The following is a 115343-nucleotide window of genomic DNA, read 5'->3' on the forward strand; positions in this document are numbered from 1 at the left end:
CACCGTTAAAAGGTACCTCACCCTCTACCCGGTTAGTCATTACTTTTTGAGGGATCAACTGGATTACGGCATTTACTTTATTTGAGGTACTATCTCGTCTAAAATAATCGATTTTTACATTCTTAAAAATATTAAGCTCATATAAGCGATCATAAGTGAGGTTCTCATTCCGGATATCATAAAGCTCACCTTGCTTCAAAAAGTCGTACCTCACAATCGGATTCCGCCTGTACCGCTTAGAAAAATCGGTAAACACAATCCCGTTGATCGTATCCTTGCTCAATTTATAGCGCACAGAATCTGGGAAACCATCCGGGTTTGGAGCAATGATCATGTGCGTATAGCCAATATTAAATTGTTTATGCGATCCTTCAGTCGGGTCGGTTACATTTAAGGTTAAATCAATTTTATTGGTTTTAGAGTTTGCTTCCGCTCCGTAAACATCGAAATTTACATAAGGTCTTAAGAAATAGAAATAACCGTTTTCTTTCATGATCCGGTAAATCTGTTCCCGCTCGTAAGTTAGAGAGTCCTCATCATATTGCATGCCTTTGTGCAAATGTGTCACATTGGCCTTATTCGATTCGTAAAGGCTTTTAATACTTGCATTAGGAATCGAATCGCTCAATTTATTAATAAAATAAGCGGGCCCCGGTTTAGCACTAAAAATAACTTCGGCCTTTTTATCTGCAATCTTTATGGCCGAAGTTACTTCAGCCTGGCGATAGCCCTTACTTTTTAAAAATTTTTGTATCTGTGTTCTCGAAATCTCCACCAATGTGCTATCCAGAATGGCTGGTGGCGTACCAAATGGTTTAATGTCGCTGGTTTTATAGCGACCATCTTTTGTATTGAACAAATTGTACAAAGGTACATTGATGCTCAACTTCGATGCTGGTCTGATATCTTTCTGAACATAATTGTAAGCCTGTTCTTCAAATTTAGCATCAACGCTATCGATCGTTACCTTTTTCACTATCGATTGATAGTCGGCAATGTACTTAGTTGATGAGCAGGCCTGAATTAAAACAATAATAAATAGTAATATTGCAGTGCTTTTCAGTTTAATATTTATTGAGTTTTGGTATGCTTTCAAAATCACAGATTAGTTTTATAAAGTCGTTACATCAAAAAAAATACCGTAAAGAACATGGTTTATTTATTGTTGAAGGTATAAAATCCATAAAAGAATTTTTCCAATCAAACTACCAGATCCATACTATATTTTACAACAGCGAACAATACAATTTGTTACCCAAATTGCCTGCAAATATAAACTTATTTGAAGTAAAGAACGCTGAATTAGACAAGATTAGTACGCTGCAAACGCCACAAGGCTTTTTAGCACTCGTCTACATCCCTAAAAACAAAGAATTAGATCTAAAAGCGCTGAAAAATCAGTTCACTTTGGTTTTAGATGGTGTTCAGGATCCGGGCAATATGGGTACCATCATCAGAACGGCCGATTGGTTTGGCTTTAAAAATATCATCTGCTCTGCAGACTGTGTAGAAGTATTCAATCCAAAAACGGTACAGGCCACAATGGGCTCTTTGGCAAGGGTAAATATTTATGAAGCAGATTTACCAGCACTACTGGAGAAAAATACCATCCCTGTATTTGGGGCATTGTTAGATGGCGAATCGATTTACAAAACGCAATGGGGAACTGAAGGACTGGTGATTTTAGGCAATGAAGGAAAGGGAATATCGGCAGAAGTGATCAAAAAAATAAATAAACCGGTAACCATTCCGAGAATTGGAGAAGCCGAATCGTTAAACGTGGCCGTAAGTGCAGCAATCTTTTGTGCTGAGTTAGTGCGAGTTCGAAATTAAATTGAGATATTATTTGCGGGCTAACTAATAATTGCTATTTTTGCAGCCTTGAATTTAAGGGTCGAGTGGCCGAGTGGCTAGGCAGAGGTCTGCAAAACCTTCTACAGCGGTTCGAATCCGCTCTCGACCTCCATTTGTACAAATAAAATAATTAAAAGGTTATTACCATGGCAGTTACCAGATTAAAAAGAAAAGACAGAAGAAATAAAAATACAGCTCACCAAGAGGTAGCATTTTTAAAGAGAGCAACTAACATCGAGTTAGGAAGCCGCTCTGCACAACCTAAAAACGATCAATTAGCTAAAAACAATGCTGTTTTAGCTACTTTGGCAAAATAGTTTTTAGAAATTCTTCTTAAAGATTTAAAGCATCCTTCTGATCAAAGGATGCTTTTTTTATGCACGGATATTTTTAATGCACCAGGGGATAAAAGAATAAATCAAACAGATTCCAATAACCTGCCAATCATCATTCATCCACATTCATCTGGAAGGGCGGAAATATTGTCCAGGTTATACCAAAACTTAATGTCCTACCCGAATCAACAAAACGATAATTGTAATTATCGTGTCCAAAAGTATAATTGACAAAAAAACCAAACGCTTTCGTTTTTGGAAATGGATAAACGGTAAGTATGGTTTCACTTCTAAAAGGATCTACAAAAGGATGCGCACCTTGAATAAGCTCCATCCGCTCTGCAACAGAAGCACGAACATTTTTCAATTGCTTAATAAATTCATATCGAAGCTGCCAACGGTATCGCCCGTAGATCCGAATATCGTTTTCGGTAAAACCACCGAAATTACCTACTCCCAAAAACCGGTTATGGTACAACAAAAGCCCGCCTGTAACAGAATGCGTTCTTGAAGGTAAATTTTCAGAACTATTTTTATTATTCCGGTAATTAATCAGCAGTTCGGTTAGATTAGTGGAAAAATTCGCACTTCTACGGTTCAGGATTGCCGAAAGATTGGTTTCAGGTGTAATTTTATTATAAAGCGCCTCACTTTCCGGTGATCCATCAACTAGGGTCTCAGAAAAGGCACTTCCAGACTGCCCATTCGAATAATGACCACTTTCTAAGGAAATGGCAATAAAATTATTATCATTCAACCTGCGCATCATTTGGCCACCAAGCTGTACCCTATACGAGGGCATAATCACAGGCAAAGACTCACTGTCGTACATTCTAAGCTGCGATCTAAAAGCAACATATGCAGCAAATACATTCTTTTTCAAGGGTTTTTCCATTAAACCTTTCTCCATATTATTAAAAAAGCTGTAACGTACATTTGGGTTTGCTTCGAAAACAAGTTTTTCGGAAGAAAGCACACTGGTTTTATAACCTAGATTTGCATCTTCACCAATCGGATAATACTCGTGGAAATCATTAAAGCTCTTCTGAGCTTTTACTGAAAATACAACACAAGCGAACAACAGCGTTAAAATATTTTTTTTCATATTTTGGGTATTAAAGCATAATATTTTCAATTTTATCAAACAGCGCCGGGTCTATTTTTCCTGTATAGATACGGGAGCCTGATGCTATTTTATTAAAATACCATAAATAGGTAAACCCTTGTTGATTCAACTCAGCAATCAATGATTTCCTGAGATCAATGGATGTTATTTCCAGAAAAAAAGTTGCATCAATCCGTTCTACTATCGCACCAGACTGAGCGATAAACGTCTTGATGTTATTGAGCTGGGCTTCAGAAGCTCCCGTTACCACAAGAACATTGGCATACAACATAACTGGCTTATTTTAAGAGATTTAATTAATAACTGTATTAAATCTATGCTTAAAGCAGGGCCTGCACAATACCTAGTATTAAGTATTTTTGGAAGATATTTAATGGAGGCGTGATTTTAGTTATCGTTAATTACGGGAACCAGATGAACGGAATAATGCTCCTACAAGAATTCATCTGGATATTTTCAAGTACAGACATCTTTTTTAAGATCAAAAACTTAATTTTATATTATTGTTCATTTATTTTGAAAGTATATGAATCTTAAAAATGTATTAGATCAGCTTAAATCACTGGCAGATGAGAAAGTCCGTGCCATGCACATTAAAAACGGCGCCAGAGAAAACATTTTTGGTGTTAAAATGGGCGACATCAGGGCAGTAGCAAAAAAGATCAAAACCGATCATGAGCTTGCACTTCAACTTTGGGAAACCGAAAATATTGATGCCAGGTTGCTTGCCATCTTAATCCTGAAACCAAAAGCACTATCGGCAGCACAAATTGAGCAGATGGTCGCTTCAGAAAATTTTACCTGGGCTGCAGATTGGTTTTACAACTACATTGTTAAAGAATACCCGGATAAGGAGCAGTTTCGTGAAAAGTGGATGAACTCGGGTAATATTATGCTGGCCCGGGCAGGCTGGAGCCTAACCAGCGGACGTATAAGCCGGGCACCTGAGGGATTAGACATTCCTGCCATTCTCGATCGGATTGAAAAAGAAATGCCTAAAGTAGCCCCAGAAATCCAATGGACAATGAACACCGCATTGGCGCAGATTGGCATTAACCATCCTGATTATCGAGAAAGCGCTTTAGCCATCGGCGAAAAACTTGGCATATATCGCGATTATCCTGTTTCTAAAGGATGTACCTCCCCCTTTGCGCCCATCTGGATTAATGAGATGGTAAGCCGGCAGAAGTAGTCTTTTACCTATTATCAGCATATTTCATGTATGATATCCCTCTGTTTAAAGCAAGCCCGACAAATCGTATTTAATCATAAAATTCAGGCCTTGTTAAATAAACAATCATAAGCATCCCGATTATTTTCAATCGGGATAAGGCGAATGGCGGAAAACAAGTACCTATGAACTGCTATCCTTCATTTCCTAAACATAAAAGACTTTTATAATCACTAGGAAATGGGGGTCTCGTTCTTTTGGCAATTTCAGTCCCGCTTTTGGTGCGAGTTCCGATGCTAATTTAGTGCCGATTTATCGGTAAAGGATCGGAAGCTCTCCCCGACAATCGGGTTTATTTAACTTGGGTCGGCGCACTGAAAGCAAGCCGTTGTTTATAAACCCGACAGAAGCGAACACGAACCCGGTTTTTTCCATCGGGTGAAGTAAAGCGGATGGCGGGGCTACTGTACCCATGAAACGTTGAACTTTCATTTCCTAAAAAAGAAAAAATTAATAATGATTAAGAAACGGCTGGTTCTGCTTATTTGGCAATTTCAGCCCCGATTTTATAGCCAAACCTTACTAACTAAACCTGATAATAGCGTAAAACCCGCAGGAAAGAAACGAGTGATGGCTCGGTGAAGGTGACGACTATATTTAAACCAGTTCTTTACAGATGCTTTTGATCAAGCCTGGTCCTTCATATATAAAACCCGTATACAATTGAACTAAAGATGCACCAGCATCTAATTTCTCTTTGGCATCTTTTGCGGAGTGTATTCCGCCTACACCAATAATTGGAAATGCTTTGTTTGATTTCGATGAAAGATAACGAATGACTTCTGTAGAGCGTTCTTTAACAGGTTTACCACTCAAACCACCGGTTTCACCAGTTAAATCTTTCTCAGTAGCCAGATTTTCCCGGCTAATGGTTGTATTGGTGGCGATAATGCCTGCAATTTTGGTTTCCGCAACAATTTCGATAATATCGTCTAATTGCGCATCAGTTAAATCAGGCGCAATTTTTAATAAAATCGGACGTGAAATATCGTTTTTACGATTACGTTGCTGTAAAGTATTGAGGATTTTCTTCAGGGGTTCTTTTTCCTGAAGTTCGCGTAAGCCTGGTGTATTGGGCGAACTTACATTGACCACAAAATAATCGACCACATCAAAAAGGCGATCGAAACATTTAATATAGTCGCTTACGGCATCTTCATTTGGGGTAGCTTTGTTTTTACCAATGTTTCCACCTACAACAATATCAGGATGTTTATCTTTTAGCAAGCGCAAACGCTCGGCCATTACATCTACCCCCTTATTGTTAAAACCCATCCGGTTAATTAAGGCTTCATCATTAGGTAAGCGGAACATCCGGGGTTTATCGTTTCCGGGCTGAGGCATTGGTGTGACGGTACCCACTTCAATAAATCCAAAACCTAAATTGCTAAGCGGCTCTACATATTCACCGTTTTTGTCAAATCCGGCAGCCAAACCCACAGGATTTCTGAATTTAATGCCAAAAACCTCGCGCTCTAAACCTTTAATATGCACATCAAAGCTGCTACGAATAATGGTTTTACCAAGCGGAAATTTATCATTAAACCATTTTAACCGCTTAACTACAAAATAATGTACGTTTTCAGGGTCAAATTTGAAGAATATTGGTTTAATAAGGCGATACATGGCACGAAGATAAGAACTTAATGCTAATTATGGAAGATGGAAAATGTAAAAGGAAAGATGGAAACCTTTATGACGTACAAAATTTTGGTTGATGGCTCATCGTCAATAGTAAAATTGCCACGAGCAGATAGTACACTAGCCTATCAACCATTTACCAAAAGTAGTCAACTACAAACTAGCTCACAACTTCCATTCTACATCTTCCATCCTACATTTTCCCTCTCACATCTTCCATCCTACATCCCTAATATGCTGCCGTAAACTGCTCCTGGTGGTGTGCATTATTTTCCAGCTCATCGGCAATAACGATCGCTAAATCTTCCACTGATAAAATAGAACGGCCTTCTTCATTAAAAACCGGACTTGTTTTACCCAAACGGTATTTTCCGGTACGACCAGTAGTGATGCCCTGATGCATCTCAATAGCTGGGCTAAAAAACAACCAATCCAATTCTTTCTCTTGCTTTAAGGTATTAAAATAATCCCTTACTGCTGTTGCACCTGGTTTGTATTCGGCAGGAAAGTGAGGGCCATCTACAATTTGGTGACCATCGATCTGCAAAGTACCCGCTCCACCGATAAAAATATAACGTTTAACACCCGATGCTTTTACAGCAGCCTGAATGGCCTCTGCGCCCTGTACCGTATCGTTGTATAAATTTGGATTGGTCCAACCTGCGTTAAAAGCACTTACTACTGCATCGGCACCTGTTAAAGCTGCTGCTAGTTTTTCAGTATCTAAAACATCAACCGCGATCTTACGCACATGATCATCGTTATGCTCAATTTTAGCAGTATCGCGCGCAATGGCGATCACTTCATTCCCACGACTTACTAATTCGTTCAAAATGGCTTTGCCTACAAATCCGGAGGCTCCTATTAATGCTACTTTCATATTATTTAATTTTTAAAATTGATTAACCTGTTATAAATTGTAATATTTTTTGTTACAGTTATGTTTAAAATTTTTTATTTAAAACCCGCACTAAAATCTTTTAAAGTTTTAGCCGAAAGATTCTTTACTAAAGCAGTTTCTGCTTCATCATATAAATCGGTTAAATGTTTAGTGATCTGTCTACCTACCGGACAATCGGGATTAGGTTCATTTTTGCTTTCGCCTAACAGGCTTTTTTGTTTAACGGCCCGGTAAACATCCCCAAGGTTAATATCAGCAGGGTTTTTAGCTAGGGTTGAGCCACCACCCTTTCCTTCTTTACTTTGAACAAAACCGTATTTATGCAAATTGGCCAGTTCCTTTCTCACCAGAACAGGATTACAGTTGATACTACCCGCAATGTATTCAGAATTCAATAGCTGCCCCTTCACCTGATCAAGGAGCGTAAGAATGTGAAGCGATATAGAAAAATGACTGCTATTCATACTGTAACTATTTTTATTACAGAACAAAGGTATGATAATTTTTATACATCATAAAAATTTAACATCATTAACCCTGCACTGACAATTGTAATGCCTTACCGTTTTATTGATCAATTAAAATTTGAGGATATTGAGCAGATAGGCGTTATATCGAGTATCAATTTAAAACAGTAATAATGATTAAACAGGCACTTAAAAGCTTTTGTTTTTACAAAAATTGTTTTCTAATGTTGATGCCACACGAATTAGCCGGTATTACTTCAATATAAACATTAATGTTGCTGGCTTATCCTATTTGACTTTGCAGCTGAAAAAAGCCTTTAAATTTCGTACTTTTGCAGCCGAAATGATTTCAATAAATAATTTAACCTTCCTGATTGGCTCAAGGGCCTTGTACGATGACGCGAACTGGCACATTAAACCTGGCGACAGAGCTGGTTTAATCGGCGCCAATGGAACAGGAAAATCAACACTTTTAAAAATAATTGTAGGCGAATACGCACCAAGTTCGGGTACCGTTTCCATGTCGAAAGACTTGAAAATTGGTTACTTAAACCAGGATTTACTCTCTTACGATTCGCACCATAGCATTTTGCATGTGGCCATGGAGGCTTTTGAGCGCCAAAACCAATTGCATGATGAGATTGAAGAACTGCTTAAGAAAATCGAAACCGATTATAGCGAAGAGGTTTTATTTAAATTAAGCGATAAACAGCAAGAGTTTGAAGCTTTAGATGGCTATAACATCGAATATAGGGCCAACGAAATTTTAGCCGGTTTGGGTTTCAGTACGGCAGATCAGTTACGCCCTTTAAATACCTTCTCAGGAGGTTGGCGTATGCGTGTAATGCTGGCGAAAATCTTATTGCAAACACCTGATATTTTATTACTGGATGAGCCTACCAACCACATGGATTTACCTTCCATTAAATGGTTGGAGAACTATTTAATGGGTTTTGAAGGTGCCATTGTAATTGTATCTCACGATAGGTATTTCTTAGATAAAATTGTAAACCGTACGGTAGAATCGCGTAAGGGGAAATTAACCGTTTATGCGGGTAATTATAGCTTCTATGTTGAAGAAAAAGCCTTGCGTGGCGAAATCCAGAAAGGCGAGTTTAAAAATCAACAGGCCAAAATCAAGCAGGAAGAACGTTTAATTGAGCGTTTTAAAGCGAAAGCGAGTAAGGCTAAAATGGCACAATCGCGCATGAAGGCTTTAGATAAGATGGAGCGTATTGATGATGTGGATGATGATAACCCAACCGTAAACTTCGCGTTTAAATTCTCTAAACCTTCAGGCAGACACGTGGTGCGTATAGAACATGCCAATAAGAGTTATCCAAATGTGCATATTTTAGATGATGCTGAGGGCGTGATTGAAAAAGGTGATAAAATTGCCTTGATCGGTGCAAACGGTAAGGGTAAATCTACTTTATTGAGAATGATTGCCGGAGCCGAAAAATTTGAAGGTTTCTGCGAAACTGGTCATAACGTAACCACCACTTTCTTTGCGCAGCACCAATTAGAATCGCTGCATTTAGAAAATTCGATTTTAGAAGAATTACAAGCCTTTGCCCCAAAACATAGCGATACGGAATTACGTAGTATTTTAGGTTGTTTCCTTTTTACCGGTGATGATGTTTTCAAAAAAATCAAAGTGCTTTCTGGAGGAGAAAAATCGCGTGTGGCCCTGGCTAAATCGTTAACCACAGATTCTAATTTCCTGATTCTGGATGAGCCGACCAACCACCTGGATATCCAGTCGGTTAATATCTTGATTCAGGCATTGCAACAGTTTGAAGGTACTTTTATTGCCGTATCTCATGATAGGTATTTCTTAGATAATGTAGCCAACAAAATCTGGTTTATCGAAAGCGGAAAAATTAAACAATACCCTGGTACTTATGCCGAATATGAAGAATGGAATAGCAAAAGGATAATTCCGGCGGCTAAACCTATTCCGGTTAAAATGCCAGAAAAGCAAAAGGAACAGCCAAAACCTGTTACGCCAAATGCAGCCAATCAATTAAAAAAACTGAACGACGAGCTGCAAAAAACAGAAAAGTTAATTACCGAACTGGAGCAGCAGGTTAAAAATATTGAAGCAGAATTGGCAGATGAGCATGTTTATGCCAACGCCGATAAATTAGCAGAAGCCAACAAACGTTATTTGGCCACTAAACAGGAGTTAGATCTTAGCCAAAATAAATGGGAAAGTTTAGCTGCTGAAATTATGGAGCTGGAGGCTTAGTTTAAGTTATTATAGATATACAGCCGTCTCGATTTATATCGGAACGGCTTTTTTGTTTTGTAATGATTCTTTTTGCCACGGAAATACGGATTAGCACGGAAGGAGTTAAATTCTTCGTCCCGTCATCTCGACTGGAACGCAGTGGAATGGAGAGATCTATCTCGAGTTAGATTTCTCGACTTCGTTGCACTCCGCTCGAAATGACGGCACTGGAATCTTCCTTGCCAATCCCTGCCTCGGTGGCTAAACTTAAAGATGGGTTTTGCCACTTCCCAATAAAACTTTACTTTTAACCATGCAGAAAATATTAATTCCGGTTTTATTTTTCATCTCCAGCCTGGCCTTTGCGCAAAACGACAAAACGTTTACCAACGAGAATAAAATTTATCTTCCAAATATTAAAACTGTACTTTGTTATAACAGCAATAAAGAGCAGAGTTTACCTGTAATTATGCTCAATTCGTCGGAAACGATAACTTTTTCGTTCGATGATTTACTGGCGGGTACCCAAAACTACTGGTATACCATTGAACATTGCACCGCAGAATGGGAAACATCGAAAATTTCGAGCATCGATTATTTAGGAAGTTTTAATGATGACCGCATCATCAATTATCGCTACTCTTCTAATACCGCACGAAAATATACACATTACGAAATCAGCTTACCCAATACCCAAATCCAGCCAAAAATTGGGGGAAATTATGTGTTAAAAGTGTATTTAGATGGCGACAAAAACAAACCTGTTATTTCGCAACGCTTTTACATGCTCGACAATCAGGTTGCTGTGGCCGCTGATGTAAATAACTCCATGCAGGTGGAAAATAGGAATTATAAACAAAAAATCAATTTTACCATTAATCACCCCTTCCCTATCCCGAACCCCTATCAGGATGTAAAAGCTGTGGTGATGCAAAACTTTAATGCCAATACCATCCAGGTTAATACCAAACCATCTTTTGTAAGGCCAAACCAATTGGTTTATAACGACCTCAATACCAACGATTTTTGGGGAGATAACGAATTCAGGAAGTTTGATACCAGGAGTTTAAGGTACAAGGCCGATAATGTGAAGGATATTTATCGCGATAATCAATCCGTAAACGTAATGCTTTTTCAGGATGCACCCAGAACAGTCGGTGCTTTTGCCAACCAGTACGATGAAAATGGAAACTTTTTTATCCGCAATACCGACGGACGGGACGATAAAACAGAAGCAGAGTACATGAGTGTTTTATTTACCTTAAATGCCCCGGCACCCAGCCCGAATGGCGATGCTTATGTTGTTGGCCGGTTTAACAATTACACCATGAGTAATGAAAACAAACTACTCTACGATGCCGGCAGGAAACAGTTTTATGGCAACGTGATACTTAAACAAGGCCTCTATGATTATGAATTTGCCTGGTACAATAAAGACACCAGGATAATGGAAACTAAACCTTTTGAGGGCGCATTTTTCCAGACTGAAAACAGCTATCAGATTTTTGTTTATTATCGTCGCCCGGGCGCACGCTGGGATACCCTCGTTGGTTATACCAATTTAAGCAATAAGGTTACCGATAGAAGGTAAGTCAGCTTGCAATGATAATGCATCAAAAATGCAAAACAAACGATGTAAGGTATATAAGCTTAAATGCCCTTGTATTCTTAAGTGGTAAATGACCTTTTACCTATAATACTCTTAGACAATTAATTATAACTAAGATCGATTTAAAAGATCTTCGCCGATCAGATCCTGAAACAAGTTCAGGATGAGGATAGCTTTAATTGTCAACTTGACTTTTAATGTGACAATACTTACCTTTATTGTTACATAAATTTTCTTTGTTTTAAATGTGGTTATTTACTTTAGCATTTCAGAAAGTAACCAGATAAACACTTAGAAAATAAGTGTATCTAACCAAAAATTATGTTTAAAAAGTTAATTGCCGCAGCATTAATAGCCTATCCTTGTGCACACATTTCAGCACAAACTTCCAGTGATTCGTACACACAATCCATTAACGGAACAAAACTAAAATTCGACATGCAGGCTATACCAGCAGGCAAATTTAAGATGGGAAGTAAAACAGGGAAAGCAGATGAGCAACCTGTTCATGAGGTTAAACTCGATGCCTTCTGGATAGGGAAACATGAAGTAACCTGGGATATTTTTGAGCCTTTCCTGTATCGTGATTACGAAAAACAAGCCAGCATAAGTGCTATTCCGGCTGAAGTAGATGCCGTTACCAGACCTACAAAACCTTATCTCGACATGACTTTTGGTATGGGCAAAGAACACCAGCCAGCCGTAGCCATGACCCAATATAACGCCATCCAATTTTGCAAATGGCTATATGTACGTACAGGTATTTTTTACCGTTTGCCAACCGAAGCAGAATGGGAATATGCCTGTAAAGCCGGTACTGAAACCAATTATTCTTTTGGAAATGATGCATCAAAACTAGGTGATTATGCCTGGTACAAGGATAATAGCGATAACAAAACACATCAGGTAGGACAAAAAAAACCGAATGCATGGGGATTATTTGATATGTATGGCAATGTGAGCGAATGGACCTATGATCAATATATCGCTGATTTTTACAGCCAAAGCAAAGATAAAACTGCAGAAAACCCTGTAGCCGTACCTGAAAAACTCTACCCAAATGCAGTTCGTGGCGGCTCCTATGATGAAACGCCCAACAACTTAACTTCAACAGCCAGATTAGCGTCTGATCCATCCTGGAAACAATTAGATCCACAGATTCCTAAAAGCAATTGGTGGTTCCCCGAAGCTCCGTTTGTAGGTATGCGCCTGGTACGTCCGGTAAAAACACCATCGAAAGCAGAAATAGATGCTTATTACAATAAACAACCTATAAAAGACTTTTAAAAAACACAAGCAACCACAATAAAAAAACTAAACACATGAAAAAACCAATTAACCAACAAGATCGTCGCGATTTTTTAAAGGCAACCGCCATGCTGGCAGGTGGAGCCATGATAAGCAGTATTCCATTGGCCGGGGCTTATGCTTCGGGCTCTGACACCATAAAAATTGCCTTGATTGGCTGTGGCGACCGCGGAACAGGCGCTGCTTTCCAGGCATTAAGTACCAAATTCAATATTAAGCTGGTGGCTATGGCCGATGCCTTTCAGGATCGCTTAGACAGCAGTTATCAATCATTAAACGGAAAATTCGCAGCGAAGATGGATGTTCCTAAAGAACGCCAGTTTGTGGGTTTCGATGCTTATTTAAAAGCTATTCCATTAGCTGATGTAGTGTTGTTAACCACTCCTCCGGGCTTCCGTCCTATCCATTTCGAAGAGGCGGTTAAACAGAACAAACAAGTTTTCATGGAAAAACCGGTTGCTGTAGATGCTCCAGGTATTAGAAAGGTTTTGGCCGCAGCGGAAGAAGCTAAAAAGAAAAAATTAAATGTGGTGGTAGGCTTGCAACGCCGTTACCAGACCAACTATCGCGAATCGATGAAACGCATTAACGATGGTGCTATTGGCGATATCATGTCGGGCCAGGTTTACTGGAACAGTGGTGGCGTTTGGGTACGTCCGCGTAAAGCGAACCAAACCGAAATGGAATACCAAATGAGAAACTGGTATTATTTCAACTGGTTATGCGGCGATCATATCGTTGAGCAACATGTACACAATATCGATATTGCCAACTGGATAAAAAACGGACATCCCACCTCCGTACAGGGAACAGGTAGCCGCGCCTGGAGAACAGGGAAAGACTATGGCGAGATTTACGACAATCACTCTATCGAATTAACTTATGCAGATGGCGCGGTAATCCATAGCCAGTGCCGACATTTCGAAGGCATCAGTAACCGGGTGGATGAATCTTTCCAGGGTACCAAAGGTAAGATTTACCTTTCCGGCAGCAACCAGGCCATCATGAAAGATTACAGCGGTAAAGAACTCTATAACCACAATACCAAAGGAAACGCAAATCCTTACCAAACAGAACACGACGAACTGTTCGATGCGGTTTCTAAGGGAGAATACAGATTTAGTAATGTAGATTATGCTGCAACCAGTACGTTCTCTGCAATTATCGGTCGTTATGCCACTTATTCTGGTCAAACCATTAAATGGGATGAGGCTTTAGCGTCGAACATCAGTTTAATGCCTGAGCGTTTTGCATGGGATGCGAACCCAAGATTAATGCCTGATGAAAAAGGACTATACCCTATTGCCATGCCTGGACAAGCAAAGGTGATCTAACACGAAATTGATGCGTTATAGATTTTTGCTTTTCCTGTTACCACTGATTTTTGCTTTCTCTTTGAAAAAGGAGTTAAGGCAATACAAAATCAATGGTCTTGCACAGGGAACTGATTATGCTATAATGTACTATGCTACTGATAGTTTAGCCACTCAGGCAGGCATAGATAGTTTATTAAACCAAATTGATTTATCGATGTCGCTTTACAAAAAGGGATCATTGATAAATCAGTTTAATTCGGCAGAAAAAGAAATCAAAACCGATCGTTTAATAAATGATGTGTTGAAAAGGAGTTTCGAGATCAATCAGGATACAAAAGGAGTTTTCGATATTACTGTTGCCCCACTGGTTCAGGTCTGGGGCTTTGGTCCGAAAGAGTCTAAAACCGAACCAGATCCCTCCGCCATTAAATCGATACTGGCCTGCGTAGGCATGAAAAACCTGAAGCTAAAGAATGGCTTATTAACCAAACTGAAACCCTGCGTGCAAATTGATTTAAACGGAATTGCCCAGGGATACAGCGTCGATTTAATTGCTGCTTATCTCGAAAAAAAAGGCATTAAACAGTATGTGGCCGAATTAGGGGGCGAAATTCGGATTTCAGGACCTAAACCCAATGGCGAAACGATGAAAATCGGTATTGAAGGCCCTGATAAAGATGGCACTCCCGTAATCAGGCACATTGCCGCCATCAATTCTGGCGCCATTACCACCTCTGGCAATTACCGGAAATTCCACCAGAGCGGGAAGAAAAAGATTTCTCACCTGATCGATCCTAAAACCGGTTATCCTTTAGATAATGAGATGATCAGCGTAACCGTATACGCCAATGATGCCATTACAGCCGATGGCTATGACAATGCCTTAATGGCCATGCACCTTAAAGATGCCATTGCCTTTGTAGAGAGCAGAAAAAATCTCGAAGCTTACTTTGTGTACCACCAAAAAGATGGCAAAGTAGCCGACACCTTAACCAAAGGATTTAAAAAATTAATTACACACTAGTATCTATCCGTTTAATAACAAACCGATGAAAAGAAGTGAATTTATAAGAAACAGCTTATTCACTGCTGGTGCAATTGCTACCGGGGCAGGAATTAACAATACTTTTGCGGCCGAAAAACCAGGTGCAGCATTAAGCGATAAGGTTTTTAACATGGATTATGCCCCACATCAGGGCATGTTCGAAAACCATGCAGGCAAGAATTTTTTAGATCAGATCCAGTTTATGTACGACAAAGGTTTCCGTGCTATCGAAGATAACGGATACCTCAACCGCTCTGTAGATGAACAGGAAAAAATTGGAAACCTATTAGCCAAATTGGGCATGCGCATGGGTGTTTTCGTTGTAGATGGCGGCGATAACTGGAAAACCTCTTTAACCACCGGAAAAAAGGAGTTTAAAGATAAATTTGTCGAAACCTGTAAAAAATCAGTAGAAGCAGCTAAACGCTGTAATGCTAAATGGCTTACCGTAGTACCTGGTTTTTACGAACGTAATTTACCTTATGGCAATCAATTTGCCAATGTAATTGATGCCATGCGTGCCGGAGCAGAGATTTTTGAACCCCACGGTTTGATCATGGTTTTGGAAACCTTGAGCGATACCCCGGAGCTTTTCCTTCAAAAAACAAATGAAACCTATGCAGTTTGTAAAGCGGTAAAAAGCCCTTCTTGCAAAATCCTTTATGATATTTACCACATGCAACGTACAGAAGGTGATTTAATTAAAACCATCGATCGCTGCTGGGACGAAATTGCATACATTCAGATTGGTGATAATCCAGGTCGGAAAGAGCCTACCACCGGAGAGATCAATTATAAAAACCTCTTTAAACACCTGCACAAAAAAGGTTATAAGGGTGTGATGGGCATGGAGCATGGCAACTCCAAAGGTGGAAAAGAAGGCGAACTAGCTGTTATTTCGGCTTACCGGGCTGAGGATAACTTTTTGTAAATAAAAAAATTCGTTGTTGCGAGAAGGAACGACAGCCTGCCCCAAATTTCGGGAAAGCAATCTTAAAACAATCACCACTAGCGGGCGCATTAAGATTCCCGTCTGCACGGGAATGACGCGTGGAGGGTTAGATGTCAGCGTCATTCCCAACTTGATTGGGAATCATAATGCGTCGAAAAGGCATTAAGCCAACGCCGTGGTCTGTGTCCCCACAGACCACAATATCACCCTCTTCTCCTACCCCACCTTCAACACCCAAACCGATACACTTCCCGCGTTGCAGTGAAACTCGGCCCAGCCATTTTCATCAATGATTACCTCCTGCTCCCTATAACCTAAGGCATCAACAAAGGTTTTTCCGGCAAAGTGTTTACCGATTTCCATTTCTTTAAAGCCTTCTTCTCCTGTGCTCATCAATACCGCCAGGCCGCTATTTTCATGTTCCTCATCACCTGTACGGGTCCAGCCGACACAAATATTATGGTCAAAATAATCGCGCTGCTCGCCATAGGCTAAAGCTGTACGGATTTTACTCATGGTTTCTACCACCGGAATTGGAACCAACTCCACGTGTACCTCATCCCCTTCTTTGTCTTTATCATCATAAATTCCTCCGTACAGATCGGGAAAGAACAAACATGGAATACCCTGTACACGCAACAGGATGATAGCATAAGCCAAAGGCCTGAACCAAAAATCGACATAAGATTCGAGTGCCTGCAAAGGTTGCGAATCATGGTTATCAACGAATGTTACGGCCAAATCCGGCTTCACCTGAACCAGGGTTCCATCAAAAATCGTTTGCATATCAAATGCCTCATCCTTACTCGCCAGGAAAAAATTATGGTGCAAAAGCGAATCGAATATTTGCGTTCTGCCACCGGTAATTTCGATATAGTTTAATTGCCCCTCTCTATCCACCACATTCCAATCTTCGGCCACAATAAAAAACTCCCGGTTAAATTTTTGATTCAGGTGATCGATCCACTCTACAATAAAATCCGGATTGATGTGTTTAACCGCATCCAATCGAAAACCATCTACTTTGGTGGTTTCGACAACCCATTCACCCCAGTATTTTAACTCTTCCACAACCGCCCTGTTGCGGTAATCGATATCATTGAACATCAGGTAATCGTAATTGCCAAATTCAGTAGAAGGAACTTCTTCAAAACCTTCACCTAAATAATTCTGGATCGAATAAATGGCTGTTTCTTGGAGGTCTTCTGCCCAGTCTACCCCACTAAAGCACTCATGATTCCAAATGAATTCAGAATATTTCCCCTGCCGCGCAGGAAAAGTAAACTTCGTCCAGGCTTCTATTTCGAAAACATCACTGGTAAATTCGTTTCTATTTTCCGGGTTTACCGTTCTAACGGCTACTTTTTCAAGTTCATCACCCCCAGCTTTGTGGTTAAAAACCACATCGGCTAAAACACCAATCCCGTTATCGTGAAGTGCTTCAATCGCTTTGATATATTCGTCTTTCGAGCCATGTTTGGTATTTACACTTCCTTTCTGGTCGAACTCGCCTAAATCGAATAAATCATAAACGGCATAACCAACATCATAGGCCGCATTGTTCGATTTATAAGCCGGAGGCAGCCAAACAGATGTTATACCAATTTCTTTTAAATGACTGGCTTCGGCAGCTACTTTAGTCCACAAATTTTGTTCTTCATTATAATACCAATGGAAAAATTGGATCAGGGTCTGGTTTTGCATTAATTCGATTTTTTTAAGGATAACATGATTGCTGATGAATTGTTTTCGGATTTAAATCGGGAACCCTCCAAATTCTTTTCCCGCTGATGGCGCAGATCACCGCAGAAAAAACAAACAGATCTGCGAAAATCTATTGAATCTCCGGGAACATAACTTACACATCTTCTCCCGCTGATGGCGCAGATCACCGCAGAAAAACAAACAGATCTGCGAAAATCTATTGAATCTGCGGGAACATAACTTACACATCTTCTCCCGCTGATGGCGCAGATCACCGCAGAAAAACAAACAGATCTGCGAAAATCTATTGAATCTGCGGGAACATAACTTACACATCTTCTCCCGCTGATTGCGCAGATCACCGCAGAAAAACAAACAGATCTGCGAAAATCTATTAAATCTGCGGGAATATACTTACATATCTTGTCCCGCTGATGGCGCAGATCACCGCAGAAAAACAAACAGATCTGCGAAAATCTATTAAATCTGCGGGAACATAACTTACACATCTTGTCCAGCTGATTCCGCAGATCACCGCAGAAAAACAAACAGATCTGCGAAAATCTATTAAATCTGCGGGAACATAACTTACGCATCTTGTCCCGCTGATTGCGCAGATCACCGCAGAAAACGGATGGCACATTGCGACCCCATAACATTATGCTGATCATGAAAAAGATCCTAAAATAAATTCAGGATGAAGACCGCCTATCTTATTTTAACCACATTTTACTTACTTTTGCGCTTAAATGAGTTTAAAAAAGAAATTTGCCAGAGAAAGTTTTACCATCATGAATGAATTGGTATTACCAAACGATACCAATACCTTAAATAACCTGATGGGTGGGCGTTTGCTTCACTGGATGGATATTGCAGCGGCAATTTCGGCTCAAAAACACTGTAACCGCATTGTAGTAACCGCTTCGGTTGATAACGTTTCTTTTAAACATCCCATTAAATTAGGCGATGTAATTACCATTGAGGCCAAAGTAACCAGGGCATTTAATACTTCGGTAGAGGTTCGTTTAGATGTTTGGGCAGAGAATATCCCAAGTGGTGCACGCCAGAAAAGTAACGAGGCTTATTATACCTTTGTTGCAGTTGACCAGAGTGCCCGTACCATACCTGTACCAGAACTTATCCCGGAAACGCCCGAAGAAAAGGATTTGTTTGATGGCGCTTTACGTCGCAGGCAATTACGTTTGGTTTTAGGTGGAAAAATGAATCCTGATGATGCCAGCGAACTAAAAGCACTTTTCTTTAAAGCATAATTTTTACATTAAATTCCTTTCTGCTTAGCATGATTGTTTTATTTTAGCGGTTTACCCTACGCTGAAAAATATGACAACTTATACCATTCTTATTATTTTAAGCGGATTAGTTATTTTCTCTTATCTGTTTGATTTAGTGGCAAGTAAGACCAAAATACCATCGGTTTTATTACTACTGCTTTTGGGTATTGGTTTACGTTTACTGGTCGATAACCTGAAGATACAAACCTTCAATTTTCTCTCTATCTTACCCACATTGGGTACTGTAGGGTTGATTTTGATTGTTTTTGAGGGCTCACTTGAACTTAAATACGACCGACATAAAAACAAGATTATCCGCAGTGCTTTTTTCTCTGCTTTAAGTATTTTATTGGGCACTATCGCTGTAATTACCACCATTATTTACCAGATCAGCCACCACGATTTATATACCTGTATTGCAAATGCTATTCCCTTCAGCGTAATCAGTTCGGCTATTGCCATTCCTTCGGCAGCGGCATTAAACAACCACGACAAAGAATTTGTAATTTATGAATCTTCTTTCTCCGATATTTTAGGGATTATCATCTTCAATTTTGCCATTACCAATCATTCGATCACTACATCGGCTTTTATTGGCTTAGGTTTAAGTACCTTCCTGATCCTTTTACTATCGGCCATTGCCTGTGTGGTGTTGCTGTATGTGATGGGACGATTGGTGCATCACATCAAATTCTTTTTAATTATAGCCATCCTGATACTGGTTTATGCCATTGGCCAATCCTACCACCTCTCCTCCCTGGTGTTAATTTTAAGCACGGGCCTGTTCCTGAACAATGCTGATGCCATTGAGAATGCCTGGTTCAGAAGTGTCTTTTTATACAAAAATTTAACGGCCGATTTATCCCAGCTTTATCAGTTATCAGCAGAAAGCGCCTTTATCCTCCGTACTTTTTTCTTCGTGATTTTTGGTTTTACCATGAATATAAGTAGCCTGAACGATAAAATTGTACTGGCCAATGGTTTCTTCATGCTTATATCGATTTACATCATCAGAGTGGTGTTTCTCAAAATATTCAAAAAAGAAAACCTGAGTCCGATTTTATACATTGCACCACGCGGACTCATTAGCATTTTGCTTTATTTTAACCTGCCAGATTCTTTAAAAATACCGGAGGTTGGTACACCATTTTTATTCCTGGTGGTATTGGGATCGAGTATTGTCATGACGCTGGGGATAACCTTGAGTAAAAGAAATAGTGTGGTTCATTAGTTTATTGGTTCCATAGAGCGGAAAAATAATACTTGTTGCCACAGGATAAGACTTTTTGGGAAATTAATCAATCGGTTAATCTACCCCAAACGCAATACGCCCATCGCAATACGCCCTAAGCTCTACTCCAAACGCCAAACGCCCAGCGCAATACGCCCTACTCCAACCGCCTAAGGCTTAAACTTAGCCGAAATGGTTTTTAGCTGGTGCAACTCGGCCAGTACATTTGGATTGGCCTGATAATAAATAGAATAATAACTGAGTTCGTTTAACTTATTTCCATCTGGTTTACGAAAGTTAAAACGTGCAAGATTCGGATTAATGGCATGAATAGGTAGTGCAACAGCATTTGCAAGTACCGTAAAAATGACAGAAAAAAAAGTAGCTGATACATCTTCCTTAAAGGTCGGCTCTTCCTTACCCCATTGATCAACCATTCTACCACTAGCGTCCATTTTATATTCTTCAGACCGGGTTTCACCAATTTTAATAAAACTCATCCCTTCATAGCCTTTTTTAATCGTTCTGATCTGTACGGTTTTAATTTCGCTTACCGGAACCTTGATAAATTCGCCATCATGATTCAGAATGGCATTCACTGAATCAACTTTATATAAAATGCCTTTGTATTTTCCATTTTGTGTTTTAAGAACGGCGATATAGGGTTTTATACTTTGCGCCTGTGCAATGGTAAGGGAGAGGAAAAAGAGAAGTGTAAAATAGATGGTTTTCATATGAGGTATTAAGAACTTATTTAAGTTAATACATTTTTTACTTAATTTAAAGATTTCTGTAACGGTGAGGATTAATTTATTGTATAAAATTCAATATTAATGATGTATACATTTATTTTTTTGGCTCCGGGCAAAGCCTTGCCTCGGCTCGCCGCCGCCGAAGGGCTTTTTCTTTTTGATGTCAAAAAGACCAGCGGAGCTAGCTAGAACGCAGTTAAAAAAATGAAAACAGGTGAAAAAACAAAAAACACCGGCTGAAAATTTTTCTTTCGAAGCTAGTGAGGCGGCTTTTTCAGTGGAGCCCGAAAAATTTGTTAGGCCGGATTTAAGTAGAACGGAGACATAATGCTACGGCCTAGCTATGCGGAAATGCCTAGGTACTACAAGTTACTCATCAACAGACAACTGCAAGATAACATCATTGATAGCGGAGTCGAAATGTTACAAAAAACAGCTCATTAAGGTTTATCAGTATAATAAGCTTTTGAATACTTTTCAAGTTTCTGATACTCGTTTGCAAAAAGACTCGTGTCTTTATTAATTCTGAGCATCATTTTATTGGCTAAAATCTCACAGGCCAATCCATAACCTACACCAGCTACAACCCCGGCAGATGTTATAGTCGCTAAAATAGTCAACTGCGAATCATCAGGAAGGTCGCTCAAAAATGCTGTAGAACCAATAGCGGCCCCGCAAATGGTACCGTACAACAAGCCCTGTGCAGTTGTAAAGCTATTTTTCTTCAAACGAATACTCATGATGTTTTGAGCCTTGATCACCACAGATTTTCCATGATCCATAACCGTAAGTCCTTCACTATTTATTTTCTCCAAAATTCCTTTATGGGTGCCTAAAGAATCCGTTCTTACCTTAACCTGGTAATTGATATATTCCTGCGACCTGCTTTCGCTTACAAACAGGCAGGTAACCAGAATAATGATCGTAGCGATTATTTTAAACTTCATGTTGAGTGCGTTAATATTAAATTGTTAATTGAAAACTGTTAATTGTTAATTGAAAACTGTTAATTGCTAACTGAAAACTGCAAACTGATCAGCTTCCCATTTCCAGAATCTTATCAAATTCTGCTGCTTTTAAGGGCATAACTGATAACCGTCCTTGTCTAACCAACGAAATATCGGTTAAACTAGGTTCAGCCTTAATTTGTTCGAGTGAAACCGGGTTTTTCAGCGTTTCTACAGGAGATAAATCAACCACTACCCAGTTGGCATCATCAGTGGTAGGATCCTGATAAAACTCTTTCACCACTTTTGCAATACCCACCACATTTTTGCCTTCGTTACTGTGGTAAAAAAGCACCAAATCACCCTCTTTCATCGCTTTTAGGTTATTCCGTGCCTGATAATTACGAACGCCATCCCAAAAGGTACGACCATCTTTGTTAAACTTTTCCCAACTGTATTTAAAAGGCTCTGATTTTACTAACCAATATTGCATATTTATATTTATTTAAAGTACTTCAAAGGCGGTTTTTCATTCAATCGTTGACAAAACCGTTGACAAAATATCCGCCTATTTCGTTATATTTGAATAACCAAATATTAAATCTATGAAAACCAAAACTGCTAACAGGTCAGAGAATATTTTCATAAAGGAATGGAACGGTACGGATTTTAATCTTTCTATTCCCACAAAAATAACAAACTCAAACAAACCTTTCATATATTTTTACTGGCCTAACAAATTAAAAGGGGGAAATCTCGACCGAGCACGAAAAGGTGGTGTAGGCGGAATAAATGATACTCGTTTAAAGATAAAGAAAAACGCCCAATTTGCCGTTGACGCCATTACACAATTATTGAGTAAAGGTTGGGACCCGTTTACAAACGAATTTGTTCAGGCAGGTATCAGCATAGATTTAAATGCTTTATCTCCTATCGTAAAATGCTGTAATCACTGGATCAAACATAGAGAAGAACGCTTTGAAGATAAAATGATAGGGAAAACAGCGATCAAAAACAATAAAATAGTTATTGAGCACCTCAAGGATTGGCTTACAAAACATAATTATTTATCCCGGAAAATCGGCAGCTTCACTTCAATAGATATCGACAATTTTTTTGGCTTTAAAACCAAACAGCGTAAGTGGGGGAAAGTAACCTACAATACCTATCGATCAGATTTGAGCACGTTTTTCTCCTACCTGAAGAAATATAAGGTGATTTCTGAAAACCCCGTGGATGACGCGATAAAAAAGTCCACGCACAAAGATAGTTCAAGGTTTATAATTTACGAAGAAGAAGAATTACAAAACATGGAACTCTTGCTCAGGGATGACCCTGCTTATTTCGGGCTTTACGTGGCCTCAAAAATGCTATATTCATACAATATTCGTCCCATTGAAATGACCAGGCTTCAGATCCATGACATAAATTGGAAAAGAAGAATTATCACTCTACCTGCCAACAAAACAAAAAATGATCAGGAAGCAATTTTTGAGTTGAATGAGGAAATGTCCGAACTCTTAAATAAGCTGATACTAAATAAGCCAGAGGCCTACTTTGTTTTTGGCCACAGGTGCAAACCAAGTTCAGAACCGGTAAATGAGCAATACTTTGGGCAAAAATTCAGGGCTTTCAGAACCAAATACAAACTTAGCAAGCATCTGAAATTTTATGCTTTGAAACACAGTTCGAACTTCTATGATCTAGAAGATGGAGCTTCTTTCTATTCTATTATGGAGAAAAACCGACACGCCTCTTTACAGATTACTACTGCATACATAAAACAACGATTACAAAAACGGATTATCCAGCCCACTAAAAACCGAAGATTTTAAGAGTATTAGCTTTAACAAAAATTGATCGTTATTTGAAATAATTGGATTTAATCTTGAATTCTTTTATTGCTTTCTTGACATAGCAACTGAAAATTTAAACATTTGAGCTACGATAGAGAGAAACAACGTTAAATTGACCAACTTTGGTGCCCCATATTGAAGAATACTATTAAAATCTATTTCTTTGGCAGGGCAGTAACTCCAGAAATATTCAATAACGGCAATCCTTGAATCAGAAGCTGATACTAAGACTATTCTTTTACCAAAATTAGCTTACCGTGATCGCCATTGCACTTATAAATAAAGGGTTTGTTCTTTTCTTTAAGAAGAGTAATTATTTTAGGCCAGATATTCAAGATAATTAAAGAAAGATCAAAAAAATCATAGTATTTATCCTTGGGAAATTTTAGTGCGATCACCCTGAAACCATTTTCAAAAAGAATTTCTGTAACTGGCTCAACCCCTTTTCTATGTTTATCTACCCTAAATAAGATCGGATTAACCAACTCCTGATCATTAACTGCGCTATCGTAAAAGGAAACCTTACATAATGCGGAAGAATCCAGTTGCTGGATGAGTTTTATTGCCTCAACAAGGTTTTTAGGATAATGTCTGTCAAAAAGAATATCCATATTAATTCATGTAAGCTACAGCCGCCATTACCTCTTCTTGAGTCAAATCATATTGCTCTTTTAAAATATCAAGGGACCCAGGATTATGTTTATAACTTGAGGCTACTATATCAACAGGAACTTCCTTATTGACAATAACCGGTTTACCCAATCCAATTTTTGGATCAATAACAACCATATTGTTACCACGGGACGGCATCATTTTTTCAGCAATATCATTATTAAAGATAATGTCTCTAAAAAATAAAGCAATCAAATCGATATTAATTTGGCTTGTCCCATCCAGAGTCACTTTAACACCATCATCAAACTCCCAGACGATATCATTACCTGAAACCTTTAGACTTTTATTGACATTGTTTGTTGCAAAGGGATATATCTTTCCGGTTTTTGTACTCAAATCAGCTCTGGCCTTCAGGATCCTTTTGAGAGAGATGCCATTATCTCGCAAAGTACCAATTACCACCAATTCGATCAGACCATGAAAACTAATTCTGGTTTCACCAGTTGAGGACGTCTTATTGCCCACACCCTCATAATGGGCTTTTTCAAGCTCTTTAAACCATGAGGTCACCTTTTGCGAAGAAAATCTTGTTATCATAGCAGTTTCCCAGATGCTATAAATCCCTTGATGGAGACTCAAATCTATCATTTCTGTTTTAATCTTTAATACTGGTAAAGCAATATTATGAAAATTATCATAAGCTTGCTCAATAAATTTTTTGGTCCGGTATTCACCATAATTTCGATTTTCCCTGTCCTTTAGCACTCTGAAAGTCTCTCCGGGAAAATCAGCTCCATAAACATCCTGAGGATCAACAACATACTTCAACTCTCGCTGCGACAAGCCGTATATTTTGGCATAGATTACATCAATTTCAGCTTTGAGAACAGCTCTTCTCTGCTCATTCCAAATAAAAGGTGGTAAAGGACAACCGTTAATAAGGGATTCATTCTCTTCTGACATTAGCTTCTGATCACCAAACGATCTGTTATCCTCCCATTGCTGTTCAACTTTTTCCTTAAGCTCCTTTCCAGCATCTCGCCAAAAATCATCAGCGAAGCCCTTAATATCCCACGCGGTGTAGATAAGTTCCATACATCTTGGGGCAATATAATAAAGATCTTCAGGGGAATATAAATGTGGTGGGATAACTGGGGTTTGCTTTAATAAGCCCCAATTAAAATGCAAACCACTAACTTTTTGACGAACAAAATAATCATACACTATGGAATTTAAATTAGCGACCAATAAATACCCAGGCAAAGATTTTTCGAAACCGATACCCGGAGAGGATCTCGAGGCCAAGACTTTAGGCACAGCCGAAGCCACTGAAGTCCGTTCGTTTGTTGCATTGGTCACATCTCTCCACAAAACAAAATAATTTGAATCATAGTCCTTGTACTTAGAAAAAAGCAACTCTTTGAGTTCTGCTTTGGCATAATAACGCACAGCGATTTGTGAATCAGGATTCATCTTTTCTTCTACTGACAGTTGTAACGAAGTACCGTTTTCAATTGCCAGATTAGTTTGATCTTTGAAGGTAGAAAAACGATGATCCATTTGCCAAAACAATTTAGCCTCGTAGATTGGCACCTGATAAACATTAGTATCCCGAAGATGAACCATTTCAATTTCATTCTGATGGTCACCTAAATCTACCAACCGAATGTAATAAGCACCCCAGGGATTTTGTTTTTCAACATCATTTATAAACACACCCATCCGGTTGTAAACCGCTTTTGATAATTCAGCATCAACACTGGTTCTAAATACAGGACAAGTTTTGGTATTGGGATTTAGCCTGAAAAAATCAGTTTTATCAAGGTTAAATATTCTGAGTTTATCTTTTAAATGACTTATTTTGGTAAGAAAGAACCCAAAGTTTATTTTCTGTTTACCGATATCTGTTCCAGCAAGGGTCAGCAAACAGAACTTGTACATTCGGTGTACACTCGGAAAAATTGCCTCTTTGTTTTCAAAATCAAATAAGCTCACCAGACAGTTCTGCTCAACCATTTCTGAAAAGAAGGCTTTATTACTGTCATCGGTAGCAATTCCTGTTGGCACTATAATCCCCACTCTTCCACTTTCATGAATTAATGAGCGGGCGAGCTCTGAGAAAACAGAATAGGTGTTGATATCACCTACGGCAGTTAAGTTATAACGACCACTGAAACGTAAAAATTTACCCACGCTCTCAGAATCGTGTACAGCTCCCTCAAAAGCTTTAAAAAGAGTGGGGTTTAATTCCTTCAATTCTTTAATCATTCTTGTTCTCGCTGAACCGTTGGCTGCATTAGCAATTGCACTATCACGTGTAGCAAAATACTCCTCTTTCTGCAATTTAATACGTTCCCAAGGCGGATTTCCGAGTATGACATCAAAACCACCATTTTCGAACACATCCGGAAACTCTAAAGGCCAGTGAAAGAATTTATGCTGGGCAGATAACTCTGTAGCCATTTTTAAGGTAGATTCATCAATGCCTTGGGGATTCCTTAAAAAATCCAGTAAGGACTCGCTCAAAGGAGCAGCAAGCTTGTTTTCCTGTGTGTAGTTAAAAAAGAAAGCAGCCGTCCAGATATCACAGGCAAGGCGATCTTTTTCCCAGGTAGAATTACTACGCAGTGAATAAAATAAGTTTTTCACCAAACGCACTGCCGCCACATCGTCCTGATCAATATCTTCTAGATCATGAAATTCATTACTAAAATTATGATACTCCTCTACAACATTTGCTTTACCAAATAAATCATATTGCTGCATCTTTTTGAAAGATGCATTTGCTTTCTTTAGTTCCCTGCAAACCTCTTTATCATCGCCAGTAACAAAAGCAAAAGCCTCATCTGGAATTCCTTTGGAAAGAACCGAGAAATCTTTTACACCTACCAGGCTGTTACCATTCCGAATCTTATGGTCTAAAAAGCTCAAAGGTTTCCCACAGTTGTGCCCTTCAAGCCAAAGTGCAAGTTTACACAGCTCAACAGCATCAGGATTCATATCGACCCCATATACACAATGCTGTATCGCATCCCTAAGACATTTTTGGTATACCGGTTTTGAGGGATTCTCATCACCACTATGTAGTCTCGCCATATACCAGGCTATAGTTCTGGCTGCAGCTAATAGCATATGACCACTACCAACGGCGCTATCACAGACCTTTAAAGCTAATAATGCTTCAATTTTCGCCTCTTTATTCTGAGCTGTATTTATTTTTTTTTCAATGACAGGAATTAAAGCGGAATTGATGAGCTCATTAACCAGTTCAGGCCTGGTGTAATATGAGCCGGTAGTTTTTCTATCCGTTCCCCCAAGGAATTTAAAAAAAATGTTAGCTGGATTAGCAGCATCCAGATTCTCTACTACAGGATGGAGTTCTAGCAAACCCTCGTAAACTGAACCAAGTTCTTCAACATCTAAAGACCTGTAGTTTATGCTCACTAAAAAATCATTCTCATCTCTAAACTCGTTCAGATTACTTATACATTCTAATAGTAGTTTGTTGTTAATTGAACTGCCCTGTAGCATGGCAATACCTTCACTATTAAAAAGGTCCCCGTCGAGCGGAAGAATACCGAGCGTCATCCCGTTGCCTTCTCCCTCAAAAAGCCTAAAAGTGTTAACAAGTCCTTGCCAAAGATCCTGGTACTGCGTTTCATAAGCATGACGCTTTTCTGAAAATTCCCGAATTCTGGCGATACTATAAAATTGCCAGTAAATATCTTTTAATCTTAGTGTTTTTTCAGATTTATCCTCTGCATCAAATACCAATCCACGCTCTTCGGTGACCATTAAAAATAGCAAGCGATAAATCACCCTTAAGAGCTGGCGATAATAATCTGCCGCAGTAAAACGGTTAAATAACAATGCTTCCCGTAATTGCTCGTTGTCGGGATGCTTTAAAAAGCCATGACCAAGCGCTTCAAGTGATTTTTTTACGGCTTTGCTCAACCCATTTCTAATCCTGTTACCCGTTTCAATACTTTCAAGAAAATATGACTGCAATAAACATTGATCTGCATCCTGTTTATACACTGGAAATCTTGAGGCGTGTATAAGCCTGTAAAGCAACGTAAATTCACTATACTTATCCTCCTCGAGCATGCGCCTAAGATCAAATTCCACATAAGTCAATTTAATCAAATGCCCTGTATCTCGCATTAATCTGACATACAATCCGTTGGCAGCAATACCAAACAGATGTTCCGTAACATTCAAATACTCCTGCATGGTTCCGTGAGGGGAATACCTGGAGGTGCCGCCACTGGTTTTAATATCAAGGGTACTTTTATTGGGGTTTGCAGGCTCTGTAAAACCAACAATATGCACAGGCAGGCCATCTAGGTTTTCGGCTGTATGGCTAATGAAATAATTTTGACCATTGTCTCCAACTAAAGACATTCGCTGATCACGCAATTCAAAGCCTAGTGAATCAAAAAAATTCCTCATCCACTTTCTAGTCAAAGTAGTCCCATAGGGATCACTATCCGGTAATTTTTGCGATTTGGCCTGAAATTGTGCCCAGTCAAGTTTTATCCTACTCCAGGCATATTCAATCTCACTTCTAAGGTTGCTTCCACCGTCAATTTTAAAATCTACCTGAGCCTGACCGTGAATATCTGCAGATTCAATCTTTTTAAGGACATCTTCAGAAAGAAGATTGCCGTGTACGTTAATGCTAGAATAATTCATTCAGTTTCAATCCTCAAATCTACCAATATTGTTATAATATTTATGCTCATTTGCTGATTTCTGGTAAAAGCACATATACCCCAAGAACATCCATAGGAAGAACCGGTTCAACGACTTTATATTTACTCCCACTCACCAGCTTTCTGAATTTAGCATGGCTTTCTACAAGTTTATTTGCGCGCTGAAGTGCAACCCCATCAGTCCTGGCCCTGAAAGCTTCTTCATTACTCATCCAATTCACCTCCTCCTCCAACCAGTAAAGCTGTTCGGCCAAAGCCATATTTTGCGTAGCTTTTGCATTCATCAGTAAAACGAGAGCATCATCTTTATCGAAGTATTTTCCGGCCTCAATGCTTCCTTTATATCCCCAAAGCCACATTTCCTCTGCAACAATCTGTTTGGCTGAAGGCTGTTCCATGATCACATTACGGACCCTAAACTGAAAAAGTACTGTTCGCTCAGCCACTGCGGAGGTTATGATAACCGCTGTTCGAGAAGCGCGATTAGTTTGTGAACCATTTAAAGCATCGTGGATAATCACCTGTGCAATCGCTTCAGTTAAGGGATGATTTCTTCCAATATATAAATAGCCGAAAGGTGTTGGAGAAAGAAAACAAATTTTAATTAAAATTTTGTCGGGGACTAACAACCTGAGGCGAATGGGTAAATTTGTGGTATGCAAATTATAGCCATCGTTAACCACATCCAACTGCACGCCCATAAATCTTAATGCCTCTACAACGAAAGATTCCACAGCTTTAACATCACCAATGGCCTCATCAACATCTTTTAGATCCTGTTCAATTTCAGAAGCAGCAATGCTGTTCTGTGCAAAGATACTTCTGGATAGCATCTCTCTTTTTTCAGCCTCCTCAAAAGCCTTTGCTACTTTATTTTTTTCGGCGGTAATCTCATCAGCCTCAAAAATCGAAAGTTGGTGAGACAATTGCTTAATTTTTACCTGGGGTTTAAGTAAAATGGCATTAGTCACCGCCTCCATCACCGATGCGCTATTTTCTGGGAAGGGAATAGAAATCCCTGTTTCCTTTCTAATTTCTTTTGCCTTTCTCAATAGCACGTCAAGAACCACCCCATCAATAGGATTATTACTCCCATAAAGTAAAATAACCTCAACCATCGAAGCTCTTTGGCCAAAACGGTCGATACGACCTTCTCGCTGCTCCAACCGGTTCGGATTCCATGGAAGATCATAATGTAAAAGACAATTGAAACCATCCTGGAGGTTAATTCCCTCACTTAAACAGTCTGTAGCAATAAGCAAACGATTTGTTGCAACATTCATTTCCGCAATCTTTTCTCTTCTCATTTCATCGTTGAGCTCACTAGTCACTATCTCAATTTGCAATCCCTTATAGTTCTTACCTTTGAAATATTCCTTACAAATTTTACCCAAATAATTAGCAGTTTGAATGTATCGACAAAAAATAATCGGATTCAAGCCATTTTGTAAGAGCTGTTTTACCTGCGCTACAGCTTCCCTAGCCTTGGAATCACCTTCCAAAGTAGATAATTCAAGAAGACGTTTAGCATAACGCATCAATTTTCTAGATTCCGGATCACTCACCTCAAAAACACTATTTAACTGCAATGGCAAATTATCATCTTGACTAAAATCTGTATCTAATACATTTTCACTTCCCTCCGGATAATCAATAAACTCATCAAGCGCTTCGCTTAACTGCCGCTTACGTGCCTTTTTCTCAAGCATGGATATACCTGCAGCCGGACTGCTCATCACACCACGCAAAAGGGAAAGAGCATCCCAGTAACTGTATCGCTGTTTTCTCGAATCGGCGGCATTGGATAAAACAAGCTCCCTAGCGTAAGATAAGATATCATTAAACACCTCGCCATAAGCCTGCCCAATCTGGTAATCCTTATCAACAGATAATCTTTGTGGAAAAACTGTTCTTTCATCCATCCACTGGAGTACATCACTGCGTCTACGCTGAATAAAACAACTAGCCAGTTCCTTTTTCATCGCTGGATCGGAATCAACAATGCTGTGCCTTTCGAACTCCGATTTAAGTAAACCTAGAAGAGACTGAAACTCCACTTGTTTCCCGCTGTGAGGGGTAGCGGTAAGCAGCACCAGATGTTGATCCACTTTGGAGGCAAGATCATGTAATAAATGGTAGCGCAGTTGCTGCGACTGATTAGCGCCGGCAGGCTTTGCACAGGAGTGCGCCTCATCTACTATTATAAATTCTGGGCAATGATCTATAAACACTTGACGCTTATTTCCAGCCTTTATGTAATCGATAGATATAATCTGAAATGGGAAAGCCCGGAAAATATTTTCATGCGCTCTAAGTTGCCTGTCTAATGCACTAACTGTTCCGGAACGGATAATAACAGCTTGAATTCCAAACTTTGATTTCAACTCATCCTGCCACTGATCACATAGATGCGGCAGGCAAAGCACCGCAAAACCTTTGATTTCTTTACGTTCATAAAGTTCTCTTGCAATTAAAAGCGCTTCAATTGTTTTACCAATACCTACATCATCAGCAATTAGCAGCCTAGTGAGCTTCTGTCTCAAGGCCATGATTAATGGCACCATCTGATATGATCTTGGCCTGAAAGACAATTTACCTAAGGATCGAAATGGTCCGGCAGCATTCCTGAAAGAAAGACGGGAAGCATTATAAAGAAGCTTTGCCGAAGAAAAGTCACCTAAATCAGCACCTGATGGTTTAACAAAATTGTAGGACACAGGCACGTCACTTTGGTTAGCCAAAGGCTTATAAATTCCCGTAATTTCATCATCAGTTCCTCCCAAAGGCTTGACCAAAAATACATCACTATCTTCAGATGGCATTACTATCCATGGGCGGTTTCTCAGCCTAACCAGACTTCCCGGTTTAAAATCAAAAATCATCTCTAAATATCGTTTTATTTTGAATGTATCTTGCCAAATCCTCCTTCGTACAATTACCTATAGCAATGCACATCAATTCAGGATAGATCTCATCATCACTCGCGGTTAATTCATAGCCATTAATTCTCAGGAAAGTATAAAGACTTAAAAAGCCTACTCGTTTATTTCCATCGGAAAAAGGTTGATTCTGGGAAATATGAAAAAAATAAGCAGCAGCCATCATAAAAACATTTTCATGTAAATAAATACCGTCAAAAGTTGCTTGAGGTTGTGCGATCGCCGATAAAAATAATGCTTCATTATTTAGTTCCGCTTCTCCTCCTTCATCGCGAATAATATTAGCATGAAGCTGAAGAATTTGTTCAGCGGTCAAGAAGATCGGCTCCCTCATTGTCCCAGCTTTTTCAAAGTCTGTGAATATTTGGATTTTGCCTCCAGATATATTTCATTGAGATCAAGGGCTTTTTGGGGCGATGGTGCATGTACGATTTTGAAAATATCTGGACGTCTTGCAACAAAAGCAGCTAAATCGTCGTCATAGCGCCAAACCAATACCTGATAGCCTGCCTGTTTTAATGTTTCCCTTTTCAGCTTATCGTCATTAACGACAACACTGTTATCATGAGGTGTTCCATCGCAAAAAATAAGTACGTTAGGATGGTACATAAAATCAGGACGGACAAACATATCCTTAACCAAGGGTTGTGCTTGATCGGGTAATTTAAGGCCCTTGTTAAAGAGAAACCTCAAGAAGCGCTGTTCCGTTACACTATTCTCATCAGCACTCTTAGCTAAAAAATTATATTGTTGTTCATAATTGTCAAATAGGTTATTTGAGAGTATTTCCAAATTGGTTTTTTTTAACAGCGATAAACCGTCCCGAATGAGGTTTCTATCGATCTGACTATGATATGACTGGTTAAAATAACTTAAAAGATCATCATAAGTTGCCGGAGTAAGCTCACCTTCCTGTTCTAGGTCATTTTTGAAGAAACACAAACGATAAGCTTCATCAATTAAATTATTGAAAACCCTAGGGTTATCAATAATTTGGGACAGCACACCCAAACTACCTTCAGCTGACTCATAAATTAGAATATTAGGTGCATTGATGTCCCCCATAACCGTAGCCCCGATTTCGTTCGCTTCTACTTGAAAATATCGTTCAATTGCACCCTTTAGTGCATACATAAAAGTGATCACCCCATTGCCCTCACCTTTCAGGCCCAGAGCTAGAACAGGTTGCAAATAAATTGCATTCGCGGTATCTGAGGTAAAAAGCTTGACATTTTTAACTTCATCCAAATGCGCATGTTCCTCCTGTTGCTTTTTATTCTGCCAATAACCATTTTGCAAATTAATTGTAAAACCATTATCTCTAGACGCTCGCCACTTCAAGTTCAATTTAAAGATCCTACAGGCAGGAATATAATGGACATGCAATAAATCCTCTCCACCAATCTTAACGAGTCCTTTTATGGTATTTTCAAAACCACCATCCACTGAAAAATAAGTTTGAATGTCATAACCTTTGCGTGTGCGCTCTTCTTCCTGGCAGGTAATTCGCTGCATTTCGTAGGCACGTGTCTCACCCATTTCAATTAATGTCGTGTGAACATCCTTGTTCGCATCCAGCACAAGAGGCTCATTTACAATAGGATCTACTTCATAACCATATTGATCATTATAAAGAAAATATCCAGATTTCGGTGCGATTTTGGCTTTTTGTAATTTCAGTTCCGATTCAGAAAGTAAAATCCTGTCGATACGATACTTTGCGCCATCATGGTAAATAACATTTCTAGGACCAAATTCACTCAACGCTACAAATTTTGGTCTGGAAATAAATTCACCTCCCTGATCCTCGTTTTCCATGAAAGACCTGATTGGCAAACGTGTAAAATTGTAGCCAGGTAAAAAACCCTCGGCTGCAAGGTATCTGTAAGGATAGAACTCTGATTGATCCGTAATCGAATTACCTGTTTTATTTAATAGTAGATCACGTTGTCTCTCGCCTTGACGCAAACTTCTGTAAGCCTCTTTTTTCTTCTGGTGATCATCAGCATACACCCTATTCTCAATAATATTTGTGGCCTCCTTAATTTGACCTTGAGCAGTACGATAGAGTATTCGCCAGCGGTTAAGAGCAGCATCCAAAGCCAGTTCAAACCCATCTATGTTCTGCAAAATCCATGAATCGGTAAACCATGCGGGTTTTCTTTTTTCAACTTCATGAACAAAATAGCTATCGGCAACTACCTTTTTAAAAGTTGAGAGAATATCCTGTTTCTCTAATGAAGTGAGTTTGATTGATTCAAGGATCTCATCCTTCATTGGTAAAATCTCAACATTTGATGTATCCACAATATCACCAATAGATAATTTTAAATCACTTAATGCATGTCTGGTTAATACTGAGGCGTAGAGATGACTCTTTAGTAAATCCTGGTTTAGCAAATCTATACGCGGGGCCGTAACTTTACCTGCGACCATATCTGCCGCATGCTTGAAATAGTGCCTATCATGTGCACTAAAATTAGAGCAATACACCATCACTAATGCTGCCTGACCGCTCCGTCCGGCCCGTCCGCTGCGCTGTGCATAATTTGCAGGCGATGGAGGCACGTTCCTCATATGAACAATGGAAAGGTCAGCTATATCAATTCCTAGTTCCATCGTAGGTGAACAGAATAACGCTGATATCTCACCAGACCGAAATTCTCTTTCTCGCAATTTTCTTTTTTCATTGGAAATCTGCCCGGTATGTTCTCTGCCCTCAATTGGCTTTAAATTATGGAAATCAGTTCTATAAAAACGCTGAAAATACTGGTTAGGCTTGAGCATTATTGGTTTATAGGAACGTACACGCACTAGATCCTGAGCAAGAGATTTCCCATCCCCGGCTTGCCATAAAATCATATCTGCTTTGAGCTGATAAACATTTACCATGTTTCCATTTTCAGCCTTAAGTTTCTTCGAAGAAAGCCAGCCTCCCTGAATGCTTAAGAAATCAAACAGGTTGTAAACCAATTCATCATAATCTGCTCGTTTGGGTAACTTAATTTCATGTGCATTTGCAGTCCTCTTGATATACCTGGCTAGCAAACTCTGTGCACCCCCACTTTCTGAGGCATGCCCCCTTGATGTGGAGCTGAGTTTCTCCAAACGTATAAAGACTGGAAGGTCCAGCCTTTCATTATCATCCAGAGTCCATGGCGCACGCAATTTTTCCTTTATTCTTTTTGCATTCTGAACTATTACCCCAGCATCCAGCATTGAAAAGCTTAGAGCATACGCTTTTCTAAAAAAGTCAAATAGTTGGGTCAAAAATTCCTCGCGCTCTTCAGCCGACATTGATGCCAAAAGTTTATTACTTTGCCATAAGCTATTATCAGCAGCAGATTCATTGACATACTTGTAGCCAATTTTCAGCAAACCACACTGTTCAAGATTCGGCAACACAACACGCCAGCTCCTTTTGAGATCCTGCAAGACCCGATAGGTTATAAAATCTTTAAAAGCATCCTCATTTTCCTTCTTTGGACCAGGAAAATCGGCCGGATATTTAGCAAACTGATACTGGGATATACTCAAAGCATCAAAAATGCGCTCAGCGATATTCGTATAGTCCAACACATTATACCTATTTAAAGCCTCTGCAATGGCCGAGCGCAGCTGTCCGACCTTAATAAAATCATTAAAATGACCGGCCTGAAGAGAAGCATCCTGGCGATTATCAGTAAAACTCAATAATTTCTGCTGTCTTGCGGGCTCATCAAATGCTTTGAGTTGTAATATCGTTTCAAAAGAAAGTACCGTGGTTGCCGTACTTCGCCCCTCTCCACCCAACTTCATCACCTTCATATATTCTCCAGACTGGGATTCATATATTATTCCTGATGAAGGGTCCAGCATTAAGGGAGCAGGAATAAACCACCCTTCAAAACCAAGATTTTCATTTGAGGAAAAGTTACCCTGTTTATCAAAGAATATTCTCTTAGGCAATCTTTTTTCTCTGTCAGATTTCAATCTAGCTAAACCATCCTTACGGACAGGTTGAAACCATGACTCTGGAAGATCATTACTATCCCGTTCTAAGTCCCAAATCAGTTCATCATCATCCTCATGCTGAATAAACAAATAGCCTTCCTCCGAACTGCCTTCGCTCTCCTCATCAAAGACATCATAAAATTCATTAGGTTGAATCTTTTGCACCGATTTTTCTAGCCTGACACAATAAAACTCATGCCCGGAAGAGCGACTAAAAACCAAAGGAAAAACCTTAACATCTTTATTTTCTGCATATAGTCCAGCATCCATAAAAAATTTCCTTGATTGCTGATCACCCAGTGTGCTGTAAACGGAGCCTGTTTGTGCAATGAACTGGTGAATGCGATAAGGTAAATAGTTTTTTCTTTTTTCAGCACCTTGATTTGAATTCAATAGGTTTGCCCACTCCAAGAGTTCTTCCAAATGCTTTAAAGTTTTACTTGGAGGTAAATCAGTTACTTCGGCTAGTAAGCTACTGATGGCCGCAATCGTTGTAGGTTTCCGGCGCACATACCTTTCTTCTTTCTGTAACAATGCAATATTCTCTTCAATCCAAATTGCTGTCGGATGTACTTCAAAATATTCACCTCCCTTTGCAAAATCAATTTTGGCAATAGCAGCCTCTTTGAGTTCTTTAGAGTTAGGTACTATACCTGAAATACTCCTTATTAAATATTCATTTACAATTTGTTCAACAGAAATAGCTGATCCAAAAATAGTAGTAGCTACATTTGCGACTGCTTGCTTTTGTTCATAAAGCGAAATGGCATCATCAGAAACCATTGTTGCTGATGTGCCGATGCATATTATCCTATCTTGTGTGGCAGCTGATTTAATTCTTCTAATCAGTACCGAAACATCAGAGCCCTGACGTCCTCGGTAGGTGTGAAGTTCATCAAAAACCAAGTATTTCATGTTGGCAAGTATATTTCCCCTGATTTCAGAATCCTTCCCCCCCCTTGTCATCATCAACTCTAACATCATGTAGTTAGTTAACAGAATATGAGGTGGATTTTTCCGTATCTCATCACGTTCTGTCTCGTCCTCTTGACCTGTATACTGTTTGTAACGAATAGGAAAACGAACCGGCGTGAGTTCCTGCAACTCTTTAATAATATCTTCAGGCCGCTTTCCATCCTTATTTATTTTTTCGTACACATTTCCCTCAAGATAACTGATTTCAAACTTTTGAAGTTCCTGAAACTGTGAGTTAATAAGTGCATTCATAGGATAAACAACGATACCCTGGACCCGTCCGTCTACTGTCCTTTCCATGTTTAATACATGATTGAATATCGTCGCGATATACGTTAGAGACTTTCCTGAACCTGTGCCAGAAGTCACTACAAACTCTTTGTCTTCAACGCCTAACAGAATAGCTTCCTGCTGGTGACGATGTAGCCGATAGCCTTTGAAGATGTCTTTCATTTTCTGGTGAATCCGTCCTTGAACAACCAGTTCTTCAAGTTCAACACCAGGCTCAAACGTAGGATTAAATTGAATCAAAGGCTCGGGCCAAAGCTTGCCACTGCTAATTTCCCCCTCAACAAATGTATTAAGATCTTTATCTTTAATGTTTAAAAAACTCTGAATGTAATCTTTATAATTACCTATTAGTTTTTTATGAAAATTTAGAATATCCATGTATGGTACTTGTCCAGCGTGAGCGTTGTCATCTTGTTAAAAAGAAAATACGACCAATACCCAGATAACAACCGGGATTTTTAGCCTAATTTCAAATATATAAATTTAAACATTAAACCGGAGAAGGTTAAAAAGTAATTATACTTTACTATCCGATTTTAACCTCCGAAAATTTTCAGTGGTAAGACTCAAAAAATAGTCAAAACGAATCTTTGCTAGCCTAATTTATTCTTTTCTGGCGAGCAATCTTTTAGCCCAGGAGGAACATTGTTGAGCAATAACAAGCTTGTTGTTGTGTATTTCAGTGAAAGTGACCCCTCTGTTTCGGGCCAAACTGGCCACCAATTTGGTTACCGGATCATGCACATCTAAGTTCCTTTCCCTCTGAACAAATATACATTTCGGATCCAAATCCATTTTCCTCAAGACTTCTCAGTTCAATCTATCCTACTGCCAGATTTATCTTCAATTCAGACCTTCCTTAAGATCAAAATCCGCTCGCTTGCATCGGAACGCTTAAAAAAACGTCATAACCCCTCCAAAATAGCGAAACGACAATAGTCTACTCCGAATTGTAGATATGCTCCCAGGAGCCTTTATTTTACGCAGAAACGAAAAGATTATTCTCAAAAGTAAGTCGTGAAAAAAGTTGATCGAAAGATCAGAGTGGCCAGTTTGCCCCGGAACAGGTGGTCACTTTAAAGCGAAATGGGGTGACAGCTTAAACCCGGAACGGGCGGCCATTTTTGCCGAAATGCCCATACCCAAAAAATGACGCTTTTTCACCCAAAATCGCCTATTCATAAACGTTTTCCTCCATTCTTTTTGGCCTGCTTTTACGCATCGATTCGCCGATTGCTTCTATCCTGTGAGCGTTGTGTACTATTCTATCTAGTATCGCATCAGCTATTGTTTTATCACCGATCATTTCAAACCATGCACTCACCGGTAACTGCGAGGTAATTACTATGGAATTTTTTTCATGTCTGTCCTCTACGATTTCCATCAGCATCGCCCTTGACTGTGCATCCAGTGGATGAAGCCCAAAGTCATCGAGGATCAACATCTCCGAACGCTCAATCTTCATCATCTCTTTTACATAACTGTTGTCTGCTTTGGCCTGTTTTAATCTAGTGAACAATTTGGGAGTGCTCCAGTACAAAACCTTATATTCCAGTGCACAGGCCTGGTAACCCAATGCCGAGGCAAGGTAACTTTTACCAATACCTGTTGGCCCGGTTATAAGAACATTTTCATGTTTATCAACAAAACCACATTCTGCCAACCGCATGATTTGCGTCCGGTCAATACTCCTGTCGCGATGAAAATTAATTTGTTCAACAGATTTTTAGATATTGATTAAAAACAAATATAAGACAAAGATGGAAAATCCTTTAGAGGTGGCTTTTAAACCTTGCAATAGAAACCGATCGTCCGAGCAATATCCTTTTGCCATAGTGACACCCGCTGTGAGGGATACATTGAAATATCAAATTTCAGCCTGAGAACAGAACAGCGGTAGTGCCCATGTCCTGAATCCTCATGATGAAAATGGCCATCAACAAAGTTTTCGTCAGTTCCTGGATAACAGAGGATGGTGTGGTCGGAGCCGAAATATTTTGTGTACGCATACATCTGTTGCAAATCGGTATAGCCAGGTTTATTGCCATTGGGTAGTTTCCATTTCGTATCCAGCACAAATGTCCGTTCAGCATTTTCGATCACTACATCGGGCCTGAGGTTAACCGGTCGTTTCCCAAAAAGCCTCCAGTAAGGTTTATTGGCCTGAGGTTTTATTGTTGCATCAACCAGATATTTTTTAAGGCTGAGATAAACAAACTTTTCCCATAACCAGTTCATATCAAACATCAATGCCATTACTTGGTTCTTTCCAGAGTTTATATCAGGGTGATAATTAAGCAGTAAAAGCCGGGAAATCATGATCGCCTTTCGATAATGCTCATTTTTTCTGGAGTAAACAATCCTCTCAAATGTTTGTTCAGAAACCACGACATCGCTCATCTCGGGAAAATCCAGCAATATAGCATCCACTTTTGCAGTAATATGGTTTGTTAAACTCAATTTCTTAATCAATCTGAGAGCCTTATATATCAACTGATTGAGAAGATGGTGAGGATCGTACACGGTATAGTTTACAAAAAAACGCTCTTGATGTACAATATTCTTTGCAAGATGTTTCTGAAAAAGCAGTTTCCCTTTAAGTGATGTCGTGTTTCCTTCCTCCTTTCTGTATTTTTTTAATAATCCCTGATGGAGGATCAGCTGGACTTTCTTTATAAATTCCCAAATATATAAATCAAGAATACTATTCTTTTTCAGCTTCAGATCTGCCTCATCTGTAGGCATCACCTCTAGTGCCCCAACTTTGCGGAGCATATCAATGAGGATTTTTCTCCACTGTACCTCACTGCCACGGTCAATTTTTGGCAAAACTTCAATATTTAAACCACCCAATGCAATTACCCCCACATATCCGCAGAATTTCACCCCCTTATGAATTAGGGAATAATATGGAACACCATCGTCACCTGCATGAAGCTGTAGACATTCGAGTTCTTTGGCGGACAACCGGCCTTCTTCAGGATGACCAAGCCGGAGACTTTCATGCTCAAAAACGGTAATTGTACGTTTAGTCATGACCAAAAAACTTTTTCCCCAATAAAATATCAAGCGCCAACGGAAAATTCATGGTTTGTGTCTTAACACCCAATTCAACCTCAAATGTTTCCTTAAGTCGGTAATCGAGGATTTCGTATACGGTTTTTCCATTCAGTTCATCCGCATCATAGTCAAATTGTGCAAAAATCTCCCGTCCCCCTTGCTTTTTTTCACGGATAAAACCGGCCCCCAGCACCAGCCCAATCTTCACAAGATCTCCATAAAAGTATTCCTGTAGCAACGGGATTACCTTGTTGTATATAACATGTTGCAAATCTTCAAATGAGAAAATGGACATAAAATAAGAATGGCCTATCACATGATCGCCCGACAGCAATTTTTCCAGCCTCGCATTAATCTTCTCCAAAAAATCTTTTAGGTTAAATCCACTAAAGATTTTTCCAAATATTCCCTCATCAGCCCCAGAGTATTTCATCTTGTTCCATATCTCTTCCTTTTTTTCCTCCTGCATCCCTTCAAGTTCTGTTGCACCCAGGAAACGGTATAGTGAAGTCTCCTTCTCAATAAACTCCGGATGGTTCCAAGGCTTATCCTCATAAGCCCACCACAACTGCCAGATCAGGCGTCCGGAATCCAGAAGTTCCGGATGGGAAGGCATCTCCTCAAAACTGAACCTTCTTCTCAAAGCTGTGTCGAGCGCTTCAACACTCCTGTCTGCCGTGTTCATTGTACCAATGATATAAAGGTTGCGCGGCACACTAAAGGCATGTGCAGAGTATGGGAGAATAATCCTCAATTCCTCTTCAGCATCCCGCCGTTTGGAATCCTCGATCAGCGTGATGAGTTCGCCAAAGATCTGCGAGACATTCCCCCTATTAATTTCATCGATGATCAGTACAAAATTCTTTCTGGTATTATCTTCATCGGTTACATGGAATGGATAATTAGCCTGAATGTATTCGCTTATTGCTATTGTGTAAGATTTCCAATCATCAACAATTGCGCTGATCATGTAGTTCATGACCATACTCCTGGTCACCACCATCTCGGTCGCATTTGCCGTCTGCGGAATAGCGACCACATTATGGTTTGAATTGATCCTGATATTAAAGGGTTTCTTGAGTTTGGGCGTGTGAAGAACAAGTACATTTTCATTTTCTACCACCTCGTTGATAAACCTATCGTAGGATTCATCGAAGCCTGAAACAGATTTTGTTTTCGATGCCTGGAGACAGATTTTTTTGAATAAGCCATCCGTTACTTGGTAGTTTACGACACCTTCTGTACCCTTGGGTGCGATAGGTTTAATTCCTTCTATAAAATCCTCATAGGACATGCTCTGGTGAAATGTGCAGAAAGCAATCTGTCCTTTACCATTGTCGAAATCGCTGATCAATAGATCCCGGAAATGCTGGGTAAGCGCATGCCTATTATTACGGTTGGCCTGGTAAAAAACTGGATCTATGATTTTTAGCGCCCTGTCAATTGTATGGTATGTTTTTCCGGTTCCCGGGGGACCGTAGAGGATGTGGTTCAGTTCCATTTTTTTAGGGTTGTTTTTTTCTGACGTTGTTTTAGGGTCTAAAGGCATAAAATACCTCACCCGGTCTGCAATACTGGTTTCAAGGAAAAGCAATTGCTCCATTATTTTATCCACGACATCTTCATCAAAGGGATTTAATCCCACTTTCGTCCCGATACTGTGCTCCCCCTGCCATGGAATCCATTCCAGTCCTTCAGGTAGCTCACTTCCGATCAGCGTTTTATATTTCTGTTTCTGCTTACCTTCAAAATGGATATCAACGAAAAAACACTTCTTAAAAATGCCACGGCTTCTAATGGAAACTTCAAAATGGGCGTCTAAATTGCCGATCTGCATAGCCGCGTCACCGATCCAGACATAACTGCCATTTTTCAGGCCACTGTCCTGTAGGTGCGAATGATCAACTGTAAAATCTTTCAGGATGGATTCCTCTTCCTGCATGGCCGACTTCAGGTCGCTGATCACGTTTTTAAACGTGACGGCATTTTTGTCAAGCATCTTGTACAAAATATCCTGCGCCAGAAGTTTGTGGTTCTGATCCTGAAATAATCCTGCAGGAAGCCTTTCGGCTACGATTTCCAGAAGCTCATTATCATGCTTGATGTACCGTTCAACCATGTCCTCAACAAGTTCTAGATAATGTATATATTTTTCATTTTTCTTTCTCGTTTTTAGTCCAAGCTTATTGCAATATTTAACATAGAAAGAACTCTTATAAAAAGCATATTTTTCTGGGTATTTAACCGTTAGAAAGGTCGCGATTGCCCGCTCATCGTGATGATGGTACAATTTCTGCCCCATTGACCGGTAAGTCTTATCGATCAGGCCTTGAAATATGGCAATCCTTTCCGCAAGCAAACCATCTTCATTGAAAAGGACTTCAAGCGCTTCCCGGTATGCAGGCGCATTCATAGATAAAATGTGATTCCTAACACCCCTGGTCGTGTGATAGATCAAATTTTCATAAGTAATTACTCTAATTTTTTCGGCAAAATCCAAACCGTCTATATCTGGTTTTCCCCCCAGGTCGGTTAGCATCCGCCATTTATAGAGTTCGTCACCCAGACCTTTTTCGATCAGATCCTCTTTGTAACCCTCTATCATCTGGAGAACCGGATCTTCATTTCGTTTTTCGATCACAAATTCAGGCCCCAATTGTAAAAGAAACCGCTGGGCCATGCTGGTCGTAAGTTGATCGTGTACCAACAAATTTCCATTTGCAAATTCATTTGCGACTATCACAACATGTTTTGGTGGGTATTTTTTTCCATCATAGGAAAGATCGTATACCGATGACTTTCCGAGTGGGTATCTCAAACCATTATCTCTGATATCAGAAATGGCCTGGAGAATATGTTCTTTCGTAATATTCTTAGGGATCAATTGAGCGTTTGTTTAAATGTTTATAATTATCTCCATGCGTTGCAACGTAAGATGGCCTAAAATAGTAAATATTAATTATACACCAGTTGGAACATAGGCTTTGCAATCTTCTTTCAATTGAAATCCAATGGCCATAATAACTAAGCTATTTCTGTGGTCACTTACGCCCTGCAATCTTGGCCCCAAGATGAAACATTGTTTTAGCCCCATGCCTGGCTTTTAGTTTTTTGATGGTTTTTTCGATCGCACTAAGACTGCAGGGCACCATCTCAAGCTCTGTGAGTCTTTCTGAAATTTCTTTTTGATTCATCCCCTGGAGTAGGCAGCTTATAATTACTTTTTCCATGAACAAATATAAATATTCATGATTATCCATAGTCCAACAGGAAACCAAAATCAGTCGGCTACCCTCGGCTGGTTATTCCTTAACAGAGACAGCATAAAAACAAACAAATAATTCTGCTGACTTATATCTTACTAATCTCAGCTATATACTCACGACTACAAGCATCAAAATAATTCCAATTACAGATTATCAATATCACATATCTTATTTTTCAGTGCAAAAAGCACCAGCCCCTGCCTGTTCCTAATACCAAAGCGCGTAAAGATGGCTGCTCTGTATCCATCTACTGTTTTCGGGCTGAGAAACATTTTCCCAGCGATCTCCTCATAGGTCAGATCCGAACAGGCTAAACGGATAAACTTGAGTTCGATCTCACTGATCTGGTCCCAAAGTCCCTGGCCATTTACGGCCGGGGATCCATTAGTGCCAGATTCCTGCTGCTGTAAAGAATCGATCAACTTTCCGGTCAGATAATCTGTATAGTAAAATCCTTTATTACTGATTGCCTGGAGCGCTTGATGGATATCTTCCACTTCAATGTCCTTGGATAAGTATCCCTTAACACCCAAACGCATCATCCGAACAATCGCTTCTTCACTATCGACCATTGAGACTACTAACACGGCAATTTTTGGATAATTGTCCCTTAACCATAACATGGCCTCATAGCCATCCATATCAGGCATGTCTATATCAAGCAGCAGTATGTCTGGAAGTGCTTTTTTATCTAGTTTTCTGATCATGTCCTTTCCACTTTCAGCCTCAAGGACAACAAGGTAATTATGTTTGTCTGCCAGATTGATCAGGGTGATCAACCCTTTTCTGAATAGATTATGATCATCAACTATGGCTATTTTTATCTGTGGTTTGCGGTATGACATACTAATATGATTTATTTAACGGGATGGCAACGCTAACCTGCGTACCGGAACCCGGTGTACTGCTGATCTGTAATTGAGCATTGATAAGTTTCGCTCGTCCGGCAATATTAAGCAGCCCGGTACTTTCCCGCTCAGAGGCTTCCTGCGCGGCTTTAAACTGATCAAAACCCTTACCATCGTCTGAAATCCGAAGGTCCAGGGAGTTTTCTGAATAACTTAAAAGAACTTCTACATTTTTTGCCTCTGAGTGTTTTACAATATTATTGAGTATTTCCTGACAGAGGCGGTAAAGTACGATTTCCTGACTGGCAGGTAAGCGGAAAGGAGTTCCCACGCGGTTATAGGAAACTAAATATTTTTTTGTCTTATCTAGCCTTTGGAGTTCATGTTCAAGCCTTTTATCAAAACCGGCCTTCATGATAAAATCTGAGTTGAGAGACACACTAAGCGCTTTAACTTCTGCCATAAGTTCCTTTGCAAGCAGCTTGGTCTCATTTACATGTTCCCTCACCTCACCCGAACTCTGGGCGAGTACAGCTGAAAGGTTAATATTTATAAGAGAAACAAGATGGCTGAAATTGGCATGGAGTTCCTTTGCTATATGGTCAAGCGTACGATCCTGTATTTCCAGTTTTGATTGCAGGACAGTCTGATTGAATGTTTCCCGCAGCTGAAGTACTTCCTGTTCATGCTGAAACCTTTTTTTTTGCTGCCTGAAAAAAAAATAGGTAAGCAGACACACGAAGAAAAATACCACGGACGTCGATACCAGAATGGTTAGAAGGATTTCCTGTGAACGGGATTCTTGCATAGAAAGGCGATTAGATAGCAGATGTACATTAATATATTAAGTATCAGCAGGATATTGAACAAGGCCATTGCAAGGGACAGGTTGGTCCTGCTGAGATAGTTGATAAAAATAAAGTAGGGAAGACTTACTGCATGAAAGACTAACGTACCCAGCGAAATCCAGAAAAGCGGCTCTCTTCCCACTGTACGTGGTATCTTCCTGTTAAGCTCCTGAATGAAGTAGGATGCCGCATAGGCAATTAATATGCCACTTCCAAGTATGATACTGAAGGTATCTAATTGCCCAATTCCCTGGATCGTAAAAATGTTGGCCAGTGAAAATATTGCAAAAACAATTGCTAAATACCATCCTGATTTTCCTAGTTTTCGGTTTTCAGAAACGGAGGAATAAAAGAAAATATAAAACAGGTACTCCGGAATAAAATAAAGATTATATATCCAGAGATTCTGTTTTGGAAAATCCCAATAGGCGGTGCTATGCAGTCCAAGTTTCCAGCTAACAGCAAATACCTCCATCAGAAAAGTAGCAATCAGGAATACCGAAAACACACGGTAAGATCCTGCCCAGCGGTCCCTCCAAGTCTTCAAACTACATATCATACTGGCAGTCAAAGGGATCAGATAAAGATACTGGGCAGGATTTTTCATCCTTGAAGATACATCATCTTTTAGGAATTTTCCTAGCCCTCTTTAATATCATCACACATCGGTGGGCATGGAGATCCAACATTGAAGTCCCTTGGGGTACTTCCCTCAACAGAGCGAAGCTGAAAGTCCGGCTGGTCTTCAAGAGTGATATCCGAATGGCCGCCGGTCAATTCGTCAGGCTTAGTCATCACCATCAGCAGACAAAGCTGCCCGCTGTAAGTATCCTTTTCACCGTATGCCCCGAAATAAATCCTGAGGCCGTCTGCATTGGCCTTCTCCATTTCCTCAAGTAAGAAGGTGATATGTTCTTTCGTATACCAGATCGAACGAGTATCAGGTTTACTGATCTTTTCCGATAATACAGGATGTTTGGTCTGCGCAAATCTTAAGATGCGCTCATTCGTGAGGGTTTTTCCCACGAAAAAGAAAGGTAAGGGTCTTGCCCCATTTTGCTTTAACATAAAATTGAATTTATTTGTTTTTAAAACTGGGACAATGATACACCCGCAGAAAAGCGATTCCAATAGCATCAACTGCCCGGCGCGGAAAACCGCCCCATTTCCCTGAAAAACGGGCATCTTACAGGAAAAACCCCTGGTTTTTACAGGAGATCTCCCTTCACCTTAAAAAATACTTTTCCCTAACGGACCAGGCAGACCCTTCCCCATCCTAAAAAAACAGCCTGGATCAGCTGGAAAACGGGCAAAATAAATTACAGGGTTTCTCCCTTTGATTACAGGTTTTTTCCAAAATCATTACGGCCTAGTTTTGATCGATTTAAAAAAATATCATTATGTCATTATTTACAAGTAATTATCTCAAGGGGCTATCTAGAAACAAAAGCCTTAATGAGAGCGTTCAGCTCTCTGCCCAGCGTACTGCTGGTCACAGCACTTTCGACATTTTTCTTTGCCACAGTTTTCTCGATAAGGATGAGGTGGAAGGATTGTACCTGGAACTGACCAGGCAAGGCTTCAGGGTTTATGTGGACTGGATCACTGATCCCCATCTTGACCGCGACAATGTTACAGAAGAAAGCGCAGCCCATATCCGTAGGCGTTTGAGGTCATCTAAATCACTTCTGCTCGCTATCTCGCACAATGCACAGATCTCCAAATGGGTACCATGGGAACTTGGTTATGTTGATGGGCATACCCAGCATTGCGCACTTGCACCAGTATCAAAGGATAATGCAAATAGGAGTTCTTTTGACAGGTCAGAATACCTCAAATTATACCCCTACGTCGAAAAGCCGAACGATCTTTCGGTGTTCAGTAACCGTCTTTTTGCTGTTGACTCTGCCTTTAAATATGTTGATTTAGATAGCTGGGTAAAGGGCGCTGCACCAAAACAGGAATTCCGCAAATTCTTTTAAACATTATATCATGCCTGATAAAAAAATAGTTTTTATCGCATTCGCCATCGAGGATGAGCGTTTACGCGATTTTCTTAAAGGCCAGTCATTACTGGACCATTGCCCCTTCGAATACATTGATCTTTCAGTAAAAGAAGCTTATGATAGCGACTGGAAAGAGAAAGTACGCACAAGAATCCGTCGCAGCCACGGTGTGATAGTACTGGTTAGTGAGAATTCCTTAACCTCTACCGGTCAAAAATGGGAAATACAATGCGCAAAAGAAGAGGGTAAGCCCATACTTGCCATATGGATTTATACAAACGACCGGACAGTCATTCCAGGGGTTTCCACCAAAATCTGGACCTGGGAAACAGTTGGCAAATTTATCGACAATATTTAATCTTAACTATTATGAAAATAGCACTTATAGTCGGAATCGATTATTACCAAAACGTATCCGGTTTACACGGATGCGTAAACGACGCATACAGTGTTGAGAGTATGCTAAAGCGAAATGATGGTGGTTCGATCAACTTCAAAACCAAACTGGTTACCTCTTCTGGGCCTGCTGACCAGGTAAACAAACGGGAATTAAAGGACTTGATCAATGTTCTTTTTTCGCAGAAGGCTGAGGTAGCCTTGTTTTATTTTGCCGGCCATGGGTACATCGAAGCTAATGGCGGCTATCTTGTCGCCTCAGATGCCACCCATGGAGATGACGGCGTATCCTTAAACGAGATTCTTGCCATGGCCAACCGTTCACCTGCGACCAATAAAATTATCATACTGGATAGTTGTCACTCTGGGATAGCGGGAACTTCCATGGAAAATGCAGAAATCTCCCACCTCTCAGATGGTATGACCATTCTTACCGCCTCCACTGCCGAACAGTACGCATCCGAAGAAAACGGAAGCGGCATTTTTACCACACTTATGGTAGATGCTTTGAGTGGTAGTGCAGCCAACCTTGTAGGGCAAGTAACCCCTGGTAGTATCTATGCCCATATCGATCAGTCACTAGGTGATTGGGATAAGCAGCGCCCTGTATTTAAAACAAATGTCAAGAATTTTGTCTGCTTGAGAGAAGTTACCCCTCCCATTACCCTTGAGGATTTACGTTCTATAACGGAGTATTTTCCAAGCGCAGGTGTGGAATTTCCACTTGATCCAACTTTTGAAGCTGAGATGAAAGGAAGAGATGAGGATATGCCAGCGCCAATAGAAACGAATACAGTTATATTCAAAAGACTTCAGAAATTCAACCGGCTAAACTTATTGGAACCAGTAAATGCTCCCCATATGTGGAATGCTGCTATGGAAAGCAAATCCTGCAGACTCACTGCCCTTGGCGAACATTACCGCAGACTAGTGGAAAAAGAGTTAATATAACTAAAAATGATAAGTATCGGTATTACCGGGCACCAAAGCCTCGATAAGCATCTTGCGAAAGGCTGGTTAAAAAAACAGCTATATGCTGAAATATCTGTTATTCCTAAGATCATCTGCGCCTATAGCTCACTCGCTGTAGGCGCAGATCAGCTTTTTGCTGAAGTTGTGCTGCAAAATAACATTGATCTTATTGCAATAGTCCCTTGCGACGATTATATACAAACATTTAAATACGCGCAGCAAAAGACATATCGGACCATACTGGAATTATGCAGTACTGTCGAAGTTCTTGCCTATCAACGTCCGTCAGAGCAAGCATTCCTCAGAGCAGGACAGGTAGTTGCTGATAGATCAGACATCCTTTTTGCTATATGGGATGGAAAGCCGGCCAAGGGACCAGGTGGAACTGCGGAGATCGTTGAATATGCATTGGGTAAAGGAAAAAGAATAGTACATTTCGATATTAATGCCCAGAAAGTTAACATACTTAGCCAGTAATATCACTTAAGGCTATTCTATTATAATTTAAGCAGCGTCAATCACCACTGATTACCCAAAACTCCTTGATCTACTATCACATCATCCCCTCATCCAAAAAACTATAAAACCCATACCTGGAAACAATCAAATGATCATGCACATTAATTTCCAGAATATCACCCCCGGATTTTAATTTCCTGGTTAAGGAAATATCTGCATCACTTGGCGACAATTCTCCACTTGGATGATTATGCGCCAGGATGACCCCACTTGCACAGGCTTTCAGCGCCACTGCAAAAATTACCTTGGGATCAGCTAGCGTTCCAGACAAACCACCCTGCGAGATGTTCACTACCCCCAATACCCTACCCCTTCTGTTGAGCAAAATTACCTTAAACTCTTCTAGAAGCTCAATTCTGCCTTCCTCCCACCGTTCCATTAATACCCTGTAAGCTTCCTGTGCAGATGTAACCTGTGGCAACTCTGCCAATTTAAACGCCGGATGGTAACTGATCTCAATTTCCGCTACTTTAAAACTTAAATTTTCCATAATTTTCTGATTTAATTATGGCGCCCCGAAAGGTTCAGCTTCTGCCAAAGCAAAAGGAGGAACGGAATAAATGGACAGCGGGCAAAGGCCACAGGAGCGTTTATGCCGGAAATTCCTTTGCGTGCCAGAACTGAAACTTAACTTGGTCAGAATTGAATAAGAACCCCAAACTGACCTTCAAAAAAATAATTTCCATTTTCCAGAATATAAAAACAATTTATTTTATACTTTCCCTTACAAAACAATGGTAACGTGTTACACCAGATCATGTTTTTGAATAAAGACAATTTTAATTACTCTTAAAAGAACAAATAAAACTTATGACCAAAACCAGAAGAGAAATAATCGATGAAAAAAATCGGCATTTTTCATATGTCGGGGATGCAACCAGCAACGGAATTATCTGGGGTCAATATGAAAGATTAGTAGATTTTATCTTTGAAACTTATTCCAATACAACCAGAAGATATGATGAAATTTCTCTGCCGCTACTTAACACCATTTCCCATGGCATCGAGTTAGCCATCAAGGAAAATATGGCATTTTTCAACCAATACAGTGAAAAAGAAACAACTACCAAATTCGAAAATATCACAGCCTTAATGAAAAGCCATGACCTGACAGAGCTTGCGAAAGAACTAAAAGTCGCATACAACCGGGTTCATAAAAAATTAAGAGTAGACCCGGCAGAAAAGGAATTGTTCAATCAATACTTTCAAAAGTTGGAAAAATTACTTAAGATTCTAAACCGATCAGCTGAAACGTTTCGATATTCCCATAAAATAGGAAAAACTGGAGACATCATAAAACCCAGTATCGACAGAACAAAAACAATAGACTTTCTTGAATTAAAAGAACTGTACAGGGAAGTACGAGATCTATTTATTGGTGCGCCAAATTCAATAGGAAGGTATACTGATTTTGTTGATTATCAGAAGGCTCACCCCGAATTCAAACGAGGTAAAGGTTACCTACGCCTCCAACGACTTCATTACACTGATTGGTACTTTAATGACTTATTAAGAACCGTAGAGGAAGAGTACAAATGGAAAAAAATCCGGGAATTTGTTTATTTCGACCCGGAAACTAAAGAGAATTATGAATTTACCCATTGGGATAACGATATCTATGTTATTGCCGTTGACCGATAAAACGTAAGATAATTGATTCCTAGCCGTCGGACAATTAAATTTAAATATTTAGGACCCACAACTGTAATAGTACCAATATTGGACAAAGTAAATTCAGCTTTTTTCAATATTGTAAATTACAATTACCCGGGATGGAAAAAAGTATTCAAGATCTGACAAGGAAAATCGACATGTTACTCACCAGGATGGAGGAGATCGACAAAAAGCTAACTCAGGATATCTCACACACTACGCCGGATCCGATTCTTAAATTCCAGATAGGTGAATTGGAGAACCTTAAAACAGAACTCCAAGAGATAAAAAAAATCTTAACCACCTCGAACCAGCAAGTGTTGGATATAACAATCTTCAATATGCTAAAGCAATTGGAATCCACCGCAGGTGAAATCAGGGAATCAATAGGGTTTGTAAAAAATATATTTATTCAAGAAAAAGTCAAACCAATGAAGAAAAAACTCCCCAAACAGGAAGCAATTAATATCTTCCTTAGAAAATATGTAAAGTCAATGAAATAACATATCCTACGAACACAACACAACAGTAAAACATTTATTATTAGCAGATTACCACAACAGAAAACCTATCCTAACCAATTTACTTCTGACCAGGGTTGAGCTTGAAAATCGTTAACAAAACAGTTGACAGAAAATCAATAAATTAGGGGTATAAATCTTTAGAAAAAAACGTCAAAAATCAAAACTTGAAACTTTTTCACAGAACGTTTTCACGAGATAATTTAACAAATTACTAATCAATTATTTACAAAACCGATATTGTTTTATCTGCTACTAACCAATCAAATCGTAGCAAAAGCACCAGAAAAAGATGATTATCGGTCATAAAAATGTCAAAAGCAATAAATAAATCGTTGACAAAACCGTTGACAAAATGGGCCTAAGAACGGCATTTTAATGCGCTTTCCAAAACACAAAAAAGCGCATTTAAACACAAATAGAAGCCTTTTTTAGTCAAATCTAACTCAGATTTTACTAACCAATGATTCATGCTATGCTTTGTTTATTTCTATGATTGAAGCTCAAAACTAACAAAACGGAATGGAATAGGAAATAGGTGATGAAGAATGGTGGAAATATAAGAAGATTAAGAGCTGCCTTTCATCCCAGATAAATCTAGTCCGGCTCCCTACGCTGGCGCACGCGTGCCGCGTGTGCATTCCATATCACCTTTACAGTTCATCTAAATCTATTAATCCTTTGCCTCCGCTATAATCTATTGCACTGCTATATTTCCAATGCCAGGCCTCGTTAACAAAACCACCAACAACAGGATTGTCATGCAAATAATCTGCCTTTTGCTCAATAACCGAGGTACTCCACAATTCTATTGGTTTATTATTATGCTGCCAAAATTGATATCCTTTAACCTTACTGCTTTTTGCGCCTGCCCGCTTAAACATCCATAGCAGCCATTCTTTTCTACTTTCCTGGCTGTTCTCTATAATTGCTTTTACAATTTCTTTGGAAGTATATTCTTTAATCCGTCCTAGCAGAATATCTGGATTATGATTTTTTGCACTAAAAATTAAATGTATGTGACTTGGCATAATGCACCAGCAATAAATTTCTAAACCTAGGTTTTTCTTGCAGTAAATTAAGCTATCAACGACAATATCGCAATATAAACGCCGCACAAATATATCTATCCAATATACTGTTGCAAAACTTACAAAATATAATCCTTCCTTATTGTAAAATTTATATTTACGGCTCATTCCTTTATGTTTTATCCACACCTGCGCTAGCAGAAACATGTACATCTTCTTATATACCGGGATGAATTAACCATTTTGACCATGGGATAGCTGGTGGTAAAATGGCTTTAATTAGGAGACTTTATTCTGATTTAAATATATGGAAAGAAAATTTTACTTTATTAAATACTATTGGATACTTGCTAAGGATTTACTTTAGCAACCATATTGCATATTCCTTCAGCAATGTTGCACACGCGGCACGCGTGCGCCAGCGTGGGGATCTAGTTCAACAATTTTGTTAATTGTAAATTTCGGATGGATATATTTTATAAATAATCAAATTCCATTTAATTGGAAAGCAGCTCTTTTTTTCATCAGTTGTTATGACCTTTTGATTTCTGCTCTTTTTCGTAAGCGGATTGAACATATAATCAAAAATGATAAATCGAAGAGGTTTGTAAGATATTATCCCTTTTTTATTGTGTATTTAACAGTTGGAATCATTCTTCTTTTCATAGATATCTTTTACTATTAACACGCGGCACCCTTACGCCTGCGAGCTACAAAAATAATGCACCGTGGGCACTCGCGAGGGTGGCATTTCCCTGAAACATACTTCATCTAAAAAATCAAATGCCGGCTATAATTTCAAACCGGCATTTGGTCAGTTTTATTAATTTATCTGGCGGTTAGTACAGAAAATGTTCCCTTTATCAGGTTAGTGTTAGGCTTAATCTGAATAAAATAAACATAGGCTCCTTCGGCCAATGGGGCGCCATTATACTGGCCATCCCAATCGTTGCTATAATTGGTTTTACTATAAACCAGTTTGCCGTTAGTAGAAAATACCCTCACCCAGTTTTTCGGATACTGTTCGATATTCTTAATCAGCCATATATCATTTACACCATCGCCATTGGGTGTTAAAATATTTTGCACTTTAATTTCTTGATCGGTCTGCTCAAGCGTTAAATTTTCATCCAGCTTCATTTTTTTCGGTGGTGCCTTGGCCATGAGCAGCGGTGCCTGCATATTTAAGCTTTCTATATTTTGTGTCGTATCTACGGTATACTCAATATAGGGTTTATAGGCTGCAGCACCCTCTTTTGTAGAGAATGAAGTAAAAACAGCATCGGTGAGTGCTGTGATTTTTAAACTCAGCAAACTATCAGACGGCATATGCTGCAATTGATTGGTCACATCAAAAGCCACAAAAGCTGCCGCAGGGGTGCCATCCTGAACATTAATTAAGGTATCGGCCGCAGGCGCATTAGCCCATTTAAGGGCGCTTTCTGTCCAGCTATTGTTGTTAACCTTTTCTAGTCGCCATTTAGTGGTGGAGGCGCCTAAACTATATAATTTTACCTTGGCGCCGATTACTTTCCCCTTAACTTGATGAAGGTCGAATTTAAGGTAACCTTCCCTCCGGTAACTTACCCCATCGCTTTTAACCTCCATGTAGGTATAACTACCAAAATTATTATTGGCAAAAGTACCGTCTTTAACAAATGCATCAGCAATTACAGGTGCAGTTTTAACAGCTAATGCCGAAACCGCCGTATCTACAGTGAAGAGTATTTTGGGCGGAAAACTACCTTGTCTGGAAGATACGGCCGACCAAATATACCCCACATTTGATGGTACATCTATTTTGACAGATAAAATGCTATCTGTACCCAGGCTATTTAACAATGGCGTAACATCAAAATAGACATAACCAACAGCACTCGCCCCTGCCACGCCCGAAATTACTGCGGCATCTGCAGCTGGTTTATTATTCCAGATAATTCCTGTTTCCGTCCAGCTATTATTACTCACTTTGTGTAAGTTCCATTGGGTGCTTACAGCTCCTGTAACATATAACCTGAGTTTTGCGTTGATGGCATTACCCTTTACACCATGCATATCAAACTTCAAATAAGCTTCTCTGGTATAACCATTACTGCCATAACTCATGGCCAGATAAGAATTTAAACCATAGTTGGTTGTAGCGTAAGTACCATCCTGCACAAATGAATCGGCAAGGGTAACTGTACTATCGCTTTTTATGGTTGATATTCCTTTTAAAGCCTTGATTTGTATGGGTTCACCTTCGTAGAGATCGCTAACTTTGGCGGTGTTTACGGTAACCATAGAAGAATCTGCTGCTGGCGTAATTTGCACCGGGCCATTAGCCCTTACAGGCGTAAAAGAGTTGTTTTGGAAAATCCTGTTAAAACCCAGTTTGATTTCGTTATTGGTGTTAAAAGCATTTTTCACATCACTTACATGAATATCTAAACCTGTCGGTTTACGTTTTAATAAGAGTGCAACAGGTTTATCGGCCGATACGCTGAGGTTATCAGCGCCTAAATTAGTGGCCTTCGCGTTACCTGTACCCGTAAAAAACACCCCTGTATAACCATTGTAACTGGCAGAAATCAGGTTGGCAGCATTGTAGTTAATATACAGGGATGTAGAATCGGCAGCTAATATTTTAGCATTGAAAAAATTAATCAGATCCGTTTTACTAACCGAGGGGACAATTACATAACGATAAGAATCATCTTTTCCTGAACCTGTTGTGCCATGGTTAATACTCAGCTGAAAAATATTGACCGATACAGTAGCATTGGTATTTCTTTTATCCAGGTTATACCAGTTGCCTGAGCGCGTTTCGGCCCTTAAAACAGCAGTGGTAGCTATGGTGCTTTTAGGTAAAATAACGTAGCCCACACTATCTTGCCAAAACCACGATGCCGAGGTAATATCTAAGGAAGTTGCCACACTGCTGCCCAAAGCAACAGTTTGTTCTGCTCCACCATTAATTTTGTAATAAGTATCGGTTCTGCGTTGGGTTTGGTTAAGTGTAGTATAAATATCGCCTGCTGCTGCATCTGTATCACTTACCGCGTTGCCTACGCAAATTAAGGCGTCTTTAAAAGCAAAATAAGCTTTGTTGGCTTTTGTTTTGGTATACGTATGGGTCCGGCTTAAATTGAACATACCGATACTAACATTGCCATCTGATACGCCCCCTGCAATATCGTTATTACTTTCAGTTCCGGCGCTCCAGGCTACGAGCGGTAGTGTACCTGTTTTTTGTTTAACGGTAGTACCTGGTATGCACCGCCAGTTCCAGCCTACCCTCGCGGAATCATATTCATTTCCCCTGCGGTATAACATCGTAGAACCATCTGCAACAAAAAAGTTCATGAGGCCTGCACCACCCGAAGCATCAGAAGATTCTGCCCCCACGGTTCTTTTAGAGAGCATACGGATAGCGGTAAAATATTTGGCTGAATGGTTTAATATGATATGGGAGTTCCAGAAATATTTAGTCGAATCTATCTGATAGGTTTTATACCCACTATTGGCAAGTTTGGTTTGTAATGCTTTAACACGTTTATATGGTGCTATTGTCGAATCTGCAACGCTGGTAAATTCGCTGGGCATGGCTGTTAACTGCGTACCAAGTGCCCCTTTAACTGCATTATGCCGGCCAGCAATATTATGCCCGGTAATATTGCCTTTGTAGGCCATCCATTGCATGCCATTTAAGATGATATTCCCCCAGGCCTCCTGCTGTGATTTTGTTAATGCCCATTTACTATTTTTCACCCAAATGGCATATCTCGAAAGATCACGAAGATAATCGGAACCATAACTTGTATTTTGATATTGAGAACCCAATGTAGATGATGCACTGTGCTGGAATAATGTACCATCATAGGCAGCTCCCACAATACCCGAGGAGAGGGTTGTTTTATTGATTTGCAGCGGAATTTGATTGGATATAATAGTGGAGATGGTATCCATTGAGGTGCTATCGTCGCATCCTGCTGCAATGCCGGTGTAGCCTAATATCCTGTAACCCACATTCCCCATCCGTTGCCAGTCGTAAGTCGCGCCGGGGTTATTACCCAAATTAGGGTTATTAAAGGTGCTTTTGCTGGCACCGTTGCTCCAGGTATACCTTAAAAACTGTTTAGCTTTGGTTTTGATGTTTGAGATAATACCACTATAGGAAGGGTTAGCTGCATCGGCCTGAAAATTATCATTTAGTTTCGCCAATATCATCCCTAATGAAGAAGGTTGCGCCATTGCACTTCCCGTCCATGCAAAACCGGGATAATGGTTCAGCCAATAGTTGACAGCATTATACAGCTTAACTTTGGTTGCTTCATTCTGGTAATAAGCAGTAGAATCCGGTCGCTCAAACACATAAAGCAACTTAAAAATCGTATCTGTTAAATCAGCCTGAACACTGTTTCTATTGGTTCTTTTAAAACTTCCGTCTGTATCAATACGGGATAGAATATGGCTTGCGGGTATGGCTTTTACAGCATTGGAATAAGCGTAATTGAAATAATAACTGGATAAATAGGCATTACGAACCTTTGAAATATCGGTTTGTGCAGCAGCGGTTATGCTACAAAAAATGAAGATGCCGCATAACAGTAATAATTTATAAAACTTTAACATAGGGCGTACTTTTAAGTGAAATTTAGGATGAGTGTTAAATTGTCCAAAGTTGGTTAGCCATTATTCCATACTGTTCATCAGTAGGTAATTTAGCTTCCAGTAAACAAAACCTGTTATGAATGCCAGGGTAACAGCATGATGGATTTAACCCGGCAGGGGCATTTGTTTAAAAACATGGTTTGAGCACAGGTTGCATTATCCCGACAGTACGCCAGGAAACCGCTGCCGAAGGGCATGGCCAGCCCCGGGAGGATTTGAAGTAAATTCATATTGTTTTCTTTAGTATTTGGTTAGTAGGAAGTTGACAGAAAAATAAAAAATACCTGGTGATCAATAATCTTTTTACTATCGCGATCCTTCAATAAATTTAGATTGAAAAGAAAAAACAATAGGGGTAATATCATAAGTAAATAGGGGTTAAATCTTGAATTTCAATCGGTTATAAACAAATTAGATTCTATAAACACCAAAAAAGGCAATGTTTGAAATTTCATTCACAACATAACATCCATGACGCTTATTGCAAAGAATTTTCAAGACATTGCCCTTAAACAAACGGAACAATAGAGAAATAAACTATCCTTGTTTCTCCATCTCTATAATCAATACCATTGTTATCGACATAAAAACATATTGCCTGTTAGCAAGCAGTTCTTTTATTTATAAACCCTGACGTAATCTATTTCATATTTAAGGGGGAGAATATTTTCATCCAGCCGCCCGCCCAGCGTACCTTCCCTGCCTAAAGCTAAATTAAGAAGGAGGTAAAATTTACTTCTAAAAATTTTTTGGATATTTTGATCTGCTTTTGATATATCAAATTCGAAATATTTAACCGAATCGTAATACATCGCCATTTTATCCTTATCCCATTCAAATGTGTAAAGATGAAAGCCATCATAAGGGCTGCCTACATTAGGATGTTCACCCTTCATACCATATTTCCCGTCAATATCCGAATAGTGCACTGTACCATAAACAGCAGCAGAATCTTTTCCTATATATTCTAAAATATCAATTTCGCCGCAATTTGGCCACTTTACTTCTGTTCGGTTTATGCCCAGCATCCAAATGGCCGGCCATCCTCCAATTCCTTTGGGTACTTTTGCCAGTACTTCTATTTTACCATATTTAAAGTGCTTCTTATTGAGGGTAATGATACTGGCTGATGTAAATTTTGCATCTTTATAATTCTCCTTTTTAGCTTCGATGATGAGGTTTCCATTTGCTACCCTGGCATTTTCTAACCTCGCCTTTGTATAATACTGCGGTTCTTTATTGCGCACAAAACCAACTTCATAATCCCATTTTGTAGAATCGGGCAAGCCTTTGTAGTTAAATTCATCCGCCCATACTAATTTTTTGAAACGGGAAGCATCTTGTGCATTTGCAGTGGTGATGCAAAACCATAGGAAAACGGCAATAAAAAGTTTTGAATACATAAATAAAAAAATAGGAGAAAAAGCTGGGGCATAGCCCCAGCAAAACAAAGAACTAAACAATTAAAAGGATACTAAGGGACAATTTCAATTGGGATTTCCTTTATCACTTTGCTGGTTTCATCAATAGAGTTATTAAAAATGATAAATGTTGCTTTATACTTGCCAACCGTTAGGTATTTGTAATTGTAGGTGGTCAGATTGGCATTTCCGATATTCTTAAGTCCTACGGCCCAGTCTGGTGCCACCCTGCTTACAAACAGGGGCTTCGATATTATCCAGGAAACATTATCAGGTGCAGTAGCCGTGCCGCCAACTACCTGTAATTGTGCAGTTGTTGTTGTCCAGTTAGCAGCCGACGTTCCTTCACTGAATTTTGTCCAGTACGGATTATCATTTGCTAAATTTGAAATAACCTGTGGTCCTTCAGGCAAAATGGTATTTACAGCAAAGTTGGTAATCGTCCAGGTTCTTTGTGTAGAACCCGTTTTCCCGGAATACTTAAATGCAATAAATAAAGAATCGGACGTGCTTTTTACCAGGTCTGATAAATCTATGGTTCCAGATGCGATTGCTGTTCCGGTTGATAACGTTGCCCTGCCCGTAATATCTACCCAGTTAGCGGCCAAAGCACTCTGGGCATCTAACTTAGGCAGGCCATTAATGGCTAAAACCTGTAAAGTATTGCTTTGTGTACCAAACTGCGCCAACGAAGTAAATGATAATTGCGGCTTACCACTTACCGCTGTACGTTCGCGATAATCGTAATTACGACCCGCATCGCCCGTATAAACCGATACATTGGCTGCATATCCGCTGAAAGCGAACTGTACTGTCTCACCAAGCTTAAAAGTGGATACACCATTAATCAACTGACCATTTGTTACCGTAACATTTAATGTTGGAGCCTCTACTCCTAATTTTTTACTACATGACAGGCCTAAACATAACGCCGGCAAGACCATATAAAAAAGATATTTTGATTTCATAATTTTTAGGATTAATAGCCGGGATTTTGTGTTAATGAGGTATTTAATGAAATATCGTATTGAGGGATTGGCAGCAAAAGATTTCTTGGGCTGACATTGTTGGCCGGAGTAGCAGGTCCGGTGGCGCCAGGTTGTCCATTGGTTAAATTAGGTACACCATTCGCCAATGCGTAGGCAAGAAAATCTTTCATGTCGTTGTAAAAATTCCCCCATCTGATCAAATCCTGGCGCCTTACCCCCTCATAACATAACTCGCGGGCTCTTTCATCCCGAATGGCTTTTTGAAAATCATCTTTTGATAGGTTTGCAGGTAAGTCTGCATCGGTTGCCGATGTTATGGTTGCAGTAGCAGCTGCACCTGTGCCACCACCGCCGCTAAAAGCAATGGTTGGTGCAACCGTATAATATGGTGCGGCTATATTACCTTTATTTGTGAGTATAACACCCGTAACTTTACCGCCAGAAATGGTAGCCGTACCAGTTGCACCCGAGCCACCACCGCCCGTGATGGTAACCGTTGGCACCGTAGTATACCCACTGCCACCATTTGTTATGGTAACCGCTTTTACCAAATTCCCCTGTAATATCCCAAAACCCCTTCTTCTTATCTGATTGATATCACTATAGGCCTGTGGAGTTGGTCCATTAATATAATTTTCGGCTTCCGCACGCATTAATAAAACATCAGCATATCGGATAATCGGGTAATTTTGTGGTGTTGTATTTTTATCTTTCGGCGTAGCAACTTCGTACTCCCGTCTAAACTTACCGGCATACATTAACCAGGGGTTGGTAATTGGCGCCGATTTTACACCAGGTATGCCTGTTCCCCAGTTATAATTGGCGCAGTTCCAGTCTCTTCTTAAATCAAATGATACTTTTGGATTTGCTGTACTAGCAGGATCTACATCATAAGAATCGAATAGTTTTTTACTTACGGTCAACCAGCCTGCAGAGCCACCTATATTCAGATCGGATGAGGGTGTACCCATATAGTTTCCTAATGCACCACCACCTGCACCATATATGGTAACGTTCGAGCCGTAAAACTCTACTTCCCACATACTTTCTTTGATATCATACTTATCCTGGGCAATGTTGATGAATATCTGCTGGTAGTTTGGGTTTAATGCATGTTCTCCCGAATTAATAACTTTATTTGTCCAGGTTAACACATCATTATATTTAGAAATATCATTTATCGGAAAACCTGCCATCCTCAGACAAACCTTCGCTAAAATGGCTTGTACAGCAGTTTGCGTAACCACCCCGCTGCTGACTACCTTTGTTGTTTTTTGCGAAGCCAGAAGGCCTTCGGCAGTGGTCATATCCGCCAGCACCTGGTTAAAAACGTCTTTTTGTGGTGTGCGCGCAACATTTACATCCTGGATAGATCCTGTTGGCTTTAAAATAAGCGGAACATCGCCAAAATTGCTGGCCAGGATAAAATAAAAGTACGCCCTTAAAAAAAGAGTTTCTCCTTTAATTAAGCTCCTTTTACTTTCATCCATAGCAGGTTTATTAATATTTTCGATCAATAAATTAGCCCTTTCAATCCCAAAATACAGATCCCGCCACATGGTGGTTACCGAAGCATTATTGGAATCGTAATTATACATGGTTTCCTGTGGTACTCCAGTAGCTCTTGTACAAACCTCATCAGTACTGATATTCAGGTGAAAGGAATAAATGGCCTGATACAATCCACTTGTAGCAAGGGTTCGGTAAACGCCGTTTAATGCCGTTTGCAGTTCGGCGGCTGTGTTATAATAGTTTGTTGGCGTAACAAATTCTGTTGGTGTAGTATCCAACACTTTTTTACAAGAGCACATTGCTGCCGCAAAAAAGATAAGTGTTATATATATACGTTTCATAACGAAATCTGATTTAAAATGAAGTGTTTAATCCAAATACAATTGTTCTGGGACGAGGATATGCTGAAAAATCAAATCCAGGGGTCAGCACTGAATTCCGGGTCGAAACTTCAGGATCAGGACCTGAATAATTGGTCATGGTAAACAAGTTTTGAGCACTGGCATACACCCTTAAACTCGATAGCTTTATTTTATCCAATAGTTTCTTCGAAAAATTGTAGCCCAGTGATACCGTTTTCAACCTGAGGTAAGAACCATCTTCAACTACGTTGGATGAATAGGTGTTTATACCACCTCCAGCCCTATAATAGGTATTGCTCGGATTGGTAGGCGACCATCTATCGATATAAGTTGCAAATTGATTAAGGAATGGATTATTGGATGTAGATCCTTCAAACATTAATCTATTGGCATTAATTAAATTATTACCGTACGACCATTGGAAGAATACATTTAAATCGAAATTTTTATAGGTAAAATTGTTAGAAAAACCACCTACATGTAATGGAAGGCCACGACCGATAATTGTTCTGTCCTGCTCATTCACGACGCCATCCCCGTTGATGTCTTTAAATTTGATATCACCTGGTTTAATGTTTGCACGGGCATTGCTGTTTGTTGGGATATTTGATTTTAAAGCATATGCGCCATTAGGCATTTTATCGAAATCGCTGTACTGGTAAATACCATCAAATATGTGTCCGTATAGCTGTCCTACAGACTGTCCAAGTACCGATATGTAAGGAGGGATGTTTGAGTATCTGGTATCAAAACCAACTGTTGTAGCCAGATATTGTTGATTTTCGGCTAAAGAAACTACTTTATTCTTGTTAAAGCTAATATTGAAGTTGGTCGTCCACCGGAAATTTTTGTTCTGAATATTTACCGTATTCAGGGTAAGCTCTAAACCGTCATTTTGCATGGCACCAACATTCTTGAAAGCATTACTGGCACCCGTTGTATAAGGTAATTGGGCATTCAACAATAAATCACTGGTTTTTTTACGGTAAATATCTGCCGTAAGAAGCATGCGTTGTTTTAAAAAGCCTAGATCTATTCCGATATTGGTTTGCCTGGAAGTTTCCCATTTCAAACCTTCGTTTCCAAAAGTTCCGATCATGGCACTTAACTCTGGCGGGTTATTGTTAAAAGAATAACTTTGGTTTAAAGGAAATGCAAGTTGAGATAAGTATGCAAAGTCTGATACACGGTTATTACCGGTTTCTCCATAACTTGTTCTGATCTTCGCATCAGAAAGAATTTTAGCATCCTTAAGGAAACTTTCATTTTTTATTTTCCAGGCTGCCGATACCGCCGGGAAATATCCCCATTTCTCACCAGGAGCAAATCTGGATGAACCATCTGCACGATAAGAAGCGGTAAACAGGTAAGTTGATTTGTAATCATAACTAACGCGGGTAAAAAATGACTGCATGCCCCAGGTAGAATTTACCGATCTTGCTACAATTGAGGTTGATAGGTCTAATGCATCAAGTCCAAGCGATTCATTCGGCACATTGGTGGCACTAAAACCAGCCGATCCGGTTTTGGCAAATTGATTACTGAAACCAATTACTGCATTTAAGTTATGCGCATTATTAATTTTTTTCGCATAAGTAAGCGTATTTTCATTTAACCAGGTAGAACCTGTGTTATTGTAAATAGAACCGTTAACTTTCTGTGCAGTATAAGGACCCCCTAAAGCAGTATTCGAACCATAAAAGGCATTCACCCTTGCATTGGCAATTGAAATGCCACCGGTAGATTTTAATTTTAATCCTTTTATTATCTCATATTCTACATAAGCGTTTGCATCAAGGTTATTTGATTTGTTGTTATTGATGCGGTTTTTTAAATCAAGAATCGGATTAGCCCTGTAATCGGAATATACATTTACTGCGGGAAGTCCGGGATCATACAGCTGATCATCAATCGGCAATAAACTTCCTGTTATCGGCCGGTAACCCCATATAGAATAGAGTGTATTAATTGATGCTGAGAAATTAGATGACCCGATAGGCCCACCATACGATTGGGTATAACTGTAATTAACATTTATGCCCGCTTTAACTTTTTTACTAACGTTATGATCAAGCGTAAATCTACTTTGTATGCGGCTAAACCCTGAATTAATGATGATGCCTTCCTGATCCTGATAGTTGGTTGATAATGAATATTTAGTCTGATCTGCACCACCTCTTAAAGATAAAGAGTGGTTTTGATAAGGTGCAATTTTAAACAGTTGGTCCTGGTAATCTGTTCCCTGTAAACCCTGGTACGATTCCAGTGTTCTTCCCTCAATAAAATACCCCTGAGCAGTACCTACAGGGTCCAGTTCATTGGCCAGTTTAACAAAATTATAAGGATCCATTACGGCAATTCTCTTTGTATTTTCCTGTAAACCATAATAGCCGTTATAGGCTACAACAGGCTTGCCTGTTTTCCCTCTTTTGGTTACAATCTGAATTACACCATTCGCTCCTCTTGACCCATAAATAGCGGTTGCCGCAGCATCTTTCAATACATCGATACTTTCAATATCATCGGGATTTATAGAATTGTTATTGGCATTGTCCATCGGAAAACCATCGATAACATAAAGTGGCGAGTTATCCTGCGTAATTGACCCCGCTCCACGGATTACAATATTTGATACCGCCCCTGGCTGTCCATCGCTGCCAGCTACCTGAACCCCTGCAACACGTCCTGCCAGGGCTTCTTCGAATGATTTAACCGGGGCTTTTTCAAAATCACTCATTTTCACTGAAGCAATTGAAGTTGACAGGTCGTTTCTGTTTGCCGATCCATAACCGATTACAACAACATCACTTAGGCCTATTGATGATGGTTTTAAGGTTATATTGATAGTTGTTTTGGCACCTACACTCACCGTTTCAGCTTGGTAGCCAACATAATTGAACACCAACTGATCGGCAGGCAATGCCTGGATTCTGTACCTTCCCTCTTCATCTGTCTGCGTAATGATTTTAGAACCTTTTACCTGGATAGTTACCCCAGGTATCGTTTGCTTCTGCCCATCAGTAACTACCCCTATAATGGTTCTGCTCTGCGCAAAAACCTGGGTACCGACTATTGACATTAAGAGTACTAATAAAAGTTCAGTGAAATTCCGCGCCCGGATTATAGCGCCTATGGCCCTACGCCCTCTGTAAAGTTTATTCATAATTTAAGAATTAGTTTGGTTAGTATATCGGCCCGCTTCTTTTGAATAAGATATCGGTCAACAGCAAACATATTATTATTGAATGGTTAGGCAGGGGTTATTTTCTAACGAATTAGGGGTTGTTTTCTATAAATAGCATTACAAATCGAAGGAAATAATACCTTCATCGTTCAAACCAGACAGCAGTTAATTCTAAGCAAAAACGACAGCGTTATTTAACCGCATTATTTTTTAAATACCATAAAATCCGGGGCTGGGCAGCGGGCGAAGGCAAATCCTTCTATAGAAAAAAATAATCTTTTATAAAAACACCCCTATATATTTAGAATTGCAACACCTCTTTATTATCCACTGTGATTATTTTAGCATAAAAAAGCGATGTGTAGTGAAAGAAACAATTCCTTTATCACTTAGATTTAGTTCCCTTTGAGTTTTATCCTTTGAGCAGCTGTATCTGCTTATCATTTCTGAACTAAGGGTAGCGGAATGGGTACTTTCCTGGAAGATAATTTTATAGATAAATTGGGTATTTCTTATAAAAATTTAGTTTATTATTGTACTAACTCCCTAACCAATATGTTACTCTCGTGCTAAAGTTTACTTACAGCTTTATAAGTGCAGTAGTAATGACGTTCATTGCTGTACTCCTATCTCCCTTGCGAATCAGTGCGCAGCAGCAAATTTATTTCGACCATTTTAATGTTGAAAAAGGACTTTCTCAAAACTCCGTTTTAACTATTATCCAGGATAAAGAGGGCTTTATGTGGTTTGGCACACAATATGGCTTAAACAGATATGATGGCTATCGCTTTAAAATATACCGCAACACCGGTTTAAAAAATGCCATAAGCGCAAATGAAATAAATTATTTGTTTAACGACCGGGAACAAAACCTGTGGGTGGCTACGTCTAATGGATTAAACAAGTATAATCCTGAAAAAGATGCGTTTGAAAAAATCGTTATCAATAGCTCAAAAAACTGGCCTGGCAGCCATGTTATTACCTGCATCTATGAGGATAGTAAGTCTAACTTATGGATAGGCTCAATAAATGGTCTGACTAAGATGATTAAAAACCCGCCCTACAAATCGGAGCTTTTTCTCAAATCAGGATTAAATGGTTTGGCCTCAAACGAAATAAAAGCGATATCCGAAGATGATTCGGGCAAAATCTGGGTGGGCACAACTAAAGGGCTAACTGTTATTGATAAGATAAACGGCCATTATGCATTTAAAACCTATCAGGCAGATGGCAAACCGGGCAGCCTGGCCGACAATTATATCACCACAATTGTTACCGACAAACAGCACCGCATGTGGGTTGGAACGCAAAGCGGTGGATTTAGTACTTTCAATAAAAAAACGAATGCATTTGTAAATTATAATAACGGAAAAAATGGCGCTGTAAATGATAATATCAGAAAAATGATATTTGACAATAAAGGAAACTTATGGATAGGCTCTTTAGAAGGATTAATGATTATGAATCCCTCAACTGGCAAAATCTCATCTATTAAGCACGATACAGAGAACCGAAAAAGCTTAAGTCAAAATTCCGTCTATAGTTTATTTATGGATAAAGCTAACGCTATTTGGGTGGGCACTTATTTTGGCGGGGTAAATGTAACCTACCCCACTACTACCGTCTTCAACAATTTTCAAAACGGACATATAAATCCAGCTTTCAGCGACAATGTGGTGAGCTCTGTTTTAGAAGAAAATGGAGGCAAAAATTTATGGATAGGAACTGAAGGCGGCGGATTGAACTTTTATGAAAAATCATCTAACAAAAACACTTTATACAAAAACATTCAGAACAACAGCAGTAGCCTTGGCTCAAATCTTATTAAGGTATTATTAAAAGATAAAGATGAAAATCTGTGGATTGGAACCCATGGTGGCGGTTTAAATTATCTAGCCAGGGGCAGCAACGTTTTTAAACGGTTTTTATACAGTGCTGAAGACCAGATTGCAACCAGCAGAGAAATACCTGCGCTGGCAGAAGATAAAAAGGGAATCATTTGGGTAGGCACACAGAACGGGCTGTACAAAAGCAATGAATTAAAAAATATATTCACACGTTATAATGTAAAAACAGCTTCAGGCATCATTGAAAAGCCATCCATAAAATGTTTGTTAAATGATGCAGAAGACAATCTCTGGATGGGCACCACCTCAGAGCTCTATATCAAACCCAAAGGACAAGACAGGTTTGCCCCGGTTTTGCAGCGCATCAAAAACATCAGGCCCAAAATAAAATACATCAACACCATTGCACAAGATTCGAAAAAGCAAATTTGGATTGGTAGTTATTATGGTGGCCTATATTGTTACCGGTCCCAAAATAATACCCTAGAAATTTTTACGGAAGAAAACGGTCTGCCGAGCAACAATATCCAGGCAATTTTGGAAGATGATAGCCATAATTTATGGATTAGTACGAGTAACGGCCTTTCTGTATATAACCCCGGAACCAGGCACTTTAAAAATTATAATACGAGTGATGGCCTGCTCAACAATGTTTTCAATAAAAATGCAAGGCTAAAAAGCGTAAATGGAGCGCTTTACTTTGGTGGTTATAACGGTTTAACCAGTTTTTATCCGAACAATATCCAGAGCAATAATGTGGCCTCACCAGTTGTTTTTACAGATTTAAAACTGTTCAACAAATCGATAAGTGCGGATGATGAAAGCGGTTTGCTAAAAGCCGACATAAATTTTACAAATAAACTGGTATTAGCTTATGATCAGAATACATTAACCATCGAATTTGCCTTATTAAATTTTATTAAATCAGGAAAGAATCATTTTGCCTATAAACTGGATGGCTACGATAAAAACTGGAATACGGTTAGTGTGCCTGCAGCTACCTATACAAACCTGCCTTCTGGTTCTTATACCTTTTTGGTTAAAGGCATAAACAATGATGGGGTATATAGTGCAAACATCGGTCGGATTGAAATTGTAGTGAACCCACCTTTTTACGGAACCTGGTGGGCTTATCTATTTTATTTCTGTGTGGCAGCAGCCATTTTAGTTATCATTATCCGCTATTTATTAATTAGGGCCATATTTGAAAAGGAAAAAGAAATTAACGAACATAAACTCGAATTTTTCACCAATATTTCTCACGAGATACGCACACCACTTACGCTAATTGTTGGACCATTAGAAGACTTGATTGAAACCGAAAAAGATAACCCTGAACTTTATAGATCACTTCAACCCATTAAAAATAATGCCGACCGTTTGATGAACCTGGTTACCGAATTACTGGATTTCAGGAAAGCTGAAAGCGGGAAAATGCCATTACATGTCGGTTCAGGAAACATTGTTAAATTCTGCCGCGAAATTTTCATGGCCTTTCAGAACATGGCCATTTCCAAGCAAATTGAATATAATTTTGAAGCCGATAAAGAAGAAATACAACTATACTTCGATAAGGTTCAACTGGAGAAAGTGTTTTTCAATTTACTTTCTAACGCTTTTAAATTTACACCTAAAGAAGGTAAGATTAATTTTAAAATTGAGGAAAGCGATCATTTAGTCACGATTAAAATTTGTGATAATGGACCGGGTATTCCACTGGCTGAACAGGAAAATTTATTTGAGCGCTTTTATCAGGCAAAATCAGCCAGTACAATTGGTACGGGTTTAGGTTTGTCTTTTTCGAAAAGCATTTTAGACCTCCACCATGGAAATATCACTTTTGAAAATATTCCGCAAAATGCAGATGCATCCGGGCTCACCTGTTTTAAAGTAAGCCTGAAAACCGGCAAAAGCCATTTTAAGGAAAGTGATTTTATCACAGATGCTGTTTACGACCATGATGAAGCCAGGTATGGCAACTTCTTAACAAATGCTGTAGAAAACGAAAGCGCAGGTGAAAATCTGGTATTAGCCGAAGAACAAAGTTATCATGTTTTGCTGGTAGAGGATAATGATGATGTACGTTCATTTCTTAAGAAATCGCTGCAAACAAAATATCATATACATGAAAGCGAAAATGGCTTAAAAGGATTGGAAAAGGCTTTTGAAATCATCCCTGATATTATTATTAGCGATGTAATGATGCCTGTATTGGATGGTTTGGAACTTTGCCGCCGGTTAAAAACAGATGAAAGGACCAGTCACATTCCAATTGTTTTATTAACAGCAAGGTCGGCCTATGTCCATCAGGTAAATGGCCTCGAAAATGGGGCAGACAGCTATATCATGAAACCTTTTAACTTAAAGATTTTGCAACTCCATATCCAGAATCTTTTAAATGCCCGCGAAAAGGTTAAACAAAAATTTGCAGGCATCATTCAACTCGAGCCTAAAAATCTGCTTGTTAATACCACCGAGCAAAATTTCCTGCATAAAATTATTCAAATCATTGAAACAAAAATGACAGACCCTGATTTTGATGTACCCATGCTGTCCTCAGAAATTGGTATGAGCCAACCAACCCTTTACAAAAAAATCAGGGCCCTGACCGACTTATCTGTAAATGAATTCATCAAGTCTATCCGGTTAAAAAGGGCAGCTCAATTACTAAAACAAAAAATTGGTAACATATCAGATGTGGCGTATGCTGTTGGCTATACGGACAGGAAATATTTTAGTATAGAATTTAAAAAATATTTTGGCAAATCACCAACCGAGTTCATACAGGATGAACTTTAGCGGGTTCTTCATATATGGAAATTGTGATCCAGATCGCCCATGATCCCCCATTTCCTATTTTTTAAAAATCGTTTAAAATCCTCCTTTCCGGTTAAAGATTTAAACCTAAGCTAAACCTATCTATTTCGTTACACAACAGCAAACGTTTGCGTATACGGGCTAGCCTGAAAATGGCATTTTTTTAATCAGCAAATTACTATTTTGGAGGATGAAATATCTATTCTTATTCTGTTTCTTAGGTTTTTATCTAACCACTGAGGCTCAAAACAGGCCTAATGCTAATATCGATTGGAGCAAAGTTAACCCTGGATTACAGGTTAGTTTTGCCTCTTCAAATATACGTTTTGCAAAAGAAGCGCCGCCTGAAATAGCGATGCAGAAAACATGGTCGACAAAAGCATGGAAAGGTGAAAAAATAAACACCCAAGTGTTGTTGTGGAGCGGAGCACAAACAAAATCGATCAAACTACAGGTTTCTGACCTGAAAGATGCACAAGGAAATGTATTAAAAAAAGAAAACATCAGCAGCGGATTTTTAAAATATGTAATTACCGACGAATTTAAAGGTGGTTGTGGTTACCGGAAAGCAAAAGATTTCGATTCTTCTTACGTAGCCGACATTATAGATACTAAAACCGCAGCGCTTAGCCTGTCAAAAAACAATACCCAACCGGTTTGGTTAAGTATAAAAGTACCGGCAAACGCTAAAGCAGGCAGTTATACTGGTCAGATTAAAGTAATTGGCGATAAAGAACAGGTGTTACAAATTGCGGTTCAGGTATTAGACAGAACGCTCCCTCCTGCCAGCAAATGGAAGTACGATTTAGATCTTTGGCAACACCCACGGGCCGTCGCGCGTGTACACAATGTTCAAACCTGGAGTGCCGAACATTTCTCCTTAATGAAAGAATATTATCAAATGCTGGCCAATGCAGGGCAAAAAACAATCACAGCCAGTATCGTAAACGAACCCTGGGGCCATCAAACTTTTGATGATTATCCGAGTTTGATTAAATGGACCAAAAAGAAGGATGGCAGCTGGAAATACGATTATAGTTTATTTGATAAATACATCGCATTTGTACTGGAATGTGGTATTACAGACCGTATAAACTGCTATAGTATGGTGCCTTGGAAAATTGCCTTCACCTATTATGATGAAAATCTTGGGAAAGAAGCTGTACTTAAGGATGCCATTGGATCGGAACCTTATAATCGTTTCTGGAAAACCATGTTGGTTGATTTCACTGCGCATTTAAAACAAAAAGGATGGTTTGCCAAAACTTATATTGCGATGGATGAAAGGCCTATGGAAGCCATGAAAGCGGTGATCAAATTATTAAAAGAAACAGATAAAGATTGGAAAATAGCACTTGCCGGCGATTACCATGGCGAGATAGAAGGTGATATCGATAACTATTGCATCGCATCGAAATGGGACTTCCCTGCCGAGGTACTGCAAAAGCGTAAGCAACAAGGCAAAATTAGCACCTGGTATACTTGCTGCACCGAACCCTATCCAAATGCTTTTACCTTCTCTTCACCAGCAGAACAGGTTTGGATGGGCTGGTATTCGGCTAATAAAGCCATGGATGGATATGTAAGATGGGCTTATAACAGCTGGACAAAAAATCCGCTGGTGGATAGTCGTTTTACGGCCTGGCCAGCTGGCGATACCTACCAAATTTACCCAGGTCCATTGAGTTCGGTTAGGTTTGAAAAGCTTATTGAAGGCGCCCAGGATTTTGAAAAGATTTTGTTATTGAAAGCGCAGTATACTGCCAATAAAAACACCAAACAACTTCATGCGCTGAATAGTGCATTGGCCACCTTCGACATTAAATTATTGGCAAACACCTCTGCAGATGAAATGCTGCAAAAAGTAAAAAACCTGTTAAATGACTAAGAGCATAAGTTTAAAGATTCAATTTTTGGTATGTACGTTGTGCTTTTTTAGCGCATCTTACGCACAAAAAAACACCGATTTTAAGTGGTTTAACCCACGATCTAATGATTACACCACCTTAAAAGGTAAGGCCTGGCAAAATACCGATAGTGCAAATTATTTTACCAGAATACCTGCAAAAGCCGAAAAAAATGTACGAGATGCGGTGTGGAACCTGGCCAAGAATACCGCAGGCGAATACCTTGATTTTGTAACCAATGCCAGCCAAATCCGGGTTAACTATCAGGTAACCGGAGGAAAAAGCATGGAAAACATGGTGACCATTGGGGTTAGCGGCGTAGACCTCTATGCACAGGACACCAAAAATAACTGGCATTGGGTTAAAGGGGCATACAGTTTTGGTGATACCATCAGTTTTAAATATCAAAACTTCGACAGTACGGTAAATATTAAAAAATATCGCCTGTATCTTCCACTATACAATACACCGAAATGGCTTAAAATAGGGGTAGAAAAGAAGTTCGACTTTAAGGTAGAAATGGCTGACGAAAAATTGCCACTGGTTTTTTATGGTACCTCTATTATGCAAGGTGCATCGGCCAGCAGGCCAGGTTTAGCCTGGTCGAATATATTGGGCAGGAAATTAAATAAACCTGTAATTAACTTAGGCTTTTCGGGCAATGGCCGCCTGGAAAAACCATTGATTGATTTAATTAATGAGATTGATGCGCAGCTTTTCGTTTTAGACTGTCAGCCTAATTTACACGACAAAAAAACCTATAGTGAAACCGAGATTGAAACCAGGATTGTTAATGCGGTAAATGATCTTAAACAAAAACACCCTAAAGTTCCGATTTTGCTGGTCGAACACAGCGGTGGTTTGGCTCACCTCAATTTAGACTCGGAATTAACCGGCAGGTATATCTGGACATCAAAGATTCTGTCCAATACTTATCAAAAATTAAAAAAAGAGGGTAACAAAAATATTTTCATCCTTACTGCCCAACAGATTGGTTTTACCGATGAGAGTACAATTGACGGCACCCATCCTAACGATTTAGGCATGATGCAATATGCAGATGCTTATCAAAAAATAATCAATAAAATTCTGGGACAAAAGAACCAGTAAATACAAAAAGCAGTTGGTGTAGAAATACCAACTGCTTTTTATTTATTCAATAAAACAGATTAATTCTTGTTGCTTGTATTACTTTTTGATTTTGCTGGTATCAACGTCCCAATTATCGGTTCTGAAAGGGGCTACAGGTAAACCAGCTTTACTAAAGAGATTGCCTATACCTGCATTGCTAAATTGATAGCGCACCGCGGCAGGGGTTTTTACCTGTCCGTTTGAAACAAAAAGCTTATTACCTTTTACTTTAACCTTTGCCGGATAAAACAGCTTATCTGCACCAGCGATAAAAATTTCCTTTGGCGTATCTCCTTTAATTGTCAATCCACTTTCTGCATTATCGAATTCGATTACGATATCGCTTTTTTCTACTGTAAAGGATTTAAAAAGTGGATTTTTATAACCTGCTTTTTTCTGTCCATAGGTTTCGGCCAATGCTAAATTTGCCAAACGTAAGCCTACATCTTTTTTATTGTTAGGGTGAATATTTAAAGTATCGCTAACCAGATCAGAAATAACAACCATACCCGTTTTTGATGTCGAGAGGTTCCTGGTTTGCGCCTCCCGCACCAATGCCCCAACATTGTATTTATCGTATTTAAAAGGGGCGATCTGCACGTAATAAAAAGGGAAATCATTGTTCCAGGACTTGCGCCAGGCACCTAACATCGTGTTAATTAATTCGGTATAACTTGCAGGCGTATCTCTGTTACTTTCGCCCTGGTACCAAATGGTTCCTGCAATGCTGTAATTAACCATAGGAGCAATCATGGCATTGTAAGTATAACCAGGTGCTACCGGCCACCAGGCAGTAGGTGCATTTTTCGTTGCTGCGTCTTTCAATACCGCATTATTTTCTACCAGTTGCTCAGGAGTCCAGGTTTCGGCAGGAGTACCACCCCAATTGCTGTTAATCAGACCTATAGGGATATTCAGGTCCTGGTTGAGGTGTTTACCAAAGTAATAGCCTACTGCACTAAAAGTTTTTAAGCTATTGCTGTCGCAAACGGTCCACGTGCTATTGATATCATCCTGAGGTGTTTTTGAAGTGGTTTTTGGCACATTGAATAGTTTGATATTCAGTTTGCTCAGGTGTTCGAACTCTTCTTTAACGCTTTTAATTCCGGTACTGTAATTCCATTCCATGTTCGATTGCCCGCTACATACCCATACCTCTCCTATCCATACATTTTCGAGTACAATTTTGTTTCCAGCCTGAAAAGTGATATTGTACGGACCGCCAGCCTGTGGGGTTTTCAGCTCAACCTGCCAGGCCGCATTTCCATCAGCACTAACTTCGGTAACCTGATTATCCCAGGATGTGGTAATTTTTATTTTCTCTGCAGGCGAAGCCCAGCCCCATAGTTTGGTCGTCGATTTTTGTTGCATTACCATATTGCTGCTTAAGATACCCGGCAGGCGGATATTGGCATGAAGTGATAACGCTAAAAAGCTGAGAATAATGGAAAATATTGTTTTTTTCATCTTGAGTAATATTTAAAGTTTTGCCATAATGCTTTTGGCATCCTGGTCTTCATATTGATCGATAAGCTTGTTTAATTTGCCTTTTAGCTGGGTAACAATACCTTCGTATCCTTTTTTGCCATATAAATTATTTTCTTCTGAAGGGTCATTTTTCAGATCGTATAACTCCCAGGCATTAACACGTTTATAAAAGCGGATTAACTTATATCGTTCGGTTCTCACACCAAAATGCGGTGATACCGAATGTTCTCCATTTTCATAATAATGATAAAACATGGCATCCCTAAAGGCCACTTTTTTTGATTGAAACAAAGGCAGCATCGATTTTCCCTGCATGGCCTGTGGTATGTTAAGTTTTGCGGCATCGAGCAATGTTGGTGCAATATCCAGATTCATGACGAATGTTTCACTTTTGCTACCTGGTTTAATTACGCCTGGGTAACTCATTACCATGGGTGTTCTGAAAGATTCTTCATACATAAAACGTTTATCAAACCAACCATGCTCACCTAAATAAAAACCCTGATCTGAAAGGTAGATAACAATGGTATTTTTCGTCAGATTGTGTTTCTCAAGGTAATCTAGTGTACGGCCAATGTTTCGGTCGAGCGATGCAGCTGTGCTTAAATAATCGCGCATATAACGCTCATACTTCCATTCTACCAAAGCCTTACCGGATAAATTCCGGCTTTTTAAATCTGCTTCAATGGGTTTATAGTAAGCATCAAACCTCGCTCGTTGTGCTACATTCATTCGGTTAACGCTACCCTCTCCATTTTTACTGTAAGAAAGCATTTTCAGATCGTAGCCCATTAACATGGTTTTATCAATCGTCATATCCTGTACTTTTGCAGCTTCCCGGTTTACATAATTGTCGTAAAAGTTTTTAGGCATAGGGAATTTTACCTGATCAAATTTCCCCATATCAGTCGTATCAGGAAGCCAGGTACGGTGTGTGGCTTTGTGTCCTATAACCAGGCAAAACGGCTTTGACTGGTCTCTGTTATCTAACCATTGTTCAGATGCATCTTCAATTAAATTGGTTACATAACCTTCTTTGTGTACCGCTTTACCGTTCATATCGATAAAATCGGGGTTGTAGTATTGTCCCTGATCTGGCAGGATGCTGTAATAATCAAATCCCTGAGGTTTATCACCCAGGTGCAACTTGCCTATCCACGCGGTTTGATATCCGCCAGCCTGAAGATGTTTGGCGAAATTATCCTGACCATGATCAAAATGAGAGGTCTCGTTATCTTTAAAGCCATTTTTATGACTGTATAATCCAGTTAATATAACTGCCCGGCTTGGCCCGCAAATAGAATTGGTTACATAAGCTTTGTTAAAGGTTACGCCCGATTGGGCAATACGATCAATATTGGGTGTTTTAGTTAATTTACTGCCGTAACTGCTTATGGCCTGAAAAGCATGATCATCAGAAATAATGATTACAATATTGGGCTTTTGCTGGGCATAGCTTAATTTACAGAGTAATAGTGCACTGATTAATATTATTTTTTTCATTTGTGGTTTGATATAGATCGTATTTAAAAGGTTTGTTATTACATTTTCAGGTCTCCCTTAGGCAGGATGACAATTCTACCTTGATGATACCTACCCGTAAATTTACAATCTAATTTTAATACCCTTTCATTTCGCCTGATGAAAGTATCTTAAAGGCATCTATTGTATCCTATTTATCATAAACACTCATTTCTCAGCTAATAACTTTGTAATCATTGGTTTTAAAGCCATTGCCCAGGCCTTGTAGCCGTCTGCCTGTAAATGAATGCCATCGCTTCCATATTTGGTGGGATCTAAATCGCCATTTGGCAATAAAAACGGAGAGGCAATTGATTGGTAAGTATAATTTTTGCGCGGCAGTTTAGCCAGTAATAAATGAACCTTTTCATACTTCAATCTCCTTTCATCATCTCTTTTTATCCCAACAGGCAAAGGCCCCAATAAAAGCACCTTGGTTGAAGGCATATTTTTGCTGGTCCAATCGGTTACTTTGCTAATGGCTGCTACAATTTCTTCAGGACTATCGCCTGCACTAATGTTGTTCACACCAATCATCACCACCATTACCTTTGGTTTAGCTTTTGCATAATTGCCATTTTGCAAACGCCATAATATATTTTGGCTTCTATCGCCAGAAATACCTGCGCTTTCCCATTTTAAGTTTACAAAAACACTATCAAAAGCTTTAAAGCCGGGTTTATAGGTTACCGAAGTTCTATGTCCACCGGTGCCCTGGGTAATCGAATTGCCTAAAAAAAGAATATCGAGGTTTTTCTCGGCCAGCAACAAACTATCTATATTTTCATGCTGTGCCCACCAGTCTTTACCTAGTGTCCAGCCTGCACCCGATCTGTATTCTGAGCCTGGAACCGCAATCGCTGCGAAATTTACCTTCTGTCCGGTTGCCCTTAAAATAAAATCGGTAATGGGCGTAGGATTTGGCAAACTATGCGGATGATGGTTAACATTTGCTTTATGGATTACGGTGATATTGCCTCCGTTTTCACGTACTATTTTTTCGAAAGGTGTGGTATTTTCGGCAATAGGTACCACATCATCCACATCTCCTACCACATGCAGCATCGGGAAACCCAGTTTGGCAATTTTTGCGGCGTGATCTAAGGGGCTGTTTTTAAAATTATCGGCCTGTGTTTCTGTAAGGTTATAATCTTTTTTAAAATCTTCCCAGGGCTCTTTTGCTCCTGCATTTCTTTTCTTGCCCGGCCAGCTTTTTAAATCGAGTACAGGCGCATCTGCATAAATACAAGCTACTTTTTCGGGATTGGCCAGGGCCCAATTATACACGTAAACACCACCACGACTCATACCTTCTAAAGCTACTTTTTTCGAAAGTCCGCATGTTTGCATCAGGTTATAAAACTTATTCCACAAGCCAACGGCTTCGGCATTGCCAAAAAGCTCTGCGACATCGCAGTAAACAATATGAAAACCACGTTCCAGTAAAGAAACATCTGTTTGTGGTTCATGCCCCCAGAAACGGGCACGCCATACCCAAGGATGGCCTTTCGCCACCACCTTTGGTTTAACCACCTTACAATCACGCCCGTTAAATTTAAAGCTGGCACATTCAAAGCCATTAAATTCAGTGATATTTTTGCCTTCCTTTATTTTAGAAAAAATGTCGGAATTTTCAGTTCTGTTTTGAGTGATGGCTTCATATAACCTGGTTGCAATAATAGAAGCACCAATTGATGCAGGATGGATTTTATCCGGAAACATACCTTCCTTATCAACAAACAGCGGATGGAGGTTAATGATTTCCAGTTTTTCACGATACGCTACATGCTGTATCATTGGGATAATCCGGTTCACCAGAACAGGATCTGAAATGTAAGTGGTATCGGTAGAAAATGCAGCGACAGGGGCAACTAAGATAATGCGGGGTTTAGTTGATAATTGCCTAAAGCTGTTAATCAGTTCCTTGTACGTATTTTCAAATTCATCATATCTGTTTCTATTTTGTCCTTTACTATCGTTGGTACCTAATTTGATCAGTACGATATTGGGTTCGCTCTTTAAGGCATCGGCGTATGCTTTGGTTTTCCAATAAGGATTGACGGTATTTTTTAACACGGTAGCGCCGCTATGACCGAAGTTCATGACCTCGTATCCACTGCCTAACATATTTTGCAACTGTGCCGGGTAACTGTTTTTTTCGCGGTTGGCAATGCCCATGCCATAGGTGATACTATTGCCTACGCAGGCTATTTTTATTTTTTGGGCAAAGCCTGAAGTGCTGGCTACAACAAATAAAATAGTGGTAAAAATTATGGTTTTCATCCGTGAGTAACTTGTTTTAGTGGTGATGAGGCTATTATGGTTAAATAGTTATTCTGTTTTGGTAGTATTTTCAAAAATAATTGTTTACAAAAAACAATAAAAAGTTTAGCGCAACTACACAAATATACATAGTTTAAAAAAACTTTTACTGCTCCTTATCACTTTTTTAATAAAGATGATATCACATTGTGCAGCAATAAGATCGCAATTGAAAAGCATACAAAGATTAGGTAAGATTTTAATTTCATGATGTATGTTATAACTTTTATAATTAAGACAATCTAATCAAAAAACCTAAACCTGTTTTCTTTTAAAAGCTTCAAAATCCACTCATTTTCTGATTGAACATGATACATTTTAACGAAATCAATTATGGGTTCATCAGCACTTGCTCAATCAACAGACCTATCAGCTTTGTGCTTACAGTTTTAAAAACCTGTGCCCTTTGATTAAAAAACTGCTTAAATTTCATCAATTATCATTCAGCAGGATAGATGCAAATGCTTAAAAATTTTGCTTTTAGAGATCATAATTACAATTAATTGGGATACAGGCTAAAGCATTCATGGAATCTATCGATCCATTCATAGAGTGTTTATGCCTATTCATCTATTATCTATTTCAAGAAATACTAATATGTGCTACGTTTGTCATGATCATATTAATGCAATACACAGGTAACTAAGCTAATAAAGGGACACTAGGGATGGAATCCACTTTTTAGTTACATTCTTACTGTGATGTTAATAATGACTATAGAGGGGGCATTCCGGGATGATTTCGCCCCCTCTGCTTTTTTTAAGATTATTTACTTATCGCTCTCAATCCTTTCGATTTCCGGTCTGCAACAGAAAAATGGCTAATCGAAGGGATGCCTTTTGAAGAAATAATATTCAACCTGATTTTTGAAGCATTTACATATTCAGGCAAATTGATAATCTTACAGGCTTCTACCCTTTCGCCGGTATAAATGGTTTGCCATTCACCATTAAAAACAGCTATACTATACTGCTGAATGTGGAACTTACGGATAGATGAAAAGCCATCTTTAAGATCAATCATTTCCGGTTGCTCCATTAAGGTAATCCTGTTTATTTTTTTCGGACCTTTTAAATCCATGGTTAAGGTTGCCGTGGTATCGCCAGCCGTCCACCAGGTTTCTAAACTGTAATCGTTGGCTTTCTCTGGTGCATTCTTTTTATCTGCACTCGAATTGGATGCTTCAATAGGTACATTGAAAGCCAGATTGGTATAACCACCCGGCAATTGATTTTTACCATTCCTAATGCCTATCCTATCTGCCAGTGCTAAAATCCGTAAACGTTCATGCGCCCTGATTTGTCCGTGCTGATCAGGCGGAACATTTAAAATCATGATATTGTTGTTGGCCGTTGTCCAATAGAATAACTCTTCCAATTCATCTACTCCGCGTGCAGGTAACATTTCCTTTTTCTGGAACCAGTTCCACCGATCGGATAAACACAAGGTATGCTCTAATATTAAATAATGCGAAGCACCGTCGCGCGTAAACATTTTGGGGTCGTCCCATCGTGCCAGATTCGGATCCTTAGTCCTAAAATCAACTGGCCACCAGCGGATAGGGTCGCCTTTCTGCATGTCGGTCGGGTTTTGTATGGCCGTAATTTTCTCAGGCTTACCAATGGTATGGTTTACGGTAATTAAACAATTGGGCTGTAATTTGCGGATATGACTGTAAAGCTCAGGAATATGCCAGTCGGCATCTTTTTTTGCCCAGCCTCCATCGAACCAGATTTCACATATCTTACCATAATTGGTTAATAGTTCAGTTAACTGGTTTTTCATAAAGTTAACATAAACCTGCGGGTCAGGATTGTTATGCGCAGGTTCATGCCGATCCCATAACGAATAATAGAAACCCAGTTCGATTCCATATTTTTTACAGGCTTTAGCTACTGCAGCAACAACATCTGTTTTTACAGGTGATGATGCAACATCGTAATCGGTATACTGACTATCCCATAAAGCAAAACCGTCATGATGTTTGGTTACCAAAATAACATACCTAAACCCAGCTTCTTTTGCCGTTTTCACCCATTGATCGCAATCTAATTGATCAGGCCGGTAAGAGGAAACAGGTAGTTTGCCATCAGACCATTCCACTTCATTAAAGGTATTTAAGCCAAAGTGCATAAACATGCCGTATCCCCGTTTAATCTGGCTAAGCTGTAAGGCTGATGGACTTTGTGCTTTTAGCGAACAGCTTATTAATATCAAAAACCAGCTTAAACCTATTGATGTATAACTTGCTGCTTTTTTAAATCTGATTTTACGCATGGGAATGGTTGATATTTATAGTTTTGTTAATTTAACCGCAAAGGACGCAGAGTGAAAGCTCAGCATCCTTTGCAGTTAATTCATTTTTACTAAAGTATTATTCGTAACCGTTTTCAAAAACAATGGTCTGTTGTTTTTTCAGGTTCACTTCGGCAATTCCATCATCGCCCATTTTCACCGTTCCAACAGGCAGATTTTTTACCACATAGGTTTTAAAAGGTAGTTTAATCCGAAGTACACCTGCTTTTTCTGCATACACTTTTACTTTTGTTGGCACACCGTTTTCTTTATTACCACTTACTAAAAAGGCACCTTCGGTACGCAGGTTATTAAAAGTAACATCCTTCCAGCTTTGTGGTACAGCCGGAAATGCCTGTATATAACCATTTCTGCTCTGTAATAAAAGCTCTTGAACGCCCTGTGCAAAAGCAAAATTGCCCTCTAAGGTAAACGGACGATAGGTAAAACCAGAGTACTGCCCCCCTTTCTGATCGCCGTTTAAGTGGAAACTATTTGGTGAGCAGAAATTTGAAGCAAAAATTTCCAGTTGTTTCGCGGCTTTATCAGCCTGGTAAGCTCTCGCATATAAAGAAGCCATCCAGCTAAAAGAGTAACCACACCATGCCCTTGTACCAATTTCTTCTAACTGTTTTAAGGAGTTCTCAATAATGGTTTTATCTTTTTGATGGTTAACATCTAATAAGTCGAGCGGATAAATGGCCATATATTGCGAAAAGTGTCTGTGCGAACTCGTTAAGTTAGATCCGGGTGCTATCGTAAAACCGGTTTCATTTATTTCATAATCGGGCAATTGATTTAATATTTCTGCCCAATGTTTACTTTCGTCTATTTTACCGTTTGCCTTGCTTACTTCTGCAGCTGCTTTAAATAAAAATTTTGCTAAACCTAAATCAAAATTCGTCCAGTTTAAGAACCAGGCTTTAATACTGTTATCGTTATACTCCGGACTAGAGCTCAGTGGTAATTTTCTTTTACCATCTTTTAAGCGCGTTATATTTTCGAGATAGGTTGCCGCTTCATGGATGTACGGATAGGCCCTGGTTTTAAGAAAAGTATCGTCCATGCTGTACTTCCACTGCCAATAAAAATGCTGCGAGGTCCATGCACTTACCGTTGGTGAAAGCGCATATTGGATCCATCCACCCATTGGGTCGCCATTTAGTGTAATTACGCCTGGAACATTTAAACCTTCAACGCCAAAATATTGCTTCGTATAAGTCAGATTACGTTCTCTGATTTTCCATAACCAATCGGTAAAGGTGGCACCTTCGGCCAGGTGGTTAGCGGTATAAGTTGGCCAATAACTCAACTGGGTATTTAAGTCGTTATGAAAATCGCCTTTCCAGGGTGGTAAGCTCCCGTTATCAGCCGTCCAAACAGCTTGTAAAGTGATGGCTGGCGCACCTTTTCTGGCTACGCAACCCAATTTGTATAGTTCTAAATAATACTGTTTTTGTATGAGTTGATCTGGCACGGAAATACTCGATTTATTCCAGAAATCCTTCCACCATTTGGTATGTGTACCCCAGCTGGTAGGCTCTTTAGCGGTTGAAGAGATAACAGCTAAGGTTGCCGATTTATCATTGCTGATGGTCCAGGAGCCGATTACATTGCCATTGGCCATTTTTTTCCATTGTACCAACACTTCATAATAATGACCTTCGTAAGTAGGCTGATGATATCGGATACTATTTGCAGTATGGGTAACAGTTCCTTTGGTATAACCCAGTTTCTGTAAGCCTTCGCCTGCATGGCTGTTATCACCTTTTTCTGTTACATTATTGGCGTAATTATGCACAATTAAGTTCGGTAAGATGGCCGTTGATTTAAGATTTTCAAAACTAAAATATCCTTGTTGCTGGGCGGCATGGATATAACAGTTAAAAACGGTACCATTTTCGAATTTAACGGTGTTTAAAGCCGTTTCGATATCCAGCTCATTCGATACCACTTTACCTAGTTTAGCAAGATCGAATTCCATTGCTGCAGCAGGCAACTTGGTTGGATAGGGACTTCTGTCATAGGGTTCATCGCCTATTTTTTGAACGGCAGCGTAGTTGTTTTTGAGAACCTGCTCTTCTACCCATTTAAAGTTAAGCTTCGAAATATCCAGCGCTTTTCGTTCATCCCACAGATCTGCACGATCTAATGAAAGGCGAAGTTTATTGTTTTTTTCCCAGATTAAAACACCTAACATACCGTTTCCCAAAGGCATGGCTTCATCCCATTTGTTGGCGAGTTTAGGAAAGGAAAGATTATAAGGTTTTAATGATTGTGCAAAGCCTGCGCCAGAAAAGCACAGGAGTAATAAAACGATGGCAATTTTAGTTTTCATTTGTGTTTAGAAATGGTTAGCACTTGTATGTGTATCAATTTCTAAAATAATGATATTAAATTACAATAAAACGCCTAAAATTTACGCAAACGTTTGACAGTGAATATAGAACAGGCTTTTGCGAAAAAAAGATTAGTGCACTATTTTGAAAACGAGTTCTTTTAAAAGTTCTCCGTCATCAACATTGCCGGTACTATCTAAACCTTTGCTTTTTAAATCGTACTCGCGGAGGAGGCCAATTACCTGGAAAACTTTTCCAGTGTTGTAATTTCTTGCCGCTACCTCATAATCTTTGATAAAAAATGGAGGCACCCCCAAAGCTGAAGCGGCATCGGCTTTATTGGGGATATAGTGGTATTTTAGCAGTTTAGTAAAATACCCCCCTAAATTGGCCAAAACCATTACTGTTGGATTGGCTTTAGGGTTACTGGCGAAATAATTGATAATTTTATTACATTTTAATACATCGCGGATGGCTAGTGCTTTCTGCAATTCGAAAACGTTATATTCTTTACTAATGCCTATGTTTTTCTGAACCAGATCGGTATTAATGGTTACCTCTTTTGAAACATTGAGCATTAACTTTTCGATCTCATTGGCAATTTTAGAAAGATCGGTTCCTAAATATTCGGCCATTAAAGCCGATGCCTGCTGATCGATTTTGTAACCTTTATCTTTAATAAATTCATCAATCCAGGGCACCAGTTTATAATCGCGGACCGGATCTGACTGAAAAATCAGTCCGCTTTTATTAATGGCCTTATATATTTTTTTGCGTTTATCGAAGTTTGCATACTTAAAAGCCAAAACTAAAATGGTACTCGGTAAAGGTTTTTCGAAATAATTGAGTACAAACTCGCCCTCTTTGCTACTCGAATCTTCTTTACCCCATTTTAAATCCTGTGCTTCTTTAACAATGACCACCTGATAATCAGACATCATTGGGTAGCGCTTCGCTGCCCCCAGAACGGTAGCCATATCGGTATCTTTTCCATATAAAACGGTCTGATTGAAGCCTTTTTCGGCATCGTTCAATAGTTTATCCTCAATATAATCTGTTACTTGATCGATATAGTAAGATTCTTCGCCATGTAATAAGTACACGGGTTTGAATTTGCGGGCTTTGATATCTTTAATAATTTCGGCAGCAGTCATTGTTGGTAAAATTACGATTTAGGTTTAAGGATTTGGGTAAATGTTTATAATTTAAGATATGAGATTTGAGATGTGAGCTACCAGATTTGAGATACCAGATTTGAGGCATGAGATAGTAGGTGGGTGTTTTCCTTGCATATCTTAGAATTAATTAACTTTGGCGCTGTAAAAATTGACAGATTGCTTTATTTACAGAAAACTGAATTGTTAACTACCAACCGAAACTGCCAAAGAAATGTTTACGCCTACCCCGCTTAACCTTCCGCCCTATCCTTTTAAAATTACCCAGAAAGATGACGTGGTTTTTATTTTCGATGAGCTCAGGAAGAAACATCTGGTACTTACGCCCGAAGAATGGGTCCGGCAGCATTTTATACAGAACCTGATTTTGGAAAAGAAATTTCCGCGTACGTTAATCCAGATTGAAGGTGGTTTGGTTTTAAACCAATTACAAAAGCGGAGCGATATTTTAGTATACAATACTGCAGGCGAAAAGCTGATGTTAATTGAATGTAAAGCACCAAAAGTAAAAATTACCCAATCGGTTTTCGATCAGGCATCGCGGTACAACTCCATACACCAGGCAAAATGGATCGTGCTAACCAATGGTTTGCAGCATGTTTATGCCAGGATGGATACGGAAAAGGGTAGCTTTAATTTCGTACAGGAAATGCCTGAATATTTGGGATTATAGTTTTTTTTTGCCACGGAAGCACGGAAAAACACGGAGTTAAATTTTTACGAAAGATCTGTAGTCTAAGAACATCTGCTCATTGGAGAAAATCATTCATAGCATGTACGGTGATTTGATGGAAATCAGGTACAGTAGCCTTTAGGTTTATCCATCCCCGCTCCCGCTTCTCCCGACTTTATATCGGGATCCTGCTTTGATCGGGTTTAGGTGGCACAGCCAGCAAAACCATTAGGGGTTGCATAGCGCAAGAATAACGTCTTTTTTCTAAATCATCCGATTCATCTATCGGAGTGTCTCACCGACCGAAACTAAATTGCCACGGAAACACGGAAGCACAGAATAGCATTACCTATTTTTATCATACTATTCAACCCTCCATAGCAGCAAAAACCCTCCGACTTTAAACCTGATTGAAATGAAAAGCCCGCAGCGTAGCGAGGACTTGTAATGAAAAGCAGGACGAACTTTAAAAAGATTTACAACAACTGCTTTCCAAAAAACATGAAAAGATTTGTTTCACAATTAAGATACTTTGAACCTTATCAAAGCACGCCAAAAACAGTCCTTTGACAAGCTCAGGATTGTAGATGTCAGATAATTCGGTAACAGAATCATAATTATTAAATTGATTCTGTTATGCCAATAAACACTAATGATTTTACTGTTGAACGGAAGTATTTAGATACTTACCGTTTTATGATCAGGGAGTACGAGCTGATCAAGCAAAAGTCTCATCCCGAGTATCGTTTTGTAGAAGATCTCTATCGAGCGTGGGGTACTAACCGCAAGAGTTTCCTTAAATATTATAACCGCTTTAAACAAAGTGGAAAGGACTGCGACCTTCTTCCACGCAAGCGTGGGCCTAAATATCGCACCAGGCGACCTTTTCAATTTATAGAAAACCAAGTGATTGAGCTACGACAAAAAGGGAATTCGAAGCATGAGATCGTTAGAATCTTAAAGCCGAAATTGCATAAATTTACTCCATCGGCATCCGGGGTTTACAATATTAGTAAGCGTTATGGCCTTAATAGGCTTAACCTAAGGATGAAGGAGAACAAAAGGAAGATCATTAAGGAAAGAATGGGACAACTTGGACACATTGACTGCCATCATCTTGACAAAGCTATATTAAGAGGACAAAGCCGTAAGCTCTATCTGGTATGCTTACTGGATGACTATAGTCGTCTGGCCTGGGCAGAGGTAACAGAAGATATAACTTCACTAACGGTGATGTTTGCTACCATGAGATGCATCAATATGCTACAGAGTGAATATGGAATAAAATTCGAAGAAATCATCTCTGACAATGGACCAGAGTTTGGTCAACGACAAAGCCAAAATAAAATGAACCATCCTTTTGAACGCATGCTTATCGAATTGGATATCAAGCATAGATATACTCAACCTTACAGGCCTCAAACCAATGGAAAGGTGGAAAGATTCTGGAGAACATTAAAAGAAGATCTCATCGAAGAAACTGATTTTGATAGCATTGAGGAACTTCATGATGAATTATTTCAATATATGCTTTATTATAATCAAGAAAGACCTCATCAAGGAATAGGAGGAATAACACCCATTGAAATGGCTAAAAATGAAAATCAAAAAAAATAATAAATTAATAATAATCTAAAATCAAATCTGTTACCGAATTACTAAACCTTTACAAGGATGACACATGAGCTACACGCTATATTCTTTCTTCCAAACCTGCTTATTACCAGTATAAATCGCTTCGTTACACATGGCTACACATATAGCCGCCTGGGTGCCGGTATTGATGTTCGATGCAGGTTCCTTTTTTGTAGTAATCGATTTATAAAATTCATCTAAGGCATAATTTGTACCATCGATGGTGGCTTTATCCAAAATCGGGATTCCGCCATCTTTATTCACTACAATTTTTGTGGCTCCGGTTACCCCATCAACAATGCCCAATTCTTTTTTAGCACTTTCTTCGGGATAAAACAAGCCCGTATTGGTAAGCAAAGAAACCGAACCTTTGGTGCCTTTTATTTTAAACAGATAACCATCATGTGCATTGCCGCAAGTGGCTCCAAAGTTGCCGATCATGCCTTTTTCGTTATAACGGAGAATGGCCTGAATATTATCGTAGGTTTCGCGCCCGTCTTTAAACACGTCTATCCCACCTGAGCCCATAATTTCGTCGGGTTGTGTTTCGAAAGCCCAGTTGATAAAATCGATCTGGTGCGATAAAAGTTCAGCAGCTAATCCGCCGGAATATTCCTTGTACATCCGCCAGTTAATTTTACGCTCTAAGGCGGGATCAGGAACGGCTCGGCGCCAGTTACCATTGCGGTCCCAGCGGCAATCGATCTGACTAACCTTGCCTAAATAACCACTTTGAATCATATCCTTCACCTTAAAATACAAAGGCGAATAACGGTATTGATACCCCACCTGAAAAACCTGATTGGGATATTGTTTTACCAGTTTTTTAAGTTCGAGTGCCTGGGCAATACTGTAGGTCATGGTTTTTTCTACATACACATGTTTGCCGGCCAGCACGGCATCTTTAGCAATTCTGAAATGCTCGCTTAAAGGGGTAGCAATAAAAACCGCGTTAATGGTTTTATCGTCTAAAACTTTATGGTAATCTTTTATGGCTTTTGCATCAGCGGGAACGTACTTTTCGGTTTCCTTAAGCCTAAAATCGAGTAAATCGCAATAGGCTTTAATTTTATATTTTGCAGGCATTGATTTAATTACCGACAAAACACCTTTACCGCGATCGCCACAACCAATCATGGCCACATTAATGATTTCATCGGCTACTAAACTGGCAAACCCCTGGTTGCCCAAAAATAAACCAGAACCTATTAAAGCAGATGTTTTAACAAAAGATCGACGATGCATGGTATGTTAATATTTTTTTTCTTTAAAATGATGATTTGGAGCGCCGGGATAATGCTTCTATTAAGCGATAGTCCCGCCAATGCTACAATCTTTTTGTTGCCGCATCTGCAATATTAACAAAAATGCAACAAAAAGTATTTTCGCGTATGTCGGGGCTATTTAAATCTTTTAGTGCCTTTAGGTCAGTTTGTAGTGCAAACCATTAACTATAAACCCGATTGAGCTAAATAGCCCGCATCCCGATTTTCATCGGGAGCGGACTATATGCGAAAGCGGGGCTGCTGGCCGCCATATTGAACCAACGCTCATTTTCAAATAAATAAAGCTCAGCCTTACAATGTTTTAATTTTAATGGTCCTGAAATCCACCTTATTACCATGATCCTGAAGAAGGATATGCCCTTTTGGTGCCTCACCAAAGTTTTTCCAATCTTTATATTTACTGATGGCAACCAGTTTTTTAAATTCTTCTGAGCCACGGGTATATTCTAAAACTTTTACGCCATTTAAATAATGTTCTACCTTGTTATTCGGGTATACCACCAAACGGCCATTGTTCCAGCTTCCGATTGGGCGCAGGTAACGGGCTTCTTTTTTCGAAGTCATTAAATCGTATAACGATGCCAAAGTGCGGTTTCCATCTCTGCCCAATTTTGCATCAGGATGCAGTACATCATCTAAAACCTGATACTCCAAACCAATAGCAGAGCCAGTATTTTTTTCGCTCAGGGTAACAAAATATTTTACGCCACTATTGGCACCCGGAGTCAGCTTAAATTCGAAGGACAGATCAAAAGCGGCATATTCTGCTTTGGTTACAATATCACCTCCATTGGTTGATTCAGCACCTCCTGATGGTTCTACACTGATTACACCATCGGCAATTTTCCATCCTTTGGCAGGGAAAGTAGTTTTATAAGCACCAACCCAGCCCGCATGGCTTTTACCATCGAACAATAATTTATAACCTTCTGATTTTTCGTAGGCAGATAAGGTATTTGGGGTTAAATTAACGGTATAAATTCCTTTTGGAAAAGCTTTGGCTTTTAAACCTTCGGTTTGAATATTGATGTTCTTGAAATAAACTTTCTTGCCATCGTTATCTAAATTAGCGCCAATTCCGTGAACCTGCAAACCAATAAACCCTGATTTATCCAAGGTATCGATCACATAGGCAACTGGTGTTCCATTTACCCAGGTTTTAGTTTCGTTGCCAATACATTCTATTTTGTAATGGTTAAACTCATTCTTTTTATACAATGGTTTTGCTGATGGATTAAGTTCTAAAGGATATAGCCATAATCTTCTGGCTTCGTCGTAAATTCCACCTGTCCATGCGCGGGGTGTGGGATCTATTTCCATCTGTCTGCCAAAAACCAATCCTTTACCGTTATTCCCTTCTGGTTTAATATGGCTGCGTGTTTGCACCCCCGAGTTGGTGGTTTCGCCTTCTAATTTTACATCAAGTTCTAAAATGAAATCGCCATATTCTTTTTCGGTGATCAAAAATGAATTTGGTGTGCCTTTGGTCATCGTTCCGATAATCATTCCATCTTCAACTTTATACGGAGCAACACCTGCAACGGCTTTCCAACCGGTAAGTGTTTTACCGTCAAATAAGGGTTTGGCTTTTTGGGCAGCAGCTGATAAACTGATTAGCGAAAGGGCTAGAATACTATATTTTTTTAAATTTAACATGGTTGGTTTTTTCTTGCCGTCATTGCGAGGAAGAATGACGAAGCAATCTTTCTGGAAGGTCGATTGCTTTGCACCCCCAATGACGATATTGTTTTTTAATATTTAAATACTTTTCCGTTTGCAATTACTTCTTGTCTGCTTTCATCGAAAGTAGCTTTCGCGCCTGTCCTCACAGCAGCATTCGTCATGATATTGGCAATAGAGTGCGAATAACCTGCTTCAACAGGCGCATTTGGTGTTTTACGGCTACGCACACATTCCATCCAGTTACGCATATGGCCAGAGGTTAAGGCATCACCACCCATATTGGCTCCGGTTGCAGCTTTAATTTCGCTTTTACTTAAATCAAACTCAGGCAAAAGATTGGCTTTCAACCCCATGGCTGCAGCTTCTTTTTCTTTTAAACCACCTTTCGGCGATACTTTATTGGTCATCAGATTCAACTCACCACCGTTCGAATAGTAAACCTCGCCTACATCACCCACACTATTTTGCATCCGCGAGGTGAAAGTAACCTGAAAACCGTCGGTGGTATCGGGCTGGCCATAATCGAATACAGCAACCATCGAATCCCAGTTTCTGCGGCCATCTTTCCAGGTGTAAATACCGCCGTTGGCCACTACACTTCGTGGATGTTTTAAATTGGTAAACCAATGTACCGTATCAATCTGGTGCGACATCCATTGCCCGGGCATTCCCGACGAATAAGGCCAGAATAATCTATATTCCAGGTATTTTCTCGGATCGAAGGCTTCAACCGGACGATTCAACAAGAAACGTTTCCAATCGATATCTTCTTCTTTTAATTTGGCTACCAAATCGGGCCTGCGCCACCTGCCTGGCTGATTTACATTCCAAACTAAATCGACAGCCGTGATCGGCCCAAATTTTCCATCCTGAATAAATTTTGCAGCATTGGTATAATTCTCCCCACTTCTTCGCTGCGAGCCAATCTGTACAATCTGTTTACTCGCCTTAACGGCTTTAAATGCAGCTTTGGCATCGTCCATGGTTTCGGCAAAGGGTTTTTCTACGTAAGCATCGCAACTGGCTTTTACCGCTTCGATGGTGTGAAGCGCATGCTGAAAATCGGCCGTACTGATAATCACCGCATCAAGATCTTTAGTTGCATAAAGCTCATCATTGTTCCGGCAGGCTTTAATATCGTGACCAAATTTTGCTTTTAAATGGGCAATTCCTAAATCCCTCCGGTAGTTCCACAAATCAGAAAGGCCAACGATATCGAAATTCAGCTCCTTGTGGTGGTTCATAAAACAAGGCAACAGCGTTTCTTTAAAACGATCAGAAAATCCAACAACACCAACACGTACCCTATCGTTTGCACCAATAATACGACCATAACTTTTAGCACTCATACCCATGGTACCTGCATAGGTGGCCGCAGCAAATATTGCCGATTGCTTAATAAATTTTCTTCTGGAATTTTCCATTTACGGATATTAGGTTAGATTATCGCTTAACTGGTTTGCCATTTGACAAACTATTTTAATAAAACCTAAAATATGGTTAATAAAAACAAACCTTAAATTTTAGTAAGTAATATTTTTGAAACTTTATATTAAAATAATGGCTTACAATCGTATTAACCTTAAATAAATAGCCAGGAGGCCAGTTTTTAAAGCAATATGTTATTTTTATCGCTGGCTAGGAAAACGTTTGAAATAATTTATTCAGGTAATTTTATTGGAGTATTAAAAAATTACCTGAAAGGCTTTTATTGCCTCCAGTTATTCGTTGTTGTTTGAATAACCAAAGTATCGCGATCTTGTAGCTCATTTAAGAAACGATCATTGAAATCACCAAACAGGTGACCGCTAAAAAGAGCAGTTCTATTATACAAGCGCAATTTATAAAGATAACCAGGGATAGTAAGGGCTTTTTTGTTCCCAGTAGCTTTAAATCCTAAATCTGCCCTGTAAATAACGGAAGGCGTTGATGTTGGCTGATTAATTACCCTTACAGGCTGGGTATAAATACTGGTCCTATATATTAAAAAAGACCGGTCAAGTGAGGCCTGGTTTCCGAACACCGTTCCAGGAAATAGATGAATATCTCCCTTAAAATCAATATTGGCAGAATCTTTCACTTTATAAGTCCAAAATCCTTCTAATGCACCTGGATATTTAATTTCAGCAGAATCGGGTTTGGTGAATTTTATCTGATAAAAATTTGCATCAAAAGAATTGGCAAAGGCATTTCCAGCAAAATTGGTAATTTTTTGTTGATCCAAAACTTCACCATCTCTGGTCCACATCCTCATTTTCCCTCTACTATAAGATTTATAATTTAAGGAAATTGGATATTTCAGTTCTTCTTCCTTATCGCTCTCTTTTTTACAGGAAACAATAAATAATAACAAGCAGGAAAAGATGTATAATAAATTTCGAGAGCGCATCATATTTTTTAATTAAAGATCTACAAGGTTTTTAGAACCTTATAGATCTATAAGGGTATTATCCTAAAACCGCTAAACTTTCTTCAATAATTTTGATTTTTGCTTCAGCATCGGCCTTTTTATTGCGTTCGTTGGCAATAATTTCGGGCTTTGCGTTTTGCACAAAACGTTCGTTGCTCAGTTTAGCATCCACTGATTTTAAGAAACCTTGTAAATAAATCAAATCGGCATTTAAGCGTTCGCGTTCTGCTTCTATATCAACGTTTTCGGTTAACGGAATAAAGAATTCGTCTTTACCAGCCATAAAAGCGGTTGCACCAACAATTTTATCATTCACAATTTCAGCTTCTGATACATTGGCTAATTTGAAAACAATGTTTAACCATTTCTCGTAATCGAGATCAGAATTTATTTTGATGCTTAACGGCAACGCTTCCTTAGGCGAAATCTGTTTCTGATTTCTTACATTCCTAATTTCAGCTACCACGGTTTTAATTACCTCTGCATCTTTCAGCAGTTTCTCATCAAATGTTCCGCCTTTCGGGAATTCGGCCACAATACAGCAATCCATTTCTCCACGACCGGCAAATAAATCATCATGCCATAACTCTTCGGTAATGAAAGGCATGTTCGGGTGCAATAATTTGATGATATTTTCAAAGAATGCAATCGTCGCTTTATAACTCTCTGCGTCTATCGGCTGCTGATAAGCAGGTTTAACCATTTCTAAATACCATGCACAGAAATCATCCCAAACCAGCTTGTAGGTAATCATTAATGCTTCCGACAGGCGGTATTGCTTAAAGTTAGCCTCAATTTCAACCAGGGCTTCGTTAAACCGGTTTTCGAACCATGCAATGGCCTGGGTATTCGGGTTAGCGAGGTTATCGTCTACTTCCCATCCCTTTACTAAACGGAAGGCATTCCAGATTTTGCTGGCAAAGTTACGTCCCTGCTCGCAGTAGCTTTCATCGAACATTAAATCGTTGCCTGCAGGCGATGACATCAACATCCCTACACGAACCGCATCGGCACCATACTTTTCGATCAACCCAATCGGATCAGGCGAATTACCCAACGATTTAGACATTTTACGGCCTAATTTATCCCGTACAATACCTGTTAAATACACATTGGTAAATGGTTTTTTACCCATAAACTCATGTCCGGCCATAATCATACGGGCCACCCAGAAGAATAAAATCTCTGGAGCCGTTACCAGATCGTTGGTTGGATAATAATAATTGATGTCTTTATTTTCAGGATTTTTAAACCCATCGAAAACCGAAATCGGCCATAACCATGATGAAAACCAGGTATCCATCACATCATCATCTTGCCTTAAAAATGGCTCTAACTGATGTTTGAATCCTGCTTTTTCCGTTTCCGAACAACTTTCGTCCAGGTGTTTTTTCTTCCAGAATTCTTCTAATGCTTCGTCTTTGGTTTTGGCAACCACCCAATTTCCTTTATCATCATACCAGGCCGGAATTCTTTGTCCCCACCATAACTGCCGACTAATGTTCCAATCGCGGACATTTTCCATCCAGTGGCGGTATGTATTTTCAAATTTATTTGGGATCAGGTTTACTTCACCATTCAATACATCATCCAAAGCTGGTTGTGCCATTTCTTTCATCTTCACAAACCATTGCATCGAAAGTTTTGGTTCGATAGCGGCATCAGTACGTTCAGAAAAACCAACCTGCGATTTATAATCTTCCACTTTCTCTAAATGACCAGCCTCTTCCAGCATTTTGGCGATTTTCTTACGGGCAACAAACCTGTCTTCGCCCACTAAAATAACGGCTAATTCATTTAAAGTTCCATCGTCGTTTAAGATATCGGTAACTGGTAAATTATGTTTAACACCCAGTTCATAATCGTTTAAATCGTGCGCTGGTGTAACTTTTAAGCAGCCTGTACCGAATTCGATATCGACATACTCATCTTCAATAACCGGGATTTCGTGATTAACCAAAGGCACAAAAACTTTTTTGCCCTTTAAGTGCATAAAACGTTCGTCATTCGGGTTGATACAGATTGCTGCATCGGCCATAATCGTTTCAGGACGCGTAGTCGCAATCGTTAAAAACTGATCTTCGGTTCCCGAAATCAGGTATTTAATGTAATATAATTTTTGGTTTACTTCCTTACGGATAACCTCTTCATCAGATACAGCCGTTTTACCAGCCGGATCCCAGTTTACCATGCGGATACCACGATAAATCCATCCTTTTTTGTATAAATGGATAAACGAATCAATAACCGCTTCAGAAAGATCTTCTTCCATCGTAAAGCGGGTACGGTCCCAATCGCAACTTGCACCTAATTTCTTTAACTGCTCTAAAATAATACCACCGTATTTTTCTTTCCACTCCCAGGCATATTTTAAAAATTCTTCACGGGAAAGGTCTTTTTTGTTAATCCCCTGCTCTTTTAACATGGCCACAACCTTTGCTTCAGTAGCAATAGAGGCGTGGTCAGTTCCGGGAACCCAACAAGCATTTTTGCCTTGCATACGGGCTTTACGGATTAAAACGTCCTGAATGGTATTGTTAAGCATATGCCCCATGTGCAGCACACCCGTTACGTTTGGCGGTGGAATGACGATGGTGTAAGGTTCGCGCTCATCGGGTTCTGAGTGAAAAAATTTCTTCGATAGCCAATAGCTATACCATTTATCTTCTGTTTCTGCAGGATTGTACTTGGTGGATATGCTCATGAATGATATTAAAAGTCCAAAAATAGCTAATTAAGCTGAAAGCTGAAAGACTAAAACAGCTAACGCCATATCATGCTGTACAGAAAAGAATTATGTTTTTATTTTTTAGAAAGCAGGTGCAGCATTCCATTTTAAAGTTAGTCCTGCTTTCCGTTTCAAGTTCTCTCCCGATGCTAATTTAGTGCCGATTCATCGGTAAAGAATCGGGATGTGGGCTTTACACTTCAATCAGGTTTATAAACATTAGTTTGTGCCACCTAAATTATACGCTAATACATACGCTTGAATAGATAATTGTATTTTAGTATAGAAATAACATTCAAACTACCATGACTACAAAAAATTTCAAAATTGGTTATGCTATCTTACGCGTGTCAATGGCCATCATTTTATTATCTCACAGTGTGTTTGGGATGTTTGATGGCGGCATTAATGATTTCGGAAATTTTTATTTAAATAAAATTGGTTTTGCGCCGTTTGGAGTAGCAATTGCCTGGGTAATTAAACTTTCACATGTAGTTTGTGCGCTATTACTAGTGATGAACAAATATATCCGGCTGGCATGTTTTGCAACAATATTCGTATTGACTATGGGAATAATCATGGTTCACTTTAAAGAAGGTTGGTTTGTGGTGGGCGGTGGAAGAAATGGCATAGAGTATAATTTTGTACTGATAAGTGTACTTATTGCAATTTTGTTTTTTAATACTCCTGATCAAAATAAAGCAGCAGGCTAATCCAGATCATCAAAAACATCATCCAAGGCCAATTCGAAACCTGGCAATACCGATGATCTAATTTTTTCGCTAAGGGTAAATATTTTAGAAGGCTGGAATTTACCTTCCTCGTTTAAGGTATAAATTAAAATATTCTGGTCGCTTTGGCTCACCACCCAATATTCTTTAACACCAAATTCTTCGTAAACACGGTATTTATTAAGCAGTTCCATTTTGGTATTACCTGGAGATAAAATTTCAATCACCAGATCAGGCGCACCAATACAGCCGTGGGCATCCAATTTACTTTTATCACAAACAACACAAATATCGGGTTGTAGGACAGTAAAAACATCCTTATCAGCTTTACTAGCTTTTGGAAAGCGAACATCGAACGGAGCGGAATAAACTTTGCATGGTTTATCGCTCAAAAAATTGATTAATGGCTTTAATAAATTGATAGATACCTCTTGATGCATCCTTGATGGCGCAGGGCTCATCTTAAAGATTTTACCTTTAATCAGTTCTACCCTTTCAGGGAAAAGCCAGTTTAAATAATTGGCATAGCTATATGTTAATGATGCATCAAGTTCATTGAACTGCTTAACGGGTTCATCATCGTTTAAAATCGGATATGGAACAGGTTTAGACATCATCGAAATCATTAACAAAATTGACAAACAAAAATGATGACTTTACAAATCCTCAAAAACATCATCCAGGGCCAATTCGAAACCTTGTAATACCGATGATGTAATTTTTTCGCTAAGGGTAAATATTTTAGAAGGCTGGAATTTACCTTCATCGTTTAAGGTATAAATTAAAATATTCTGGTCGCTTTGGCTCACCACCCAATATTCTTTAACACCAAATTCTTCGTAAACACGGTATTTATTAAGCAGTTCCATTTTGGTATTTCCTGGAGATAAAACCTCGACAACAAGATCAGGCGCGCCGATACAACCGCGGGCATCCAACTTATTTTTATCACAGACAACACAAATATCGGGTTGTAGGACAGTAAAAACATCTTTATCAGCTTTGCTTTTTTTAGGGAAACGAACATCAAAAGGAGCAGAATAAACTTTGCAAGGTTTATCTTTTAGAAAAACACCTAAATTCAAAAAAATGCTGCCGGCCACTTCCTGATGAACTCTTGAGGGCGCAGGACTCATTTTAAAGATTTTACCTTTAATCAGTTCTACCCTTTCAGGAAAAAGCCAGTTTAAATAATTTGCATAGCTATATGTTAATGATGCATCAAGCTCATTAAATTGCGTAACGGGCTCATCATCTAATATTGGATATGGAATAGGTTTAGACATAAACGAATATACTAATTTTTATAGTAATACATTTATCTATTTTTCAACATATCTTACTTATCCTTAATGAATTAAGAACATTATATTTTAATAACTCCTTAACTATCTCAATTTACTTAAGGGTAAAAGTATAAGTGTACTAGAATTTCATCTTCTGAATTCTTACGGCATTTAAGATAGCTAAAAGTGCCACACCAACATCTGCAAAAACGGCTTCCCACATGGTGGCAATACCGCCTGCACCTAAAATCAAAACCAGCGCTTTTACCGCAAATGCCAATGCGATATTCTGGATCACCACATTTTTAGTTGCCTTACCTATTTTCACAGCAGTTGCAATTTTAGAAGGTTGATCAGTTTGAATAACTACATCTGCTGTTTCAATAGCAGCGTCGCTACCCATTGCGCCCATGGCAATACCAATATCGCTGATGGCCAGTACAGGTGTATCATTAATTCCATCGCCAACAAAGGCCACTACTTTACTTTTGTCGCTTTTAATTTCTTCAAGCTTAGCTACTTTATCTTCAGGCATTAAATCGCCAAAGTAAGTATCAATACCTAAACTTGTTGCCACTTTTTTAACAATGGAGGTTTTGTCACCACTCAACATCACAACCTGTTTTATTCCGTTCTCATGAAGTTGTTTAATGGCTGCTGCAGCATCTTCTTTTATTTCATCGGCAATCAGCACATAGCCGATATATTTCTGGTCAGCAGCAACCACTACAATGCTTTCTTCGATATCGTTTATAGCAGCATCAAATTCAATATTAAATTTCGCTAATAGTTTAGTGTTGCCAGCCAAAACCGCTTTACCATTGACCAATCCGCTTAAACCCATTCCGGCAATTTCCTCAATGTTTTCTGCAGGATGAATTTCTTTCTGGCCTGCATATGCTACAATAGCCTTAGCAATTGGGTGGGTTGATTTGGCTTCAACAGCGGTTAATAGGTTTAAAAATTCTGTTTCATCAATACTACTTTCTACTTTCTGAACATTAAAAACGCCCTTTGTTAAGGTTCCTGTTTTGTCCATTACAACAGTGTTGAGTTTAGTAATTAAATCGAGGAAATTAGAGCCTTTAAAAAGAATACCATTTGCTGATGCCGCACCAATTCCTCCAAAATAACCTAAAGGGATAGAAATGACCAGCGCACAGGGGCAAGATATCACCAGGAAAACCAGCGAACGATACAACCAGGTTTGGAAATGATATTCGCTTCCTAAAACCAAAATTGGAATAGTAACCAACGCGAGGGCTAAAAAGAAAACAATTGGTGTATATATTTTCGCAAACTTGCGGATAAAGAGTTCGGTTTTAGCTTTACGCGTAGTAGCATTTTGAACCATTTCTAAAATCCGCGACAAGGCACTATCGGCAAAAGCTTTGGTTACTTTTACTTCAATTACTTTATCCAGGTTAAGCATCCCCGCTAAAATCGATTCACCTTTATTAATGGTACGTGGTTTACTTTCGCCTGTTAAAGCAGCCGTGTTAAAACTGCTTTTTTCGCTGATCAGTTCCCCGTCTAAAGGAATTTTTTCCCCTGCTTTTACTTGTATAGTTTCGCCAATTTCTACCTTTTCGGGATTAATATCTTCGTATTTTCCGTTGCGGAATACATGTGCTATATCTGCGCGAACATCAAGCAAAGCTTTAATATTCCTTTTCGCACGATTTACCGCTGCCATTTGAAACAACTCGCCAATGGTATAAAAAAGCATCACCGTTACCCCTTCCGGATATTCGCCAATGGCAAAAGCACCAATAGTAGCGATAGACATTAAAGAGAATTCGGTAAAGAAATCTTTGGCTTTAAAAGTTTCCCAAACCTCGCGTAAAACCGGAATCCCAACAGGTAAATAAGCTACGATATACCAATATGGCCGGATGATCTGAAATGCAGGCACCGTAAAAAGATTATCAAATGCAATTCCGATCAGCAACATAAGCAATGTTACAATGGCTGGTAGATAAGTTTGAAAAGCTGATGGATCTCCGCCATGGTCGTGATCGTGGTCATCACCTTCTTCATGTGCATTATCGTGGTTATGTTTTGGTTCAGCATGTACTTTAGTGCTGCAACAGCTATCTTCTTTATCGTGGGAATGGCTCATTATTATAAATTATAACATCATTTATCAATTGATTTAAACCTCACCAGTTTTAAAAAATGATGAGGTTGAGTTAATCATTTTCAAATTTATGGAAAATAAAATGCTTTATCCCGAATCATTCTTAATAGCAATAATTTTTACAAGCACACAATAAATTTTGTTAAAAAATGTTAATAGTATATAAAAGATTTAAAATCATGAAATCTATTAAAATTTCCTTTTCAGCGTCCGAACTGATCAGACGACTTGGTTTAGCAAAAATTTACTATTGGTTTAACAAGTAATATTCTTAATATATAACACCAGTATTAATTAGTATTTCATAAATTTCGCATAATTACTAACTTATTAAGCGAATGAAATACCAAAATTTGAAAAGATATTTTGCGGCACTGGGTATAGTCGCTGCTGGCTTTTCTGCAAATGCACAAACCAAAAAATTTATCGACCCTGCTAACATGGATCTTTCCGTTAAGCCAGGCGACGATTTCTACACCTACGCAAGTGGCAACTGGATAAAAAACAATCCTGTTCCTGCCAAAGAAACCCGCTGGGGTTCATTTAACGAATTGCGCGATTTCAACATCAATGCCGTAAAGTCTTTAGTTGAAGATGCAGCTGCTGATCAATCTGCTCCTGCAGGCTCCGTTAAACGTAGAGTTGGGGATTTTTATACGGCTGCCATGGATAGTGCAACCATCGAAAAACTGGGCTATACGCCAATAAAAGCCGATTTACAAAAAATTAAACAGATTAAAAACATTCAGGGTGTGCTGGATCAGGTAGCTTACATGCGAACCAATGGTTTAGGCGGTGGAATGTTCGGCCTGGGCGTTGGGCAGGACCGCAAGAATGTAAACAAATACATGGTGAATATCGGTCAGGGCGGCACAACGCTTCCCGACCGCGATTATTATCTGAAGGACGATACACGCAGTGTTAAAATCCGCGAGGCTTACAACACGTACATGGTTACTTTGTTTACTTTAACAGGAAGTACTCCTGAAGAAGCAAAACAAAAAGCGGCAACCGTTTATGCCATTGAAAAGCAATTTGCTGAGGCGCAGATGAGCCGTTTAGAAATGCGTGATCCTTACGCTACCTATAACAAGCTTACTGTTGCGGAATTAAATAAAAAAACACCAGACATTAACTGGACAACTTATTTGCCTAAATTCAAAATCAAAAATCAGGATACCGTTCTGGTTTCTTCGCCTAAATTTATGGTGAGTCTGGATGGAATGTTGAAATCGGTTCCGGTTGCAGATTGGCAAACTTATTTAGAATGGAACATTTTAAAAGGTTCTGCTTCCAGTTTAAGTTCTCCGTTTGTTAAGGCAAGTTTCGCTTTTACACAGGCACAAACCGGTCAGAAAGTACAGACACCACGTTGGCAACGGATGTCATCTTTAACCGATGGCACTATTGGCGAATTATTAGGTCAGCTTTACGTAGCCAAGTATTTTAAACCAGAAGCTAAAGAACGCATGAACCAGATGATTGTGAACTTGCGTAAAGCATTCGAAATCAGAATTAATGGTTTAGAGTGGATGAGCCCTGAAACCAAGCAAAAAGCATTAGCTAAACTACATGCATTTACGCCAAAAGTAGGTTATCCGGAAAAATGGAAAAACTACGATGGTTTAGCAATTAATAAAGATACTTATTTCCAAAACTTACGTAATGCTAGCGTTTGGGGCTATAACGAAATGGTTGATCAGTTAGGTAAACCCGTTGACCGCAAACGTTTTGGCATGACACCTCCAACCGTTAATGCTTACTACAGCCCTACTTTGAACGAAATTGTTTTCCCTGCCGGTATTTTGCAATTCCCTTTCTTCGATCCAAATGCTGATGATGCTGTTAATTACGGTGGTATCGGTGCGGTAATTGGTCACGAAATGAGCCATGGTTTTGATGATAGCGGAAGCCAGTACGATGCTGCCGGTAACTTAAAAAACTGGTGGACAGCTGAAGACAAAGCAAAATTTGATGCTAAAACCAAAGCTTTGGGTGAGCAGTTTGACGCTTATACCGTTTTAGATACGGTTCATGTAATCGGCAAATTAACCATGGGCGAAAACATTGGCGATTTAGGTGGCTTAAATGCAGCTTACACTGCTTTTAAAATGACTAAACAAGGTCAAAGTAATGAGAAAATTGATGGTTTTACGCCAGATCAGCGTTTCTTCCTGGCTTGGGCACAGGTATGGAGAGGTAATATTTTACCAGAAAGTGCTGCTCAGTTAATTAAAACCGATCCACACTCTCCTGGCCCATACCGTACCATTGGTGCTCCTGTAAATATGGATGCATGGTACAATGCTTTTGATGTTAAACCTGGCGATAAATTATATAAAAAACCAGAAGACAGAATTAGAATGTGGTAGATTGAGGTGAAAGGCGGAAGGTTAAAAGGTGGAGGGTTTAAGGCTTTTTCACTTAATAGTCAATTATTTTATATCATCCCTATATTACAAGCGCCCGGATTTAATTGGGGCGTTTTGTTTTATTACCGTGTAGCCAGATGCTAACATCCTGCTGCACGATTAGTTCGTGTCTCCACGAATCAAAAATTAAACTAAGCTTGATATTTCTTCTCAGACAAAAATTAATCTATCTCCTTTCAAAAATTCTTAATTATCATTCTATCTTTGGAAAAACATAAGCCCCTTTTCATGAAAAGCATATTCAAAGCCCTCTTTGTCCTAGGTTTAACTTTATTCTCTTCAACAAGCTTTGCTCAGGATAATAAGTTAATCAGTCTTGAAGCATTGGTAAATAAAACCGATCCGGCCTGGCCTTTGGTAAAAAAGTGGATCGACTCTGCAAAAAATAAGGTGGAGATTCTGCCTGTTGATTCAGCAAAAGCAAAAGAAGTTTTATATCATTCTCAAATGACTACCTATGCTACCCTGGGCTCGGTAATTTACAATACCGGGGGCATTATGGTTGATAACGGCTGGATTAGAATTTTAGGTTCGGGCAGTGAAAGACTGAGCCGGAATATTGCCGAATGGAATAAAGGAAAAACCATAAAAGAGTACGGCGATAACATTCCTTATCTTTTAATTGCTGATGATGCGGTAGGCGGTTTCTTTGCCATTAATTACGGCGGTTTAGGCAAAGACATCAAAAACGTGTACTATCTTGAACCAAACAGTTTAACCTGGCAACCACTTGGTGCCGGTTATGGCGAGTTTCTTGTTTTTTGTTTTGATAGTGATCTTTATAAATTTTATAAAGGCTTACGTTGGAGCAGCTGGAACCAGTTTATTGCAAATTTAGATGGTACCAAAACCTATAGCTTTCGCCCTTATTTATGGGAAGAAGGAACCGACATCGATAAGTGTACACGGAAACTTGTCGGGATTGAAGAAATGTATCGTTTTAATATCATGAAGTCGAAAGAACTGAATGCTGATAAAGGCATAAAAAAAGACGATACGAAAAAGGAGGAAACCAAAAAGGAGGAAACCAAAAACGAACAATAAGTTCCCGTAAAAAGAAACTTGTATCAAAATTGTATTGAAGTTATTCAGTGACTCTATGCCAGAATTTAAGCATATTTAGCCTGTGTTTTCTTAGGTAGTTTAGCCAAAACCATCGCTCTCGAATCGGCTACTCTTTTTTTCAGCTCGGTTTCATTAAACACCTCCAGGTTTTCAACACGAATCCATTGTCGTTTAGCCATGTGATGGGCCTGTTGTATGCCATCTCTGGCCGTTAAGGCATCAAACTCTTCGGGATCACACTTTATAGAGAAACTGTTATCTTCATCGATAGCGATAATGAAATACATTTTTTCTTCAATCATAAAGCATAAATGTCCCCATTTCATTCCCTCGGTTGTACCAGGTAAATTCAGGCAATATTCTCTGAAAGATTCGATATCCATATTTTGTTTAGGGTTTAGGGTTTAGCGTTTAGGGTAGGATCAAAAATAATAACAAAAGATTAAAGCTGAAAGGGCAAAGAGAAAATTCTGGAGTCCGGAGTCTGATGTCTGATGATTAAAGCGGAATAACTTTACTCATTACTCAGGCTAATTATCTTGAAATCCAAAATCCTATTCATCCTGTTCCTATATTTGCATCATTATCTTGAAAAACCCAGGAATCCTTAAAATCTAAGTCCATGAATATTATAACGCCTACTGCTGATGGCTCGAATACACTCTACAATGAAACTATAGGCGAACACTACCACAGTAAACATGGCGCATTGCAAGAAAGCAAACATGTATTTATTGATGCAGGATTAAAATTTGCTTCCGCCGATCAGGGTGAAATCTCCATTTTGGAAGTTGGCTTTGGCACCGGACTCAATTTTATTTTAAGTTTCGAATATTGTGCAGTAAATAGTCTTCATCTTAATTATACCAGCATTGAGGCCTTTCCACTTACCACAGCAGTAATTGAGCAAACTGGTTATGCAGCATATGTGCCCGAGACAATATGGACCGATTTTATTTCAAATTATCCTGAGGCGTTAAAAGCCCCTCAAAAATTAACTTCGCTTTGCACCTTAGAAATTCCGCACACTACCCTGGCCGAATACCAGAGCGACCAAAAATTTGACCTGATTTATTATGATGCCTTTTCTGTACAACACCAGCCCGAAATGTGGAGTGATGAAATTATTGCTCATGCCTGCAGTTTCTTAAAACCCGGCGGAACTTTTGTTACCTATGCAATTACCGGAAAATTGAAAAGAGCCGTTAAGGCCTGCGGATTTACCATCGAAAAATTACCCGGTGCTCCTGGAAAAAGAGAAATGCTGAGAGCAACTAAGGCAGAGGGTTAAAAGGTTTAAGGCGTATGGTTTTATGCAATTTGCAGAAACACGTTAATAGAAGAACTGCCAGAAGTAACTAAACCTGGGTGAAGCGGCAGCCTCCGTTTTTCTACGGAGCTACAGCGCAACACAGGAATAACTTTAAAAAATGATGGTTAACTGCTTTCCGAAAAACTCCTGACATAATTCAGACTGCTATACAAAACCTCAATCCATATAATTTGTTAGCATATTATTAACATTCGTATCATGGAAAAAAGAATTTTAGGAAAAACCGATTTAAATATTGCACCCATCGTATTTGGAGGAAATGTATTTGGCTGGACGGTTGATGAGCAAAAATCGTTCGAGATATTAAACCAATTTGTAGAAAGTGGCTTCAATTTTATCGATACGGCCGATGTGTATTCGCGTTGGGTACCTGGCAATAAAGGTGGCGAATCGGAAACGATTATTGGCAAATGGCTTAAGAAACATAACAAACGCCACGACATTATTATCGCCACCAAGGTGGGCGCTGATATGGGCCAGGGCAAATCGTTAAAGAAAGATTACATCATAAACGAAGTAGAACATTCTTTATCACGCCTGCAAACAGATTATGTCGATCTCTATTTTTCCCATTACGATGACGAAAATACGTCAGTTGAAGAAACCTTAAGTGCTTACGAAACTTTAATCAAAGCCGGTAAAGTCCGCTGGATTGGTGCATCAAACTTTTCTGCTGATCGGTTAAAAGAATCTTTGATTTACGCTACCCAACATAGCCTGCCGCGTTACGAAGTTTACCAACCCGGATACAATCTTTACGACAGAGAAAACTTTGAGCAGGAACACGAAAAAATCTGTCTGGATTATGGCTTAGGTGTGGTGAGCTATTATTCGTTGGCCAGTGGTTTCCTAACCGGAAAATACCGTAGCGAAAATGATCTGAATAAAAGCCAGCGTGGTGGTGGCATTAAAAAATTCCTGAACGAACGGGGTTTTAAAATTTTAACAGCGTTAGATGAGCTTGCTGAGAAGCACCATGTTGAGCCAGCTTCGGTAGCGCTGGCCTGGTTAATTCATCACCCATCAGTCACCGCACCAATCGCAAGTGTTACCGATTTAAGTCAGTTAAAATCGTTTATTGAAGCAGCAAATTTAAAATTATCAACTGAAGATATTTCCCTTTTAGATAAAGCGAGCAGCTATTAAAAAATAATCTCTTATATTTAAATGCCCGATTAATGAAACAATTAATCGGGCATTTTGTATTAAACAGGATTTAAATTATATGAAAGACAAACTATCGTTTCTACCCAAGCTTGCACTGGTTCTTTTCTGTTTAATTAGCTTAACATACATTGCCATTTTAGGGCAATCGCTGTTAGCTCCTTTACTTTTCTCCTTTTTGATGGCAATTTTATTGCTGCCGGTGGGCAACTTTTTAGAACGGCGATTAAAATTTAAACGAAGTTTATCTACCATCGTTTCGGTCATCCTGATGATAGCTGTTATTGGGGGAATTATCTATTTCTTTGGCAATCAATTAAGCGATTTATGGGCAGATTGGCCTTTACTTAAAGAAAAAGCGAATGTTTCTTACCATGAACTCCAAAAATGGATTTCGCACACTTTCGGGGTAAATTCTCAGAAACAACTCGATTATTTAAATGACAGCACAGAGAAAGCTTTGGCTACCAGCGCTGCAATTGTAGCGACCACCCTGGCTACCCTATCTTCTACCCTGTTGTTTTTAGGTTTCACGCTACTTTTTACCTTCTTTATTTTAAACTACCGCAGGGTTTTATTTACGTTTTTAACTTCGGTGTTTAGAGAAGAACATAAAGAAAAGGTTTCCGAAATTGTTAGTCAGATTCAGTACATTATTAAAAAATATATCATCGGTTTATTTCTCCAGATGCTTATTGTTACGGTATTAATGATTATCGTACTGAGTTTATTAGGTGTTAAATATGCGGTCCTGTTAGGTCTGGTGGCCGGTATTTTTAATGTGGTGCCTTATCTGGGGATATTCTTTGCTCTTTTAATAAGCTGCCTGATTACTTTTGCAACAGCAGGTGCAGGTAAAGTACTCCTGGTTTTGATTGCTTTTGTTGGCGTTCATGCTATAGATGGAAATGTACTAATGCCACTGGTGGTGGGTTCGAAAGTAAAAATAAATGCTTTATTTGCCTTTATTGGTATTGTAGTGGGCGAAATGATTTGGGGCATATCGGGTATGTTCTTATGCATCCCTTATCTGGCCATGCTAAAAATAATTTTCGATAGAGTGGATAACTTAAAACCATGGGGCATTTTAATGGGCGAAGAACATAAACCCGACAAAAAGAAACGTGTTTACCGGATTACCAAAAAGATTAAATTAGAAGAAAAAGATTAATATGGCCGAAAACAGATCGCCTCATATTTTAAGCACTTCGGCCAATCTCTTAGGCATTTGCTTTATTGTACTTACTTCTTTAAAAAAACTTGCACTTACCGATGGTTCCTTAATTGATGAATTTGCAGTAGCTGCCGTTATGTTTTTTATGACCAGCTGCATCTTATCTTTTATCTCGATGAGAAGACAAAAAACGACAAGCCAGCGGCTAGAAAAAGTTGCCGACTTCGTATTTTTGTCTGGCTTATTGGTATTGTTTATTGCTACAATTTTAATAGCCTTTAATTTAATAAAATAGATTTCTGTTCATGAAACCCTTATTCGTACTCATCATCGTTTATGTGGCACTACTGGCCTTTGGTGGCCACACTACCTTTGATAAAGGAAATATTTTTGCAGGTAATATCGCCATGGGCGTGATGTTACTTTTTACCGCTATCGGGCATTTCAAGTTTAAAACCAGTATGGCTGCGATGATCCCCCTATTTATTCCTAAAAAAGTAGAAATTGTACTTTTAACAGGGGTTCTGGAAATCTTATTTGCAGTAGGATTGGCAATAGTAAGCACCAGACAATTGACCGGAATAGCATTGATTATTTTCTACATAGCCATTTTACCCGCAAATATTTATGCAGCCAAACACCGCATCAATTATGAAGATCTGCATAAACCAGGACCGGGACCAAAATATTTATGGTTCAGAATACCTTTTCAGCTTTTCTTAATCGCCTGGGTTTGGTACTTTAGCGTTCGATAAATATAGTTCAACCATAAAACATGCCTAACAATCCAATTCCTGCAAGTGCCGGTAATCCGGCTGATGCCTTTACCCGCTTACTCACTGTTTTAGATACGTTGCGTACGCAATGCCCCTGGGATAAAAAACAGACCATGGAAACACTGCGCCATTTAACTATAGAAGAAACTTATGAGTTGAGTGATGCCATTTTAGAGGGTGATTTAGACGAAATAAAAAAGGAACTTGGCGATGTGATGATGCACTTGGTTTTCTATTCGAGAATTGCTTCAGAAACCAACGATTTTAATATTACCGATGTGTTAAACGGAGTTTGCGATAAACTGGTAAACCGGCATCCACATATTTATGGCGATGTTGAGGTGCAGAACGAAGAAGATGTAAAACGCAATTGGGAACAGATAAAACTTAAAGAAGGCAACAAATCGGTATTGGCTGGTGTTCCATCTTCACTACCTGCGCTGGTTAAAGCTTCCCGTATTCAGGAAAAAGCCCGTGGTGTAGGTTTCGATTGGGAAGATAAAAATCAGGTTTGGGAAAAAGTAGAAGAAGAACTGCAGGAATTTAAAACGGAATTTAATGTTAGCGATAATAAAGCCATTGATATCGAAAAGGCAGAATCAGAATTTGGCGATGTACTTTTCTCCCTCATCAATTATGCACGTTTCATTAACATCAATCCCGAAAATGCATTAGAAAAAACGAATAAAAAATTTATTAAACGTTTTCAATACCTCGAAACCAAAGCAAAAGAAAACGGAAAAGCCTTAGCCGACATGACCCTTGCGGAGATGGACATCTATTGGAACGAGGCAAAGAAAATATAGCCAAAAGGAGTACAATCGCAAAATTCATATTAATTCTGCGAATGTAATCGCAAATTTTATATGAATTTTGCGATTTCAACCTTATTCATAAAATTCCCCATCTACGTAATACCATTTCCCGTCTTCTAACCTGAAATTAGATTTTTCATGGAATATTTCAGTTTGGAACTTCTTGTTCAGATAATAGGCTTTAAACTCCACGACATCAAAATCTGAAAAAACAATTTCGAGTTTTAGCCATTTTGTGTTTTTCGCACTGCTTAAATATGCGCTTTTCGAATGCCCTTTTCTTTTACTGGGGTGTGTGGTGTTGTAAAGATATCCATCATCAGCTACCACAAAAGCTGCATACCTTGAACGCATTAAAGCCGCTGCAGTGGGTGCCACTTTCGCTTTTAAATGATAAGGCTGGCAACAATTTTTAAAGCTGGTACCACTTCCGCAAGGACAGTTTATTAAATCCATGATTAAATTTTACGACACAAAAATATGATTTAATATTCCTGCTGCTAAAATTTCCGTAAAATTGCAGCTGAAAAATGAGGTATTTCTTTCACATTGCATATCAAGGCCAGTACTATAGTGGATGGCAAAAACAACCTGGGGTTAAAAGCGTTCAGGAAGTTATTGAGCAAACCCTATCGAAGATTTTAAAATCGCCTATTGCTATTAATGGCTGTGGACGGACAGATGCGCATGTACATGCCAGTCAGTTTTTTTTCCATGCCGATATTGAAAAAGATATTGATTTCGATCTGCTTTACATTTTGAATAAAGCCTTACCTTATAATATTGCGGTATTCGACATTATTAAGATGGAAGGTAAGCCTCATGCCCGCTTTGATGCTGTACAACGGAAATATGATTACTTTATCCATACCTATAAAGATCCTTTTTTAAGCACCCAGAGTTCCTTTTATCAATTGAACAATCTCGATTTTGATAAAATGAAAGCCGTTGTAAAATTATTACCCCAATATAAAGATTACAGGGCTTTTTGTACCCACCCTGATAAATACGAACATACCATCTGCAATGTAATGGAGGCCGATTTATTTGTAAATCCAAAGGGCGACAGGCTGAGGTTTCATATTGCCAGTAACCGCTTTTTGGGTAAAATGATTCGCATTATTATGGGTAAAATGCTAATGGTAGGCAAAGGAGAACTCAGCTTTGATGAATTTGAAAGCGAACTGATTACCTTACAGCCTTCAAAACTATCGTCACCTGCTCATCCCACAGGCCTATACCTTTCGAAAGTCACCTATCCTTATTTAAACCTCGAACCCAGGACTGAATTTATCCATAGTACACAAGGTACAGACTGGATTTCAATTGAAGTGTAGCGTTTTGATTTTGAACTCCGTTTAAGGGGTATGAAAGTTCAAATCTGTATATTCCTGTTTGCCCTGGTCTTATCTTTAGGCTGTAAAAAATCTACAACTGTAGATGTTTTATTGGATGGAAACTATACAGGTGTATTGGTAATTACCAATAGTACCAGATCTGTGCCCGTAACCCGCCCCATTTCAATCTCGTTACAGGGTGGGAAATTCAACATTACACCAGGGGCTGATGCCAACCTGAAACCATCGGGAGGCAAGGGAACCTATACTTTTAAAAACGGGATCGGATATTTCACTGATGAGGGTATTTGGACTGCAGATTTTGATTGGAATATGATTTTAAACGGCGAATACGATATCAGAAGTAGCGGAGTGGACTTAACCCTTAGAAAAAGGTTCAGTGCAAAAACAGATTCTTCGCTTACGACCTCTTATGCGACTATAGATTATGAATATATTTTAAAAAGAAGTAATTAATCCATATATAAATGAAAAAATTAATACCCTCCTTTTTAATCTTAGTTATGTTCGCTTTTGGATGTGAGAAGAAATCCGAAACAAAAACGACGAATTACGAATTTGAAATCAATACTTCAAAATCCATTGGTGCATCTACATTAGTACTACAAACGATTAGCGATAGCCGTTGCCCAATAAATGCTGATTGTATTAGCGCCGGGGGAGCAAAAGCATATTTCAAATTAACAGGCAATAATACTGATCAGGAAATTATCTTATGTAAAGGAGATTGTGGCACCTTAGCAAGTGTAGCCAACATTAAAATTAACGGCGTAGATTATTCACTCAAATTAATTGACATCACACCATATCCTCAACTCCAGAAAAGTAGTGTTACACAAACTGTAAAAGTTGAGTTGACAAGAGCTTAAGTTTAGGTTTGCTTGGGCATCGGAAATGATCTGTTCGGTGACCCAAGTTTTTTCCTTATTTAAACCGGATTGCTTTTAGCGGAGAAACCTTACTGATCAATAGCGAAGGGATAATCAAAACCGTTAAACACACCACTACCGTAACGATATTAAGCAGCAGCACATCGATAAAATGAAATTCTATTGGTGCATAAGCTAAAAAGTAAGAAGCCTGGTTAAGTTTGAAAATATGGGTAGCCTGTTGTAAAAAACCGAGGCCTAGGCCTAAAATATTTCCAAGTAATAAGCCAATACCAATTAAATAAGCTGCATTATAAAGAAAAATCTTCATAATGCTCCAGTTACTGGCGCCAAAAGATTTTAGCATCCCGATCATATTTGTTTTTTCTAAAATCATGATCAGCAATGCCGTAACCATGTTAATTACCCCTACAATGAGCATCAGGATTAAAAGCACTTTGGTGTTTACATCAAGAAGGCCTAACCAGGTAAAAATATTAGGAAAATTTTCTTCAATGGAATAGGAGCGCAAATTGCGTGGAAGCTTTTCATAAATATCATCGGCAATAGGCTTAAGTCTGTTAAAATCTTTGATCCTGATTTCTAAACCACCAATTTCATCGGCTTTCCAATTATTAAGGCGTTTAATGATGTTCAGGTTGCCCAGCACAAAGCCCTTATCAATATCTTCTACACCAATATCGTAAATGCCGACAATTTTAAATTTACGCGGTCGCAACTGGTTTTGAACAAAATACATGATAAAATCATCACCGGTTTTAAGCTTTAAGCGATTAGCGGTATAATTCGAAATGAGCAGTTCTTGCATGGCAGCCGTACTATCAGAAAAATCGATAATGGTTCCGCTGATAATGTGCTGTTTAATGTAATCCCATTTATAGTTTTTGTCTACCCCTTTAAAATTAATGCCTTCAATTTCATTATTGGCCGAAAGAATGCCCGGTTTTGTAGCAAAGGGATAATAATATTCAATATCGGGATTGTTTTTGAGCATCTTTTTCGTTTCTCCATCCAGTACAAAAGGAGAATGCTCAAATGAATTATTCAGGTCGTATCGGGTAATCTGTACATCGCCTAAATATCCCCGTACTTTATCCTGAATTTCAGTTTTAAAGCCTTTAATAATGGCTATAGAAAGAATCATAACAGCCAAACTCAACATCACGCCTGCTATTGCAATGCGGACAATAAGTTTTGAAAAAGTACGCTCAGATTTAATGGCTATCCGCCCTGCTATGAAATATTCGAAATTCAATTTAATCAATTTGTGGTAACAAAAATGCTCAATTCCTTTTTAAAAATGGCATTTTCGAAAATAAATAACCAACTTTAAACATCAGTCATTAAGTTATAACCAGAAAACACCAATAGCATAATTAAAATATGTTGTAAATTGTTTTGTTATAATACCGGAAGATTAGAATAATAATAAAAATGAAAAATTATATCAGCTTTGCGCTAACCAGTTTAATTGCATTATCGGCCTGCGGACAACCCAAACCGCTTGAACAGGAAGTTCTTGGAAAGAAAAGCCCTGAAAACAGAAAACTGATGATTAAGACTGTTAAACTACCCTCGACAATTAAAACCGGTGCAGAGCAGACCGAAAAATACCTGCCGCTTTTAAAAGGAAAACGTGTGGGTATGGTGGTTAACCCTACCTCGATTATTGGTGCGCAGACTTCGGTTGATAGCCTGTTGAAACGAGGGGTTAAAATCCAGAAGATATTTGGTCCTGAGCATGGCTTTAGAGGCAACGCCAGTGCTGGTGTTACCGTTAATGATGATGTTGATACCAAAACAGGAATAAAAGCCATTTCACTTTATGGCAAACACAGTACCCCTACAGCTGAAGATTTAGCCGATATCGACATTATGGTGTTCGATATTCAGGATGTTGGAGTTCGTTTTTACACTTATATCAACACGCTGCAACACGTTATGGAAGCTTGTGCAGCAAACAATAAAACGTTGTTGATTTTAGATCGCCCGAATCCAAATGGCTATTTAATCGATGGACCAATTTTAGATCCTAAATTTAAATCGGGTATTGGCGTACAACCTATCCCAATTGCTCATGGCTTAACGGTTGGGGAATATGCACAGATGCTAAACGGTGAAGGCTGGCTAAAAGATAAGGTGAAATGTAAGATTACCATTATCAAAAACGCCGGTTATAATCATGATATGGAGTACACTTTACCTGTTAAACCTTCTCCTAACCTGAATACACAGCAATCTATTTTGCTTTACCCTTCTACCTGTTTATTCGAGGGTACGTATTTAAATCACGGACGTGGCACAATGTTTCCTTTTACTGTTGTTGGAGCACCTTACCTTAAGGGGAAATTTGATTTCAGTTTTACGCCGAAAAGCATAAAAGGTATGTCTGAAACGCCATTATTTCAAGATCAGGTTTGTTATGGTTTAGATTTAAGAACTTACGATACTTCAAAACTGGTAAAATCAAAACAGGTAAACATTAGCTGGTTAATTGAGCTGTACAAGGCATCGCCAAGAAAGGAAGATTTCTTTAATACCAAACTGAGTAAAGAAATGGGTACTATTGAAAGATTAGTTGGTGTGGCAGATTTCAGGCAACAGGTAATTGATGGAAAGAGTGAAGCCGAAATTAGAGCAAGCTGGGAACCAGGCTTAAGTGCTTATAAAACCATGCGCAAGAAATATTTGCTTTATAATTAAGGAGTGAATGACAGAAGGATTGAATGATTGAATTGTCCTTGCAATTATTTTCAAACTTAACAGAAGGAGCTTTGTTATTATAGATAATGGATAGGCGCTATGCTATTCAATCATTCAAACTTAATCATTACAACCATGAGCGGTCCAAAAATTAAAAGTGATAAACCAGGAAGCAATTATCAGGAAGAAGTACCTAAAGGCCGGGAACCTGTTGACCATAAAACGGTGCGGCACGCAAATGACAGTACACCCAATAAAGCACCAAAAACAAGTAACCCGGCTAAGCAGCGTGAGCTTGAGGAGCAACCTGTTCATCCGATAAAAAAGGCGCCTAAGGAATAAAAAGTTACACCAGTTAATCGTGAATTAGTGTAATTAAATTTTTAGTGCAAAACAAAATGTGGCGCCTTGCCCCTCTTCGCTCTCTACCCAAATTCTGCCCCCTTCATTTTTGATAATTTCTGCCGAAATGTAAAGCCCCAGGCCTAAACCCGGATAGGTATGTTGCAAATTTCCACCCACCCGATAAAACTGATCGAAAACCATGTGCTGTAGCGCTTTCGAAATTCCGATTCCATAATCGCGTACACACAAAATAACTTCATCGTTCAATGCATAAGTATGCACATCAATCTGATTGGCATCGCTAGAATATTTAATGGCATTTGATAAAAAATTGGTGATCACCTGGCCAATACGTTCGCGATCGACATAAACCCAGCTGTTGCTTTTAAAATCGGTTTTGATCTGATGTTTAGACGTGATATGCTGCATTTCATCTACTATTTCTCCTACAGCCTGATCAAAATCAAATTTTACGGGATTAAAAGTCATTTTGCCCGATTGTATTTTGGTTACATCAAGCAAATCGCCAATTAAACCGGTTAAGCGGTTCAATTGTAAATCCATTTTGCGTACCATGCCAGCCTTTTTCTCATCACCTTCATTCCTGATCATCTTCTCCAATACCTGGGCATACGCTTTTATACTGGTTACCGGCGTTTTAAGCTCATGACTCGCAATGCCCAAAAATTCGTCCTTCTGTTGCTGAAGCTGAACTTGTTTCGTCACATCCATTGCTGCATGTAAAATGGCGTAAACCTTTCCCTGGGCATTCCTCAAAGGTTTATAGGTAAAATTAAACCAAAGCTTTTCCATCTTACCGTTAACAGGTAATACCGCCTCCTGCTGATCGGCATGATAAGGAATTCCTGTACGATAAACCTCTTTTAAGATATCGATAAAAGGTTGTCCTTTTAACTCAGGGATGGCTTCTTCCATCGGCTTTCCGATTACGCGCTTATCTTTCCCCCAAAACCGCAGCATTTCATCGTTAGCTAGCGAGATGATAATATCTTCCGTTTCATAATAACCTGTGGCCATTGGGGTATCCAATAATAAATTCCTGAAACGTTCTTCGCTTTTAGCCATTTCCATCCGCGAATGTACCAGCGAGGTAATTTCGTTCGCAACGACCATAATGCCAGTTACGATATTATGCTGATCGCGGATAGGATCGTAAACAAAATTGAAATAAAAATCCTGAAGCACACCATCACGCTCCAACCTCGCCATTGTCTCGTAGCCATAGTGGGCAACGCCTGTTTGGTAAACCTCAGTTAGCAAATCGGGAAAGGGTTGTCCTTTCAATTCAGGCAAACCATCAATTAAATTTAGTCCGATTACTGCTTCTGTTTTACCCCATAGTTTTAAAAGATCAGCATTTGCCTGTTCGATTATGAAATTTTCGCCCCTCAAAATGCCAATGGCTACAGGTGCATCCTGAATCATCTTGCGAAAAAGTTCTTCACTGGCTTTAACCTTTAATCTGGCATTTACCAGTTCGGTAACATCAGTTGCATTATTCAAAATCCCCCAAACCTTGCCATCATTGTCTTTTAGGGGTTTATAAATAAAATCGAAATAAAAGGTCTGTAAAACACCATCGTTAATCAGCATTACCCGGTCTTCTTTGGTTTCGTAAGCAATACCGGTTTCGCGTACGTCCTGAAGGATCTCTAAAAAAGGCTGCTCTTTAAGCTCTGGCAAAGCAATGGCAAGTTCTTGTCCAATAACCGAATGATCTCTTCCCCATGCTTTAAGCATTGCTTTATTAGCAACTTTAATGTTCATTTTCTCCCCAATATACAGTCCGATCGGCATTGGAGATTCTTCGATTAACGTATAAAAAACAGCAGCGTTATCGTCAAGGTTAATTTGCATAAAGGGATAAAAAAAACAAATATAATGGGTTTTCTATTTACTACCTGATTTTAAGAATGATAATAAAACTTTCTCGTCATGTGCCAAACCTAATTTACCCGATACTTTATTATTATTCATTTTTTTCATGTATTTACTTAGCTCATTATTTTCGTAAGCGGTAAGCAATAATGGATATACGTAAGAACTCTTGCAAACAGCTCTCGTATTGCCTAATTTTTTTGCTACACAATCTAAAACCGTTACAATTGTTTTTTTCGAATTCAGGTTCAAATTTTCGTCAGCACTGCACTTCGAAAACTGGCGTAATGCCTCTAACGTTCCGCCCCAGGTTCTAAAATCTTTTGCGGTAAAGTCGTCGCCTGTAATTTCTTTAATGTAAGTATTGATTTTGCCCGAATCGATACTTTTATGCTCTTTTCCATTCGAATAAAACTGAAATAATTCCTGCCCGGGGATGTCCCTGCATTTCTTAACCAGTTTTGCCAGCGACCGATCATTTAACTCAACTTTCTGCTGAACGCCTTTTTTGCCAACAAAATCCATGGTGATTGTACTACCGTTTATTTTAACATGTTTATCCCTAAGTGTAGTTAAACCAAACGAGCCATACAGTTGCTTATAACTTTCGTTACCCACACGGATGAGTGTTTTTTGGAGTACATCTACCGAAATGGCCAGTACTTTGCGTTCGTCGAAATCTTTTCTTCGCAAGTCTTTTTCCAGATTTTTACGCGCATTGGGCAATGCTTTTCCAAATTCCAATAAACGGAAATATTTATCCTCCGATCGGCGACTTGTCCACTTGGCGTGATATTTATATTGTTTCCTCCCGGCAGCATCAATACCTGTAACCTGAAGGTATGCATTTTGTTTATTGGCAATCCATACATTTTGCCATGCTGGTGGAATAACCAAAGCTTTTATCCGATCGAGGTGTTTCTCATCGGTGATTTTGTTTCCATCTTTATCTTCGTAATGAAATTTACCTGGTTTTCCTTTACGGTAAATCCCAGGTAGCGCATCAGTTACATATACTAATCCACTTGCCCGAACAACATCTTTGCCTTGTACCATTTTTTGCCTATAAGTATGGGTTTATTTTTAGTTATTTTGCAAAACTTTAACGCGGGCAGCCGCGTTATTTTAAAACACAACACTTTCTTTATGAAAATAGTTTTTATGGGCACGCCCGATTTCGCGGTAGCCTCTTTAGATGCCATCGTGCAAGCCAATTTCGATGTAGTTGCAGTAGTTACTGCGCCAGATAAACCTGCCGGCCGCGGCCAAAAACTGAATGAAAGTGCCGTAAAAAAATATGCAGTAGAAAAAGGAATCCCTGTTCTACAGCCTGAAAAGTTAAAGAATCCTGAATTTATAGAGGAACTGAGATCTTATCAAGCCGATTTACAAGTGGTTGTGGCTTT

The 115343-nt window shown here is 39.1% G+C and carries 87 protein-coding genes and 1 tRNA gene (2 of these 88 running past the window's edge); 39 read left to right on the forward strand and 49 right to left on the reverse strand.

Going from position 1 to position 115343, the window contains the following annotated elements; genetic code table 11:
* A protein-coding gene (locus tag CA265_13970; GenBank protein ID ARS40702.1) for a hypothetical protein crosses the window boundary here: on the reverse strand, positions 1-1096 show its start. 1328 nt of this gene lie to the left of the window's left edge; only the first 1096 of its 2424 coding nucleotides appear in the window; it begins with the start codon at positions 1094-1096; its stop codon lies off the left edge, out of view.
* Here CA265_13970 and CA265_13975 point away from each other — a divergent pair.
* From CA265_13975 to CA265_13985, 3 genes are all read left to right on the forward strand, one after another.
* Complete coding sequence (locus CA265_13975) at positions 1087-1833, forward strand: RNA methyltransferase (protein ARS40703.1); 747 nt, start codon at positions 1087-1089, stop codon at positions 1831-1833. The two genes, CA265_13970 and CA265_13975, sit on opposite strands and share 10 nt — an antisense overlap.
* A 59-nt stretch (positions 1834-1892) precedes the next feature.
* Positions 1893-1966: transfer RNA gene (locus CA265_13980), tRNA-Cys, on the forward strand.
* A gap of 34 nt (positions 1967-2000) precedes the next feature.
* Positions 2001-2171: a spore protein gene (locus CA265_13985; GenBank protein ID ARS40704.1), complete on the forward strand. Its 171-nt coding sequence runs from the start codon at positions 2001-2003 to the stop codon at positions 2169-2171.
* A 130-nt stretch (positions 2172-2301) separates the two neighbouring features.
* On the opposite strand, the gene CA265_13990 is transcribed toward CA265_13985, so the two are convergent.
* Both CA265_13990 and CA265_13995 read right to left on the reverse strand, forming a co-directional pair.
* Positions 2302-3294, reverse strand: a complete 993-nt coding sequence (locus tag CA265_13990) for a hypothetical protein (protein ID ARS40705.1) — start codon at positions 3292-3294, stop codon at positions 2302-2304.
* 10 nt (positions 3295-3304) lie between these two features.
* Positions 3305-3586 (reverse strand): hypothetical protein, encoded by a 282-nt coding sequence (locus CA265_13995; GenBank protein ARS40706.1) that lies wholly within the window; start codon positions 3584-3586, stop codon positions 3305-3307.
* Between the two features lie 255 nt (positions 3587-3841).
* On the opposite strand from CA265_13995, the gene CA265_14000 reads away from it, so the two are divergent.
* Positions 3842-4507 (forward strand): DNA alkylation repair protein, encoded by a 666-nt coding sequence (locus tag CA265_14000; protein ID ARS40707.1) that lies wholly within the window; start codon positions 3842-3844, stop codon positions 4505-4507.
* 636 nt (positions 4508-5143) lie between these two features.
* Here the strand turns inward: CA265_14000 and CA265_14005 are convergent.
* The 3 genes from CA265_14005 to CA265_14015 form a co-directional block, all read right to left on the reverse strand.
* Positions 5144-6172 (reverse strand): dihydroorotate dehydrogenase (quinone), encoded by a 1029-nt coding sequence (locus CA265_14005; GenBank protein ID ARS40708.1) that lies wholly within the window; start codon positions 6170-6172, stop codon positions 5144-5146.
* 244 nt (positions 6173-6416) lie between these two features.
* A complete protein-coding gene (locus tag CA265_14010) occupies positions 6417-7067 on the reverse strand; it encodes a histidine kinase (protein ID ARS40709.1) in 651 nt (216 codons plus the stop codon).
* 74 nt (positions 7068-7141) lie between these two features.
* On the reverse strand, positions 7142-7552 hold the full coding sequence (locus tag CA265_14015; protein ID ARS40710.1) for a transcriptional regulator: 411 nt from the start codon (positions 7550-7552) through the stop codon (positions 7142-7144).
* Between the two features lie 346 nt (positions 7553-7898).
* Here CA265_14015 and CA265_14020 point away from each other — a divergent pair, with 346 nt between their 5' ends.
* The 6 genes from CA265_14020 (at position 7899) to CA265_14045 (ending at position 15997) form a co-directional block, all read left to right on the forward strand.
* On the forward strand, positions 7899-9806 hold the full coding sequence (locus CA265_14020) for an ABC transporter ATP-binding protein (GenBank protein ID ARS42995.1): 1908 nt from the start codon (positions 7899-7901) through the stop codon (positions 9804-9806).
* A 295-nt stretch (positions 9807-10101) separates the two neighbouring features.
* Entirely contained in the window at positions 10102-11379 is a 1278-nt protein-coding gene (locus tag CA265_14025; protein ID ARS40711.1) for a DUF5103 domain-containing protein, read from the forward strand.
* A 339-nt stretch (positions 11380-11718) separates the two neighbouring features.
* Complete coding sequence (locus CA265_14030) at positions 11719-12684, forward strand: sulfatase-modifying factor (GenBank protein ARS40712.1); 966 nt, start codon at positions 11719-11721, stop codon at positions 12682-12684.
* 35 nt (positions 12685-12719) lie between these two features.
* On the forward strand, positions 12720-14039 hold the full coding sequence (locus CA265_14035; GenBank protein ID ARS40713.1) for a dehydrogenase: 1320 nt from the start codon (positions 12720-12722) through the stop codon (positions 14037-14039).
* A gap of 10 nt (positions 14040-14049) precedes the next feature.
* Entirely contained in the window at positions 14050-15045 is a 996-nt protein-coding gene (locus CA265_14040) for a thiamine biosynthesis protein ApbE (GenBank protein ID ARS40714.1), read from the forward strand.
* Positions 15046-15070: 25 nt separating this feature from the next.
* Positions 15071-15997, forward strand: a complete 927-nt coding sequence (locus CA265_14045; GenBank protein ARS40715.1) for a xylose isomerase — start codon at positions 15071-15073, stop codon at positions 15995-15997.
* A 237-nt stretch (positions 15998-16234) separates the two neighbouring features.
* On the opposite strand, the gene CA265_14050 is transcribed toward CA265_14045, so the two are convergent.
* Positions 16235-17722: an alpha-amylase gene (locus tag CA265_14050; GenBank protein ARS40716.1), complete on the reverse strand. Its 1488-nt coding sequence runs from the start codon at positions 17720-17722 to the stop codon at positions 16235-16237.
* A gap of 749 nt (positions 17723-18471) precedes the next feature.
* Here CA265_14050 and CA265_14055 point away from each other — a divergent pair.
* Together CA265_14055 and CA265_14060 are read left to right on the forward strand one after the other, a co-directional pair.
* A complete protein-coding gene (locus CA265_14055) occupies positions 18472-18993 on the forward strand; it encodes an acyl-CoA thioesterase (protein ID ARS40717.1) in 522 nt (173 codons plus the stop codon).
* 70 nt (positions 18994-19063) lie between these two features.
* Complete coding sequence (locus CA265_14060) at positions 19064-20245, forward strand: sodium:proton antiporter (GenBank protein ARS40718.1); 1182 nt, start codon at positions 19064-19066, stop codon at positions 20243-20245.
* Between the two features lie 170 nt (positions 20246-20415).
* On the opposite strand, the gene CA265_14065 is transcribed toward CA265_14060, so the two are convergent.
* From CA265_14065 to CA265_14075, 3 genes are all read right to left on the reverse strand, one after another.
* Positions 20416-20979, reverse strand: coding sequence for a hypothetical protein (locus tag CA265_14065; protein ID ARS40719.1), 564 nt, complete (start codon positions 20977-20979; stop codon positions 20416-20418).
* Positions 20980-21437: 458 nt separating this feature from the next.
* Entirely contained in the window at positions 21438-21944 is a 507-nt protein-coding gene (locus CA265_14070; protein ARS40720.1) for a hypothetical protein, read from the reverse strand.
* An 88-nt stretch (positions 21945-22032) separates the two neighbouring features.
* Positions 22033-22437: a ubiquinol-cytochrome C reductase gene (locus tag CA265_14075; protein ARS40721.1), complete on the reverse strand. Its 405-nt coding sequence runs from the start codon at positions 22435-22437 to the stop codon at positions 22033-22035.
* A gap of 112 nt (positions 22438-22549) precedes the next feature.
* Between CA265_14075 and CA265_14080 the strand changes: the two genes are divergently transcribed.
* Positions 22550-23779 carry a hypothetical protein gene (locus tag CA265_14080; protein ID ARS40722.1) on the forward strand — a complete coding sequence of 410 codons (1230 nt, stop codon included), beginning with the start codon at positions 22550-22552 and terminating at the stop codon, positions 23777-23779.
* Between the two features lie 251 nt (positions 23780-24030).
* Here the strand turns inward: CA265_14080 and CA265_14085 are convergent, their stop codons facing one another.
* From CA265_14085 to CA265_14145, 13 genes are all read right to left on the reverse strand, one after another.
* Positions 24031-24411: a hypothetical protein gene (locus CA265_14085; protein ID ARS40723.1), complete on the reverse strand. Its 381-nt coding sequence runs from the start codon at positions 24409-24411 to the stop codon at positions 24031-24033.
* 1 nt (position 24412) lies between these two features.
* Positions 24413-29110, reverse strand: coding sequence for a hypothetical protein (locus tag CA265_14090; GenBank protein ARS40724.1), 4698 nt, complete (start codon positions 29108-29110; stop codon positions 24413-24415).
* Between the two features lie 46 nt (positions 29111-29156).
* Positions 29157-32012, reverse strand: coding sequence for a hypothetical protein (locus CA265_14095; protein ARS40725.1), 2856 nt, complete (start codon positions 32010-32012; stop codon positions 29157-29159).
* Positions 32002-32403 (reverse strand): hypothetical protein, encoded by a 402-nt coding sequence (locus CA265_14100; GenBank protein ARS40726.1) that lies wholly within the window; start codon positions 32401-32403, stop codon positions 32002-32004. Before CA265_14100 ends, CA265_14095 begins: the two co-directional genes overlap by 11 nt.
* Positions 32400-37706, reverse strand: a complete 5307-nt coding sequence (locus CA265_14105) for a hypothetical protein (protein ARS40727.1) — start codon at positions 37704-37706, stop codon at positions 32400-32402. Before CA265_14105 ends, CA265_14100 begins: the two co-directional genes overlap by 4 nt.
* A 796-nt stretch (positions 37707-38502) precedes the next feature.
* Positions 38503-39039, reverse strand: a complete 537-nt coding sequence (locus tag CA265_14110; protein ARS40728.1) for an ATP-binding protein — start codon at positions 39037-39039, stop codon at positions 38503-38505.
* A 74-nt stretch (positions 39040-39113) separates the two neighbouring features.
* The gene (locus tag CA265_14115) at positions 39114-40364 is read right to left on the reverse strand and encodes a hypothetical protein (protein ID ARS40729.1); all 1251 of its coding nucleotides are present in this window, start codon (positions 40362-40364) and stop codon (positions 39114-39116) included.
* Positions 40357-43272 (reverse strand): hypothetical protein, encoded by a 2916-nt coding sequence (locus CA265_14120; protein ARS40730.1) that lies wholly within the window; start codon positions 43270-43272, stop codon positions 40357-40359. The genes CA265_14115 and CA265_14120 overlap by 8 nt, the downstream gene beginning before the upstream one ends.
* A gap of 157 nt (positions 43273-43429) precedes the next feature.
* The gene (locus CA265_14125) at positions 43430-43648 is read right to left on the reverse strand and encodes a hypothetical protein (protein ID ARS40731.1); all 219 of its coding nucleotides are present in this window, start codon (positions 43646-43648) and stop codon (positions 43430-43432) included.
* A gap of 149 nt (positions 43649-43797) precedes the next feature.
* Entirely contained in the window at positions 43798-44499 is a 702-nt protein-coding gene (locus tag CA265_14130) for a hypothetical protein (GenBank protein ARS40732.1), read from the reverse strand.
* Position 44500: 1 nt separating this feature from the next.
* Positions 44501-45310 carry a hypothetical protein gene (locus tag CA265_14135; protein ARS40733.1) on the reverse strand — a complete coding sequence of 270 codons (810 nt, stop codon included), beginning with the start codon at positions 45308-45310 and terminating at the stop codon, positions 44501-44503.
* Positions 45277-45957: a hypothetical protein gene (locus CA265_14140; protein ID ARS40734.1), complete on the reverse strand. Its 681-nt coding sequence runs from the start codon at positions 45955-45957 to the stop codon at positions 45277-45279. Before CA265_14140 ends, CA265_14135 begins: the two co-directional genes overlap by 34 nt.
* Positions 45958-45989: 32 nt before the next feature.
* Entirely contained in the window at positions 45990-46535 is a 546-nt protein-coding gene (locus CA265_14145) for a hypothetical protein (GenBank protein ARS40735.1), read from the reverse strand.
* Between the two features lie 215 nt (positions 46536-46750).
* Between CA265_14145 and CA265_14150 the strand changes: the two genes are divergently transcribed.
* From CA265_14150 to CA265_14165, 4 genes are read left to right on the forward strand one after another with little or no spacing between them, the layout of a single operon-like run.
* Positions 46751-47332: a hypothetical protein gene (locus CA265_14150; protein ARS40736.1), complete on the forward strand. Its 582-nt coding sequence runs from the start codon at positions 46751-46753 to the stop codon at positions 47330-47332.
* A 10-nt stretch (positions 47333-47342) separates the two neighbouring features.
* Positions 47343-47714, forward strand: a complete 372-nt coding sequence (locus tag CA265_14155) for a hypothetical protein (protein ARS40737.1) — start codon at positions 47343-47345, stop codon at positions 47712-47714.
* Between the two features lie 11 nt (positions 47715-47725).
* Positions 47726-48703: a peptidase C14 gene (locus CA265_14160; protein ARS40738.1), complete on the forward strand. Its 978-nt coding sequence runs from the start codon at positions 47726-47728 to the stop codon at positions 48701-48703.
* Between the two features lie 6 nt (positions 48704-48709).
* Entirely contained in the window at positions 48710-49201 is a 492-nt protein-coding gene (locus CA265_14165; protein ARS40739.1) for a hypothetical protein, read from the forward strand.
* A 76-nt stretch (positions 49202-49277) separates the two neighbouring features.
* Here CA265_14165 and CA265_14170 read toward each other — a convergent pair whose 3' ends face one another.
* Entirely contained in the window at positions 49278-49733 is a 456-nt protein-coding gene (locus CA265_14170) for a DNA repair protein (protein ARS40740.1), read from the reverse strand.
* A 320-nt stretch (positions 49734-50053) separates the two neighbouring features.
* On the opposite strand from CA265_14170, the gene CA265_14175 reads away from it, so the two are divergent.
* The gene (locus CA265_14175; protein ARS40741.1) at positions 50054-50884 is read left to right on the forward strand and encodes a hypothetical protein; all 831 of its coding nucleotides are present in this window, start codon (positions 50054-50056) and stop codon (positions 50882-50884) included.
* Between the two features lie 131 nt (positions 50885-51015).
* Complete coding sequence (locus CA265_14180) at positions 51016-51399, forward strand: hypothetical protein (protein ID ARS40742.1); 384 nt, start codon at positions 51016-51018, stop codon at positions 51397-51399.
* Positions 51400-52070: 671 nt separating this feature from the next.
* Here CA265_14180 and CA265_14185 read toward each other — a convergent pair.
* The 6 genes from CA265_14185 to CA265_14210 all read right to left on the reverse strand — a co-directional run bounded on the left by CA265_14185 (position 52071) and on the right by CA265_14210 (position 64464).
* Complete coding sequence (locus CA265_14185; GenBank protein ID ARS42996.1) at positions 52071-52616, reverse strand: transposase; 546 nt, start codon at positions 52614-52616, stop codon at positions 52071-52073.
* 660 nt (positions 52617-53276) lie between these two features.
* Positions 53277-57062, reverse strand: coding sequence for a hypothetical protein (locus tag CA265_14190; protein ARS40743.1), 3786 nt, complete (start codon positions 57060-57062; stop codon positions 53277-53279).
* Positions 57063-57718: 656 nt separating this feature from the next.
* On the reverse strand, positions 57719-58504 hold the full coding sequence (locus tag CA265_14195; protein ID ARS40744.1) for a hypothetical protein: 786 nt from the start codon (positions 58502-58504) through the stop codon (positions 57719-57721).
* A gap of 71 nt (positions 58505-58575) precedes the next feature.
* Complete coding sequence (locus CA265_14200; protein ID ARS40745.1) at positions 58576-59490, reverse strand: hypothetical protein; 915 nt, start codon at positions 59488-59490, stop codon at positions 58576-58578.
* An 11-nt stretch (positions 59491-59501) separates the two neighbouring features.
* Positions 59502-61364, reverse strand: a complete 1863-nt coding sequence (locus CA265_14205; protein ARS40746.1) for a hypothetical protein — start codon at positions 61362-61364, stop codon at positions 59502-59504.
* Between the two features lie 13 nt (positions 61365-61377).
* Complete coding sequence (locus CA265_14210) at positions 61378-64464, reverse strand: SusC/RagA family TonB-linked outer membrane protein (GenBank protein ID ARS40747.1); 3087 nt, start codon at positions 64462-64464, stop codon at positions 61378-61380.
* 710 nt (positions 64465-65174) lie between these two features.
* On the opposite strand from CA265_14210, the gene CA265_14215 reads away from it, so the two are divergent.
* The 3 genes from CA265_14215 to CA265_14225 all read left to right on the forward strand — a co-directional run bounded on the left by CA265_14215 (position 65175) and on the right by CA265_14225 (position 72250).
* Positions 65175-69215: a hypothetical protein gene (locus CA265_14215; protein ARS40748.1), complete on the forward strand. Its 4041-nt coding sequence runs from the start codon at positions 65175-65177 to the stop codon at positions 69213-69215.
* 208 nt (positions 69216-69423) lie between these two features.
* Positions 69424-71121 (forward strand): hypothetical protein, encoded by a 1698-nt coding sequence (locus tag CA265_14220; protein ARS40749.1) that lies wholly within the window; start codon positions 69424-69426, stop codon positions 71119-71121.
* Entirely contained in the window at positions 71114-72250 is a 1137-nt protein-coding gene (locus CA265_14225; GenBank protein ID ARS40750.1) for a hypothetical protein, read from the forward strand. Before CA265_14220 ends, CA265_14225 begins: the two co-directional genes overlap by 8 nt.
* 78 nt (positions 72251-72328) lie before the next feature.
* Here the strand turns inward: CA265_14225 and CA265_14230 are convergent, their stop codons facing one another.
* From CA265_14230 to CA265_14255, 6 genes are all read right to left on the reverse strand, one after another.
* Positions 72329-73738, reverse strand: a complete 1410-nt coding sequence (locus CA265_14230) for a sialate O-acetylesterase (protein ARS40751.1) — start codon at positions 73736-73738, stop codon at positions 72329-72331.
* 12 nt (positions 73739-73750) lie between these two features.
* Entirely contained in the window at positions 73751-75262 is a 1512-nt protein-coding gene (locus CA265_14235) for a sulfatase (GenBank protein ARS40752.1), read from the reverse strand.
* 186 nt (positions 75263-75448) lie between these two features.
* Positions 75449-77563: a G-D-S-L family lipolytic protein gene (locus tag CA265_14240; protein ID ARS40753.1), complete on the reverse strand. Its 2115-nt coding sequence runs from the start codon at positions 77561-77563 to the stop codon at positions 75449-75451.
* A gap of 804 nt (positions 77564-78367) precedes the next feature.
* Entirely contained in the window at positions 78368-79879 is a 1512-nt protein-coding gene (locus CA265_14245; GenBank protein ID ARS40754.1) for a hypothetical protein, read from the reverse strand.
* Positions 79880-79976: 97 nt separating this feature from the next.
* Positions 79977-82235, reverse strand: coding sequence for a hypothetical protein (locus tag CA265_14250; protein ARS40755.1), 2259 nt, complete (start codon positions 82233-82235; stop codon positions 79977-79979).
* 132 nt (positions 82236-82367) lie between these two features.
* On the reverse strand, positions 82368-83390 hold the full coding sequence (locus CA265_14255) for a DNA polymerase III subunit delta (GenBank protein ARS40756.1): 1023 nt from the start codon (positions 83388-83390) through the stop codon (positions 82368-82370).
* A gap of 235 nt (positions 83391-83625) precedes the next feature.
* On the opposite strand from CA265_14255, the gene CA265_14260 reads away from it, so the two are divergent.
* Positions 83626-84084: a restriction endonuclease subunit R gene (locus CA265_14260; GenBank protein ID ARS40757.1), complete on the forward strand. Its 459-nt coding sequence runs from the start codon at positions 83626-83628 to the stop codon at positions 84082-84084.
* 636 nt (positions 84085-84720) lie between these two features.
* Positions 84721-85701: a hypothetical protein gene (locus tag CA265_14265; protein ID ARS40758.1), complete on the forward strand. Its 981-nt coding sequence runs from the start codon at positions 84721-84723 to the stop codon at positions 85699-85701.
* Between the two features lie 69 nt (positions 85702-85770).
* Here the strand turns inward: CA265_14265 and CA265_14270 are convergent, their stop codons facing one another.
* From CA265_14270 to CA265_14290, 5 genes are all read right to left on the reverse strand, one after another.
* A complete protein-coding gene (locus tag CA265_14270) occupies positions 85771-86964 on the reverse strand; it encodes a hyaluronate lyase (GenBank protein ID ARS40759.1) in 1194 nt (397 codons plus the stop codon).
* A gap of 332 nt (positions 86965-87296) precedes the next feature.
* Positions 87297-88661 carry a hypothetical protein gene (locus CA265_14275; GenBank protein ID ARS40760.1) on the reverse strand — a complete coding sequence of 455 codons (1365 nt, stop codon included), beginning with the start codon at positions 88659-88661 and terminating at the stop codon, positions 87297-87299.
* A gap of 95 nt (positions 88662-88756) precedes the next feature.
* On the reverse strand, positions 88757-90112 hold the full coding sequence (locus CA265_14280; GenBank protein ID ARS40761.1) for an oxidoreductase: 1356 nt from the start codon (positions 90110-90112) through the stop codon (positions 88757-88759).
* A 284-nt stretch (positions 90113-90396) separates the two neighbouring features.
* Complete coding sequence (locus tag CA265_14285) at positions 90397-91041, reverse strand: hypothetical protein (protein ID ARS40762.1); 645 nt, start codon at positions 91039-91041, stop codon at positions 90397-90399.
* Positions 91042-91135: 94 nt separating this feature from the next.
* Entirely contained in the window at positions 91136-93802 is a 2667-nt protein-coding gene (locus tag CA265_14290) for a valine--tRNA ligase (GenBank protein ID ARS40763.1), read from the reverse strand.
* Positions 93803-94131: 329 nt separating this feature from the next.
* On the opposite strand from CA265_14290, the gene CA265_14295 reads away from it, so the two are divergent.
* Positions 94132-94539, forward strand: coding sequence for a DoxX family protein (locus CA265_14295; GenBank protein ARS40764.1), 408 nt, complete (start codon positions 94132-94134; stop codon positions 94537-94539).
* Here CA265_14295 and CA265_14300 read toward each other — a convergent pair.
* The 3 genes from CA265_14300 to CA265_14310 form a co-directional block, all read right to left on the reverse strand.
* On the reverse strand, positions 94536-95171 hold the full coding sequence (locus tag CA265_14300; GenBank protein ID ARS40765.1) for a restriction endonuclease: 636 nt from the start codon (positions 95169-95171) through the stop codon (positions 94536-94538). The two genes, CA265_14295 and CA265_14300, sit on opposite strands and share 4 nt — an antisense overlap.
* A gap of 42 nt (positions 95172-95213) precedes the next feature.
* On the reverse strand, positions 95214-95843 hold the full coding sequence (locus CA265_14305) for a restriction endonuclease (protein ID ARS40766.1): 630 nt from the start codon (positions 95841-95843) through the stop codon (positions 95214-95216).
* Positions 95844-95982: 139 nt separating this feature from the next.
* On the reverse strand, positions 95983-97965 hold the full coding sequence (locus CA265_14310; protein ARS40767.1) for a cadmium-translocating P-type ATPase: 1983 nt from the start codon (positions 97963-97965) through the stop codon (positions 95983-95985).
* Positions 97966-98321: 356 nt separating this feature from the next.
* Here CA265_14310 and CA265_14315 point away from each other — a divergent pair, with 356 nt between their 5' ends.
* The gene (locus CA265_14315; GenBank protein ID ARS40768.1) at positions 98322-100355 is read left to right on the forward strand and encodes a peptidase M13; all 2034 of its coding nucleotides are present in this window, start codon (positions 98322-98324) and stop codon (positions 100353-100355) included.
* A gap of 288 nt (positions 100356-100643) precedes the next feature.
* Positions 100644-101459: a hypothetical protein gene (locus tag CA265_14320; protein ARS40769.1), complete on the forward strand. Its 816-nt coding sequence runs from the start codon at positions 100644-100646 to the stop codon at positions 101457-101459.
* A gap of 65 nt (positions 101460-101524) precedes the next feature.
* On the opposite strand, the gene CA265_14325 is transcribed toward CA265_14320, so the two are convergent.
* Entirely contained in the window at positions 101525-101863 is a 339-nt protein-coding gene (locus CA265_14325) for a hypothetical protein (GenBank protein ID ARS40770.1), read from the reverse strand.
* Between the two features lie 239 nt (positions 101864-102102).
* On the opposite strand from CA265_14325, the gene CA265_14330 reads away from it, so the two are divergent.
* The 6 genes from CA265_14330 to CA265_14355 all read left to right on the forward strand — a co-directional run bounded on the left by CA265_14330 (position 102103) and on the right by CA265_14355 (position 106733).
* On the forward strand, positions 102103-102771 hold the full coding sequence (locus CA265_14330) for a tRNA (5-methylaminomethyl-2-thiouridylate)-methyltransferase (protein ARS40771.1): 669 nt from the start codon (positions 102103-102105) through the stop codon (positions 102769-102771).
* Between the two features lie 240 nt (positions 102772-103011).
* Positions 103012-103959, forward strand: a complete 948-nt coding sequence (locus CA265_14335) for an alcohol dehydrogenase (protein ID ARS40772.1) — start codon at positions 103012-103014, stop codon at positions 103957-103959.
* A gap of 79 nt (positions 103960-104038) precedes the next feature.
* Positions 104039-105148 carry an AI-2E family transporter gene (locus CA265_14340; protein ARS40773.1) on the forward strand — a complete coding sequence of 370 codons (1110 nt, stop codon included), beginning with the start codon at positions 104039-104041 and terminating at the stop codon, positions 105146-105148.
* A 1-nt stretch (position 105149) separates the two neighbouring features.
* The gene (locus tag CA265_14345) at positions 105150-105446 is read left to right on the forward strand and encodes a hypothetical protein (GenBank protein ID ARS40774.1); all 297 of its coding nucleotides are present in this window, start codon (positions 105150-105152) and stop codon (positions 105444-105446) included.
* A 10-nt stretch (positions 105447-105456) separates the two neighbouring features.
* Complete coding sequence (locus CA265_14350; GenBank protein ARS40775.1) at positions 105457-105906, forward strand: hypothetical protein; 450 nt, start codon at positions 105457-105459, stop codon at positions 105904-105906.
* Between the two features lie 20 nt (positions 105907-105926).
* Positions 105927-106733, forward strand: coding sequence for a nucleoside triphosphate pyrophosphohydrolase (locus CA265_14355; protein ID ARS40776.1), 807 nt, complete (start codon positions 105927-105929; stop codon positions 106731-106733).
* Positions 106734-106814: 81 nt separating this feature from the next.
* Here CA265_14355 and CA265_14360 read toward each other — a convergent pair whose 3' ends face one another.
* Positions 106815-107189, reverse strand: a complete 375-nt coding sequence (locus CA265_14360) for a preprotein translocase subunit SecA (GenBank protein ARS42997.1) — start codon at positions 107187-107189, stop codon at positions 106815-106817.
* A gap of 83 nt (positions 107190-107272) precedes the next feature.
* On the opposite strand from CA265_14360, the gene CA265_14365 reads away from it, so the two are divergent.
* From CA265_14365 to CA265_14375, 3 genes are read left to right on the forward strand one after another with little or no spacing between them, the layout of a single operon-like run.
* The gene (locus CA265_14365) at positions 107273-108079 is read left to right on the forward strand and encodes a tRNA pseudouridine(38-40) synthase TruA (protein ARS40777.1); all 807 of its coding nucleotides are present in this window, start codon (positions 107273-107275) and stop codon (positions 108077-108079) included.
* Positions 108080-108109: 30 nt separating this feature from the next.
* Positions 108110-108556: a hypothetical protein gene (locus CA265_14370; GenBank protein ARS40778.1), complete on the forward strand. Its 447-nt coding sequence runs from the start codon at positions 108110-108112 to the stop codon at positions 108554-108556.
* A gap of 11 nt (positions 108557-108567) precedes the next feature.
* Positions 108568-108969: a hypothetical protein gene (locus CA265_14375; protein ARS40779.1), complete on the forward strand. Its 402-nt coding sequence runs from the start codon at positions 108568-108570 to the stop codon at positions 108967-108969.
* Between the two features lie 55 nt (positions 108970-109024).
* On the opposite strand, the gene CA265_14380 is transcribed toward CA265_14375, so the two are convergent.
* Positions 109025-110245, reverse strand: a complete 1221-nt coding sequence (locus CA265_14380) for an ABC transporter permease (GenBank protein ID ARS42998.1) — start codon at positions 110243-110245, stop codon at positions 109025-109027.
* A gap of 179 nt (positions 110246-110424) precedes the next feature.
* Between CA265_14380 and CA265_14385 the strand changes: the two genes are divergently transcribed.
* Together CA265_14385 and CA265_14390 are read left to right on the forward strand one after the other, a co-directional pair.
* Positions 110425-111693, forward strand: a complete 1269-nt coding sequence (locus CA265_14385) for a hypothetical protein (protein ID ARS40780.1) — start codon at positions 110425-110427, stop codon at positions 111691-111693.
* Between the two features lie 99 nt (positions 111694-111792).
* Positions 111793-112035: a hypothetical protein gene (locus CA265_14390; protein ARS40781.1), complete on the forward strand. Its 243-nt coding sequence runs from the start codon at positions 111793-111795 to the stop codon at positions 112033-112035.
* Positions 112036-112068: 33 nt separating this feature from the next.
* Here CA265_14390 and CA265_14395 read toward each other — a convergent pair whose 3' ends face one another.
* Both CA265_14395 and CA265_14400 read right to left on the reverse strand, forming a co-directional pair.
* Entirely contained in the window at positions 112069-113916 is a 1848-nt protein-coding gene (locus CA265_14395; protein ARS40782.1) for a hypothetical protein, read from the reverse strand.
* 33 nt (positions 113917-113949) lie between these two features.
* Positions 113950-114993 carry a DNA topoisomerase I gene (locus CA265_14400; GenBank protein ID ARS40783.1) on the reverse strand — a complete coding sequence of 348 codons (1044 nt, stop codon included), beginning with the start codon at positions 114991-114993 and terminating at the stop codon, positions 113950-113952.
* Between the two features lie 90 nt (positions 114994-115083).
* On the opposite strand from CA265_14400, the gene CA265_14405 reads away from it, so the two are divergent.
* Positions 115084-115343 carry the 5' portion of a methionyl-tRNA formyltransferase gene (locus CA265_14405; protein ARS42999.1) on the forward strand. The gene runs 649 nt beyond the window's last position, so 260 of the gene's 909 nt are visible here — the first part of the coding sequence; its start codon is at positions 115084-115086; its stop codon lies beyond the right edge, outside the window.

The sequence above is a fragment of the Sphingobacteriaceae bacterium GW460-11-11-14-LB5 genome, from assembly GCA_002151545.1.
Lineage (GTDB): Bacteria > Bacteroidota > Bacteroidia > Sphingobacteriales > Sphingobacteriaceae > Pedobacter.

Excerpts from the sequence above, each read along its gene's own strand:
- CA265_13975 (ARS40703.1), top strand. The coding sequence starts at position 1,087 with ATGCTTTCAAAATCACAGATTAGTTTTATAAAGTCGTTACATCAAAAA.
- CA265_13985 (ARS40704.1), top strand. The coding sequence starts at position 2,001 with ATGGCAGTTACCAGATTAAAAAGAAAAGACAGAAGAAATAAAAATACA.
- CA265_13990 (ARS40705.1), bottom strand. The coding sequence starts at position 3,294 with ATGAAAAAAAATATTTTAACGCTGTTGTTCGCTTGTGTTGTATTTTCA.
- CA265_13995 (ARS40706.1), bottom strand. The coding sequence starts at position 3,586 with ATGTTGTATGCCAATGTTCTTGTGGTAACGGGAGCTTCTGAAGCCCAG.
- CA265_14000 (ARS40707.1), top strand. The coding sequence starts at position 3,842 with ATGAATCTTAAAAATGTATTAGATCAGCTTAAATCACTGGCAGATGAG.
- CA265_14005 (ARS40708.1), bottom strand. The coding sequence starts at position 6,172 with ATGTATCGCCTTATTAAACCAATATTCTTCAAATTTGACCCTGAAAAC.
- CA265_14010 (ARS40709.1), bottom strand. The coding sequence starts at position 7,067 with ATGAAAGTAGCATTAATAGGAGCCTCCGGATTTGTAGGCAAAGCCATT.
- CA265_14015 (ARS40710.1), bottom strand. The coding sequence starts at position 7,552 with ATGAATAGCAGTCATTTTTCTATATCGCTTCACATTCTTACGCTCCTT.
- CA265_14020 (ARS42995.1), top strand. The coding sequence starts at position 7,899 with ATGATTTCAATAAATAATTTAACCTTCCTGATTGGCTCAAGGGCCTTG.
- CA265_14025 (ARS40711.1), top strand. The coding sequence starts at position 10,102 with ATGCAGAAAATATTAATTCCGGTTTTATTTTTCATCTCCAGCCTGGCC.
- CA265_14030 (ARS40712.1), top strand. The coding sequence starts at position 11,719 with ATGTTTAAAAAGTTAATTGCCGCAGCATTAATAGCCTATCCTTGTGCA.
- CA265_14035 (ARS40713.1), top strand. The coding sequence starts at position 12,720 with ATGAAAAAACCAATTAACCAACAAGATCGTCGCGATTTTTTAAAGGCA.
- CA265_14040 (ARS40714.1), top strand. The coding sequence starts at position 14,050 with ATGCGTTATAGATTTTTGCTTTTCCTGTTACCACTGATTTTTGCTTTC.
- CA265_14045 (ARS40715.1), top strand. The coding sequence starts at position 15,071 with ATGAAAAGAAGTGAATTTATAAGAAACAGCTTATTCACTGCTGGTGCA.
- CA265_14050 (ARS40716.1), bottom strand. The coding sequence starts at position 17,722 with ATGCAAAACCAGACCCTGATCCAATTTTTCCATTGGTATTATAATGAA.
- CA265_14055 (ARS40717.1), top strand. The coding sequence starts at position 18,472 with ATGAGTTTAAAAAAGAAATTTGCCAGAGAAAGTTTTACCATCATGAAT.
- CA265_14060 (ARS40718.1), top strand. The coding sequence starts at position 19,064 with ATGACAACTTATACCATTCTTATTATTTTAAGCGGATTAGTTATTTTC.
- CA265_14065 (ARS40719.1), bottom strand. The coding sequence starts at position 20,979 with ATGAAAACCATCTATTTTACACTTCTCTTTTTCCTCTCCCTTACCATT.
- CA265_14070 (ARS40720.1), bottom strand. The coding sequence starts at position 21,944 with ATGAAGTTTAAAATAATCGCTACGATCATTATTCTGGTTACCTGCCTG.
- CA265_14075 (ARS40721.1), bottom strand. The coding sequence starts at position 22,437 with ATGCAATATTGGTTAGTAAAATCAGAGCCTTTTAAATACAGTTGGGAA.
- CA265_14080 (ARS40722.1), top strand. The coding sequence starts at position 22,550 with ATGAAAACCAAAACTGCTAACAGGTCAGAGAATATTTTCATAAAGGAA.
- CA265_14085 (ARS40723.1), bottom strand. The coding sequence starts at position 24,411 with ATGGATATTCTTTTTGACAGACATTATCCTAAAAACCTTGTTGAGGCA.
- CA265_14090 (ARS40724.1), bottom strand. The coding sequence starts at position 29,110 with ATGAATTATTCTAGCATTAACGTACACGGCAATCTTCTTTCTGAAGAT.
- CA265_14095 (ARS40725.1), bottom strand. The coding sequence starts at position 32,012 with ATGATTTTTGATTTTAAACCGGGAAGTCTGGTTAGGCTGAGAAACCGC.
- CA265_14100 (ARS40726.1), bottom strand. The coding sequence starts at position 32,403 with ATGAGGGAGCCGATCTTCTTGACCGCTGAACAAATTCTTCAGCTTCAT.
- CA265_14105 (ARS40727.1), bottom strand. The coding sequence starts at position 37,706 with ATGGATATTCTAAATTTTCATAAAAAACTAATAGGTAATTATAAAGAT.
- CA265_14115 (ARS40729.1), bottom strand. The coding sequence starts at position 40,364 with ATGACTAAACGTACAATTACCGTTTTTGAGCATGAAAGTCTCCGGCTT.
- CA265_14125 (ARS40731.1), bottom strand. The coding sequence starts at position 43,648 with ATGGATAATCATGAATATTTATATTTGTTCATGGAAAAAGTAATTATA.
- CA265_14130 (ARS40732.1), bottom strand. The coding sequence starts at position 44,499 with ATGTCATACCGCAAACCACAGATAAAAATAGCCATAGTTGATGATCAT.
- CA265_14135 (ARS40733.1), bottom strand. The coding sequence starts at position 45,310 with ATGCAAGAATCCCGTTCACAGGAAATCCTTCTAACCATTCTGGTATCG.
- CA265_14140 (ARS40734.1), bottom strand. The coding sequence starts at position 45,957 with ATGAAAAATCCTGCCCAGTATCTTTATCTGATCCCTTTGACTGCCAGT.
- CA265_14145 (ARS40735.1), bottom strand. The coding sequence starts at position 46,535 with ATGCCCGTTTTTCAGGGAAATGGGGCGGTTTTCCGCGCCGGGCAGTTG.
- CA265_14150 (ARS40736.1), top strand. The coding sequence starts at position 46,751 with ATGTCATTATTTACAAGTAATTATCTCAAGGGGCTATCTAGAAACAAA.
- CA265_14155 (ARS40737.1), top strand. The coding sequence starts at position 47,343 with ATGCCTGATAAAAAAATAGTTTTTATCGCATTCGCCATCGAGGATGAG.
- CA265_14160 (ARS40738.1), top strand. The coding sequence starts at position 47,726 with ATGAAAATAGCACTTATAGTCGGAATCGATTATTACCAAAACGTATCC.
- CA265_14165 (ARS40739.1), top strand. The coding sequence starts at position 48,710 with ATGATAAGTATCGGTATTACCGGGCACCAAAGCCTCGATAAGCATCTT.
- CA265_14170 (ARS40740.1), bottom strand. The coding sequence starts at position 49,733 with ATGGAAAATTTAAGTTTTAAAGTAGCGGAAATTGAGATCAGTTACCAT.
- CA265_14175 (ARS40741.1), top strand. The coding sequence starts at position 50,054 with ATGACCAAAACCAGAAGAGAAATAATCGATGAAAAAAATCGGCATTTT.
- CA265_14180 (ARS40742.1), top strand. The coding sequence starts at position 51,016 with ATGGAAAAAAGTATTCAAGATCTGACAAGGAAAATCGACATGTTACTC.
- CA265_14185 (ARS42996.1), bottom strand. The coding sequence starts at position 52,616 with ATGAGCCGTAAATATAAATTTTACAATAAGGAAGGATTATATTTTGTA.
- CA265_14190 (ARS40743.1), bottom strand. The coding sequence starts at position 57,062 with ATGTTAAAGTTTTATAAATTATTACTGTTATGCGGCATCTTCATTTTT.
- CA265_14195 (ARS40744.1), bottom strand. The coding sequence starts at position 58,504 with ATGTATTCAAAACTTTTTATTGCCGTTTTCCTATGGTTTTGCATCACC.
- CA265_14200 (ARS40745.1), bottom strand. The coding sequence starts at position 59,490 with ATGAAATCAAAATATCTTTTTTATATGGTCTTGCCGGCGTTATGTTTA.
- CA265_14205 (ARS40746.1), bottom strand. The coding sequence starts at position 61,364 with ATGAAACGTATATATATAACACTTATCTTTTTTGCGGCAGCAATGTGC.
- CA265_14210 (ARS40747.1), bottom strand. The coding sequence starts at position 64,464 with ATGTCAATAGTCGGTACCCAGGTTTTTGCGCAGAGCAGAACCATTATA.
- CA265_14215 (ARS40748.1), top strand. The coding sequence starts at position 65,175 with ATGACGTTCATTGCTGTACTCCTATCTCCCTTGCGAATCAGTGCGCAG.
- CA265_14220 (ARS40749.1), top strand. The coding sequence starts at position 69,424 with ATGAAATATCTATTCTTATTCTGTTTCTTAGGTTTTTATCTAACCACT.
- CA265_14225 (ARS40750.1), top strand. The coding sequence starts at position 71,114 with ATGACTAAGAGCATAAGTTTAAAGATTCAATTTTTGGTATGTACGTTG.
- CA265_14230 (ARS40751.1), bottom strand. The coding sequence starts at position 73,738 with ATGAAAAAAACAATATTTTCCATTATTCTCAGCTTTTTAGCGTTATCA.
- CA265_14235 (ARS40752.1), bottom strand. The coding sequence starts at position 75,262 with ATGAAAAAAATAATATTAATCAGTGCACTATTACTCTGTAAATTAAGC.
- CA265_14240 (ARS40753.1), bottom strand. The coding sequence starts at position 77,563 with ATGAAAACCATAATTTTTACCACTATTTTATTTGTTGTAGCCAGCACT.
- CA265_14245 (ARS40754.1), bottom strand. The coding sequence starts at position 79,879 with ATGCGTAAAATCAGATTTAAAAAAGCAGCAAGTTATACATCAATAGGT.
- CA265_14250 (ARS40755.1), bottom strand. The coding sequence starts at position 82,235 with ATGAAAACTAAAATTGCCATCGTTTTATTACTCCTGTGCTTTTCTGGC.
- CA265_14255 (ARS40756.1), bottom strand. The coding sequence starts at position 83,390 with ATGACTGCTGCCGAAATTATTAAAGATATCAAAGCCCGCAAATTCAAA.
- CA265_14260 (ARS40757.1), top strand. The coding sequence starts at position 83,626 with ATGTTTACGCCTACCCCGCTTAACCTTCCGCCCTATCCTTTTAAAATT.
- CA265_14265 (ARS40758.1), top strand. The coding sequence starts at position 84,721 with ATGCCAATAAACACTAATGATTTTACTGTTGAACGGAAGTATTTAGAT.
- CA265_14270 (ARS40759.1), bottom strand. The coding sequence starts at position 86,964 with ATGCATCGTCGATCTTTTGTTAAAACATCTGCTTTAATAGGTTCTGGT.
- CA265_14275 (ARS40760.1), bottom strand. The coding sequence starts at position 88,661 with ATGTTAAATTTAAAAAAATATAGTATTCTAGCCCTTTCGCTAATCAGT.
- CA265_14280 (ARS40761.1), bottom strand. The coding sequence starts at position 90,112 with ATGGAAAATTCCAGAAGAAAATTTATTAAGCAATCGGCAATATTTGCT.
- CA265_14290 (ARS40763.1), bottom strand. The coding sequence starts at position 93,802 with ATGAGCATATCCACCAAGTACAATCCTGCAGAAACAGAAGATAAATGG.
- CA265_14295 (ARS40764.1), top strand. The coding sequence starts at position 94,132 with ATGACTACAAAAAATTTCAAAATTGGTTATGCTATCTTACGCGTGTCA.
- CA265_14300 (ARS40765.1), bottom strand. The coding sequence starts at position 95,171 with ATGTCTAAACCTGTTCCATATCCGATTTTAAACGATGATGAACCCGTT.
- CA265_14305 (ARS40766.1), bottom strand. The coding sequence starts at position 95,843 with ATGTCTAAACCTATTCCATATCCAATATTAGATGATGAGCCCGTTACG.
- CA265_14310 (ARS40767.1), bottom strand. The coding sequence starts at position 97,965 with ATGAGCCATTCCCACGATAAAGAAGATAGCTGTTGCAGCACTAAAGTA.
- CA265_14315 (ARS40768.1), top strand. The coding sequence starts at position 98,322 with ATGAAATACCAAAATTTGAAAAGATATTTTGCGGCACTGGGTATAGTC.
- CA265_14320 (ARS40769.1), top strand. The coding sequence starts at position 100,644 with ATGAAAAGCATATTCAAAGCCCTCTTTGTCCTAGGTTTAACTTTATTC.
- CA265_14325 (ARS40770.1), bottom strand. The coding sequence starts at position 101,863 with ATGGATATCGAATCTTTCAGAGAATATTGCCTGAATTTACCTGGTACA.
- CA265_14330 (ARS40771.1), top strand. The coding sequence starts at position 102,103 with ATGAATATTATAACGCCTACTGCTGATGGCTCGAATACACTCTACAAT.
- CA265_14335 (ARS40772.1), top strand. The coding sequence starts at position 103,012 with ATGGAAAAAAGAATTTTAGGAAAAACCGATTTAAATATTGCACCCATC.
- CA265_14340 (ARS40773.1), top strand. The coding sequence starts at position 104,039 with ATGAAAGACAAACTATCGTTTCTACCCAAGCTTGCACTGGTTCTTTTC.
- CA265_14345 (ARS40774.1), top strand. The coding sequence starts at position 105,150 with ATGGCCGAAAACAGATCGCCTCATATTTTAAGCACTTCGGCCAATCTC.
- CA265_14350 (ARS40775.1), top strand. The coding sequence starts at position 105,457 with ATGAAACCCTTATTCGTACTCATCATCGTTTATGTGGCACTACTGGCC.
- CA265_14355 (ARS40776.1), top strand. The coding sequence starts at position 105,927 with ATGCCTAACAATCCAATTCCTGCAAGTGCCGGTAATCCGGCTGATGCC.
- CA265_14365 (ARS40777.1), top strand. The coding sequence starts at position 107,273 with ATGAGGTATTTCTTTCACATTGCATATCAAGGCCAGTACTATAGTGGA.
- CA265_14370 (ARS40778.1), top strand. The coding sequence starts at position 108,110 with ATGAAAGTTCAAATCTGTATATTCCTGTTTGCCCTGGTCTTATCTTTA.
- CA265_14375 (ARS40779.1), top strand. The coding sequence starts at position 108,568 with ATGAAAAAATTAATACCCTCCTTTTTAATCTTAGTTATGTTCGCTTTT.
- CA265_14385 (ARS40780.1), top strand. The coding sequence starts at position 110,425 with ATGAAAAATTATATCAGCTTTGCGCTAACCAGTTTAATTGCATTATCG.
- CA265_14390 (ARS40781.1), top strand. The coding sequence starts at position 111,793 with ATGCTATTCAATCATTCAAACTTAATCATTACAACCATGAGCGGTCCA.
- CA265_14395 (ARS40782.1), bottom strand. The coding sequence starts at position 113,916 with ATGCAAATTAACCTTGACGATAACGCTGCTGTTTTTTATACGTTAATC.
- CA265_14400 (ARS40783.1), bottom strand. The coding sequence starts at position 114,993 with ATGGTACAAGGCAAAGATGTTGTTCGGGCAAGTGGATTAGTATATGTA.